102 protein-coding genes, 1 tRNA gene, 1 pseudogene and 1 riboswitch (2 of these 105 cut by a window edge) are annotated in these 111634 nt (G+C 71.0%); of the genes and pseudogenes, 52 read left to right on the top strand and 52 right to left on the bottom strand.

The features are described 5' to 3' along the window. The 4 genes from ABEA43_RS18110 to ABEA43_RS18095 form a co-directional block, all read right to left on the bottom strand. A protein-coding gene (locus ABEA43_RS18110; RefSeq protein WP_345563165.1) for a catalase crosses the window boundary here: on the bottom strand, window positions 1-279 show its 5' end (the start). It extends 1383 nt beyond the left edge of the window; 279 of the gene's 1662 nt are visible here — the first part of the coding sequence; it begins with the start codon at window positions 277-279; its stop codon lies beyond the left edge, outside the window. Window positions 280-353: 74 nt separating this feature from the next. After that, on the bottom strand, window positions 354-728 hold the full coding sequence (locus ABEA43_RS18105; protein WP_345563164.1) for a BlaI/MecI/CopY family transcriptional regulator: 375 nt from the start codon (window positions 726-728) through the stop codon (window positions 354-356). Between the two features lie 45 nt (window positions 729-773). Continuing rightward, a complete protein-coding gene (locus tag ABEA43_RS18100) occupies window positions 774-1718 on the bottom strand; it encodes a sugar kinase (RefSeq protein WP_345563163.1) in 945 nt (314 codons plus the stop codon). Further along, a complete protein-coding gene (locus ABEA43_RS18095; RefSeq protein ID WP_345563162.1) occupies window positions 1715-2470 on the bottom strand; it encodes an IclR family transcriptional regulator in 756 nt (251 codons plus the stop codon). The genes ABEA43_RS18100 and ABEA43_RS18095 overlap by 4 nt, the downstream gene beginning before the upstream one ends. 124 nt (window positions 2471-2594) lie before the next feature. On the opposite strand from ABEA43_RS18095, the gene ABEA43_RS18090 reads away from it, so the two are divergent. The 3 genes from ABEA43_RS18090 to ABEA43_RS18080 are packed head-to-tail and all read left to right on the top strand — an operon-like array spanning window position 2595 to window position 5568. Next, window positions 2595-3845, top strand: coding sequence for an extracellular solute-binding protein (locus ABEA43_RS18090; protein WP_345563160.1), 1251 nt, complete (start codon window positions 2595-2597; stop codon window positions 3843-3845). 5 nt (window positions 3846-3850) lie between these two features. Further along, window positions 3851-4753 (top strand): carbohydrate ABC transporter permease, encoded by a 903-nt coding sequence (locus ABEA43_RS18085; RefSeq protein WP_345563158.1) that lies wholly within the window; start codon window positions 3851-3853, stop codon window positions 4751-4753. Continuing rightward, window positions 4750-5568, top strand: a complete 819-nt coding sequence (locus tag ABEA43_RS18080; protein WP_345563157.1) for a carbohydrate ABC transporter permease — start codon at window positions 4750-4752, stop codon at window positions 5566-5568. The genes ABEA43_RS18085 and ABEA43_RS18080 overlap by 4 nt, the downstream gene beginning before the upstream one ends. On the opposite strand, the gene ABEA43_RS18075 is transcribed toward ABEA43_RS18080, so the two are convergent. The 3 genes from ABEA43_RS18075 to ABEA43_RS18065 all read right to left on the bottom strand — a co-directional run bounded on the left by ABEA43_RS18075 (window position 5539) and on the right by ABEA43_RS18065 (window position 9271). Then, window positions 5539-6639, bottom strand: a complete 1101-nt coding sequence (locus ABEA43_RS18075) for a winged helix DNA-binding domain-containing protein (protein WP_345563155.1) — start codon at window positions 6637-6639, stop codon at window positions 5539-5541. The genes ABEA43_RS18080 and ABEA43_RS18075 overlap by 30 nt on opposite strands. Window positions 6640-6722: 83 nt before the next feature. After that, complete coding sequence (locus ABEA43_RS18070; RefSeq protein WP_345563154.1) at window positions 6723-8306, bottom strand: clostripain-related cysteine peptidase; 1584 nt, start codon at window positions 8304-8306, stop codon at window positions 6723-6725. After that, window positions 8276-9271: a hypothetical protein gene (locus ABEA43_RS18065; RefSeq protein ID WP_345563152.1), complete on the bottom strand. Its 996-nt coding sequence runs from the start codon at window positions 9269-9271 to the stop codon at window positions 8276-8278. The genes ABEA43_RS18070 and ABEA43_RS18065 overlap by 31 nt, the downstream gene beginning before the upstream one ends. A gap of 197 nt (window positions 9272-9468) precedes the next feature. Here ABEA43_RS18065 and ABEA43_RS18060 point away from each other — a divergent pair, with 197 nt between their 5' ends. The 4 genes from ABEA43_RS18060 to ABEA43_RS18045 all read left to right on the top strand — a co-directional run bounded on the left by ABEA43_RS18060 (window position 9469) and on the right by ABEA43_RS18045 (window position 18706). Further along, a complete protein-coding gene (locus tag ABEA43_RS18060; protein WP_345563151.1) occupies window positions 9469-12321 on the top strand; it encodes a helix-turn-helix transcriptional regulator in 2853 nt (950 codons plus the stop codon). Between the two features lie 82 nt (window positions 12322-12403). After that, a complete protein-coding gene (locus ABEA43_RS18055; RefSeq protein WP_345563150.1) occupies window positions 12404-15661 on the top strand; it encodes an ATP-binding protein in 3258 nt (1085 codons plus the stop codon). 129 nt (window positions 15662-15790) lie between these two features. Next, the gene (locus ABEA43_RS18050; protein WP_345563149.1) at window positions 15791-16792 is read left to right on the top strand and encodes a hydroxyacid dehydrogenase; all 1002 of its coding nucleotides are present in this window, start codon (window positions 15791-15793) and stop codon (window positions 16790-16792) included. 36 nt (window positions 16793-16828) lie between these two features. Then, complete coding sequence (locus ABEA43_RS18045; RefSeq protein ID WP_345563148.1) at window positions 16829-18706, top strand: serine/threonine-protein kinase; 1878 nt, start codon at window positions 16829-16831, stop codon at window positions 18704-18706. 32 nt (window positions 18707-18738) lie between these two features. On the opposite strand, the gene ABEA43_RS18040 is transcribed toward ABEA43_RS18045, so the two are convergent. From ABEA43_RS18040 to ABEA43_RS18020, 5 genes are all read right to left on the bottom strand, one after another. After that, window positions 18739-19398, bottom strand: a complete 660-nt coding sequence (locus ABEA43_RS18040; protein ID WP_345563146.1) for a hemerythrin domain-containing protein — start codon at window positions 19396-19398, stop codon at window positions 18739-18741. A gap of 133 nt (window positions 19399-19531) precedes the next feature. Then, window positions 19532-20047 (bottom strand): sensor histidine kinase, encoded by a 516-nt coding sequence (locus ABEA43_RS18035; protein ID WP_345563144.1) that lies wholly within the window; start codon window positions 20045-20047, stop codon window positions 19532-19534. 55 nt (window positions 20048-20102) lie between these two features. Next, a complete protein-coding gene (locus ABEA43_RS18030) occupies window positions 20103-23657 on the bottom strand; it encodes a protein kinase family protein (protein ID WP_345563143.1) in 3555 nt (1184 codons plus the stop codon). Window positions 23658-23763: 106 nt separating this feature from the next. Further along, on the bottom strand, window positions 23764-24318 hold the full coding sequence (locus ABEA43_RS18025) for a GNAT family N-acetyltransferase (RefSeq protein WP_345563142.1): 555 nt from the start codon (window positions 24316-24318) through the stop codon (window positions 23764-23766). 24 nt (window positions 24319-24342) lie between these two features. Beyond that, window positions 24343-24852: a shikimate kinase gene (locus ABEA43_RS18020; RefSeq protein WP_345563141.1), complete on the bottom strand. Its 510-nt coding sequence runs from the start codon at window positions 24850-24852 to the stop codon at window positions 24343-24345. 38 nt (window positions 24853-24890) lie between these two features. On the opposite strand from ABEA43_RS18020, the gene ABEA43_RS18015 reads away from it, so the two are divergent. Then, window positions 24891-25172 carry a hypothetical protein gene (locus tag ABEA43_RS18015; RefSeq protein ID WP_345563140.1) on the top strand — a complete coding sequence of 94 codons (282 nt, stop codon included), beginning with the start codon at window positions 24891-24893 and terminating at the stop codon, window positions 25170-25172. A gap of 13 nt (window positions 25173-25185) precedes the next feature. Beyond that, a pseudogene (locus tag ABEA43_RS18010) lies at window positions 25186-25563 on the top strand (ChaB family protein); the annotation flags it as partial. A gap of 632 nt (window positions 25564-26195) precedes the next feature. On the opposite strand, the gene ABEA43_RS18005 reads toward ABEA43_RS18010, so the two are convergent. The 3 genes from ABEA43_RS18005 to ABEA43_RS17995 form a co-directional block, all read right to left on the bottom strand. Continuing rightward, the gene (locus ABEA43_RS18005; protein WP_345563139.1) at window positions 26196-28025 is read right to left on the bottom strand and encodes a transketolase; all 1830 of its coding nucleotides are present in this window, start codon (window positions 28023-28025) and stop codon (window positions 26196-26198) included. Window positions 28026-28189: 164 nt separating this feature from the next. Next, the gene (locus tag ABEA43_RS18000; protein WP_345563137.1) at window positions 28190-29200 is read right to left on the bottom strand and encodes an SDR family oxidoreductase; all 1011 of its coding nucleotides are present in this window, start codon (window positions 29198-29200) and stop codon (window positions 28190-28192) included. A gap of 7 nt (window positions 29201-29207) precedes the next feature. Next, the gene (locus ABEA43_RS17995; protein WP_345563136.1) at window positions 29208-29465 is read right to left on the bottom strand and encodes a hypothetical protein; all 258 of its coding nucleotides are present in this window, start codon (window positions 29463-29465) and stop codon (window positions 29208-29210) included. A gap of 55 nt (window positions 29466-29520) precedes the next feature. On the opposite strand from ABEA43_RS17995, the gene ABEA43_RS17990 reads away from it, so the two are divergent. From ABEA43_RS17990 to ABEA43_RS17980, 3 genes are read left to right on the top strand one after another with little or no spacing between them, the layout of a single operon-like run. After that, window positions 29521-30534 carry a DNA topoisomerase IB gene (locus ABEA43_RS17990; RefSeq protein WP_345563135.1) on the top strand — a complete coding sequence of 338 codons (1014 nt, stop codon included), beginning with the start codon at window positions 29521-29523 and terminating at the stop codon, window positions 30532-30534. A gap of 48 nt (window positions 30535-30582) precedes the next feature. Next, complete coding sequence (locus ABEA43_RS17985) at window positions 30583-30831, top strand: BON domain-containing protein (RefSeq protein ID WP_345563134.1); 249 nt, start codon at window positions 30583-30585, stop codon at window positions 30829-30831. Beyond that, entirely contained in the window at window positions 30824-31570 is a 747-nt protein-coding gene (locus ABEA43_RS17980) for a metallophosphoesterase family protein (protein ID WP_345563133.1), read from the top strand. The genes ABEA43_RS17985 and ABEA43_RS17980 overlap by 8 nt, the downstream gene beginning before the upstream one ends. 24 nt (window positions 31571-31594) lie before the next feature. Here the strand turns inward: ABEA43_RS17980 and ABEA43_RS17975 are convergent, their stop codons facing one another. The 3 genes from ABEA43_RS17975 to ABEA43_RS17965 form a co-directional block, all read right to left on the bottom strand. Beyond that, window positions 31595-33376, bottom strand: coding sequence for a PP2C family protein-serine/threonine phosphatase (locus ABEA43_RS17975; RefSeq protein WP_345563132.1), 1782 nt, complete (start codon window positions 33374-33376; stop codon window positions 31595-31597). Window positions 33377-33509: 133 nt separating this feature from the next. After that, complete coding sequence (locus ABEA43_RS17970; protein WP_165959640.1) at window positions 33510-33659, bottom strand: GPGG-motif small membrane protein; 150 nt, start codon at window positions 33657-33659, stop codon at window positions 33510-33512. A gap of 84 nt (window positions 33660-33743) precedes the next feature. Beyond that, a complete protein-coding gene (locus ABEA43_RS17965; protein WP_345563131.1) occupies window positions 33744-34238 on the bottom strand; it encodes a DUF1360 domain-containing protein in 495 nt (164 codons plus the stop codon). Window positions 34239-34339: 101 nt separating this feature from the next. Between ABEA43_RS17965 and ABEA43_RS17960 the strand changes: the two genes are divergently transcribed. Next, complete coding sequence (locus tag ABEA43_RS17960; RefSeq protein WP_345563130.1) at window positions 34340-34936, top strand: nucleotidyltransferase; 597 nt, start codon at window positions 34340-34342, stop codon at window positions 34934-34936. Window positions 34937-35003: 67 nt separating this feature from the next. Here the strand turns inward: ABEA43_RS17960 and ABEA43_RS17955 are convergent, their stop codons facing one another. Beyond that, on the bottom strand, window positions 35004-35348 hold the full coding sequence (locus tag ABEA43_RS17955) for a PRC-barrel domain containing protein (RefSeq protein ID WP_345563129.1): 345 nt from the start codon (window positions 35346-35348) through the stop codon (window positions 35004-35006). Between the two features lie 160 nt (window positions 35349-35508). Between ABEA43_RS17955 and ABEA43_RS17950 the strand changes: the two genes are divergently transcribed. The 7 genes from ABEA43_RS17950 to ABEA43_RS17920 all read left to right on the top strand — a co-directional run bounded on the left by ABEA43_RS17950 (window position 35509) and on the right by ABEA43_RS17920 (window position 45360). Beyond that, window positions 35509-36594: an acyltransferase family protein gene (locus tag ABEA43_RS17950; protein WP_345563128.1), complete on the top strand. Its 1086-nt coding sequence runs from the start codon at window positions 35509-35511 to the stop codon at window positions 36592-36594. Between the two features lie 88 nt (window positions 36595-36682). After that, window positions 36683-37498 carry an SAM-dependent methyltransferase gene (locus tag ABEA43_RS17945; protein ID WP_345563126.1) on the top strand — a complete coding sequence of 272 codons (816 nt, stop codon included), beginning with the start codon at window positions 36683-36685 and terminating at the stop codon, window positions 37496-37498. A 271-nt stretch (window positions 37499-37769) separates the two neighbouring features. Further along, entirely contained in the window at window positions 37770-38636 is an 867-nt protein-coding gene (locus tag ABEA43_RS17940) for a DMT family transporter (RefSeq protein ID WP_345563124.1), read from the top strand. 142 nt (window positions 38637-38778) lie between these two features. After that, the gene (secA2, locus tag ABEA43_RS17935; RefSeq protein WP_345563230.1) at window positions 38779-40962 is read left to right on the top strand and encodes an accessory Sec system translocase SecA2; all 2184 of its coding nucleotides are present in this window, start codon (window positions 38779-38781) and stop codon (window positions 40960-40962) included. 222 nt (window positions 40963-41184) lie between these two features. Beyond that, entirely contained in the window at window positions 41185-42798 is a 1614-nt protein-coding gene (locus ABEA43_RS17930; protein WP_345563123.1) for a hypothetical protein, read from the top strand. 52 nt (window positions 42799-42850) lie between these two features. Next, on the top strand, window positions 42851-43225 hold the full coding sequence (locus ABEA43_RS17925) for a VOC family protein (protein WP_345563121.1): 375 nt from the start codon (window positions 42851-42853) through the stop codon (window positions 43223-43225). Between the two features lie 746 nt (window positions 43226-43971). Then, entirely contained in the window at window positions 43972-45360 is a 1389-nt protein-coding gene (locus ABEA43_RS17920) for a DMT family protein (protein ID WP_345563119.1), read from the top strand. Window positions 45361-45812: 452 nt separating this feature from the next. Here the strand turns inward: ABEA43_RS17920 and ABEA43_RS17915 are convergent, their stop codons facing one another. Further along, complete coding sequence (locus ABEA43_RS17915; protein WP_345563118.1) at window positions 45813-46994, bottom strand: FAD-dependent monooxygenase; 1182 nt, start codon at window positions 46992-46994, stop codon at window positions 45813-45815. 89 nt (window positions 46995-47083) lie between these two features. On the opposite strand from ABEA43_RS17915, the gene ABEA43_RS17910 reads away from it, so the two are divergent. Then, window positions 47084-47638: a TetR/AcrR family transcriptional regulator gene (locus tag ABEA43_RS17910; protein WP_345563116.1), complete on the top strand. Its 555-nt coding sequence runs from the start codon at window positions 47084-47086 to the stop codon at window positions 47636-47638. A 309-nt stretch (window positions 47639-47947) separates the two neighbouring features. Here ABEA43_RS17910 and ABEA43_RS17900 read toward each other — a convergent pair whose 3' ends face one another. Together ABEA43_RS17900 and ABEA43_RS17895 are read right to left on the bottom strand one after the other, a co-directional pair. Beyond that, complete coding sequence (locus ABEA43_RS17900) at window positions 47948-50359, bottom strand: nSTAND1 domain-containing NTPase (RefSeq protein ID WP_345563114.1); 2412 nt, start codon at window positions 50357-50359, stop codon at window positions 47948-47950. A gap of 21 nt (window positions 50360-50380) precedes the next feature. Then, window positions 50381-50956, bottom strand: coding sequence for a GNAT family N-acetyltransferase (locus ABEA43_RS17895; RefSeq protein WP_345563113.1), 576 nt, complete (start codon window positions 50954-50956; stop codon window positions 50381-50383). A 107-nt stretch (window positions 50957-51063) separates the two neighbouring features. Here ABEA43_RS17895 and ABEA43_RS17890 point away from each other — a divergent pair, with 107 nt between their 5' ends. Next, window positions 51064-52281 (top strand): acyl-CoA dehydrogenase family protein, encoded by a 1218-nt coding sequence (locus ABEA43_RS17890; protein ID WP_345563112.1) that lies wholly within the window; start codon window positions 51064-51066, stop codon window positions 52279-52281. Between the two features lie 43 nt (window positions 52282-52324). Here the strand turns inward: ABEA43_RS17890 and ABEA43_RS17885 are convergent, their stop codons facing one another. Further along, window positions 52325-53257, bottom strand: a complete 933-nt coding sequence (locus ABEA43_RS17885; RefSeq protein ID WP_345563111.1) for an RNA-guided endonuclease InsQ/TnpB family protein — start codon at window positions 53255-53257, stop codon at window positions 52325-52327. 98 nt (window positions 53258-53355) lie between these two features. On the opposite strand from ABEA43_RS17885, the gene ABEA43_RS17880 reads away from it, so the two are divergent. Beyond that, entirely contained in the window at window positions 53356-54519 is a 1164-nt protein-coding gene (locus ABEA43_RS17880) for an acyl-CoA dehydrogenase family protein (RefSeq protein WP_345563110.1), read from the top strand. A 20-nt stretch (window positions 54520-54539) separates the two neighbouring features. Continuing rightward, complete coding sequence (locus tag ABEA43_RS17875) at window positions 54540-55583, top strand: acyl-CoA dehydrogenase family protein (protein WP_345563108.1); 1044 nt, start codon at window positions 54540-54542, stop codon at window positions 55581-55583. On the opposite strand, the gene ABEA43_RS17870 is transcribed toward ABEA43_RS17875, so the two are convergent. Next, window positions 55554-56168: a TetR/AcrR family transcriptional regulator gene (locus ABEA43_RS17870; protein ID WP_425570285.1), complete on the bottom strand. Its 615-nt coding sequence runs from the start codon at window positions 56166-56168 to the stop codon at window positions 55554-55556. The two genes, ABEA43_RS17875 and ABEA43_RS17870, sit on opposite strands and share 30 nt — an antisense overlap. A 158-nt stretch (window positions 56169-56326) precedes the next feature. On the opposite strand from ABEA43_RS17870, the gene ABEA43_RS17865 reads away from it, so the two are divergent. Beyond that, entirely contained in the window at window positions 56327-57094 is a 768-nt protein-coding gene (locus tag ABEA43_RS17865) for a nuclease-related domain-containing protein (RefSeq protein WP_345563105.1), read from the top strand. A gap of 20 nt (window positions 57095-57114) precedes the next feature. Here the strand turns inward: ABEA43_RS17865 and ABEA43_RS17860 are convergent, their stop codons facing one another. Both ABEA43_RS17860 and ABEA43_RS17855 read right to left on the bottom strand, forming a co-directional pair. Then, the gene (locus ABEA43_RS17860) at window positions 57115-58491 is read right to left on the bottom strand and encodes a vWA domain-containing protein (protein WP_345563103.1); all 1377 of its coding nucleotides are present in this window, start codon (window positions 58489-58491) and stop codon (window positions 57115-57117) included. Next, window positions 58484-59323, bottom strand: a complete 840-nt coding sequence (locus ABEA43_RS17855; RefSeq protein WP_345563102.1) for an AAA family ATPase — start codon at window positions 59321-59323, stop codon at window positions 58484-58486. Before ABEA43_RS17855 ends, ABEA43_RS17860 begins: the two co-directional genes overlap by 8 nt. Before the next feature lie 110 nt (window positions 59324-59433). Between ABEA43_RS17855 and ABEA43_RS17850 the strand changes: the two genes are divergently transcribed. Both ABEA43_RS17850 and ABEA43_RS17845 read left to right on the top strand, forming a co-directional pair. Further along, window positions 59434-59507: transfer RNA gene (locus ABEA43_RS17850), tRNA-Lys, on the top strand. 127 nt (window positions 59508-59634) lie between these two features. Next, window positions 59635-60414, top strand: coding sequence for a neutral zinc metallopeptidase (locus ABEA43_RS17845; RefSeq protein ID WP_345563101.1), 780 nt, complete (start codon window positions 59635-59637; stop codon window positions 60412-60414). 124 nt (window positions 60415-60538) lie between these two features. Here the strand turns inward: ABEA43_RS17845 and ABEA43_RS17840 are convergent, their stop codons facing one another. Continuing rightward, complete coding sequence (locus ABEA43_RS17840) at window positions 60539-60934, bottom strand: DUF6351 family protein (RefSeq protein ID WP_345563100.1); 396 nt, start codon at window positions 60932-60934, stop codon at window positions 60539-60541. On the opposite strand from ABEA43_RS17840, the gene ABEA43_RS17835 reads away from it, so the two are divergent. Next, complete coding sequence (locus tag ABEA43_RS17835) at window positions 60918-62606, top strand: DUF4132 domain-containing protein (RefSeq protein ID WP_345563228.1); 1689 nt, start codon at window positions 60918-60920, stop codon at window positions 62604-62606. The two genes, ABEA43_RS17840 and ABEA43_RS17835, sit on opposite strands and share 17 nt — an antisense overlap. On the opposite strand, the gene ABEA43_RS17830 is transcribed toward ABEA43_RS17835, so the two are convergent. The 3 genes from ABEA43_RS17830 to ABEA43_RS17820 all read right to left on the bottom strand — a co-directional run bounded on the left by ABEA43_RS17830 (window position 62599) and on the right by ABEA43_RS17820 (window position 66689). Next, window positions 62599-64953: a right-handed parallel beta-helix repeat-containing protein gene (locus ABEA43_RS17830; RefSeq protein ID WP_345563099.1), complete on the bottom strand. Its 2355-nt coding sequence runs from the start codon at window positions 64951-64953 to the stop codon at window positions 62599-62601. The two genes, ABEA43_RS17835 and ABEA43_RS17830, sit on opposite strands and share 8 nt — an antisense overlap. Window positions 64954-65102: 149 nt before the next feature. Next, window positions 65103-65882: a hypothetical protein gene (locus ABEA43_RS17825; RefSeq protein ID WP_345563098.1), complete on the bottom strand. Its 780-nt coding sequence runs from the start codon at window positions 65880-65882 to the stop codon at window positions 65103-65105. Window positions 65883-65972: 90 nt separating this feature from the next. Then, the gene (locus tag ABEA43_RS17820) at window positions 65973-66689 is read right to left on the bottom strand and encodes a ferritin-like domain-containing protein (RefSeq protein WP_345563097.1); all 717 of its coding nucleotides are present in this window, start codon (window positions 66687-66689) and stop codon (window positions 65973-65975) included. A 187-nt stretch (window positions 66690-66876) separates the two neighbouring features. On the opposite strand from ABEA43_RS17820, the gene ABEA43_RS17815 reads away from it, so the two are divergent. Further along, the gene (locus ABEA43_RS17815) at window positions 66877-68133 is read left to right on the top strand and encodes an outer membrane protein assembly factor BamB family protein (RefSeq protein WP_345563096.1); all 1257 of its coding nucleotides are present in this window, start codon (window positions 66877-66879) and stop codon (window positions 68131-68133) included. A gap of 9 nt (window positions 68134-68142) precedes the next feature. Further along, complete coding sequence (locus tag ABEA43_RS17810) at window positions 68143-68979, top strand: hypothetical protein (protein ID WP_345563095.1); 837 nt, start codon at window positions 68143-68145, stop codon at window positions 68977-68979. On the opposite strand, the gene ABEA43_RS17805 is transcribed toward ABEA43_RS17810, so the two are convergent. The 5 genes from ABEA43_RS17805 to ABEA43_RS17785 form a co-directional block, all read right to left on the bottom strand. Then, on the bottom strand, window positions 68973-69683 hold the full coding sequence (locus ABEA43_RS17805) for an ABC transporter ATP-binding protein (protein WP_345563093.1): 711 nt from the start codon (window positions 69681-69683) through the stop codon (window positions 68973-68975). The genes ABEA43_RS17810 and ABEA43_RS17805 overlap by 7 nt on opposite strands. Window positions 69684-69717: 34 nt before the next feature. After that, complete coding sequence (locus ABEA43_RS17800) at window positions 69718-70437, bottom strand: ABC transporter ATP-binding protein (protein ID WP_345563091.1); 720 nt, start codon at window positions 70435-70437, stop codon at window positions 69718-69720. Next, entirely contained in the window at window positions 70430-71329 is a 900-nt protein-coding gene (locus ABEA43_RS17795; protein WP_345563089.1) for a branched-chain amino acid ABC transporter permease, read from the bottom strand. The genes ABEA43_RS17800 and ABEA43_RS17795 overlap by 8 nt, the downstream gene beginning before the upstream one ends. Before the next feature lie 80 nt (window positions 71330-71409). Beyond that, window positions 71410-72240: a branched-chain amino acid ABC transporter permease gene (locus tag ABEA43_RS17790; protein ID WP_345563088.1), complete on the bottom strand. Its 831-nt coding sequence runs from the start codon at window positions 72238-72240 to the stop codon at window positions 71410-71412. Next, window positions 72237-73520: an ABC transporter substrate-binding protein gene (locus ABEA43_RS17785; RefSeq protein WP_345563086.1), complete on the bottom strand. Its 1284-nt coding sequence runs from the start codon at window positions 73518-73520 to the stop codon at window positions 72237-72239. The genes ABEA43_RS17790 and ABEA43_RS17785 overlap by 4 nt, the downstream gene beginning before the upstream one ends. A gap of 81 nt (window positions 73521-73601) precedes the next feature. Between ABEA43_RS17785 and ABEA43_RS17780 the strand changes: the two genes are divergently transcribed. After that, on the top strand, window positions 73602-74588 hold the full coding sequence (locus ABEA43_RS17780; RefSeq protein ID WP_345563085.1) for an AraC-like ligand-binding domain-containing protein: 987 nt from the start codon (window positions 73602-73604) through the stop codon (window positions 74586-74588). An 11-nt stretch (window positions 74589-74599) separates the two neighbouring features. Further along, window positions 74600-75364 (top strand): SDR family NAD(P)-dependent oxidoreductase, encoded by a 765-nt coding sequence (locus ABEA43_RS17775; protein WP_345563083.1) that lies wholly within the window; start codon window positions 74600-74602, stop codon window positions 75362-75364. Window positions 75365-75575: 211 nt separating this feature from the next. On the opposite strand, the gene ABEA43_RS17770 is transcribed toward ABEA43_RS17775, so the two are convergent. Further along, on the bottom strand, window positions 75576-76349 hold the full coding sequence (locus tag ABEA43_RS17770; protein WP_345563081.1) for an SEL1-like repeat protein: 774 nt from the start codon (window positions 76347-76349) through the stop codon (window positions 75576-75578). A 576-nt stretch (window positions 76350-76925) separates the two neighbouring features. Between ABEA43_RS17770 and ABEA43_RS17765 the strand changes: the two genes are divergently transcribed. Beyond that, window positions 76926-77102 carry a hypothetical protein gene (locus ABEA43_RS17765; protein ID WP_345563080.1) on the top strand — a complete coding sequence of 59 codons (177 nt, stop codon included), beginning with the start codon at window positions 76926-76928 and terminating at the stop codon, window positions 77100-77102. A gap of 26 nt (window positions 77103-77128) precedes the next feature. Here ABEA43_RS17765 and ABEA43_RS17760 read toward each other — a convergent pair whose 3' ends face one another. Continuing rightward, complete coding sequence (locus ABEA43_RS17760; protein ID WP_345563078.1) at window positions 77129-78283, bottom strand: ERCC4 domain-containing protein; 1155 nt, start codon at window positions 78281-78283, stop codon at window positions 77129-77131. 55 nt (window positions 78284-78338) lie between these two features. On the opposite strand from ABEA43_RS17760, the gene ABEA43_RS17755 reads away from it, so the two are divergent. The 5 genes from ABEA43_RS17755 (at window position 78339) to ABEA43_RS17735 (ending at window position 85522) form a co-directional block, all read left to right on the top strand. Continuing rightward, on the top strand, window positions 78339-79178 hold the full coding sequence (locus tag ABEA43_RS17755) for an SDR family oxidoreductase (RefSeq protein ID WP_345563077.1): 840 nt from the start codon (window positions 78339-78341) through the stop codon (window positions 79176-79178). A 66-nt stretch (window positions 79179-79244) separates the two neighbouring features. After that, window positions 79245-81002: an ATP-binding protein gene (locus ABEA43_RS17750; RefSeq protein ID WP_345563075.1), complete on the top strand. Its 1758-nt coding sequence runs from the start codon at window positions 79245-79247 to the stop codon at window positions 81000-81002. A gap of 13 nt (window positions 81003-81015) precedes the next feature. Then, window positions 81016-82155: an exonuclease SbcCD subunit D gene (locus ABEA43_RS17745; RefSeq protein ID WP_345563074.1), complete on the top strand. Its 1140-nt coding sequence runs from the start codon at window positions 81016-81018 to the stop codon at window positions 82153-82155. Continuing rightward, window positions 82155-84581: an AAA family ATPase gene (locus tag ABEA43_RS17740; protein WP_345563073.1), complete on the top strand. Its 2427-nt coding sequence runs from the start codon at window positions 82155-82157 to the stop codon at window positions 84579-84581. The genes ABEA43_RS17745 and ABEA43_RS17740 overlap by 1 nt, the downstream gene beginning before the upstream one ends. Further along, the gene (locus ABEA43_RS17735) at window positions 84578-85522 is read left to right on the top strand and encodes a hypothetical protein (protein WP_345563071.1); all 945 of its coding nucleotides are present in this window, start codon (window positions 84578-84580) and stop codon (window positions 85520-85522) included. Before ABEA43_RS17740 ends, ABEA43_RS17735 begins: the two co-directional genes overlap by 4 nt. A 10-nt stretch (window positions 85523-85532) precedes the next feature. Here the strand turns inward: ABEA43_RS17735 and ABEA43_RS17730 are convergent, their stop codons facing one another. From ABEA43_RS17730 to ABEA43_RS17720, 3 genes are read right to left on the bottom strand one after another with little or no spacing between them, the layout of a single operon-like run. After that, window positions 85533-85949, bottom strand: a complete 417-nt coding sequence (locus tag ABEA43_RS17730; RefSeq protein ID WP_345563069.1) for a VOC family protein — start codon at window positions 85947-85949, stop codon at window positions 85533-85535. A gap of 23 nt (window positions 85950-85972) precedes the next feature. Further along, window positions 85973-87547: a serine/threonine protein kinase gene (locus ABEA43_RS17725; protein WP_345563067.1), complete on the bottom strand. Its 1575-nt coding sequence runs from the start codon at window positions 87545-87547 to the stop codon at window positions 85973-85975. Next, window positions 87544-89385: a serine/threonine protein kinase gene (locus tag ABEA43_RS17720; RefSeq protein ID WP_345563066.1), complete on the bottom strand. Its 1842-nt coding sequence runs from the start codon at window positions 89383-89385 to the stop codon at window positions 87544-87546. Before ABEA43_RS17720 ends, ABEA43_RS17725 begins: the two co-directional genes overlap by 4 nt. Before the next feature lie 134 nt (window positions 89386-89519). Here ABEA43_RS17720 and ABEA43_RS17715 point away from each other — a divergent pair, with 134 nt between their 5' ends. Both ABEA43_RS17715 and ABEA43_RS68195 read left to right on the top strand, forming a co-directional pair. Further along, the gene (locus ABEA43_RS17715; RefSeq protein WP_345563065.1) at window positions 89520-90221 is read left to right on the top strand and encodes a class I SAM-dependent methyltransferase; all 702 of its coding nucleotides are present in this window, start codon (window positions 89520-89522) and stop codon (window positions 90219-90221) included. Window positions 90222-90365: 144 nt separating this feature from the next. Continuing rightward, window positions 90366-90635 carry an SEC-C metal-binding domain-containing protein gene (locus ABEA43_RS68195; protein WP_425570292.1) on the top strand — a complete coding sequence of 90 codons (270 nt, stop codon included), beginning with the start codon at window positions 90366-90368 and terminating at the stop codon, window positions 90633-90635. Here the strand turns inward: ABEA43_RS68195 and ABEA43_RS17710 are convergent. Together ABEA43_RS17710 and ABEA43_RS17705 are read right to left on the bottom strand one after the other, a co-directional pair. Then, window positions 90580-90951, bottom strand: coding sequence for a hypothetical protein (locus tag ABEA43_RS17710; RefSeq protein WP_345563064.1), 372 nt, complete (start codon window positions 90949-90951; stop codon window positions 90580-90582). The genes ABEA43_RS68195 and ABEA43_RS17710 overlap by 56 nt on opposite strands. A 21-nt stretch (window positions 90952-90972) precedes the next feature. Next, window positions 90973-91884, bottom strand: coding sequence for a hypothetical protein (locus ABEA43_RS17705; protein WP_345563062.1), 912 nt, complete (start codon window positions 91882-91884; stop codon window positions 90973-90975). 358 nt (window positions 91885-92242) lie between these two features. Here ABEA43_RS17705 and ABEA43_RS17700 point away from each other — a divergent pair, with 358 nt between their 5' ends. Then, window positions 92243-93502: an MFS transporter gene (locus ABEA43_RS17700; protein ID WP_345563226.1), complete on the top strand. Its 1260-nt coding sequence runs from the start codon at window positions 92243-92245 to the stop codon at window positions 93500-93502. Window positions 93503-93822: 320 nt separating this feature from the next. Further along, window positions 93823-94230 carry a DUF7144 family membrane protein gene (locus tag ABEA43_RS17695; RefSeq protein ID WP_345563060.1) on the top strand — a complete coding sequence of 136 codons (408 nt, stop codon included), beginning with the start codon at window positions 93823-93825 and terminating at the stop codon, window positions 94228-94230. A 384-nt stretch (window positions 94231-94614) separates the two neighbouring features. Here the strand turns inward: ABEA43_RS17695 and ABEA43_RS17690 are convergent, their stop codons facing one another. Both ABEA43_RS17690 and ABEA43_RS17685 read right to left on the bottom strand, forming a co-directional pair. Continuing rightward, window positions 94615-95289 (bottom strand): Pr6Pr family membrane protein, encoded by a 675-nt coding sequence (locus ABEA43_RS17690; protein ID WP_345563058.1) that lies wholly within the window; start codon window positions 95287-95289, stop codon window positions 94615-94617. Window positions 95290-95474: 185 nt separating this feature from the next. After that, a complete protein-coding gene (locus ABEA43_RS17685; protein ID WP_345563056.1) occupies window positions 95475-96389 on the bottom strand; it encodes a LysR family transcriptional regulator in 915 nt (304 codons plus the stop codon). Window positions 96390-96490: 101 nt separating this feature from the next. Between ABEA43_RS17685 and ABEA43_RS17680 the strand changes: the two genes are divergently transcribed. Continuing rightward, a complete protein-coding gene (locus ABEA43_RS17680) occupies window positions 96491-97327 on the top strand; it encodes an isocitrate lyase/PEP mutase family protein (protein ID WP_345563054.1) in 837 nt (278 codons plus the stop codon). A gap of 77 nt (window positions 97328-97404) precedes the next feature. Here the strand turns inward: ABEA43_RS17680 and ABEA43_RS17675 are convergent, their stop codons facing one another. The 4 genes from ABEA43_RS17675 to ABEA43_RS17660 all read right to left on the bottom strand — a co-directional run bounded on the left by ABEA43_RS17675 (window position 97405) and on the right by ABEA43_RS17660 (window position 100899). Next, the gene (locus ABEA43_RS17675; RefSeq protein WP_345563052.1) at window positions 97405-97896 is read right to left on the bottom strand and encodes a hypothetical protein; all 492 of its coding nucleotides are present in this window, start codon (window positions 97894-97896) and stop codon (window positions 97405-97407) included. Between the two features lie 188 nt (window positions 97897-98084). Continuing rightward, window positions 98085-98861: a DUF899 domain-containing protein gene (locus ABEA43_RS17670; protein WP_345563050.1), complete on the bottom strand. Its 777-nt coding sequence runs from the start codon at window positions 98859-98861 to the stop codon at window positions 98085-98087. A 149-nt stretch (window positions 98862-99010) separates the two neighbouring features. Beyond that, on the bottom strand, window positions 99011-100246 hold the full coding sequence (locus tag ABEA43_RS17665; protein ID WP_345563049.1) for a sensor histidine kinase: 1236 nt from the start codon (window positions 100244-100246) through the stop codon (window positions 99011-99013). Next, the gene (locus ABEA43_RS17660) at window positions 100243-100899 is read right to left on the bottom strand and encodes a response regulator transcription factor (protein ID WP_345563048.1); all 657 of its coding nucleotides are present in this window, start codon (window positions 100897-100899) and stop codon (window positions 100243-100245) included. The genes ABEA43_RS17665 and ABEA43_RS17660 overlap by 4 nt, the downstream gene beginning before the upstream one ends. 151 nt (window positions 100900-101050) lie before the next feature. Here ABEA43_RS17660 and ABEA43_RS17655 point away from each other — a divergent pair, with 151 nt between their 5' ends. Genes ABEA43_RS17655 through ABEA43_RS17640 form a run of 4 tightly spaced genes read left to right on the top strand, consistent with a single transcriptional unit; the run spans window position 101051 to window position 104641 of the window. Beyond that, window positions 101051-101575: a hypothetical protein gene (locus tag ABEA43_RS17655; RefSeq protein WP_345563046.1), complete on the top strand. Its 525-nt coding sequence runs from the start codon at window positions 101051-101053 to the stop codon at window positions 101573-101575. Continuing rightward, entirely contained in the window at window positions 101575-102702 is a 1128-nt protein-coding gene (locus tag ABEA43_RS17650) for a peptidoglycan-binding protein (RefSeq protein ID WP_345563044.1), read from the top strand. Before ABEA43_RS17655 ends, ABEA43_RS17650 begins: the two co-directional genes overlap by 1 nt. Continuing rightward, window positions 102699-103421 carry an ABC transporter ATP-binding protein gene (locus tag ABEA43_RS17645; protein ID WP_345563042.1) on the top strand — a complete coding sequence of 241 codons (723 nt, stop codon included), beginning with the start codon at window positions 102699-102701 and terminating at the stop codon, window positions 103419-103421. Before ABEA43_RS17650 ends, ABEA43_RS17645 begins: the two co-directional genes overlap by 4 nt. Continuing rightward, window positions 103418-104641, top strand: a complete 1224-nt coding sequence (locus ABEA43_RS17640) for an ABC transporter permease (RefSeq protein WP_345563040.1) — start codon at window positions 103418-103420, stop codon at window positions 104639-104641. Before ABEA43_RS17645 ends, ABEA43_RS17640 begins: the two co-directional genes overlap by 4 nt. A 102-nt stretch (window positions 104642-104743) precedes the next feature. Here ABEA43_RS17640 and ABEA43_RS17635 read toward each other — a convergent pair whose 3' ends face one another. The 3 genes from ABEA43_RS17635 to ABEA43_RS17625 form a co-directional block, all read right to left on the bottom strand. Next, on the bottom strand, window positions 104744-105172 hold the full coding sequence (locus tag ABEA43_RS17635) for a hypothetical protein (RefSeq protein WP_345563037.1): 429 nt from the start codon (window positions 105170-105172) through the stop codon (window positions 104744-104746). 122 nt (window positions 105173-105294) lie between these two features. Beyond that, window positions 105295-106053 (bottom strand): DUF421 domain-containing protein, encoded by a 759-nt coding sequence (locus ABEA43_RS17630; protein ID WP_345563035.1) that lies wholly within the window; start codon window positions 106051-106053, stop codon window positions 105295-105297. Between the two features lie 7 nt (window positions 106054-106060). After that, entirely contained in the window at window positions 106061-107047 is a 987-nt protein-coding gene (locus ABEA43_RS17625) for a rod shape-determining protein (RefSeq protein WP_345563033.1), read from the bottom strand. Between the two features lie 160 nt (window positions 107048-107207). Here ABEA43_RS17625 and ABEA43_RS17620 point away from each other — a divergent pair, with 160 nt between their 5' ends. Then, window positions 107208-107774, top strand: coding sequence for a class I SAM-dependent methyltransferase (locus ABEA43_RS17620; RefSeq protein WP_345563032.1), 567 nt, complete (start codon window positions 107208-107210; stop codon window positions 107772-107774). A 142-nt stretch (window positions 107775-107916) separates the two neighbouring features. Here the strand turns inward: ABEA43_RS17620 and ABEA43_RS17615 are convergent, their stop codons facing one another. Further along, a complete protein-coding gene (locus ABEA43_RS17615; protein ID WP_345563030.1) occupies window positions 107917-108417 on the bottom strand; it encodes a PadR family transcriptional regulator in 501 nt (166 codons plus the stop codon). 56 nt (window positions 108418-108473) lie between these two features. On the opposite strand from ABEA43_RS17615, the gene ABEA43_RS17610 reads away from it, so the two are divergent. The 4 genes from ABEA43_RS17610 to ABEA43_RS17595 form a co-directional block, all read left to right on the top strand. After that, on the top strand, window positions 108474-109925 hold the full coding sequence (locus ABEA43_RS17610; RefSeq protein WP_345563028.1) for an MDR family MFS transporter: 1452 nt from the start codon (window positions 108474-108476) through the stop codon (window positions 109923-109925). Between the two features lie 48 nt (window positions 109926-109973). Further along, window positions 109974-110174, top strand: a complete 201-nt coding sequence (locus ABEA43_RS17605) for a DUF5302 domain-containing protein (RefSeq protein WP_345563026.1) — start codon at window positions 109974-109976, stop codon at window positions 110172-110174. A 167-nt stretch (window positions 110175-110341) separates the two neighbouring features. Then, window positions 110342-110477, top strand: a riboswitch (cyclic di-AMP (ydaO/yuaA leader). Window positions 110478-110665: 188 nt separating this feature from the next. Beyond that, window positions 110666-111424, top strand: a complete 759-nt coding sequence (locus ABEA43_RS17600; protein ID WP_345563025.1) for a hypothetical protein — start codon at window positions 110666-110668, stop codon at window positions 111422-111424. A gap of 43 nt (window positions 111425-111467) precedes the next feature. After that, window positions 111468-111634, top strand: the 5' portion of a protein-coding gene (locus tag ABEA43_RS17595; RefSeq protein WP_345563023.1) for an alpha/beta fold hydrolase. Its footprint extends 679 nt past the window's final position; only the first 167 of its 846 coding nucleotides appear in the window; it begins with the start codon at window positions 111468-111470; its stop codon lies beyond the right edge, outside the window.

The raw sequence follows: 111634 nt of genomic DNA, 5'->3' as shown, positions 1-111634 counted from the left end.
GGCCCTGGTGAACTGGCTGATCGGCTCGTCGCCGAGCTTGCCGTACGCCTCGAAGAAGCCGTAGCTGGTCGTGCCTCGTGCGTGCACGACGCGCTCGGGTATGCGCTCCCGGTCGAAGTGACTGATCTTCTCCAGGAACTGGTAGTTCTCCAGCGTCGCGGGGCCGCGCGGGCCGACCGTGCGCTGGTTCTGGTTGTCGTGAACCGGGTGTCCCTGCCGATTGGTCAGCACCTCGCGCTGGTCGTTCGGCTCAGCACCCATGCCGGAAACGTCTGTCATCACACCGCTCCTTCCCCCGGACGAGTTTTCCCCGCCTGCCCTCAAGTCCTGAGCGGAAACGGGCAAAGATCCGTCTACGCGCCGCGGCCCTTCGGGGGGAAGACCTGAAGGGCCGCCTCCAGGGCGGTGGCCTCCTCGGGAGTCAGGCGCTCCAGGAAATGGACCAGGGTGGCGGCCTGGTTGCCGCTGGCGGCCAGCGCGTGCCGCATCAGCTCGGCGGTGTAGGCCTCCTTGGAGGAGATCGGCTCGTAGACGTAGGCGCGGCCGACCGGCTCCCGCTTGAGCAGGCCCTTCGTGTGGAGCTTGTCCATCACGGTCATGACGGTGGTGTAGGCGATCTCGCGTTCCTTGCGGAGGTCTTCGAGCACGTCACGGACGGAGGCGGGCCGGCGGTAGGACCACATCCTGTCCATGATCGTGGACTCGAGCTCTCCCAGGGCGCGCTTCATGAGCACATGCTACGGGTTGCAGTGAGACACAACCGGTCCGCGTGATCAGCGGCTCACGCCGTCGGCGGGCTGCCGCAGCAGGCTCAGGTCGGCCCGCCGCGGCAGGCTCTCCCAGTCGCCCTGGGAGGTCACCGCGAACGCGCCCGCCGCGCACGCCGTGCTGAGCCGCTGCTCCGGCTCCGCGCCGGCCAGCCAGTCCGCCAGCCAGCCGGCCGCGAACGCGTCACCGGCGCCGACGGAGTCCACCTCGGTCACGTCGTACGGCTCCGCCCGCCGTACGACGCCGTCGGTCAGCTCCATGGCCCCCTTGGCGCCGAACTTGACCAGCACGTGCCGCGGGCCCAGCGCCGCCAGGGCCTTGGCCAGCTCGACGGCGTCGTCCGCGCCGGCGATCAGCCGTCCCTCAGCCTCGGTCGCGAACAGCACGTCCACGTCGCCGACCGTCTCCCGCAGCCACGCTCCCGCCGCGGCGGGCGTCCAGAGCGCCTTGCGGTAGTTGACGTCCAGCGAGACCAGCACCCCGGCGGCCCGCGCCGCGGCGATCGCGTGCCGTACGGCGTCGCGCGCCGAGGCGGACAGCGCGGGGGTGATCGCGGAGACGTGCAGCACGCGCGCGGACCTGATGAGCGCCGGATCGAGGTCGGCCGCGCAGAGCCGCGAGCCGGCGCTGTCCTTGCGGTAGTAGCGCACGTCGATGAGGTCCGCCGTGCGCCTGCCCTTGATCATCAAGCCGGTGGGCGCCTCGGGGTCCTGGACGGCCCGCACGTCCACGCCCTCGCCCGCGAGGGTCGAGCGGATCAGGTCGCCGAACTCGTCGGCCCCGACCCGGCCGGCCCACGTCGCGCCGTGCCCCAGGCGGGTCACGCCGATCGCGACGTTGGACTCGGCGCCGCCCAGGCCCAGGTCGAAGTCGCGGGCGAAACGCAGCGGCCCCGTGCGTCGGGCGCCGAACAGCGCCATGGTCTCACCAAAGGTCACCAGATCGGTCATCGGCTCGGGCTACCCATCTTTCTCGAGATCCGCGCCGCCGCCCCCGCCACCAGCGGCCCCAGCTCGCGCACGCGTGCGGCGGTGATCCGCGAGGTGAGCCCGGAGACGGAGATGGCGGCGGTGACGGCGTCGTTGTGGTTGAAGATCGGCGCGGCCACGCAGCGCACCTCGGGCTCGTTCTCCCGGTCGTCCACCGCGTAGCCGCGGCGCCTGATGTTCCGCAGCTCGGCGCGCAGCCGTTCGTGGTCGATGATCGTGTGCTTGGTCCTGGGCTCCAGCGTCAGCTCGGCCACGCTCTGCTCGGGCTGCCAGGCCAGGATGGCCTTGCCGACGGCGGTGGAGTGGACGGGGCCGCGGCTGCCGATGCGGGAGGCCATGCGGACGTTCGCCTCGTTCTCCACCTTGTCGATGTAGACGACGTGCGGCGGGTCGTACACGACCAGGTGGACGGTCTCGCGGACCTCGCTCATCAGCCGGTGCGACTCCTCGGCCGCCACCGCGCGCAGGTCCAGCGTGGCCAGGTACGCCTGCCCGAGCTGCACCGTCCCGTGGCCGAGCCGGTAGGCGCCGCTCTTCCTGTCGCGTTCGAGCAGCCGGGACTCGATGAGCGGCGCGGTCAGCCGCAGCACGGTGCTCTTGGACAGGCCCACGGCGTCGGCGAGCTGGGTGAGCGACAGGCCGGAGTGCTCGCGAACGTGGTCCAGCACGGTCAGGGCACGCCTGAGCGAGGCGGACTGGTTGCGTTCGGACACGATGCCCAAAATATGCCATTCGCGGATGTTCTCTGCAACACCGCGTTGTGCACTGCACAACAACTCCTGACAGCCCTTCCCGACTCCTGGACGGATTCCTAGTGTCTGCGCTCAGGAGGTAATAGTGAAGTTTCTTTACTTAGCCGCCGGGACGGCGGCCCTGCTCGCGCTGGCCGCCTGCGCCCCGTCGACCGCCCCCGCCTCGGGCGGCGGCGACGAGAAGACGGGAACGCTGCGCGTCTGGCTCTACGACGAGCCGAACCGCGCCCCCAAGGAGAAGGTCGTCAACGAGGCGATCAAGCAGTTCACCGCCGCCCACGCCGGCGTCCAGGTCGAGGTCATCTACATCCCGACCACGCCGGCCAGGCACGAGAAGTTCAAGGGCGCCTTCAACGACCCGGCCAGCTCGCCGGACGTCGCCGAGTACGGCAACACCGACCTCGCCGAGTACGCCGCCGCCGGCGGGTTCGCCGACCTCACGGCCGAGCTCCAGGGCCAGGACATGACGCCCGACCTGCTCAAGTCGGCCGCCGTGGACGGCAAGCAGTACGGCCTGCCGTGGTTCGTCGGCATCCGCGCCCTGTACTACCGCACCGACGTCTTCGGCGAGCTCGGCCTCAAGCCGCCGGCGTCGATCGCCGAGCTGACGGAGACCGCCCGCGCCATCCGGGCGAAGAAGCCCGATCTGTACGGCATCGCCGTCGGCGGCGAGTACACCTTCGGCGCCCTCCCCTTCGTCTGGGACGCCGGCGGCGACATCACCACGCTGGACTCGGCCGCGTCGCGCAAGGGCGTCAAGGCGTACACGGACCTGCTGTCGGACGACATCTGCCCGCCGCAGGCGTGCGTGTCGCTCACCGGCGGCAAGACGGTCGAGCTGTTCGCCGGGGGCAAGGCCGCGATGGGCATCCTCGGCAACTTCAGCCGCTCGGCCGTGGACGCGGGCGCGGCGGCCGGCAAGTACGCCGTGGTGCCGCTGCCCGGCTCGGCCAAGGGCTCGATCGCGCCGGCCTTCGCCGGGGGCAACAACCTGGGCGTGCTCAAGAACGCCCGGCGTCGGACGCTGGCCGTGGACTTCGTCAAGCTGCTGGGCGGCAAGGCGTACCAGGGCAAGATGTACGAGGCCATGGGCAACCTGCCGACGCTGACCGCGGCGCGCGACGAGCTGGCGGCCAAGGACCCGTTCCTGAAGCCGTTCCTCGACACGGTGGCCAAGGGGACGAGGTTCGTGCCGATCGACCCCGCCTGGGTGAAGATCGACAACGGCAAGGTCATCCCCACGATGCTGCAGAAGGTCGCCACGAAGCAGGCCACCGTGGACGCCGCCACCACGGAGGCCGCGGCGGCCGTGAAGACGGCCTTCGGGCGCTCGTGACGGCGGTGGCGCTTGCCAGGTCCCCATCCAGGTGCGGGTTCCGGGCCCGGCCGTGGCTGTACCTGCTCCCCGCCGCGGCCGTGCTCGTGCCCATGTTCGGCTACCCGCTCTACACGCTGGGCCTGCTGTCGGTCTTCGACTACCGGCAGGCCCAGGTCAGCGGCGGCCGGCCGAGCACGTTCGTGGGGTTCGCGAACTACGCGACGCTGTTCGGCGACGCCCGGTTCTGGGAGGTGCTGCTCCAGACGGTCGGATTCGCCGCGGCGCTCGTGGTCGCGACCCTGGCCGTGGGCGCGGCGCTGGCCGTGCTGCTGACCAGGACCGGCCCCGTGCCCAGGACGGCGCTGTCGCTGGCGGCGCTGGGCGCGTGGGCGGCCCCCGCGATGACCGGATCGACCGTGTGGATGTTCCTGTTCGACGCCGAGCTCGGGCTGGTCAACCAGGTGCTCGGGCTCGACGGGTTCAACTGGTTCTACGACCGGTGGGTGAGCTTCGGGGTGGTCGGCGCGACCATCGTGTGGCACTCGTTCCCGCTGGTCATGCTCACGCTCTACGCGGGCATCCAGGCGATCCCGGCCTCGGTGCTGGAGGCGGCGGCGCTCGACGGGGCCTCGGCCTGGCAGTCGTTCTGGAAGGTGATGACGCCGATGCTGCGGCCGCTGGTCGCCATCGTCGTCATCCAGTCGGTGATCTGGGACTTCAAGGTGTTCACGCAGATCTACGTGATGACCAACGGCGGCGGCGTCGCCGGGCAGAACACCGTGCTCAACGTCTACGCCTACCAGACGGCCTTCGGCTCCTCCGAGTACGGGCTCGGCTCGGCCATCGCCGTCGTCATGACGCTCATCCTGCTCGCGGTCACACTGCTCTACATCCGCGCGCTGCATCGCGGGGGTGAGCGGTTGTGAGGAGACGGCTCCTGCCCAACGTCGTGGCGCTGGTCGTCGCGTTCCTCACGGCGTTCCCGCTCTACTGGATGGTGCTGTCGGCGCTCAAGCCGGACGGCGAGATCCAGTCGCTCGACGTCCGGCCGTGGACCGCGCACCCGACCCTGGACAACTTCGTCAGGGTGCTGACCGGGGAGGGCTTCGCCCGTTACCTGCTCAACAGCGCGGGCGTGGCGCTGGCCGTGGTGGTGCTGTCGGCCGCGATCGCCTTCCTGGCCGCGGTGGCGGTGACACGGCTCAGGTTCAGGTTCCGGACGACCGTGCTGATCATGTTCCTGATCGCGCAGATGGTGCCCGTGGAGGCGCTGACCATCCCGTTGTTCTTCGTGGTCCGTGACCTGGGGCTGCTCAACACGCTGGCCTCGCTGGTGGTGGTGCAGCTCGCGTTCACGCTGCCGTTCGCGATCTGGATGATGCGCGGGTTCGTCGCGGCCGTCCCCGAGGCGCTGGAGGAGGCGGCGATGATCGACGGGGCCGGGCGGGCGACCGTGCTGTGGCGGATCCTGTTCCCGCTGGTCGCCCCCGGACTCGTGGCGACCAGCGTGTTCTCCTTCATCACGACCTGGAACGACTTCGTCTTCGCCAGGACCTTCATCATCTCCGCCAAGGACAATCAGACCCTGCCCGCGGCGCTGCTCGTCTTCTTCAAGCCGGACGAGAACGACTGGGGCGGGATCATGGCGGCCTCGACGTTGATGACGATCCCGGTGCTGATCTTCTTCGTGGCGGTGCAGCGGCGGCTGGTGTCAGGACTGGGAGGGGCGATCAAAGACTGAAATTTCGTGCTTGTCGCCTGGGGCCAGGAACTCCAGCAGCAGCCGCCCCTCCGCCTCGACCTCCTCCAGCACGGGGATCGGCGCCCACTGGTGGATGTTCAGGGTCGAGGTGCCCTTGGCCCGGGTGACCGTCCAGTCGCCGGAGGTGAAGCCGTCCACGAGGATGGCGCGCGGCATCACGTTCGTGCCCATGAAGCCCTGCATCGCGGCCGCGCCCGCGTCGCTGATGACCCTGGACCGGTCGGCGTGCGACAGGAACAGGTTGTCGAAGTCGTACATCAGCCGCACCGGCGCCGGGGCGTCCTCGGGCGGGCGTACGGCGTCCGGCAGGTCGTACAGCGTCCGGCCCGACTCGTCCCTGAAGCGTACGAGGTCCATGGGCTCCACCACCTCGCCCAGCCGCGTCAGCCCCGACCACGTCTGCACGTCCATCACCGACGCGGGCCCGAACGCCGCGAGGTAGCGGCGTACCAGCTCGGCGGCCGTCATCGGCGGCGTGTCGAAGCCCAGCCAGGACTCCGCGCTCGTGTGCGCGACCGGCCCGCTCCTGCCCCACACCCCGCGCGGCGGCACCTGCACCAGGGTGACGAGCCAGCGCACCCCCTGGCCCAGCGCGTGCGGGTCGTGCTGCGGCCACCGCTCGGCCAGCGCCCGCCCCAGGTCGGCGAACGTCATCGGCCGCTCCTTCAGCAGCTCCCGCCCGGCCGCCGCCAGCTCGTCCAGGTCCACGCCCGCCAGCCGCTTGCCGAAGGCGCTCTTGGTGCCGCGCTCGGCGACGATCTGCAGCAGCGGCCGCATGGCCAGGCAGTCGCGGGCGGTGACGAGGTGGATGGTGGAGCGCTGGAGCGCGACGCGTACGAGGTCGCGGGAGAGCAGCAGGTCGGCGGCGTCGGCCGGCTTGAAGCCCTCGATGCGGGTCCACAGGCCGGTGTACCAGGTGTGCGGGGTCTGCGCCTGCAGCCCGCCGAGATGCTCCACGACGTCGATCACGGACCGGCCGGCGCGGCGCAGCAGGAGCTGCCTGTCCAGCGTGGCCCGGTTGAGCGCCCTGCGGCTGATGAGGGGATCCATGCGTCCAAAGGTAGGGGCTATTGCGGCCGGTCCCGGGCCGCAATAGCCCCAGCGGCGCCGGCGGATCGCCGGCGTGTGGCCTCCTAACGCCTGATGGTACGCGCGTTTCCGTACTCTCTGAGGAACTCATCCCACGCCGTGTGCGCGGCGAGCTGGAGGTCGCCGTAGTAGCGCGAGATGGTGCGCTCCATCGGGAAGTACGCGCTGAGCCCGCCGCACCCCTCGACCTTGTCGCCCTGGTGTCCCTCCTGGATCACGAAGCCGCCCGGCGCCTGGATGGCCAGCAGCTTGTCGGCCACCGAGGCCAGCGTCGGATCGGTCCGCGAGTCGGCGACCAGCGCCAGGCAGAGCGTGCGCAGGTCCACCAGCGACCGGTCGAAGTGGAAGCGGGTGGCGACCGACTGGATGCTGTCCACGACGGACCTGTTGACCTCCACCTGCCGGCGCAGGCCGTCGGCGAGCGTCTCGAACTCGCGCATGAACTCCTCGATCCGCGTCGCGTCGACCGCGCACTGCGTGACGGTCTGGTTCGTGCCGCGGTAGGACCTGAGGTACTCCTCCACGATGATCCGCCCGAGCTCCCGGGCGTCCATGCGGGGGTTGGCGGCCATGGCGGAAAGGATCTCGGTGTACGGCCAGCCCTCGTTGGGTTCGAGCTCCTCCGAGCCCACCACGGTGCCGACGTGCTCGCGCAGCTCGTAGCAGACCTCGAGGTTGCTCATGAGACAGGCGTCCATGCCCAGCAGGTCGATCGGCCTGCCGAGCTCCTCGTGCACGCGCCGCATGACGTTGCACAGCTCGATGGTGTCCAGCGAGTGCAGCGTGCCGTCGTCGCCGGCGATCGCCCGCTCGTGGCCGGTGGGCAGCTTGAGCACCTCGGCCAGCGACGTGCTGAACACGGCCTTGGTGACCTCCGGGGTCTCCGTCAGCCTGGCCAGCTCGGAGTAGACGGGCTCTCCGTCGGCCGCCATGCGCGGTGAGCGCCGTACGTATCCCGACTCGATGTCACGCCTGGCCGCGCGGCCGCGGACCTGCGTGTAGAGCTGGTCGAGGTCGTCGGGGGTCCAGCCGCCGCCGTGGTTCCAGATCACCAGCGCGTACCGCCTGGCGGGGGCACGCCTGGTGGCCCAGCGGACGAAGTCCAGGACCGTCTGAGGACTGCCGGAGTCGATCGGCGCCCGCAGCTCCTCGATCATGTCGGGGGCGCCACCGGGGCTGATCTCCATGTGCTGGGCGCGGCCGGCGGTGTTCTGCCGCTTGACGAAGGCGGTGACCCGCACCCCGTTGTACGACTGGACGGCGCGCAGCTCCTCCAGGTCGCGCCCGGCGGCGTCGGACAGGTTGTTGTTGCCCGCCATGTAGACCATGACGTTCCACTCGGCCGGCTCGCCCGGCGTCGTTGCCGGCGGCCGTGCGGTCATGGCCTCCTGAGCCTGGCCGAGTGCCTGCCACGTGCTGGGGCCGGCCACGCCGTCGGCCGGGATCCCCTCGCGTTGCTGCAGGTTGAGGACGGCTCCGTAGGTGGCGCCGCCGAAGTACCCGTCGTTCTGCACGCGGTAGCCGCGGGCGCGCAGCAGCTCCTGGAGCCGCCTGACCTCTTGACCTCTGCTGCCGAGTCGCAGCGTGGGCCCGGCCATCAGTCCGCGGCCCAGTGGAAGTTGAAGCACTTGGCGTCCGGCGACAGGTCGCCGGTCGGGATGACGTACATCGGGGTGTGGACGCCGAACATCTTGGCCTTCCACAGCACGATGGTGCCGCCGGTCTGCACGGACCTGGAGTCGAAGCTGGCGTACATCTCGCTCTCGGTCTCGACGAAGCAGATCTGCCGGTCGCTGTCGTCGGTGACCTGGATGCCCTTCCACCACAGGCCGTGCGGGGCCATGCTGATCCGGATCTCGGTGGTGCCCGGAGGGGCGGGGGTCTCGGTCAGGTAGACCACGTCTCCGTCGCGCAGCCGGTGGGCGTTGACGAGGTCGTTCCTGCTGATCCTCATGAGCTGGATGAGGCCGCGTCCCGGCATCCGCTCGAAGCGGACGGGCGCGCGCTGGTCGCCGTGCACGATGGCGAGCAGCTCGGGCAGCTGCGCGACGATCGCGGGCAGCGCCGCCTGCAGGATCGGGCCGAAGTAGCGCTGGTTGAGCTCCCGGTCGGTGATCCGTACGGGGTGCTGGGCGCGGGCGCCGTGCATGGTCTGCAGCAGACCCGGTAGCACCTGCATGATGATCGGCGTGACGGTGCCGATGAGCTGCGGCACGAACTGCAGGAAGCGGTCCTCCTCGTTCTGGTCGGTGTCCGACTTGGGCGGGCCGAACGAGAGGAGCTGTTCCACCAGGGGCGGGATGATGGCCTGCACGACCGGCATGAGGACGGCCGCGACGTCCATGAAGGACCGGTCGGCGGTGAGCTGACTGTAGGCCTCAGGCATGGAGTGACGCTGCTGCTGCGGCTGGTACTCCATGGGCCGGTGCTCCATCCGCGGGCCCATCGGCAGCTGTTGCGCTTGTTGCGGGCGTGCGCCGAACTGCTCGGCTGCCTGGTGGGTCAGCTGGAGGCCCTGAAGGATCGTGGGGAAGAGCACGTTGAGAATCCGTGCTTCCGTGCCCCGCTGCTCCTCTGCGATGTAGGACGGCATGATGTTCTCCCGGCGTTTGGGGGCATTCGTCCACGCTGGACGCTATGAAGGGGCTTTGCCGGGAGCATCAGGGAACGCCCTGGGGATTACCCCGGGGTGATGCCCTAATGACGGGATGAGCTGACTCGGGTCAATCGGACACTGGACGGTCGCCGGACCAAGGCACAGGATGAACGTTGGCCAGGGGGGTGAGTCCGATGGCAGACCGCGCCTTCCGTAACGGACCCGAGCGCTCCCGCGACGAACAGTTCGTCGGTCGAAGCCGTGAACTGGCGGTGCTCCACGCCCAGCTGGGCCGCGTCTGCGAGGGCCGGTCCAGCCTGGTGGTGCTGGAGGGCCCCGCCGGGATCGGCAAGACCGCGCTGACGGGTGAGTTCCTGTCCGCCATCGAGAACGCGATCGTGCTCGACGTGAGCGGGGAGGAGGGCGAGGCGGAGCTGCCCTACGGCGTACTGGGGCAGCTCGGGTCGCAGGCGCAACCCGTACCCGAGGCTTTGGCGTGCCTGCCCGCGCCCGGCGCGCCCGCCAGGCGCGACCCCCTGGTGGTCGGCGCGGCCGTGCTCGAACTGCTCGCTCAGCTGCAGCAGGCCGCGCCGGTCGTGATCGCGATCGACGGGGCGGGCTGGGCGGACCTGCCGTCGCTGCACGCGCTGACGTTCGCGCTGCGCAGGCTGCGCGCGGACCGGGTGCTCGCCATCGTGATCGTCAGGGAGAGCGACCACCCCAGGCTGCCCGACGGCCTGCGCCGGCTGCTGCGCAGCAGCGCGGCGCTCCGGCTGCCGCTGAGCGGGCTCAGCGCGCGCGACCTCCAGGCCCTGAGCGCCCGGCTCGGTCCCGTACGGCTGACGCCCCAGGCGGCGGACCGCCTGCACCGGCACACCAAGGGCGTGCCCCTGCACGCCCGCGCCCTGCTCCAGCAGGTACGCGCCGAGACCCTGGCCGACGTGGACGCCCCGCTGCCCGCGCCGCGCGCCTACACCACCCAGGTGCTCGACCGGCTCGGCCGGTGCGAGCCGCCGGCGCAGCGGCTGGTGACGGCCGCCGCCGTGCTCGGCACGTCCGCGCCCCTGCACCTGGTGGCGCGGATGGCGGAGCTGACCGAGCCGCTGCCCGCGCTGGAGCAGGCCACGGGCGAGCAGCTGCTGGTGGAGTGGCGCACGGGCGCCGGTGTGTCGCTCGGCTTCCCGAACCCGCTGGTCAGGGCCGCCATCTACCACGATCTCGGCCCGGCCACGCGGCGCGGGCTGCACCTCGTCGCGGCGGATCTGGTGGACGACGCGGCGCACCGGCTGCACCACCGGCTGGCCGCCGCCGACCAGGTGGACGCGGACCTGGTGCGCGAGGTGGCCAGGGTGGGGCGGCGCCAGACCGCCGCCGGCCGCTGGTCGAGCGCGTGCGGCTGCCTGACGCGGGCCGTACAGCTCACCGAGGAGGGCCCTGAGCGGGACCGGCTCGTCGCGGAGGCCGTGGAGGCCCTGCTGGAGGCGGGCCGGCCGGACGACGCCGGCACGCTGGCCGCCCAGGTGGCCCCGGCGGCCGACCCGGCGGTGCGCGACTACGCGCTGGGCTCGGTGGCGCTGGTGGCGGGGCGGCTGGACGAGGCGGTCAGGCAGCTCGACAGCGCGTGGTCGCACGCGGGGGGCCACCCGCTGCTCGCCGCCGGGATCGCCGCGCGCCAGGCCATGGCGGCCCTGCTGCGGGGCCATGGGGCCAACGCCGCGGGCTGGGCGGAACGCGCGCTGAACGGTGAGCTCCCCGCCCCGGGGAAGCTCGCCGCGCCTGGCCGACGCGCTGCGGCGGTCAAGGCCGTCCCTGGTGGCGGGCTGGCGCCTGGCGGTGGGACCGTCTCCGGTGGCGGGCTCGCGCGGTCGGCGCAGCTGATGGGGCTGGGGCTGGCCGGGCAGATCGAAGCGGGGCTGGCGCTGAGCGGTGAGCTGCCGGTGCCCGCGCAGGCGACGGCGGGCGAGCTGGACGCGCTGCTGGGCCGGGGCCTGCTGCGCCTGTGGGCGGACGACCTGGGCGGCGCGCACGACGACCTGCTCGGGCTGCTCACCGTGAGCGCCGGCGGCTCGGCCCCGTTCCAGCTCCTGGTGGCGACCGCGCTGGCCCAGACCGAGTACCGGCTCGGCCGCTGGGACGAGGCGGCCGCGCACGCCGAGCTCGGGGCCTCGACCGCCGACGACCTCGGCCAGGTCTGGCTGGCGAGCTACGCCCACGCCGTGGCCGCCCTGGTGCCCGCCGCCCGCGGCGAGTGGGAGCGGGCCGGCACCCACGTGCGCGCCGCCCGCGCCGCGTGCGGTCAGGACAACACCTCAGCCCACCTCAGTACGGCCGGCGCCGAGGCCCTGCTGGCCACCGCCAAAGGCGACCATGAGGCGGCCATCACCGCGCTCATGCCGCTGACCAGGACGAACCTCCCCGACGAGCCGGCCGTCGTGCTCTGGCGCACGATCCTGGCCGACGCCCTGGTCAACGCGGGCCTGCTGGAGGAGGCCGAGGCGGTCCTGGTGCCGTGCGAGCTGCTGGCGCTGGACAGGGAGCGCCGCGGGGTCCTGGCCGCCGCCGCCAGTGCCCGGGCGGGGCTGCACGCGGCCAGGCACGAGCCGGTCGAGGCGGAGTCCGCGTACCGGGTCGCGCTGGAGCATTCGGCCAAGATCGACACGCCGTTCGAGGAGGCGCGGATCCGGCTCGCGCTCGGAACGTTCCTGCGCCGCAGGGGCCGCAGGTCCGCCGCCGCCGAGCAGCTCGAAGCCGCCCAGCTCACGTTGTCCAGGTTGGGGGCGCTGCCGTACCTGGAGAAGTGCGACCTGGAGCTGGCCGCGAGCGGGCGGGCGGTGCTGCGCCCGCAGGACACCGCCAGGCTGGGGCTGACGCCGCAGGAGCACACGGTGGCGGTGCTGATCAGCCGGGGGCTGACCAACCGGCAGGCGGCGCGCAAGCTGGTGCTGAGCGTCAAGACGGTCGAATACCACCTGAGCCACATCTACACCAAGCTCGGCATCACCTCACGAACGGCGCTCATCGGCCGGCTGAGCGACCTGGGGGAGTGACCCGCCAGGGCCGCCGCTCGGCGTCGTCAGGGCCTGGGGAGTGACGCCGGCGGGGGGTGTGCTGCCGTACCGTGGCAGCATCGTGCTGACCTTTCGCGTGCTCGGGCCGCTCGCCGCGCATCTCGACGGCGAGCCGGTCGCGCTGGGCCGGCCGCGTCAGCGCTCGGTGCTCGCCCGGCTGCTGGCCGCCGGGGGACAGGCCGTTCCGGTGGACCGGCTCATCGACGACCTGTACGCGGGTGAGGCGCCGCCCAAGGCGCTCGCGGCCGTCCAGTCCTACGTCTCCAACCTGCGCCGCGCCCTGGAGCCCGGCAGGTCGCCGCGCGCCCCGGCCGGCGTGCTCGTCACCCAGGCTCCCGGCTACGCGCTGCGGCTGGAGGCGGGAGCGGTGGACGCGTGGCGGTTCGAGAGCCTGGTGAGCGATCCGGCGGCCGGGCACGAGCGGCTGGCCGAGGCGCTGAGGCTCTGGCGCGGACCGGCCTACCAGGAGTTCGCCGGGGCCCACTGGGCCGATGCGGAGGTGGCGCGGCTGGAGGAGCTGCGGCTGTCCGCGATCGAGCGCCATGCCGACGCGGTCATCAGGCTGGGCGGGGCGGCGGGGGCCGTACCGGAGCTGGAGCGGCTGGTGGGCGAGCATCCGCTGCGCGAGGGGGCGTGGGCGCTGCTGGCCAGGGCGCTCTACCGGGGCGGCAGGCAGGGCGAGGCGCTCGGCGCGCTGCGCAGGGCCCGCACCCACCTGGCCGAAGAACTGGGCGTCGATCCGGGGCCCGAGCTGCGGCGGCTGGAGGCGGACATCCTCGCCCAGGCCACCCACCTGAGCGCCTCCGCCCCTACGCCCGCCCCCGCCACCCACCTCACGCGCACCCCGGCCGACGAGTCCGGGGCGGGCCGGCAGCCGTACGTCGGCAGGCGGGCCGAGCTGGCCGGTGTGGCCGCGCTGGACGGCGGCGCCGTGCTGGTCAGCGGCGAGCCGGGCGCGGGCAAGACGGCCTTCATCGAGCAGGTACGCGGCACGTTCGAGGACCGAGGCTGGGCCACCGGATGGGGCCGCTGCCCCGAGCACGAGGGCGCGCCGGCCGGCTGGGCCTGGGCCGAGCTGCTCAGGGAGCTGGCCGCCCGCTTCCCGCCCGGCGACGCCCGCCAGGAAGCGCTCGCGCCGCTGCTGTCCGACGCCCCCGTGCGCGGCGACGTGCCCGGAGCCAGGTTCCGGCTGCACCGGGCGGTCAGCGCGTTCGTGACGTCGATCGGGCGGCCCCTGCTCCTGGTGCTCGACGACCTGCACCGCGCCGACGCCGAGACCCTGGCCATCCTCACGCACGTCATCGGCGAGTGCGCCGGCCTGCCGGTCCTGGTCGTGGGCAGCTACCGGCACACCGAGCCGAACGACCACCTCGCCGACGCCCTGGCCGCGATAGCCGCCCGCGAGCCGTCGCGGGTGGAGCTCGGCGGGCTGCCCGCGCCCGAGGTGGCCGAGCTGATCAGCGTCACCTGCGGCCGGCCCGCCGCGCCTGAGACGGTCGCCGCGATCGCCGAGCGGACCGGCGGCAACCCGTTCTTCGTCAGGGAGACCGCGCGGCTGCTCGACTCGGAGGGCGCGACCAGAGACGGTCCGGCCGTTCCCGCGGGCGTGCGCGACGTGCTGCGCCGCCGCGTGGCCAGGCTGCCCGCGCAGGCGCAGACGATCCTGCGGCACGGCGCGGTCATCGGCCGCGAGAGCGACGTGGACGTGCTGACCGCCGTGAGCGGCGCCGACGAGGAGACCGTGCTGGCCGCCATCGAGTCCGGCCTGGTCACCGGGCTGCTCACGGAGCCGGAGGCGGGGCGGCTGAGGTTCGCGCACGTACTGATCCGGGACACTCTTTACGATGATCTGTCCCGGATCCGCCGGGCCCGCCTGCACCTGCGCGTGGCCAGGGCCATCGAGGAGCACGACCCGGGCGACGTCGCCGCGCTGGCCCACCACTACTCCGCCGCGGGCGCCGAACCGGGCAAGGCGGTGCGTTACGCCAGGCTCGCCGCCGAGCAGGCCGAGCGCCGTTTCGCCCACCACGAGGCGGCGGCGCTCTGGCAGCAGGCGCTCGACTCCTTCGCCGGCGACCCGCGCGAGCGCCTGGAGCTGACGCTGTCGCTGGTGTCCGCCCTGGCCAACACCGGACAGCTCGTCAAGGCCCGCACCCACAGGGAACGCGCCGTCCGCGACGCGCTCCCCCTCGGCGATCCCGACCTGCTCGCCCGGGTGAGCGTGTCGTTCGAGGTGCCGACGTTCTGGAGCAGCAGGGAGTACGGCACGCTCGACGCCGGCCTGATCGAGGCCGTCGAGGAGACGCTGACCCGCCTCCCGCCGGGCGACGGGACGACCCGCTGCCGGCTGCTGACGACGCTCGCGTTCGAGCTGGAGGGCGAGCCGACCGAACGCGGCTACCTCGCCTCCCAGGAGGCCGTCGCCATGGCCCGCCGGCTGGGCGACCGCCACCTGCTCGTGCTCGCGCTCAACGGCCGCTTCCACCAGAGCTTCCGGTACGGCGGCCAGGCCGAACGCGTCTCCCTGGGCCACGAGCTGCTGAGCCTGTCCGGCTCCGACGTGACGGTCGAGGTGCTCGGCCACCTCATGCTCATGCAGGCCGCCATCAACGCCGCGGACCTGGCCGCCGCCGACCGGCACGCCGACCGGGCCAGGCACCTGGCCGACCTGTACGACCTGCCGCTCACCCTGGCCGTGACCGGCTTCTACGACGGCCTGCGCGCCGTGCTCGCGGGCGACCACGAGGCGGCCGAGCTCCGCTACCGCGCGGGCGCGGAGCTGGCGGGCCGGCTCGGCATGTGGCAGCACGAGGTGGGCCTGCTCCTCCTCGCCCGGTACGGCATGCACCTCATGCGCGGCGACACCGCCCCGCTCCTGCCCGACCTGGCGCCGTTCGCCGCCGAGGGGCCGTGGCGCGAGCAGACCCTTGAGCTGTACGCGCTGGCGCTCTGCCACGCGGGCCGCCCGGCGGAGGCGCACGCCCTGGTGGCCGCCGGGACGCCGCCGATCAGGCGCGACTACTTCTGGCACATCCTGACGGCGGTTCGCGGCCTGCTCGGCATCGCGCTCGACGACGCCGGGCGGGCGGAGGCCGCGTACGAGGCGCTGCTGCCGTTGTCGGCCGAGCCCGTGGGGAGCACCGGGTACCTGGCGGTGTGGCCGACGGCGCAGGTGCTGGGGGAGCTGGCGGCGTACCTGGGGCGGCCCGCGGAGGGACACTTCCGGGACGCGCTGGCGGTCGCCGAGCGCGCGGGGGTCCGGCCGTGGATCGACGCGGCCATGGAGCGAATTGATCGAATGGCTGAAGAGCGCTCATAGCGAATGGCTAGGATCGAGGCCCCTTTTCCCTGAGGAGCCGCTGGCCGGCCCCCCGTCATACGCGGCCCCACGTTGATCGGTCCTTCATTTACGATCACATTGACCGTATTGGGGTTCGGGGGGAACGAAATGATCGCAGCGCGGCCGAAGACCTTGCTGGCCATGGGACACCAGGTGGCCGATCGGCTCATCACGAGCCGGGTGCGCGACCGCCTGGCCGCGATCGCCGACGTGAATCCGGACCTGGTGGCCGCCGACTTCGCCGACCCGGCCGTGGCGGGGGAGCTGGCGTCGGCGGAGGTGCTCTACACGAGCTGGTGGTGCCCGCCCATCACCGAGGACGTGCTGGCCAGGGCCCCCAGGCTGCGGGCGATCGTGCACGCGGCCGGCACCGTCAAGCACCACGTCACCGAGGCGTGCTGGCAGCGCGGCATCCTCGTCTCGTCCGCTGCGGCGGCCAATGCCGAGCCCGTCGCCGAGTACACGCTGGCCTCGATCCTGTTCGCCAACAAGCGCGTGCTGGACCTCGCCAGGCTCTACCGCGAGCGGCGTGCGGGGATCGACCTGGAGGGCAGCTTCCCCGGGATCGGCAACTACCGGCGTACGGTCGGCATCGTGGGCGCCTCCAGAATCGGCCGGCGGGTGATCGAGCTGCTTAGGCCGTTCGAGCTCGACGTGCTGGTGGCGGACCCGTACCTGCGTGAAGACCTCGGCGTGCCGCACGTCGAGCTGGACGAGCTGTTCGAGCGGTGCGACGTGATCAGCGTGCACGCGCCCGCGCTGCCGGAGACCAGGCACCTCATCGACGCCGCCCGCCTCGCGCGCATGCGCGACGGCGCGACGCTGATCAACACGGCCCGCGGCGCGCTCGTCGATCAGGACGCGCTCATCGCCGAGCTGGCCGCCGGCCGCCTGTACGCGGTGATCGACGTGACCGAGCCCGACGTGCTGCCCGCCGACTCGCCCCTGTACGACCTGCCGAACGTGCTGCTCACCCCGCACATCGCGGGATCGCTCGGCGGCGAGCTGGCGCGGCTGACCGAGCTGGCGCTGGACGAGCTCGAAAGGTACGCCCATGGGCAGCCCTTCGCGTACGGGATAGAAGCGGAGGCACTGGCCACGAGTGCGTGATGACGGGAGGATCGGGTCGGCCCTACGCTGCTCTGCATGCACAAACGGGTGATCGACGACCGCTTCGAACTGGTGGAGCGGCTCGGCGGCGGCGGCATGGGCCTGGTGTGGCGGGCCTGGGACGTGGCGCTGCACCGCGAGGTCGCGCTCAAGGAAGTGCGGCCTCCTGACCCGTCGATGGACGAGCAGGACCCCGCGGGCGCTCGCGAGCTGCGGGCCAGGGTGCTGCGCGAGGCGCGGGCGCTGGCCCGGCTGAACCATCCGAACGTGGCCACCATCCACCACATCGTCGATCCCGGCGAGCAGGGCTATCCCTGGATCGTCATGGAGCTGGTCCCCGGAGGCTCGTTACAGGACCGCATCCAGCGCGGTCCCATGCCGCCGCTGGACGTGGCGCGGCTCGGCCGCGAGGTCCTGTCCGCGCTGCGGGCGGCACACTCCGTCGGCATCCAGCACCGTGACGTCAAGCCCGCCAACGTGCTGCTGCGCGAGGACGGCCGGTCGGTGCTGACCGATTTCGGCATCGCGGCGGTGCGGGAGTCCACGAGCCTGACGGCCACGGGGTCGTTCATCGGCTCGCCCGAGTACATGGCGCCCGAGCGCATCAACGGGGTCGAGGGCGATCCGGCCTCGGATCTGTGGTCGCTGGGCATGCTGCTGTACGTGGCGGTGGAGGGGCGGCATCCGCTGCGCAGGAGCACCACGCTCGCGACGCTGGCCGCCGTGCTCAACCAGGAAGTGCCGCCGGCCGAGCGCGCCGGGCCGCTCGGTCCCGTACTGAACGCCCTGCTCAACCGTGATCCGGCGGCCAGGCCCGACGCCGGCACCCTGGACCGCATGCTGGCCGCGGCGGCCGACCCCGCCGCCGCCCCCTTCCCGTGGGCACCGCCCGCGCCCTGGCACACGACGCCCGGCCACGGCCAGGCGGGGCCGCCCCCGCCCCAGCACACCGTGCCTCCCGGCTACGGCCAGGGAGGCCCGGTCGGCTCCCAGCACACCGTGCCCCCGGGCCATGGTCAGGGAGGGCCGGTCGGCTCCCAGCACACGGTGCCCCCGGGCCTCGGTCAGGGGGCGCCGCCCGCGTCCCAGCACACGGTGCCGCCTGGTTACGGCCAGGGGGTTCCGCCCGGTTACGGCCAGGGGATGCCGCCCGCGTCTCAGCACCCGCTCCCCCCTGGTTACGACCAAGGGGGAGCGGCCCCATGGGGTTCGGCGCCGATCCGGCGGGCGGGCACCGCGCACTCGCGCCGCGCCCGTCGCGGCCCTCGCAACGCGGCGATCGCGGCGTCCGCCGCGGCCGTCGTGATCGCCGGAGTGGTGGTGTGGCGGGTGCTCCCGCCCCCTGCCACCGGGCTCCCCGAGCGGACGGCCCAGGAGATGACGGAGGAGCCGACGCCGGCCACCGTCACCCCGGCGGCGAGCCGCTCACCCGAGGAGACCGAGGAGACCGAGGAGACCGAGGAGAGCGCCCCCGCCAACCTGCACACGCCCGCCGGCATGCGGGCCATGATCGCCAAGGTCAAGGCGGCCGTCGGCGGTTCGAAGGTCGTCAGGATGACGGTGTACCCGACCTACGCCTCCGTCGAAGCACCGATCAAGGGCGACCCGGAGCTCTACGACAGGTACGACTACCGCGACGGCGAGGTCACCCGCTCCGGCATCGGCGGCAAGGTGGACAAGCCCACGGTGGACCTGGACAGGTACAACTGGAACGCCCTGCCCGCCCTGCTCAAGACGGCGACCAAGGAGCTGGGCGTCCCCAAGCCCACCTCGCGCTACGTGATCGTGGACCCCGACTACTCCTTCGCCAGCCCTCGCCAGGTGCTGCTGGTGCACGTGTCGGACGGCTACCGCTCCGGCTACCTGGTCGCCAATCTCGCGGGCAAGGTTGTCCGGAAATATCCGGACGACTAGCCGCATCGCGGAGGCCGCCCGCGACCGTGCGCTCAGCGGCCGAAGATCGCGCGCTCGCGACGGGCGTACCACGGGCTGGTGAGGGCGACGAGGATGCGCAACGGCCGGCCGGCCCCCGCGAGCAGCCGGTCCGCCTCGTCCTCGGTCGCGTACCGGATCAGCCACGGCGCGGTGAACGTGAGCTGCGCGATCCCCGCCCGCTTGGCCACCTGCTTCTCCACCCACGCATAGGCGTCGTAGGGGACGAACCTGGAAATGATCGGAAACAGGTGGGACTCCTCCTCGGCGATGTGCTCGTCGAGGAAGGCGAGCAGCTCGGCCAGCGCCCGGCCGAGCTCGCGCCGGCCGCCGTCCAGCGCGGCCCGGCACCGGTCCATCACGGGGCCGAGCGCCTGGTGGTCGTCGGTGTACGGGCCGAGGTCCACGGCCTGCCCGGCCGTCTGCGCGATCACCGGCCACAACAGGTCGTCCTCGTTGGCGTGGTGATGGTGCACCTCGGTCAGGATCGAGGCCGAGTACGCCCGCGCCGCCGCCAGCCGGCCGCCGCTCATCGGGGTGGCCGCGTCGAGCAGCCCGCTGAGCCTGCGCAGGTCGGCGAGCATGGCGCGGTGGATGACGTACATGGAGGTGAGGTCCGGCTCAGGCTCCCCGCCCTTACGGGCGACGACGGCCGGGATCTGTACGGTGCTCATGGACCCAGCATGAGCACGGCCTCTTTTCGTCCTCTGGTCGCCGACTTGCCGCCTACCGGCCGAGCCGTTCAGAAGCTGTTACCGCGCCCTCACTGCGCCCTCACTGCAGCCTCACTGCGCCCTCGCTGCGGCCTCACCGCGGCCACGGCAGCCGGGCCGCCAGCTTGAACCCGCCGTCCGCCGTCTCCCCGCACTCCACCCGGCCACCGGCCAGCGCCGCCCGCTCCGCCAGCCCGGCCAGCCCCGCCCCCGCCCCGGTGGCCGCGAGGGCGGCCGGGCCGCCGTGCGGCGGGTTGCGCACCTCGACCACCAGCTCGGCCCCTTTCGTGCCCGACACGAGCACGGTGACGGGCTGACCGGGCGCGTGCTTGCGCGCGTTCGTGAGCCCCTCCTGGACGATCCGGTACGCGGCGCGGCCGACCGCATCCGGCACCTCGGACAGGCACACCTCCTGATCGCGCAGCTCGACCCGCATCCCGGCCCGCCGCGACTCCTCCACCAGCGCCCCGAGATCCGACGGTGATCCGGCCGGTGGCGGCGTGGGATCACGAAGGACCGAGATGACGGTCCGCAGCTCCTCCAGCGCCAGCCGGGCGCTCGACCGGATCACCCCGGCCGTCTGCGCGACCTCGCCCGCCGTCGCGTCCACGAGTTTCGCGTGACTCCAGCTGGGATCACCACAGTGCGGAGGACGGAGCGCAAGCTCAGCAGACGTCCTGGTAGCCGCTCTCCGGGATCAGGCGCGTCCACTCGGCCTGGCTCAGCGCCCCGCCCGCCTTGACGCACACCTCCTGCGCCGTCAGGGCCGGATCGACCGGGCTCTCGCGTACGCTGCCGTCCAGCGCCACCCCGCGCAGCCGCTTGCCGTCCTGGCTGAAGGCGGGACCCGCCGCCCATGAGCCGAGCTGGCCCACCTCGCGCAGCGCCTTCGTGTCCCAGAGCGAGGTGCGGGCGGCGTCGATCGTCAGCAGGTCACCGTCCGGGGAGAAGCGCAGCTCGTCCACCGGGGCCGTGCCCGTCGTGATCGCGCCGAGCCGCCGCCCCTTGCGCACGTCCCACAGCAGCACCTGTCCGCCCTCCAGGCCGAACGCCAGCGTGCGCCCGTCGGGGGAGAAGGCCAGCGCGGTCGGTGCGGGCGTCTCCCCACCGGTGAGTCCGCTCGTGGCGGCTGCGAGGGAGAGAGGGCTCACCTTGCCGGTGGCGAGATTGAGCAGGTTGGGGCCGGCGGCCAGCGTCGAGCCGTCCGGGCTGAAGGCCAGGGCCAGGTCGCCCGCGCCCTCGTACACCTTCATGCGCCGCCCCTGGCGCACGTCCCACGTCTCCAGGGTCCGCCCGCGCGCGGTGGCCAGTACGTCGCCCTTGGGGGAGAGCGCCACGGCGGGCACGTCGCCGCCCGCGTCGATGCCGGCCACCTGCCTGCCGCTCGCCACCTGCCACACGGTCACCGGGTCGCCGGCGACGGCGAGCAGCTCGCCGCCCGCGTCGAAGGCCAGGTCTCCGGCGGCGGCGATGCGGCCGAGCTTCTTGTGCTCGACGGTGTCGGTGAGCTCGATCGTGTTGCCGACCTCCTTGGCCGCCACCCGCCCGTCGCCGGAGAAGGCGGCGACCCGGCCGTCGCCGGTCGGGATGGGCAGGCCCGAGACGTCGAGCGAGACGACCGAGCCGGTGCCGCCCAGGTAGCGCAGCGAACGCCCGTCGGCGGAGAACGCCAGGCCGTGCACCGGCTCCTTGAGCGGGTAGACGCCCGCGAGGCGGCGCTCGGCCACGTTCCAGACCCGGACCTCGGCGGTGCCGGGGAGGGCGAGCAGGAGGCCGTCGGGGCTGAAGACGGGTGGCCCGGCGAAGGCGTCATGGCCCGCCGCCAGGCCCTCCCCGGAGTCCGCGCCGCGCGCGCCCGCCGTCTCCAGATCGTCGCGCACACTCAGCCGCTCGGTGACCGCGGGCGCGTCGGTCGCCTCGGTCGCGGGCGCCTCAGCGTGAGCGGGCGTCTTGCCGGCGGTGGGCGAAGTGGCGGTGGGCGACGTGGTGGCGGGCGCAGCGGTAGCGGAGGCAGCGGCGGCGGGGGCTTCGGCGGCGGTGCGCGTGTCGGCGGTGGACGGTGGCTCGGTCGCGGTGGGCGTGTCACCGGTGGGCGCGCCGGTGGTGGGCGTGTCGGTGGTGGACAGTGCGGGGGCGTCCGCCGCCAGCGTCTCCGCACGGTCCGTACGGGCGGCCCGCTCCTGCGCCCCCACGAGCGTGATCCCATCGCGTCCGGTCACCGCCAGCATGGCTCCGTCGGGGCTGAAGGCCAGATCCGGAGCCGCCGCGTCCGCCCCGGTGAGCGGCTGCACCTCGACGATCCGCGTCCTGGCCCGCCCGGCCGCCACGTCCCACAGCTCGACCCGCCCGCCCAGGCTGGAGAAGGCCGCCCGCGCGCCGTCAGGGGAGATCGCCACCTTGCGGTCGGCGACGTCGAACAGGACCTCACCGCCCCGGTACACCTTGGTCCTGTTGCCGCTGCTGATCGCGTACGTGCCCCCGATCGGCGCCCGCCCGGTGGCCACGTCGAACGGCCTGCCGTCGGAGCCCTCCGCGTACCGGCCGTCGTCGCTCAACGCGGTGCTCCCCATGGGCAGCGTGTACGAGGCCACCCGCCGCCCCGCGCGCACGTCCCAGACGGTGATGCCACCGGTGCCCCATCTGACCAGCTCGTCCCCGCGCAGCACGTAGCGGGCCAGCTGGTCGGGAGCCGGATCGGTGAACACCCCCAGCTCCGGCTGCACGAGCGAGGCCTGGAGCGCCGCCCGCGCCTCGAAGACCGGCGACAGCCGCCAGGCGGCCACGCTCAGCCGCATCGCCGTACGCGGATCGGAGGCCCGCAGCGCCTCCGCCCTGGCGGCCACGGCCCGCGCGTCGGCCTCGATGAGCCGGCCGCGCAGGTCGTTCTGGCCGTGCACGGAGACGACGGACATCGTCACCGCGACGGCCAGCACCGCGGTCACCCCGGCCAGAGCGGGGGCGAGCAGCTTCCTGCGCTGCTTGGACAGGGTCACGCTGTCGTTGATGAAGTCGCGTTCGAGCTGGTTGAGCCGCAGGTGCCGGCGCTTGGTCGCGGCCCAGCCGAGCGCCGTGTCGAGCGCCTGGCCGCGGAAGAGGTGGCTCCTGCCGCGCCGGTGCTCGGACCAGCGCCTGGCCGCCTCGCGGATCTCCCGGTGCGCCTCCAGGCCGTCGCGCTCGTCGGCGACCCAGCCGCGCAGCCGGGGCCAGGCGCGGTAGAGCGCGGCGCTGGCCGGGGCCACCCGGTTGTCGCTGATCGCGACGAGCTTGCCGATGGAGGTCTCGGCCGGCGGCACGCGGACGCTGCGGCGTACGAGGAGACCGGCGTCCATGAGCGGGCCGAGCACGTCGCCCTCGTCGTGCGGGCTGTCGCCGTCGAGCAGGCGCAGCAGCAGCCCCGGCACCTCTTCCTGCTGGCGGGGCGTGAGCGACTGGTAGACCTCCTCGGCCACCTCGCCCAGCGGCCGCGGCCCGGCGTACCCGTCCGGGGGACGTACTCCGACGGCCCCGGACAAATCCGTGCGCAGGTCGTCGGCCGCGGGACGACCGGCGGGGTCCTTGGCCAGCGCCTGCCCGACCGGCCCGCGCAGGGCGTCCGGCAGCACGCTCAGATCAGGGTCGACGGTCAGCAGCCGGTGCATGACCCCGCCCAGGCTCTCCCCGCAGAACGGATCGGCGCCCGTCGCCGCGAACAGCACCACCGCGCCCCAGGCGAACACGTCCGCCGCCGCCCCCGGCTCCTGCCCGGTGACCACTTCGGGAGCGAGATAGGTGTACGTCCCGCTCATCGCCGCGCCGGACGGCAGCCCCAGCTCGATCACCTTGGGCCCGTCGGCGGACAGCAGCACGCTCTCGGGGTTGAGCCCGCGATGGGTCAGCCCGGCCTCGTGCAACGCGGCCAGCGCGCCGGCCAGGGCGTCCGCCAGCGCGACCAGCTCGCCGTCCGCGTAGGCGCCATGCAGCTCGACCGCGCGGCGCAGGTCGGGCCCGGCCACGTATTCGCTCACGACGTACGGGATGCCCTTGTCGGAGCCGACGGCGACCACCTCGGCCAGATGGCGGCAGGACACCCGCTCGAACCGCCGCCCGACCTCGCCCCGCGGCACCGTGACCGCGAACCGGCGGCCGTCGTCGTCGTAGGCGTCGTAGACCACGCCGCGCCCGCCCGCGCCGAGCCGGGCCGACAGCCAGCAGCTGCCGAGCCTCTCGGGATCACCGGGCACCAAGCGCATCGTCACTGATGCTTAGATGCACGGCACCGCCCATTGGTTGTCGGAAACGACGCCACAGGTCCCCCGCGCGCCTCGGGGGACCCATGCGTCATGATCATTATGCCAGGCTTCCAGATCTTGCCGGCCATTCCGTGCGCAACACCGACATGAGCACGGAGTCGTGCCACTCGCCGTCCCACAGGAGGGCGTCGCGTTCCACGCCCTCCTCGACGAAGCCGATCTTCTTGTAGACGTGCCGCGCCCGCTCGTTGAAGGTGTAGACGCCGAGCCTGATCCGGTGCAGCGGCGTCGTGGCGAAGGCGTGGTCGAGGACCAGCTCGATCGCCTCGCTGCCGTACCCCTTCCCGAAGGCCCGCGGCCCGATGAGGGCGATGCGCAGATTGCAGGCGAGGTTGTGCTTGTCGAGCTCGTTGAGCACGACCTCGCCCACGTATTCGCCGTCCGCCATGATCGCCAGATCGAGCCGGTCGCCCTGCTCGGCCCTCGTGGCGTACCACTGGCGGGCGGCCTCCCGGTCGATCTCGCCGTGGGAGCCGGTCAGCCGGGTCACCTCCGGGTCGGAGATCAACTCGAAGAGGCCCTCGGTGTGCTCGGGACCGGCCGGGCGCAGCGTCACGCGCTCACCCGTCAGCGTGGGCTTCTCAGCGAACATCCCCTTAGGCATCCTCACTGGCTATCAGGCTTGATCGGGGACGGGCAAACCCATTTTCCGCAGTACGGCGTCCCGCACCTGATCGGGCCGCAACTCGCCGACGTCGGCGATCAGGTCCGCCACCTCACGGAAGTACGGCTCGCGGCGGGCCCGCATCTCGGCCGGACCGAAGTCGGGACGGTGGTCGCTCGACTTCATCCGCTCGGCCAGCACCGCGTCGGGGGCGTCCACCCAGACCACGAACGCGCCACGCAGCGCCTCGCGCACCCGGGGATCCTCAACGGTGCTGGCCGCCGCCGCGATCACCTTGGGCGTCCCGGCCAATTCCTGCAGCACATGCTCGGCCTCGTACCGGTGCAACGCGTCCGCTCCTTCGCGGGCCGCGAGCTGCGCGGCGGTGCCGCCGTACTTCGCTTGGAGGAACGGATCGCTGTCGCTGAACGGCAATTCGAGCGCCGTTCCGATCAACCGTCCGGCCGTCGTCTTGCCCGAGCCCATCAGCCCGATCACCACGACTGGTTTGTTTTTCGACATGTGGATAGAAGTTCCTTCGTGTCAAGGAGGTAAATCTGATGACCATCGCCGGAAGCATCATCCTCATCATGCTCGGTGCGATCCTCACCTGGGCCGTCGAGTTCGACCTCGCCGGCCTCGACATCAACGTAGTCGGTGTCATCCTCATGCTCGGTGGCCTGGCCGGGCTCCTGTTCGGCATCTACCGGATCGCCGTCACACGCAGGGCAGTCGGCCCCATCGACGAACCGGTGCATCGCCACGAGATCTACGAGGAGCCCGAGGCTCGCAGGACCACGGTGTACGAGGAGCGACGCCATTACGACGAACCACCGCTGTAGGAGGTGAATCGACATGCCAGCCGTTAAAGAGCTGCCGTCGACCATCATGCGTTCGCCGAAGAAGGCACAGAACACGTGGATCAAGGCGCACGACTCCGCCGTCAAGGAGTACGGCGAGGGACGGCGCGCGCACATGACCGCGTTCGCCGCGCTCAAGCATTCGTTCGAGAAGATCGGCGACCACTGGGAGTCGAAGCAGGCGAAGGGCCCGTCGGACAAGGGCGCCATGGACCGCTCCGGCAGGACGGCCCAAGGCGTGGACGCCAACGCCAGCAAGGAACACCTGCAGAAGGTCGCCAAGGAGCTCGGCGTGACCGGCCGGTCGAGTATGACCAAGCAGGAGCTGGTGGGCGCCATCAAGAAGGCGAACAAGAAGGCGACGTCGAAGTCCGCGCCGAAGGCCATGGCGAAGTCCTCGTCGAGGCCGTCGACCAAGGCTGCGGCGAAGTCCTCGTCGAGGCCGACGACGAAGTCCACCGTGAAGTCCGCGCCGAAGGCCATGGCGAAGTCCTCGTCCAAGCCGTCGACGAAGGCTGCGGCGAAGACCACGTCCAGGCCCACGACGAAGGCCGCTGCGAAGTCCTCGTCCAGGCCCACGGCGAAGTCCACCGTGAAGTCCGCGCCGAAGGCCATGGCGAAGTCCTCGTCCAAGCCGACGACGAAGGCCGCGGCGAAGACCACGTCCAGGCCCACGACGAAGGCCGCGGCGAAGTCCTCGTCGAGGCCGACGACGAAGGCTGCGGTGAAGTCCTCGTCCAGGCCCACGACCAAGGCCGCGGTGAAGTCCTCGTCCAGGCCCACGCCGAAGGCGATGCCGAAAACCAAGACGAGGGCCACGACGAAGTCACGTTGACGGCTGTGCCGATGGCCGGGCTGACAGCAGGGCCGACGGTAGAACGGCTGACCAGAGGGCCGGCAGGTTCCGGCGGGTGAACTCCCGCCGGAACACGCCGGCCCTCCTCGTACGCCAGGCCCCGTTAGTCAGCGCCGTTCATGAGGGCGCCGTTCATCAGGGCAGCCAGCTCACAACAGCCGCTTGACCGCGTCCGCGATGGCGTGACGGTCGATGCCCGCGTCGGCGAGCTGCTCCTCCGGCGTCGCCGAGCCGGGCAGCCCGGTCACCGCCAGCTTCACCAGCCTGGGCCCGAGCTCGCTGACGGCGTCCGCCACCGCGTCCCCGAGCCCGCCTTCGAGCCGGTGGTCCTCGACCGTGATCAGGTTCCCGGTCGTGGTGGCCGCCTCGGTCAGCACCGCCGTATCGACGGGCTTGACCGAGTACAGGTCGATCACCCCCACCGGGATCCCCGCCGCCGCCAGGTCGTCCGCCGCCGACAGCGCCTCGTGCACGGTCACGCCGGCCGCCACGATCGTGGCCCGGTCGCCGGGCGAGCGCCGTAGCACCCGAGAGCCGCCCACGGGGAAGCGCTCGCCCGGCGGGTAGATCACCGGCGTGTCACCCCGCGTGGTCCGCAGGTAGGACACGCCTTCGAGGTCGGCCATCGCCGCGGTCAGCGCCACCGCCTGGTTCGCGTCGCACGGGTAGAGCACGGTGCTGCCGTACACGGGCCGCAGCATGGCCAGGTCCTCCAGCCCCATCTGGGACGGTCCGTCCTCGCCGATCGCCACTCCCGCGTGCGACCCGACGAGCCGGATGGCGGCCCGGCTCACGCCGGCCATCCTGATGAAGTCGTGCGCCCTGGTCAGGAACGCCGCGAACGTGGCCGCGTACGGCCGCCACCCGCGCACCTGAAGCCCGACGGCGGCGGCCACGAGCTGCTGCTCGGCGATGTACATCTCGAAGAACCGCTCGGGGAACTCCTTCTCGAACGCCGCCGCCTTGGTGGAGTCGGCCACCTCGCCGTCCAGCACCACGATGTCGCCGCGGGCCCCGCCGAGCGCCGCCAGCGTGTCCCCGAACGCCGTCCGCGTCGCGACCTGCTCGCCCACCTCGTACGAGGGCAGGTTCACCGGCTTCTCGGAGAACCGGAACGGCTGAGCCGTCTCCTCGGGCTTGTGCACCTCGACGTGTACGTTCCGCCGCCCGCCCAGCTCCTCGATCGCCTTGTCCGGATCCTTGAGCGCCTTGCCGTGGGCCCCCTCGCGGTTCTCGACCTCAAGGACCCCTTCGCCCTTACGCGTCTTGGCCAGGATCACGGTCGGCCGCCTGCGCGTGTTGCACGCGTCCTGCAAGGCGTAGTCGATCTGCCCGGGATCGTGCCCGTCGATCTCGATCGTGTGCCAGCCGAACGCCCCGAACCTGCGCGCGTAGGCGCCGGTGTCCCATCCGTGCCGGGTCGGCCCGCGCTGCCCGAGCCTGTTCACGTCCACGATGGCGATCAGATTGGCCAGCCCTTCGGACCCCGCGTGCTCGGCCGCCTCCCAGATGGACCCCTCGGCCAGCTCGCTGTCCCCGCACAACACCCACACCCGGTACGGCAGCCGGTCCAGCCGCCCGGCCATGGCCACCCCGACCCCGACCGGCAGTCCCTGTCCCAGCGAGCCGGTGGCCACGTCCACCCACGGCAGCCGGGGCGTCGGATGCCCTTCGAGCCGGCTCCCGCGCCGGCGGAACGACAGCAGCTCCTCGTCATCGACCGCCCCTGCCGCCTTGTAGAGCGCGTAGAGCAGCGGTGAGGCGTGGCCCTTGGAGAAGATCAGCTGGTCGTTGCCTGGATTGTCCGGATGATCGAAGTCGTAGCGCAGATGACAGGCGAACAGCACGGCCATCAGATCCGCGGCGGACATGGACGAGGTCGGATGGCCGGAGCCGGCTTCCGCGGCGGCCCGCACGGAGTCGACACGTAGCTGGGCAGCCAGTTCGGCCAGGTATTGAAGATCGCGCTCGGGCATCATGACCTCCTGGAAGACGTGTTATGCCGCCTACCCCGCCTGGCCCGCTTGACGCCGCCGTCCCGCGACGCGGGGCGGCGGCGGCGCGCAAACCGGCGGGCCGGCGCTAAGGGCGCTAAAGCGCTGAAGGCGCTGAAGGCGCTGACGGCCGCGGGGGAGCGCGGCGGTCAGCGCTTGCGGCGGCGCAGGGCGGCGACGGCGGCCGCGGCCACGCCTCCCGCCAGCGTGAGGAACGCCGGGACGCGGTGCTGCGACAGCCAGACCTGGGGGCTGCGAGCATGGGAACGGCTGTCGAACGAGCCATGCGCGCCGTAGTCCGTGGACTCGTCGGCCGGCTTCCACAGGTTCGCCACGCCGCTCGGCGGCTTCTCGTCGGTGAGCTGGGACGACGTGCCCGTCCTGGCCAGGTAGCGGTCCACCAGAGCGGGGGCGACGCGCTGCGCGAGGAGGGTGGCCACCGTGCTGGTCCCCACCCAGTACTCCTTGCGTTCCGGGTGCTCGGCCGCGTACACGATCGCCCTGGCCGCGACCTCCGGCTGGTAGATCGGCGGGACCGGCTGCGGGTGGCGGCGGAGCTTGGACAGGACCCAGTCGAACTGAGGAGTGTTGACGGCGGGGAGCTGGACGAGCGTGACGTGGATGCCGCTGTGGTCGGCCAGCAGCTCGGTCCGCAGCGACTCCGTGAAGCCCTTGATCGCGTGCTTGGCGCCGCAGTACGCCGACTGCAGCGGGATGCCCCGCTGTGACAGGGCCGAGCCCGTCTGGACGATCGCGCCGGCGTTCCGCGGCCCCATGAGGTCCAGCGCCACCTTGGTGCCCCAGACATATCCCAGGTAAGTCACCTCAGTGGTGCGTTGATATTCATCTACTGAAATGTCGGCAAATTTTGCGAACACGGAGGAAAAGGCAGTGTTAATCCATACCGCGATCGGCCCCATTTCCGCCTCTATGCGCTCCGCGGCCTGCCGCAGCTGGTCGTAGTCGGCGACGTCGGCCTCGTAGACCTGCCCGCTGCCGCCCTCCACCCCCACGTCCACGGCCGCCGCCCCGAGCCCGGCCGTCCCGCGCGCTATCAGGGCCACCTTGGCCCCACGGGCTCCGAGCTCGCGGACGACCGCTCGCCCGACGCCGCCGCTCGCGCCCGTCACCACCACTACTCGCCCTCGAAGTGGTGCCATGTCGAAATCAGCCCGCCTCTCCGTCTCGCCGGCTCTTCTGCCGCCGTACCGCCAGGACGATGTCGACCACCGCGACGATCGCCAGGACGACGGCGATGCCCGTCATCACCGGGGCGTGCGCGATGATGCCCAGCACCGCGAACGCGAACAGGAATATCAGCATGAACGACCCCACCCTGATGTGCACCACGTCGCGCGGGGTGGCGGGCACCATGGGGTGGCCCCTGCTGGACCTTTCCTCATGCCACTTTCCGTTATCAGCCATGCCGCTCACCTGCCCGTCCCGTTTGCCGCCTAACGCTCCGGGTAGCGCGGGCCTCGTGCCTGAGGCGAAGCTGCATACCAGTGACCAGAGAGAGCCGGGGATCGTCCGGCGACGGCACGGGCGCGGCTTCAGCTACCAGGGGCCGGACGGCGCACCCGTGCGCGACCGCGCCCTGCTGGACCGGATCAAGGCCCTGGCCATCCCACCGGCCTGGAACGACGTGTGGATCTGCCCGTCACCGCGGGGCCATCTGCAGGCCGTGGGCACGGACGCGGCCGGGCGCAGGCAGTACCGCTACCACGACGTGTGGCGCGAACAGCAGGACCGTGCGAAGTTCGACCGGGTGCTGGAGGTGGCCGAGCGGCTGCCGGCGTTCAGGAAGACCGTGGACGACCAGCTCGGCGGACGCGGCCTGACCAGGCAGCGGGTGCTGGCCGCTGCCGCCCGCCTGCTCGACATCGGCTTCTTCCGCATCGGCGGAGAGAGCTACGACTCCTACGGGCTGGCCACGCTCAGGATGGAGCACGTCACTTGCTCGAACGGGACCATCACCTGCTCCTACCCGGCCAAGGGCGACATCGCGCGGGAGGTCGAGGTGGCCGATCCCGGGGCGTGCAAGGTGCTCAGGTCGCTCAAGGCCCTCGGTGAGGAGGGCGAGCTGCTGCGCTACCGGCGAAAAGGCGGCTGGAGCGACATCAGGAGCGAGGACATCAACGACTACCTCCGGGAGATCATCGGGTACGAGGTGACGGCCAAGGACTTCCGCACCTGGCACGCCACCGTGCTCGCCGCCGTGGGCCTGGCGGTGTCCAAGCCCGCGGGCGCCGGCGGTCAGGCGAAGAGACAGCGCGCGGTCACCCGCGTGATGCGCGAGGTCGCCGAGTATCTGGGCAACACCCCGACCGTGGCCAGGGCGTCGTACGTGGACCCGCGCGTCGTCGAGGCGTACGACCAGGAGAAGACCATCGCGGCCGCCCTGACCGAGCTCGGAGCGGACGCCGATTTCGGGCAGCTTGCGACAGCCGGAACGGTAGAGCGGGCGGTTATCAGGCTGATTCGTGCTGTTTGAGCTGTTCATCCCTGGGCATGCGCCGACAGGAGAAGAAAGGAGGAAACAATGGAAGCTCCGCAGTACATCGCGGCCCGTGTCCAGCAGGCCATGGCCGAAGACATACGCACGCACGAGCTGGGGATCCGCGTCGACATCCGCGGCGACCAGCTCTTTCTGCGTGGTCAGGTGAGCGGGGCCGAGCAGCGCGAAAGACTCGGCCAAGTGGCGCACGAAGCCGCGCCCGAGCTTCACCTGCACAACGAGATCAACGTCGTGGAGGTCACCGAGCCGGGAGAGGACGAGCATCTTGACTGACCTGCGCATCGCGGCCGTAGGCGACATCCATCTGGGCGAGGACGTCCGAGGCCAATACCGGCGAAGACTAGAGGGCATCGAGGACCGCGCGGACGTGTTCATGCTGGCGGGCGATCTGACCAGGCATGGCACGCTGGAGGAGGGACGGCTGGTGGCCGACGAGCTGCGCGGCCTGCCCATCCCGGTCGTCGCGGTGCTCGGCAACCACGACTATCACTCCGACCTGCAGTACGAGATCGCCGGCGAGCTCCGTGACGCCGGCGTCGTCGTGCTGGACGACGACGGGGTCGTCATCGAGTGCGGCGACATGAAACTCGGCGTGGTCGGCGGCAAGGGATTCGGCGGCGGTTTCGCCGGCAAGTGCGCGAGCGAGTTCGGCGAGCGCGAGATCAAGAACTTCGTCTCCCACACCCGCACCATCGCCGAGGCGTGGAAGGTCGCGCTGAAGGAGATCGTGGCGGACGAGCGCGTGGTGCTGTCGCACTACTCGCCGATCAAGGAGACGCTGGAGGGGGAGCCGCACGAGATCTACCCCTTCCTGGGCAGCTACCTGCTGGCCGAGGCCGTCGACACGGCCGGCGCCGACCTGATCCTGCACGGGCACGCCCACAAGGGCAGCGAGAAGGGCATGACGCCGGGCGGCATCAGGGTGCGTAACGTGGCGCTGCCGGTGCTGGGCAAGGCGTACGGCGTCTACTGCATGAACGGCCGCGAGCACGCACTTGACGGGCAGCTCTAGAGCACCCTGTCTAGAGCACCCCGTCTAGAGCACTCTGGCGGCTATGACGCAGACGTCGTCCTCGGACTGGTCGCCCCCCATCCGCTGGAGCAGGCAGTCGATCGTGACCTCCGGGTCGTCGGTGACGCAGTTGCGCGCCGATCGGACCAGGGCGTTCAGCCCGGCGTCGAGGTCGCGCCCGCGCCGCTCGACGACCCCGTCGGTGTAGAGCACGAGGGTGTCGCCGGCCTGGAGCTGCGTGGTGTTCATGCCGTACTCGGTCGCGTCGAACGCCCCCAGCATCATGCCCGGCACCGTGTTCACCAGCTCGGCGTGCCCGTCCCTGATCAGCACGGGGGCGGGGTGGCCGGCGTTGGTCCAGGCGAACGTGCGCGTCTCCGGGTCGAAATGGCCGATGACGGCGGTCCCCGTCACCGTGACGCCCTCGTTGGAGTGCACGATGAGGTCGTTCAGCCAGGTGGTGAGCTGGTCGGCGGACGCTCCTGTGTAGGCCAGCCCGGCCAGCCCTGAGCGCATCTGGAGCATGATGCCCGCCGCGGTCAGCCCGTGGCCCATCGCGTCGCCGATCGCGAGCAGCACCCGGCCGTCAGGGATGTGGCGGGCCTTCCACCAGTCGCCGCCGAGACGGGCCAGCTCCTCACCGGGCAGGTAGCGGACTCCGACGCTCAGCCCGGGGAGCTGCATGAGGCCGCGGCGCATCGGCAGGATCGAGTCCTGGAGCTGGACGGTGATCCGGTGCTCCTCCTCGGCCCGCTCCCGCTGCCTGCTGGCCTGCTCGTGCGCCACGGCCAGGGCCCGCTCCCTGCGCCGGTTCCGCGTCACGTCCTGGACGAGGCAGCGCACCTTGACCGGCACGCCGTCCCGGTCGAGTATCGGCTCGCTGAACATGCTGAGATGCCGCACCCCGTGCCGGTGCTGGATCCTGAACTCGCTCTCGACCGCCTCCCTGAACTCCAGCAGCGAGCGCATCTGGTCCTCGACGATCGGCAGGTCGTCCGGCACCACCACGCCGGGCAGGTCCTCCAGGCTCATCGGGCTGTCGTCACGGCCGCGGCCGAACATCTCATACATCTGCGGCGTCCACAGGATGCGCTCGGTGGCCAGGTTCCACTCGCCCCAGCCCAGCTCGGCCAGGCGCTGGGCGCGTTCCCAGCCGGAGACGAGCAGCTCCTCGTCGTCGAGCGTCCGCCAGCTCACCAGCAGCCCGTCGTCCACCCGCGCCGCGCGCACGCTCAGCGTGGCCGGCCACATCAGGTAGTCCATGACCTCCACGAACTCCAGCGGCTCCCGATGCACGGGCTCGCCGGTCTCGTAGACGGTGATGTAGTCGTCGAGCAGGCCGGAGCTCGCCACGCCTGGGCTGGCCGCCATCAGGCGGCGCCCGGCCAGCTCGGCCGCCGTGCGGCCGGCGACGGTCCTGGCATGCCGGTTGGCGGCCAGGATCAGGAAGTCCACGACGCGGCCGCCGGTGTCCTTGACGGGGCTCAGGTAGAGGGCCGAAGCGTGTACGGCCTCCAGCATGCCCCGCACCCAGACGGGCACGTCGAGCGGCCCGGCATCCTCATCGGCCGGGCGTTCGACGCCTCTGGCCACCTCGACCAGGTCGAGCCCGCTGTGCTGGGCCATCCGGGCGAGCTGCTCGGCCGCCTCGCCCGGTCTGATGCCGAGCTTGGTCGCGAGCCGGGCGGTGGCCTCGTCGAGGATGGCCTCGCCACGCATGTGGTGCCGCAGCCGAACGAGCTGTTCCCGCACCCGTGCCGAGGCCGCCCCGGTCTCGTAGCGACTGAATGGCGGATATTTGCTCACACGCTCCTCATGCCCGAAGAGTTGGTCATGAGAGCGGAGCTACCGATATTTCGGCAAAACTAGAGGACCGCTGGACCGTTCTCGGGGATCGGCCCAGCGGTGATATGGACGGGGACGTGGGCGACATGCGCCCCTAGACATTGAAGATGCTGACCCCACCCGGCCCGACGAGGAAACCGAGGACGATCAGCACGATCCCCCAAAGAAGGTCGCGCCTGGCCAGAATCACGTAGATCCCGGAGATGACGAGAATAACGGCGATGATCCAGAGCAAAGTAGCCATGGGACTGCAACTGCCCTCACTCGTCCCTGCATAACATCTTTTTCCCCGCAATAACGTCGAGGGAAAGAACTATGCAGGCCCCCGCTATTTCGCCTCGTCGGCCGACTTCATCAGCTTCGCGTAGCCGAGCTGCAGCCAATCGGAGATCGCGACCGCGGTCATCGTCGCCCCCGCGAGCCTGGTGAACCGGGGTGCGAGCACCAGCCCGGCGGCGTACCCGGTCGCGATCCACTGCGCCAGGCAGAACGGGCAGGCGAGCAGCTCGCCCACCGGGCCGCGCGGCTTCTCCTGCAGCTCCGACGGCCCGCTCTGGCCCTCGTACTCGGTGAAGGGGGCGCGGATCGGGCTGGTCACGGGGTCCTTGGCCAGCAGCCGGGACGCCTTGTGCGTGCACGCCGCCATGAGCAGCAGGTCCAGCACGCCGACGTGGTCGGGAACTCGGCGGCCGGCCAGTGCCGCCGTGGCGGCCGCCACGGCCACCGTCCCGCCGTACACGCCGAGGATCCGGAGGTAGCCGCCGAGCGGCCGGTTGTGCTCGCCTTGGTAAGCCTGTTCCGTCTTCTCGAGGATTTCCGTCATAAGGGCTGGCGCTACCCGCCCGCCCGGCCCGTAGTCGCCGTCCCGCGCGCGCGTGAGCGCGTCCAACGTCTAGTTGACGATCGTTTGGGTAGCCCGATCACATGAGCAGCCACGGGCACGCGGTCACCGACGCCATCCTCGACACGCTCAAGCGCGCCAGCTCCGGGCTGAAGGACGCCGGGGTGAAGTTCGCGCTGGCCGGAGGGTGTGCGGCGTACGCGAGAGGCGCCGCGCCCTCGCTGCACGACGTGGACTTCGTGCTCACGGAGCACGACGTGCCCGCCGCGCTGGAGGCGCTGCGCGGCCTGGGCTTCCAGACGGCCAAGCCGCCGGAGGACTGGCTGGTCAAGGCGTACGACGAGGGCCGGCTGGTGGACCTGATCTTCCGGGTGTCCGACCTGGCGATCACCGACGAGCTGCTCGACCGGGCAGAGCCGCTGAAGGCGTCCGCGGTGATCGTGCCCGTGCTGGAGGCCACCGACCTGGTCATCTCGTGGCTGCTGCCGCTGTCGGAGCACGCCTGCGACTACGGTGCGCTGCTGGCGCAGGTACGCGCGCTGCGCGAGCAGGTGGACTGGCCCCGGGTGGCCGCCGTGGTCGCGGATTCGCCCTACGCGTCCACGTTCATCACCCTGCTTGAACGGCTGGGCGTGCTCAGCGGCCCGGTCGAGCCGTCCGGCGACGCCAAGTGGCCCTGATCGTTCCTCTTCCTGAACAAGGCGAAGGGCCGCGCCCTGAGGCGCGGCCCTTCTTCATGGCACGGAGTTACCCGGGGAACCGGCCGTAGTAATCGCCGATTCTCGATCGGTACTCGGGTTCCTTGAACGTGCCCGCATCGAACTCAGGCGCGTCCTTGATCTCGGCCTTGGTGCGCGAAACGAAAACGTTCCGCTCCTGAGGGTCGATGCTCGTGATGACCTGTGCCGGGAGCAAGACCTTTTTGCCGAAGATCCAAGGACCGGTGTCGACGATCACGTAGCTCTCGCCGACCTGATACGTCGCCTCGTCGATGGACCCGATCTTCCCGTCGGTGGCCTGTACGTGGTATCCCACGAGGTCCAGGCTCTTGCCGCGGTCATAGACGTCAGGCCGATAGTCCCAGAGCTCCATAGGGCTCTCTTCCTCTCTTCTTCCGTCTTTTCTCGGGCAAAGCCTTCGCTACCCGGATAAATCCCGTTAAACGCCTTGCAAAGCGCTTGCAGGCAGGTGGCCTTCAATTCTCCAGCAAGCGGGCGGAGCGACCCTCACCACAACAGGAGAGGGCGCAACCATGAGAACCAGCTCAGATCGGCTCTACGACATCGACGGGCTCCGGCTGCTGGCGGCCCTGTGCGTCGTCCTCTTCCACTACACCTTCTCCGGCCCAGCCGGCGGCCACAGCCCGGTCGTCTTCGCCGAGGAGAGCGCCTGGTCCAAATACGGCTACCTGGGTGTGGACCTGTTCTTCCTGATCAGCGGATTCGTGGTGCTGATGAGCGCGTGGGGCAGGAGCTCGCGCTCGTTCCTGGTCTCGCGGGTCGTGCGGCTCTACCCCGCGTACTGGGTGGGCATCGCCGTCACCACCGTGGTCACCCTGACGCTGGGGCAGAGCCTGTTCCAGGTGTCGCTGCCGCAGGTGCTGGCCAACCTGACGATGTTCCAGTCGGTGCCCGACATCGCGAACGTGGACGTCGTCTACTGGACGCTCTGGGTCGAGATGCGCTTCTACTTCGTCATCCTGCTGTTCACCTGGATCGGGATGACGCAGGGCCGGCTCATGGCGGGGATGTGGGGCTGGCTGGGGCTGACGTTCGCGGTCGAGGCGGGGGTGCTGCCGGGGTTCGCCGACCTCATCGTGCAGTCGGAGTTCTCGCACTACTTCATCGCCGGGATGGCCCTGTTCATGGTCTACAGGTTCGGGCTGACCACGCAGCTCGCGGTCCTGGTGCCGGTCTGCCTGGGCAACGCGGTCTTCCGCGCCATCGGGTACGCCGACGCGGTCGGCGAACGGTACGGCGTGTCGTACTCACCCGCCGTCATCACCGCCGTGGTCGCAGGCATTTTCCTGATCATGACGCTCGTGGCCCTGCGCGCCACCCGGCGGCTGGCCAGGCCGTGGCTGGTGACGGCCGGCGCGCTCACGTACCCGCTCTACCTGCTGCACGCGCACATCGGGTTCGTGGTGTTCGACCGGCTGGGCGTGGCGGTGAACAAGTACGTGCTCCTGGTCGCTCTGATCCTGGTCATGCTGGGGGCGGCGTACCTGGTGCACCGGTTCGTGGAGCGGCCGCTCGCACCCAGGATCAAGCGTCTGCTGTCCGCCCGCCCGGCCGTTCCCGCGCCGGTCGTGCTCGTCGCGGCACGTCCGACTGTCTGATCTGACTCTTCTGACAAACGACGGCCAGTTGGGTGTCAGGGCTCCAGGTGCGGATACGATCCCCGTCACGGAGTGTGGGAGGGGGCCGATGAGTCTCAGCGGAGAGCCCGAATGGGCTCCGCCCGGAGTCGATCCGGAACAGCCCAGCGTGGCCCGCGTACACGACGCCCTGCTCGGCGGTGTGGAGAACTTCGCCGCCGACCGCTCGGTGGCCCGCAAGCTGAGGGACGCGGTGCCCGAGGTGGTGGACCTCGTCTGGTGCAACCGCGCCTTCATCGGCCGGGTCGTCGACTTCCTGGTCCGCGAGGCCGGCATCAGGCAGATCATCGACCTCGGCTCCGGCCTGCCCACCGTCGAGAACACCCATGAGGTCGCCCAGTTCGCCGACCCCAGGTCCAGGGTCGTCTACGTCGACCTCGATCCCATGGTGGAGCCGCACGCCCGGGCCATACTCAGCGGCAACCCCAACGTCGACGCCATCACCGCCGACGCGCGCGACGTGGCCGCCGTGCTCGGCCACCCGTCCCTGACCCGCCTGATCGACCCCGGCCAGCCGACGGCGTTGCTGGTCGTCGGGCTGCTGCACCTGTTCCCCGACCGCGAGGACCCGCACGGGCTGGTCCGCCGGTACATGTCCGCGCTGCCGCAGGGCAGCTACCTCGCCGCCTCCAACATGCTGGCCTCGCCCAGCCCCAAGGCGCAGGCGCTGGAGACGATGCTGCAGGCCACCATGGGCACCGGCTACTTCCGCGACCGGCCCTCGATCGTGGCGTACTTCGACGGCCTGGCGCTGGTGCCGCCCGGCGTCGTGCACTTTCCCGAATGGCATCCCGACGAGCGGCTCCCCGGCCCTCTCGCGCCCTGTGAGGAGCTCCTGCTGGGCGGCGTCGCCCGCAAACCGTGAGCCGCGCCCGCAAGCCGTGCGCCCCCCGCGCCCGCAAGCCGTGCGCCCCCCGCGCCGGCAAGCCGTGCGCCCCCCGCCGGCGCAAATCGGGATGAGCCTCATGGTGACGTGGCGCTAGGGTGGGGGACATGCCGCGTCGCTTGATCTGCTCCCCGCCCCCCGCCCGCTAGCGGGCGGCTCTTTCGTGACTTTCCGGGTCTGACCGATCCGGGGGTGGTCGCTGCCCGCACACCGGGCCCATTCCGACCACTCCTTCCGGAGAACTCCTGTCATGACCCATGTCTCCGCCCGGCGGGGCGCTGTTTACGTGTCCGTGGCCGCGACCGCCTGGGGCACCGGCGGCGCCGCCGGCTCCCTGCTCATCGAGTCCGGCGGCCTCGGCCCGGCCGGCGTCTCACTCTGGCGCTACCTCCTCGGCGCCGTCTTCCTCCTCGCCCTCGCCCGGCGTCCGCTCCGCTTCGAGCTCAACGGCCGAGTCCTGCTCGCCGGGGCCGGCATGGCGCTGTACCAGGCCGCGTACTTCGCCGCCATCGCCCGATCAGGGGTGGCCGTCGCGACGGTGGTGACGATGGGGGCCACTCCCGTGTTCACCGCCCTGGGCAGCCGCTTCCTCCTGCGCGAGCGGCTCGGCCGGGTCGCGCTCACCGCCCTCGCCGCCTCTCTGGCCGGGCTCGTCCTGCTCACGGGGGAGACCGCGCTCCAAGCCCGTACGTCCTCCATGGCCGGCATCGGCTTCGCCCTGGTCTCGGCCGCCGGGTACGCCGGGGTCACGCTGTTCTCCCGGCATCACCGGGACGACCCGCAGGGCATGGCGCTCGGCGGGTTCGTCGTCGGGGCGGTGTGCCTGGCGCCGTTCGCGCTCGCCGACGGGGTGGTGCCCACGCTGGACCTGACCTCGGCCGGCCTGCTGCTCTACCTGGGCGCGGTGCCGACCGCGCTCGCCTACGGCCTGTTCTTCCGCGCGCTGACGGTGCTCCGGGCCACCACGGTCTCGATCATCTCCCTCGGGGAGGCCGTCGGCGCGGCTCTGCTCGGCGTGGCGTTCTTCGGCGAACGGCTGACGCCTCTCGCCTGGTCCGGGTGCGCTCTTTTGCTCGCCGCCGTCGCGGTACTCGCCGCACGGACGGGAGAATCGTGATGTGACGGTGCGGCGCGCCGGATGAGTTAAGGTCCGGTACGGCGACGCTTGCCGTATCGTCGCTCCGCTCCCTCATTACGCTCTTGGAGGGAACGGCGCCGGCGAAGCGTGCGTTGGAGGAACTGTGGCGTCAATCAAGGGAATGTTCAGGAACCTCCTGGATCGGCCAGGAGGCGTGCCCCTGACCCCCTACCAGAAGATCGTCAAGACGGCCGGCGGCCGGGCCGACCGGATCGGCGGGCTCGACGAGCTGCCGGTGCCGAAGATGGACGATCTCGCCGAGTTCTGCGCCGTCGCACGCGAGGCCGCCGACAGGACCCTGGGGCTGCGCCCGTACGACGTGCAGCTCCTGGGCACCCTGGCGCTCCTCGACGGGAAGGTCGCGGAGATGGCGACCGGCGAGGGCAAGACGCTGTCCGGCGCCATGGCCGCGGCCGGCTATGCGCTGCAGGGCAAACGCGTCCACGTCATCTCCGTCAACGACTATCTGGCCAGGCGCGACGCCGAGTGGATGGAGCCGTTCTACGCGGCGCTCGGCGTCAGCGTGGGCTGGATCGGCCAGAACTCCACGCCCGAGGAGCGGCGGGCGGCGTACGAGAAGAACGTCACCTACGGTCCCGTCAGCGAGATCGGGTTCGACGTGCTGCGCGACCGGCTGCGCACCGACGCGAGCGAGATCATCGTGCCCGCGCCCGAGGTCGCCCTGATCGACGAGGCCGACTCCGTGCTCGTGGACGAGGCCCGCGTGCCGCTGGTCATGGCCGGGGCCGCCGACCCCGGCAGCGCGGTCCCGGAGATGGCGGCGCTGGTCAGGCAGCTCGTACGCGGCTACCACTACGAGATCGACGAGCAGGCCCGCAACGTCTACCTCACCCCGAAGGGCGCCGACAGCGTCGAGAACCTGCTCGGCGTCGAGCTCTACGACGAGCACGAGCCGGGCACGCTCATCGAGCTCAACCTGGCCCTGCACGCCCACGCGCTGCTGGCCCGCGACGTCGACTACATCGTGCGCGACGGCCAGGTCCAGCTCATCAACCCCTCGCGCGGCCGGGTGGCGCTGCTCCAGCGCTGGCCCAACGGCCTCCAGGCGGCCGTGGAGGCCAAGGAGGCGCTGCCGCCCAGCGAGAAGGGCGAGATCCTCGACTCGATCACCGTCCAGGGCCTGATCCGCCGCTATCCGCGCATCTCCGGCATGACCGGCACCGCCGTGGCGGTCAGCGAGCAGCTCGGCGAGTTCTACGGGCTCAAGGTCGCCGTGATCCCGCCCAACCGGCCCTGCGTCAGGGAGGACGAGCAGGACCGCATCTACCCGACGGGCCCCGACAAGGACGCCGCCCTGGTCGAGGAGATCCAGGACGCCCACGCGAGCGGCCGGCCGATCCTCATCGGCACCCTCGACGTCGCCGAGTCGGAAAACCTCGCCAAGCTCCTCCAGCGCCGCGGCCTGGAGCCGGTCGTGCTCAACGCCAAGAACGACGCGGAAGAGGCCGCCATCATCGCCAAGGCGGGCGAGCGCGACGCCATCACGGTCTCCACCCAGATGGCCGGGCGCGGCACCGACATCCGCCTCGGAGAGGGCGTCGCCGAGCTCGGCGGCCTCTACGTGATCGGCTCCGGCCGCCACGCCAGCAGTCGGCTCGACGACCAGCTCCGCGGTCGCGCCGGCCGCCAGGGCGACCCGGGCGCCTCCGTCTTCTTCGTCAGCATGCAGGACGACCTGATCACCCAGTTCGTCCCCGACGAGCGCCCGCCCGCCGCCGACGCGGACGGGCTCGTCCGCCACCGGCGCGGCGCGTACCTCGTCGGCCACGCCCAGCGCGTCGCCGAGGGCGTCAACCTGGAGATCCACCGCAACACGTGGCGTTACACCCGCCTCCTGGAGCACCAGCGCGAGCTCATCCTGGAGTGGCGCGACAAGGTCCTGCACGGGGACGCCGCTGCCAACGCCCTGTCGTCGGCCGACGCCGACCGCTGGGCGGCCATGCCGGAGGACACCAGGGACGAGACCGCCCGCCAGATCGTCCTGCACGCCATCGATCGCTGCTGGACCGAGCACCTGGCGTTCCTGACGGACCTGCGCGAGGGCATCCACCTGCGCGCGCTGGGGCGGATGAGCCCGATCGACGAGTTCCACCGTGAGGCGGTGGCCGAGTACAAGTCGCTGCTGGCGGAGGTGGAGCGGCGGTCGCTGGAGTCGTTCGAGGCGCCGGAGCCCGATCTGCAGCGGCCGGCGGCGACGTGGACCTATTTGGTGCAGGACAACCCGTTCGGGACGGAGTGGGACCGCATCCTCAAGCGCGTCACGGCGGCTACGCGGAGGGGCTGAGCGGCGTCCGGGCTGTGGTTTCGGTGATTCTGGAGACCGGCGAGGCTGGTGTGCGCAAAGCTTTGACCATCAGCGCTTGACCCCAGAAAAGGCGATGGGGAGCGGCCCTCACGGGCGGCTCCCCTGCCTAAGTAATACCGAGAGTAGTTCCCCGAACCGTCTGTGCGCAATCTCTTTCGGCAAACAGCGCGTCCCCGGGAGCTCGACCACACCGGAGGGAAGATGGCTGTCTCAGGTTTGCCAGGCACGGACGTCCTGATCAAAGCCCGGGTATGCGAGCTGCTCGAATCCTGGAGACCCTGGAACCGGCGTCTCTGGGATGCTGGAACGGTCCTGGCGATCCGCGAAGCCGTCGAGGCGGCGGACTGGGTGGGGCGCCACGTCCTGTCCTCGACCGCCATGTCCTGGTGCGTGCGCGAATCACTCTTGCCCCGGCTGGCCACGGACGCCGCCATCGGCAACGGAGAGATCCGCAGGCAGATCCACCTGACCTGCAACGCGCCCATCAAGGCCGCCGCCCGTGGCCAGCGCACACTGGGCCTGCTCGCCGAACTGGTCGCGGACGGTTACCTCCGCCGCTGGCGTGACCTCATCGCCGAAGGCGGCGGGCATTTGGAACGTTCCGCTCGATGCATCGCCTCGCACATGCTCGACGGCGGCTTCCACCAGGACTTCCTCCGTCACCAGATTCGGACCCGTCTCGACCCGTCCGCCACCACGATCGACCTGGTCGAACTCTTCGTGAGCCTCGAAGCCGAAGGCGAGCGTGACTACGAGGGTCTGGTCGTCATCCAGGACAAGATCCCGGCACCCCAGTCGGCCGTCAAATCGCCCCTCTGGCTCCCCAAGGAAGAGGTCAAGGCGCGGCTGGAGCGCGCGTTCCCCGACATCACAGCGGTGCGGGCCAGCGGGGGCCTGCTGTTCCGCGTACGGGCCAGAGACCACATCTCGGCCGTGCACGAGATCACCGAACGGCTCGACCGCATCCGCAACCGCGTCCGCTACCGCCGCGACCACAGCGCGCTCGACGTCTACCCCAAGGTGTTCATGACCGGCTTCCCCGATCCGCAGGACCTGCGCAGGGGAGACCCCGCGGTCACCGTGCTCTCCCTGGAGCGGGTCGGCGCCCTGTACGAGCTCCCCGAGATCGGCACCCCCGGGTCGCGGATCGACGACGCGCTGGAGCTCGCCTCCGCCCTCACCGAGAGCTCCCCGAGCAAGGCGGTGGCCGGAGCGTGGGCGGCGCTCGAAGCGCTGCTGTTCTGCGACACCGACGAGGCCGATCGCGACCAGGGCCGTGCGGTCGCGGCCGACCGCGCCGCGTCGCTGGTGACCGCGGGCTGGCCGCGCGCCGAGCTGACCTCGCTCAGCTACGACCGGGAGATTCTGGCCGCCGACGCCCGGCTGGCACGCGACCTCGCCGTCATCGGCGGCAACAACAGGGAGCGCACGAAGCAGATGGTCGACTGGCTGCGGGGTCAGCCGCCGCGGCCGGTGGCGGGCCCTTCGGTGGTCGCCGCGTTCGAACGCGCCCACCAGCTCGTGGCCAACCCGACGGCGCCGCTCGGCCGGATCAACCGGTATCTCCGTGCGAGCTTCCGCCGCCTCTACCGCCAGCGGAACATCGTGCTCCACGGCGGGTCGATGCGGTCGATCGCGCTGGCGGCGACCGTACGCACTGCCGGGCCGCTCGTCGGGGCGGCGCTCGACCGGCTCGCTCACGGTCACGCCACGGTGAGCTTCCTCCCGCTGAACCTGGCCGGCCGCGCGGACCTCGCCCTGCGCACGGTCGGGGACGAGGACGGCTGGCACCTCCACGACCTCTTGGGCGCCTGATCGTCTTACGTACCTGACAAAGGGTGACAGGTATGCCTGCCACGCTGGATGCATGACAACGAAAGCAAGGCTCCTGGCCGTGACCCTCGACTGCGCCGAGCCCAAGAAGCTGGCCGCGTTCTACCACGAGATCACCGGCTGGGAGATCCAGTACGCGGAGGACGAGTACGCCGCCGTGGGCAACGGGGACACGAGCATCTACTTCGGCCGCGTGCCCGAACGCAAGCCGGTCGAGTGGCCGAGCCCGGACAAGCAGTTCCACTTCGACTTCAGGGTGCCGGACGTGGCGAAGGCGGCCGAGGAGTACGTGGCGCTGGGGGCCACCAGGCCCGAGTTCCAGCCGGGGATCACGGAGGAGGGGACGCGCTGGATCGTCCTCCAGGACCCGGAGGGCCACCTGCTCTGCCTCTGCCCCGAAACCACCTGACCCACGACCCTGACCCAGCCTGGCGGCCCGGGGCGGTGGCACCGGGAGCCTTGCGACACCGGGACCGGCGGCGCGACGGCCTCGTGGCACCGGCCTCTGTGGCACCGGCCTCTGTGGCACCGGCCTCTGTGGCACCGGCTTCGTGGCACCAGACCGGGTGGCACCAGGCCGGATGGCACCGGATCGGGTGGCACCGGATCGGGTGACACCGGACCGGGTGGCCGGCCGCCACGGTGGCCGGTGACACCCTGGGCCGGATGGCACGGTGGCATCGGGAGCCTTGCGGCCCGAGGGAGCTCTGTCGCCCGGGCACCGGGAACCGGGCGGCCCGAGGGGGCCACTGCGGCCTGGGCAGCGGGACCCGGGCGGCGCGAGGGGACACTGGGCCCGGCGGCCTGGGTGCCGGGAGCCTGGCGGCCCAAGGGGGCCCTGTGGCCCGGCGGCCCGGCGGCCCGGGCGCCGGGAGCCTGACGGCGCGAGGGCCAGATGACGCGTCCGCCGGGGGGCCGCCGCCTCCTGCCGCGACCCGCCGCCTCCTGCCGCCGCGACCCGCCTATTCCCCCCGCCGGACTCCCTCCCTCGACGCCCGATCACATCCAATCCGGCTCAAGTATGAGCCACATGTCCGTGCTGGTCGGAAGCGTTTCTTTGGCAATCATCGGCCTAAAGTATGATTCGAGCGCTTCGCTTCCCTCATAAGCTGGAGCAATGCTCTTGGAAGGATCCATGCCCCTGCGTGGGCGACCATGACCTGGGTCGGCCTGATCATCGCCCTGGCAGGAGCGCTTGGATACGCGTTCGGCGCAGCCCTGCAGCAGTACGAGGCTGTAGCCGAGGGTGCCTCGCTCAGGCTGGTGAGACGCCCTCGCTGGTGGATCGGCGGCATCATCGGGTTCACCGGTGCCTGCCTCCATGCCGTCGCGCTGAGCTTCGCCCCGCTGGTCGCCGTTCAGCCGATCAGCGTCGCCACGCTGGTGTTCGCCGTGCCGCTGGCCGCGTTCATGTACGGGCGCAAGCCGTACAAGGCGGAGATCCTCGGCTCGGTCGCGGTCGCCGTGGGCCTGCTCTGGCTCATGCTGCTGGTGCCGCAGCACAACGTGGTGCCCAGACTGAGCAGCGGCGCGGCGCTCGGGTTCATCGCGGTGATCGGCGTGCTCGTGCTGATCACCCAGCTGTTCGCGCGCAGGACCCACGGTCCCAGCCAGGCTCTGCTGCTGTCTGTGGGCGCGGGCGTGGTCACGGCCAGCGTGTCCACGTTCGTTCGCGTGGTGGGCGGTGGCATGCAGGGGGACTGGGGCCGCTTGGTGCACTGGTTCACGCTCGCCGTGCCCGTGCTGCTGATCTGCGCCGTGGTGCTGCTGCAGCGCTCGTACGCGGTGGGTTACTTCGGCATCGCGTACGCCGGCGTACAGGTCATCGACCCCATCACCTCGGTGCTCGCCGGCTCGATCCTGCTCGGCGAGCCTCTGCCGACCAGCCCGTCCACCGCGATCCCCGCCCTGCTCGCCAGCGCCCTGACCATCGGCGGCACCATCACACTAGGCCGCCTGGCCCCAGACCACTCCCACCCGGCCACACCGGGCACCACCACTCCTGCCGACAGCACCACCCCACTCACGAACGGCCCCGCACCAGCGAACGGCCCCGCACCAGCGAACGGCCCCGCACCAGCGAACGGCCCCGCACCAGCGAACGGCCCCGCACCAGCGAACGGCGCCACGCTCGCAAACGGCACAGGCCAGGCGAGCGGCACCGCGTCAGCGAACGGCACCACACCAGCTAACGGCGCTGCGTCGGCGAAGGGCGCCACCCACGCGAATGGTGCGGCACCGGCGAACGGCCCCGCACCAGCGGCGAAGGGCATCGCGCTCGAGAACGGCACGGAGTCGGCGAACAGCGCAATGCTCGCGAACGGCACCACCCATGTGAGCGCCGCAGTCCTGACGAACGACAACGCCTCGGCACATGGTGCCGGTCCAGCAACCGGCGCGGCACCCAGCAACACCGTCGCGGGCAAGGCTCCGGGCACCCCGGCCGATACCGCCGCCATCCAGACCGACGCCGTCAGCACCTCGGCGGACACCACCGCCATCCCCGTAACCCGCGCGGTGACGGCGACCTTCGAGGCTGGCTGAGCCTGACGAGATGGGTGGCTGACTCAGATAGGCGATCGGCTCGCCGATCAGCATGGCCCTACTCCCCGCCCTCGCCGCCACCCAGGACACGGAGCGGTGCGCGAAACCCACCGACGCCTTCAACCAGGAAGTCCGGATAGGAACGCGGGCATTCGACTCCGGCCGCACGGGGATCGCTGACAGCGTCACGGCCCGAGCCAGAACGTGCGGATGAGACGAAGCGTCCCGGACCGGAGCGCAGGCGTTCGGAGGCGAAGGGGCTGGCGTCTGGGGCGAAGCGTAAGCGTCCCGGACCGAAGGGCTGGCGTCTGCGACGAAGTGTGGGTGTCCCGGACCGGAGCGCAGGCGTTCGGAGGCGAAGGGCTGGCGTCTGGGGCGAAGCGTAAGCGTCCCGGACCGAAGGACGGGCGTCCGAGACGAAGTGCGGGCGTCTCGGACGTAGGGCAGGCTGGTCAGGTGTGGGCGGTCGTGGGGCCATGGCCTTCGCCGCTACCCCTGCCGTTCCCGATGTCCGCCGGTGGGTGCCAGCGCAACAGCTCGTCCATCGACCGCAACATCACATCCGGGCTGAACCTGGCGGCCGCCGACATCCCGAGGTCGCGCAGCCAGACCGCGGCCGGATTGCGGAGTTTGGTCATCCGGCAGATGGACATCGACCGCTGCACGATCTTCGACGTTCGCTTCAGGCGGGCCGCGGTGTAGGCGGCGAGGTCACCGTCGGCGAAATGCGCGAGCACGACCGCGTCCTCGATCGCCTGGCAGGCACCCTGGCCGAGGTTCGGCGTCATCGCGTGCGCCGCGTCACCGACGAGGGCCACCTTCCCCCCGTGGTAGGCAGGCAGGGGAGTGCGGAGGTAGTGGACGTCGTTACGGATGATCTTGGCGGGATCGGCCGTGCGCAGCAGCGTGGGAATGGGCTCGTGCCAGCCACCGAACCTCCTGGCCAGTTCCTCCCGCTCGTCCCCGTGTACGGCGCCGGCCGGTGACACGTCGGTGGCGTACACGTACACGATGTCCCCCGCCAGCAGATGGACCCCGAACACCAGGCCCCGCCCCCAGCTCTCCGTGCTCTGGATGGTCAGGTCGCCCCTGGGGACGAGCGCGCGCCAAGCCGTGACCCCCGCGTACACCGGACCCGGGTGCTCGGGGAAGATCGTTCGCCGGGTCGCCGAATGGATGCCGTCGGCGGCCACGATCAGGTCGGCCTCCAGGTCGCCGTCGGCGGTGTGCACGACGCCGCGCCCGGCGTCCACCCCCGACACGGTGGTGCTCAACCGCAACTGGTCGCGGCCCAGCGCGTCCACGAGCACGTCCATCACCGTCGCCCGGAGCGTGACGACCATCGAATCCCCGTAGCGCGCCTCCGCGTCGCCCCCGGTGGTCCGTACGAGCCAGCGCCCGTCGTCCCTGCGGATGCCCACCTGGCCCTGGAGTCTCGCGAGCCGGCGGATCGGGTCGCCGAGGTCGAGCGTGTCGAGTGCCTTCAGCGCGTTGGAGGCGATCGCCAGGCCCGAACCGACGGGGTCGATCTTGGGTGCCCGCTCCAGCACGGCCACGTCCCAGCCCTTGCGGCGAAGCGCCACTCCGGCGGTGAGCCCGCCGATACCCCCGCCGATCACTACAGCTTTGGACATATCCGGCTCCTTCCGCCGCCAACTACGTCTGTAGTGTCAGCATACTACGCCTGTAGTGGGGCATCACTACCGCTGTAGTATCTGTGTCCGTGAAGCGCTCAGAGACCGTTGCGGACACGGCCATCACCCTGCTGGCCGAGCGAGGCATGCGCGGCCTCACCCACCGGGCCGTCGACGAAGCGGCCGGCCTGCCGTCCGGGTCCACGTCCAACCTGGCCCGTACGCGCGCCGCTCTGCTGGAGCTGACCCTGTCGCGGCTCACGGAGCTGGAGCTGCAGGCGCTGGCCCCGGCCTATCAGGGTGATTCGCTCGATCTGACCGACCTGCCCGCGCTGATGGCCGAGGCGGTGTACGTCCAGCTCACGGATCGCAGGCGGACGCTGGCCCGCTACGAGCTGGCCCTGGAGGCGACGCGGCGACCCGAGCTCCGCAAGATCTACGACGAGGCGGGCCGCCGCTTCCGCGATCCGGCCGTCACGCTGCTGGCGGCGCTGGGTTCCCGAGATCCGGTACGGCATGCGCGCCAGCTGGTGGCGTTCGGGGAAGGGCTCATGTTCGACGCCATCGTGGGAGCGGGCGCCACGCCGACGCTGGACGAGCTCAACGACGCGATGCGCGATCTGCTGGCAGGCATGCTCCGCTGACCCAAGCGGCCGATCGGCGGCGCTTTGAGCCGGCACGATCCCCCCGGTCTCCATCACGTACCCCCGGTCCGCCAGCGACAGCGCCGCCTGCGCGTTCTGCTCCACCAGCAGGATCGTCGTCCCCTCGGCCTTCAGCTCGGCCACCGTGTCCAAGATCTTCCGCATCTTGATCGGCGACAGCCACATCGACGGCTCGTCCAGCATGAGCTAGGGACGGCCGCGACTTCGCCTACTGTCCGGCACACGAAATCAGGCCAAGGTCACGGGACCGTGTCGTCCACCGTCATGCGGGCATCGTGCCGCGCCGCCTCAGCAGACCTCGCGGTAGGGCAGCTCCGGCAGGTGCCTGGCCCACTCCTGCTCGCCCAGGCCGCCGTACCGGGCGCAGATGTGCCCGGCGGGGTCCGCGGGCGCCGGCTCGCCCAGGAGATCGACGGTCAGCACGGTGCCCCGGCCGGTCAGCACCCGCAGCCATCGCCCGTCCGCGGTGAAGGCGGCTCTGGCGGGCCGGTCCACGCCGGTCGCGGCCACCCGGCGCTCGACCAGCGGCGTGCCGTCGTCGAGCCGCCACACCCGTACCCGATCGCTGTCCGTGCTGGCCAGCAGCCGCCCGCCCGCGTCGAAGCGCAGGCTGCCGGGTGAGGGCCGCAGCCGGGTGTACCGCGTCGGCACCCCGTCGAGGCCGTAGATCTGAATGCCGGTCTCCTCAGCGATCGCCACCCGCTCCCCGTCCGGCGCGAACGTCGTGTACTCCCACGGCATCCTGTCCAGCCACGGCGCGGGCGTGACCCGTCCGCCGCGCCTGATCTGGGACTGCTCGCCCGCGAACACCAGCGCCACCCGGTCACCGGGCCCCGCCACCGCGTACTCGCCCACGTACGCCGCCCGCCGCGCCCGTAGGTCCCACGCCCACCGCTCGCCCGACTGGCTGGCCGCCGCGAACAGCAGCCCGCCGCCCGGGCTGAACCACGCCGCCTGCTCCCCGGCCGCGCCCAGCCCCCTGCCGAAGGGCGGACCCACGGCGGGGGAGCGGACGTCCCACAGGTACGACCGGTCGACCCCGACGAGCGCCAGCGTCCGGCCGTCCGGCGCCCAGGCGATCGCCCGCACGCTCTGGGCCGGCCCCTTCGTCCAGGCGATCTCGCGGCCGGACCCGAGGTCGTACACCCGCAGCGTCCCCTCGTCCAGCGCCGCAAGCCGGGCGCCGTCGTCGCTGATGGCGTGCATCGAGCGCGGCCCCGCCCACGGGTCGGTGAACACCGCCACCGCCGGGTCCGCCGCCGTCAGCGCCCGGCGCGCCTCCGGGACGGGGGCCAGCCGCCAGGCGGTGAGGCTCAGCTTGCGGGCCGTCACCGGATCGGTCACCCGCAGCGCCTCGGCCCGCGACACCGCCACCCTGGCCATCGCCTGTTCGAGCCGCCCGTCGGCGTCACCCCGCTGCCGGACCGTCTGCCAGAACGCGAGCAGCAGCACCACCGCCAGCACCCCCGCCATGACCGCCCACCGGCGCCGCGCCCGTTCGCGGACCCGCGCGATCCCCGCGTCGAGGAAGGTCTGCTCTCCCGCGCTCAGCGTCACCCGCCGCCGTCCGCCCGCCGCCCACGCCAGCGCCCGGTCCAGCGGCTCGCCCCGGAACAGCGCCGCCTCCCGCCGCCCGCCCGCCTCCCACCGCCGCGCCGCCCGCGCCAGGTCCCTGTGCACCGGCAGCCCGCCCCGCTCGCCGTCCAGCCACTCGCGCAGCCGCGGCCAGGCCCGTAAGAGCGCGGCGTGGGTGATCGTCAGCGTCTCGCCGCCCGCGTCGGGTCGCTCCGTGATCAACCCCGCTTTCCCGTACGCCTTCAGCACCCCGTCGATCGAGGCGACCTCCTCGGCGCTGCGCCCGGCGACCAGCTCGTCCCTCGGGGCGGGCGTGACGGTGTCCGCGCCGTCGGAGTCCGGCCCGGCCAGCCGCAGGAAGACGTCGGGCACCAGCTCGTGCTCCGAGGGGCTGAGCCCCAGATAGACGGCCTCGGCGCGGTCGCCGAGCGGCGGGTCGTCGATGGGCCCAGGAGGGAGCAGGCGGCCCTGCTGGGATTGGGGGGCGTCGAGGAGGGACATCAGGAGCTGGCGGGCGTTCGGGCGGGCGTCGGGGTCACGGTGCAGCGCGGCGGCCACCAGCCCGCGTAAGGGGCGGTCCAGCCGTTCGCCGTGGCCTAATCGGTCGTCGGAGCCGTACGCGGCGAAGACCAGCAGCCGCCCCCAGGCGTGCACGTCTCCTGGCCGTCCCTCGCCGTCGCCACCCAGCCCCAGACCGACCAGCCTGGGTCCGTCGGCGCCCAGGACGACCTTGCCCGGGGTCAGCGCCCCGTGCACCGCGCCCGCCTCGTGCACGGCCGCCAGCGCCGTGGCCGTGGCGGCGGCCAGCCGGTAGAGGTCGTCCCCCGCGTACGGCCCGTGCCCCTCGACGACCTGCCGCAGCGTCGGCCCCTCGATGTACTCGCTGACCAGGTAGGGAGGATCGCCGTCCAGCCGCGCCTCGGTCAGCTTGGCGACCGACAGCGAACGGACCTGACCGGCGGCCGCGGCCGACGCGGCGAGCCTGGCGCGGGCCGCGGCGTCGGGCACGAAGGGCACGCCGAGGGCATGCCGGGCGCCCGACTCGTCATAGGCCTCGCGGACGATGACCTGCCCGCCGCCGTCGAGCCGGGCTCCGAGCCAGTAGCCTCCCAGCCGATCAGTCATGCGGGATGAGACGCCGCCTTTCTACCGATTGTTCAGGCGTGCCCGGTGCTGTGGCCATTCCTCTCTGAGGATGCCGAAATACACGGTGTCGCGCCAGGTGCCGTCGGGCCTCTTGCGGTGCCGCCGCAGGGTGCCCTCGTGCACGCCGCCGATCCGCTGGATGGCGTTCTGGGAGCGGAGGTTGAGCACGTCGGTCTTGAGCAGGACGCGGTTGTAGCCGAGCTCGAAGGCGTGGTCGACGAGGAGCAGCTTGCAGCTCGTGTTCACCGCCGTGCGCCAGACGGCACGGCCGTACCAGGTCCAGCCGATCTCGACGCTCTCGGCGAAGCCGGGCACGTCGCCGTACGTCGTCCAGCCGACGGCCCGCCCGCTCGCCTTGAGCACCACGGCCAAGGGGACGTGCTGGTGGTCGTCGATCAGCCCTCTGGCGACCTTCCCCAGCTCCTCCTCCGACTCCGGGGCGGCGGGCAGCCAGCGCCAGACGTCCGGATCCCCGCCTCCGGCGGCGAACAGATCAGGAACATGGTCCATGGAGAGCGGCTCAAGCCGGACGACGTCGTTCTCGAGCACCACAGGCGGGGGCAACTTCGCGGTCATGCCGGCAACCTTAGGCGGCGCGCCGAATCACGTTGATAACCACCTGTCCCTTTTTGCGGGGAACCACCTGTCGACACTCATACCGGCCGGTCGGTAGGCTCACGGTCATGGACTTCGCCTTCGACACCGTCACCGAGGACCTGCGCGAACGACTCCTGCGTTTCATGGACGAATGCGTCTATCCCGCCGAGTCCGCCTTCGAGGAACAGGCGGCGGCCAGCGGCTGGGGCCCGCCGCCGCTGATGGCCGACCTCAAGGACGAGGCCAGGAAACGCGGCCTGTGGAACCTGTTCCTCCCGGGAGACCACGGCGCCGGGCTCACGAACCTCCAGTACGCGCCCCTGGCGGAGATCATGGGCCGGAGTCCCATGCTCGCCCCGACCGCCACCAACTGCGCCGCCCCCGACACCGGCAACATGGAAGTGCTGTCCATGTTCGGCAACGAGTGGCAGCGCAAGGAGTGGCTGCGACCACTGCTCGACGGCGAGATCCGCTCCGCGTTCGCGATGACCGAGCCCGACGTGGCCTCCTCCGACGCCACCAACATCGCCACCTCGATCGTGCGCGACGGCTCCGAATACGTCATCAACGGCCGCAAGTGGTTCATCTCCGGCGCCATGAACCCCGAATGCAAGATCTTCATCGTCATGGGCAAGACGAACCCCGACGCGCCCAAACACCGCCAGCAGAGCATGATCCTGGTGCCCCGCGACACACCCGGCCTGCACATCAAGCGCGGCATGCACGTCTTCGGCTACACCGACGCCGACCACGGGGGCCATGCCGAGATCGTGTTCGAGGACGTACGCGTGCCCGCCGACAACCTGATCGGCGAGGAGGGCGGCGGCTTCGCCATCGCCCAGGCCCGGCTCGGCCCCGGCCGCATCCACCACTGCATGCGCCTGATCGGCATGGCCGAGCGCGCCGTCGAGCTCATGTGCAAGCGGGCACTGGAGCGCACCACGTTCGGCAAGCCCATCGCCCAGCAGGGCGTGGTGCAGGACTGGATCGCCGAGTCCCGCATCAAGATCGAGCAGCTGCGCCTGCTCGTGCTCAAGACGGCCTGGCTCATGGACACGGCGGGCAACCAGGGCGCCCACACCGAGATCCAGGCCATCAAGATCTCCACGCCGATCACCGTCGAATGGATCCTGGACAAGGCCATCCAGGTGCACGGCGCGGGCGGCGTCTCCCAGGACTTCCCGCTGGCCGGGCTGTGGGCGGGAGCCCGCTCGCTGCGCCTGGCCGACGGTCCGGACGAGGTGCACAAGCGGTCGCTGGCCTATCGCGAGATCAAGAGGTGGATGTCAGCTTCCCAGCCCTGACGGACTGAGCTGCAGCTCCTCGCCAGTCGATGGGTTCGACGGTTCAGGCCGCGTCGTCGGCAGCGTGACTCACTGCCCGGCGACCGATGTTGATCGCCGCGATGTGGTCGGCAGGCCCAGCGAAGCCGCACGCCACACAGAGAAAGGAGTCCCGGTGGGGACGGTTGCGTTTCGCGCAGTGCCCGCAGGACGGGCAGGTGCGGGAGGTGTTGCGCGGGTCCACCAGCCGTACGTGCACCCCGGCCAGGGCGGCCTTGTAGGTGACGAACGTTCGCAGCTGGCGAAACGACCACGCATGCAGGTCGGCACGCTGGGCCTTGGTAACCGTGACCCGCTCACGGATGCCGCCGAGGTCCTCCAGGGCGATACCCGTCCGGGTGTCTTTGGCCTTGCCGACCAGCCGTTTGCTGATCACATGGTTGGTGTTTCGGGCGAAGCGAGCCTCCGCTCGGCGACGCTTCTTCAGGAGCCGTTTGGCGGACTTGGTTCCTTTTCGCTGAAGCCGGGCGCGCAGCGTCCGGTTGCGGAAGCGCACTGCGCGTACGGCTCTCCCCGAATAGGCAGTGCCGTGGGAGTCGGTGGCCAGGTTGACGATGCCCAGGTCCACGCCGAGCCAGTCTCGAGGGGGAGCGCCGGCCGGCGGTTCGGGCACCTCTATGACGCTCGCCAGGTAGAACTGCCCGTCCCGGTAGATCAGGTCCGTCTGGCCTCGCCTGGTAGTGCCGTCGAGCGCCGACCAGCGGCCCTGGTTGAGCACGGGTACGAGGATCCTGCCGCCCAGGGTGGCGATGGAGACCTGGTCGTGCCCCTTGAAGGTGAGGATGCGGGGGTCATAGGGGACCGCGCCCAGGGCGCGATGTGCGAACGCGACCTCTGCGGCGCGATCGGCGGCGGCGTTGCATGCCCGCATGGTCTCGAGCAGCGCTTCACGCTGGCCGGCGTCCGGGGAGAGCTTCAACAGCTCGGTCACCAACACGTGGTGATCATATTACTCAGTGTTACGGAAAGGGATGGAAACGTGCAACATCGTGCTTCTGGCTCTGAGGGGCTGGACCTCCACGGGGCAGGCGACTGGTGAACGAAGCGGAGATCAAGGAGCGGGTGGTCGCGTTCCTCGGGGAGCACGACCCGAGCGGGGACCGGCTGGAGTTCCTGCGGGCGCGGTTCGACGCCGGGCTGGCCTGGGTGTGGTTCCCCGAAGGGCTCGGCGGGCTGGGGGCGTCGCGGGAGCTGCAGCAGGTCGTGGAGCGGGAGCTGGCCGGCACGCCGCAGATCAACGGCGGCGTCCAGGGCATCGGCCTGGGGATGGCGGCGCCGACGATCCTGGCGTTCGGGACGGAGGAGCAGAAGCGGCGGTTCCTGCGCCCGTTGTGGACGGGGGAGGAGATCTGGTGCCAGCTCTTCAGCGAGCCCGGCGCCGGGTCGGACCTGGCCACGCTCGGGACGCGTGCGGTCAGGGACGGGGATGAATGGGTGGTCGACGGCCAGAAGGTGTGGACGTCGGGCGCGCATCATTCGCGCTGGGCGATCCTCGTCACGCGTACGGACCCGGAGGTGCCGAAGCACCGCGGCATGACGTACTTCGTCTGTGACATGCAGGCGCCCGGCGTCGAGGTGCGGCCGCTGCGGCAGATCACCGGCGAGGCCGAGTTCAACGAGGTGTTCCTGACCGGCGTGCGGCTGCCGGACGACCTGCGGCTCGGCGAGGTCGGCGACGGCTGGCGGGTCGCCCAGACCACGCTGATGAACGAGCGGGTCGCCATCGGCGGCGCGCCCGTGCGGCGCGGCGGCGGCATGGTGGGCGCCGTGCTGGAGGCCTGGCGTGAGCACCCCGAGCTGCGCAGTCACGAGCAGCATCAGCGGCTGCTGTCGCTGTGGGTGGAGGCCGAGGTCACCCGTCTGTCGGGGGCGCGGCTGCGCGAGCAGCTCGTCGCGGGCCAGCCCGGACCGGAGGGCTCCGGCATGAAGCTGTCGTTCGCCAAGCTGAACCAGGCGCTGTCCGGGTTCGACGTGGAGTTCAGGCGCGAGCTCGGCTACGACGACTGGACCTTCCGCCGCTCCGAGAACGTCGACTTCTACGGCCGCGGCCCCGGCTACCGCTACCTGCGTGCCAAGGGGAACTCGATCGAGGGCGGCACCTCGGAGATCCTGCGCAACATCATCTCCGAGCGGGTGCTCGGCCTGCCCTCAGAACCACGCGTCGACAAGGACGTGCCCTGGAAGGACCTGCCGCGATGACGGGGATCGGTGAGCGACCCATGACGCTGTTGTACTCGGAGGTCGAGGAGGAGCTGAGGGCGGCGGTGCGCGGGTTGCTGGCCGACCGCTGCCCGCCCGCCGCGGTGCTGAAGCGGATCGAGTCCGAGCCGTACGACCTGGACCTGTGGAAGACGCTGGCGGGCGAGATCGGGGTGGCCGGGCTGCTGATCCCCGAGGAGCACGGCGGCGCGGGAGCGTCGGCCAGCGAGGCGGCCGTGGTGCTGGAGGAGCTGGGCCGGGCGGTGACGCCGGTGCCGTTCTTCACCAGCGCGGTGATGGCGACGTACGCGCTGCTGCCCTCGGGTGACGCCCTGCTTGGGGAGCTGGCCGAGGGGCGGAGGACGGCGGCGCTGGCCGTGTCGTTCTCGGCGTCCCCGTACCGTCCCGAGCACGGCTCTTCTGTGCGGCTGGAGGGCGGGCGGCTGACGGGGTCGGTCGCCGGCGTGGCCGGGGCGGAGGTGGCCGACGTGCTGCTGGTGCCGGTCGGCGGCGAGCTGTACGCGGTGGAGGGGGTTCAGGCGGAGGTCGTGTCGTCGCTGGACCTGACCAGGCCGGTCGCGACCGTCAGGTTCGACGGCGTGGAGGCGCGGCCGCTGGGGGCGTGCGACGTGGCGGAGGTGCTGCGGTTCTCGGCGGGGCTGCTGGCCTCCGAGCAGCTCGGCGTGGCCGAGTGGTGCCTGGACACGACGCTGGCCTACGTCAAGGAGCGTCATCAGTTCGCCCGGCCGGTCGGCTCGTTCCAGGCGATCAAGCATCGGCTGGCCGACCTGTGGCTGGACGTCGTACGGGCCAGGGCAGCGGCCAGGGGCGCCGCCGCGGACGGCTCGGCGATCTCGGTGGCCGTGGCTCAGTCGTGGAACGCCTCGGTGGCCGTGCACGCCGCCGAGGAGGCCCTGCAGTTGCACGGCGGGATCGGGATGACGTGGGAGCATCCCGTACATCTCTATCTCAAGCGCGCGAAGGCCACCGAGATCGCGCTGGGCACCCCGGGGGACCACCGTGCGGCGCTGGCCTCACTCGTCGACGTCCCCGGCCCCGAGTGAGGTGAGCAGCAGGTCGGCGAAGTGTTTGCCCACCTGGGCGCCGGTCAGCGGCCCCGCCGCGTGGAACCATGTGCCCAGGTGGTGCACCGAGCCGAAGAAGTAGTCGACCACCAGCTCGGCGGGGACCCGGTCGCTGAAGATGCCCTCGCGCTGTCCCTCGGCCACGAGCGCGCGGAAGCGTTCGTGGTAGCGGCGGCGCTCGGCGCGCACGTTCTTCTGCTTCTCCGGGGCGAGCAGGTGGTTCGACCTGAAGAAGATCTTGGAGTCGTCGAGGTTCGCGGTCGTGGTCTCCACGACGTCGGCCGCGGCCCTGTGCAGGCGCTGCTTGAGCGTGCCCGGCCCGTCGGCGATCTGCGCCAGCCGGTCCATCTGCATGCGCAGCACCCGGGCGTAGATCTCGTGCAGCAGATCGTCTTTGGAGTCGAAATAGTGGTACATGGCGCCCTTGGTGACGCCGGCCGACACCACGATCTCCTGCACCGAGGTGCCCTCGAAGCCGCGCTCGGCGAACAGCCTGGTGGCCTCGGCGAGCAGCCGCTGCCTGACCGGTTCTTCCTTCACATGTCCCCCTTGGTCACCTGGCATAGCATACCGACTGGTCGGTCGAGCTCATTTGCTGGTCTTGCGGGTACTAATTCCGTCACCTTAGGCTCGCCTTGGTTGGGAGGCGGGTATCTCTTGACTGGCGAGGGATCTTCGGCGTGGCAGATCCTGCAAACATCTACTCTTTCGGGGAGTTTGCCGTGCCCGGTGGCTCTATCTACGTGCAGCCCAACGAGAAGTACACAGGGTCGTCCCCGCAGTGGTGGTACGAGAAGTTCTGGCGGGAGGACGCCCAGAACCGGCGAAGGACTCGATACGTCAAGGCCGGTGTGGCGTTCGTGATCGGGGTCGCGCTCGCGCTGAGGTTCGATCTCACGGGTGCCTCCCCGCTGGTCGGTCTCCTGCTGGGCGGCATCGTGGCCGCGGGCGACTGGTACCTCGACTGGCGTTCCTTCCATGCGACCGCGGTCTGGCGTGGGGCCCGCCGCGGCGAGGCGATCACCGGCAGGATGCTGCGCAGGTCGCTCAGCAGGCACGGCTACACCGTGCTCGACGGCCGGGCCATCCGCGGTCAGGCCTCCATCGACCACCTGGTGATCGGCCCCAGCGGGGTGTGGATCATCGACAACGAGTCGTGGAGCCCGGACACCGAGATCGCGTGCTACGCGGGGCGGCTGTTCTTCAGCGAGAAGTACGGCACCAAGACCGCCAAGCCGCTGGTCGAGACCGCCGAGGCGTTCGCCGAGCTGCTGACCCGCGAGACCCGCGTACCGGTCACCATCTCACCGGTGCTCGCCGTCCACTGCGGGCTGCTGCCCAGAGGCGGGATCGTGATGGCCGAAGGGCTCATCCTGCTCAAGCCGCGGCTGGCGGCCAAGGTCATCAAGTCGGCTGAGGGCAACGTGCTCAACGACGAGCAGATCGAGCTGCTGGCCCGCACCGCGGCGAGGGAACTGCAGAAGGTCTGACCCCGGTCGGCCCGGCGGCCTCAGGCCAGGGTCTCGATGAACGCGGTGAGCTGCGCGACGTTGCGGCACTCCGACATCGGGACCACGGCTCCGTAGTCGCTCGCGACCGAGTCGCCCGTGTCCCACTGCTGCCTCGGCTCGGGGTTGAGCCAGTAGGCGTGGCGGGCCCGGCTCGCGAGCGACTTGAGCACGTCCAGCGCGGGCGGCTGGTAGTTGGAGCGGGCGTCGCCCAGGATCAGCAGCGAGGTCTTGGATCCGATGGCGTCGCCGTAGCGCTCGGCGAAGCCCTCCAGCGAGTGCCCGTAGTTGGTACGCCCGAAGCGCACCATGTCGGCCTCGTTCGCCAGCTTGGTCATCGCCTCGACCACGTCGGCCCCGGGGACGAAGAACCTGGTGATCTCGTCCACCGTGTCCACGAACCCGAACGCCCGCACCTTCGTGAACTGCTCCCTCAGCGCGTACGTGAGCAGCAGCGTGAAGTGGGCGAACGACGAGACCGAGTCGCTGGTGTCGCAGAGGATGACCAGCTCGGGCTTGTGCGGCCGGGGCGGCTTGAAGTGGGTGGTCAGCGGCACGCCGCCGCTCTGCAGCGAGGCCCGCATCGTCCTGCGGAAGTCGAGCCGCCCCCGCCGGCCCTTCCTGTGCTTGATCGTCAGGCGCGTGGCCAGGCGTCTGGCCAGCGGGTAGACCTCCCTGCGGAGCCTGGCCAGATCGGCCTTCGTGATGCGCAGGAAGTCGATCTGGTCGAGCGGTGGACGTACGGCCGAGCGGGCGATGCGCTCGATGCCCGAGTCCTCGGCGATGCGGCGGCGCACGTCGGTGGCCACGGCGTCCTCGAAGCGCTTGATGCCGGAGTTGACCCGCTGGCGGACGGTCTTCTCGGCCAGGCCGCCGCGTTCGCGGCCCTGGAGGACCTCGCGCAGGATCCCGGCCATCAGCGTCTCGGGGGACAGGGCGCGCATGACGCTGTAGGAGAACCAGTTCTGGCGGCCGGGCCCGGCCTGCTGGCGGCCGTACCGCTCGACCATGGCCTGGGCGAACTCGCGCAGCTCCTGCTCGGTGCCGCCGCCGGACAAGAGCATGGCCAGGTGGGCGCGCAGCTCCCTGATCTCGGCCGTTTCCAGATTTATCGCGTTGTCAGGGCGTACGGCGGACATGCCGCTCGTGGACGCCGGGAACCACAGGTCGAACAGCACGTCGAATCCCGGCCGGTACGCGGGCTTCTTCACCAGCGTCGCCGCGTAGGCGGCGCGCAGCGACTCGCGGTCGGCCAGCTCGATCACGCGCAGCGCCCGCGCGGCGTCCAGCCCTTCGGCGAGCGAGACGGGCACGCCCGCGCCGCGCAGCGCGTGCACGAAGCCGACGTGCCTGTCGACCAGCGACCTGCTCTCAGGCATCCGGCAGCCCCAGCTCCTTGATCGCCCGCGTCTGGTCGGAGACGTGCTTGAGCACCACGCCCAGCGTGCCCGCCATGGTCGCCTCGTCCAGCTCGTCGCGGCCGAGCGCGAGCAGCGTGTTGGCCCAGTCCACGGTCTCGGCCACGGACGGGGCCTTCTTCAGCTCCAGGGAGCGCAGGGTCGCCACCGTCCTGGCGAGCTGCTCGGCCAGGTCGGCCCGGATGCTCGGCACCTGGGCCAGCACGATGTCCCGCTCCCGCTCGGGGGTCGGGTATTCGATGTGCAGGTAGAGGCAGCGCCGCTTGAGCGCCTCCGACAGCTCGCGGGTGGCGTTGGAGGTCAGCACCACGTACGGCTTGCGCGTCGCGACGATGGTGCCCAGCTCGGGGATCGTCACCTGGAAGTCGGACAGCAGCTCCAGCAGCAAGCCCTCGACCTCGACGTCGGCCTTGTCGGTCTCGTCGATGAGCAGCACGGTCGGGGTGGCGGACCTGATCGCCTTGAGCAGCGGCCGCTCCAGCAGGAACTCCTCGCTGAAGATGTCGTCGTCGGCGCTGGTGGCCTGGATCCGCAGGAGCTGCTTCTTGTAGTTCCACTCGTACAGGGCCCTGGCCTCGTCGAGCCCTTCGTAGCACTGCAACCTGATCAGCTCGGCGTCCGTGGCCATGGCCACCGCCTTGGCGAGCTGGGTCTTGCCGACCCCCGCCGGGCCTTCCACCAGCAAGGGCTTGCCCAGCGCCGCGGCCAGGAACACCGAGGTGGAGATGGCGTCGTCGGAGAGATAGTCCACGGCGGCGAGCCGCTCCGTAACGTCGGTGGGCGAGTCGAACATCGATGATCCTGTCTGCCGGAGCCTCTGAGCCGAACTTTATTCTAGCCCGTCGGGTCCGCCTGATACCGATTCGACCAGGATGCGGATCACCGGTATATTCCTCTCTGCCAGCGCCGCTAGCTCAGTTGGTTAGAGCAGCTGACTCTTAATCAGCGGGTCCGGGGTTCGAGTCCCTGGCGGCGCACCGCAAAGAAACCCCAGCTCAGGAAACCGAGCTGGGGTTTCTTGGGTTTCGAGTGGCTTCGGCGGCGATCGGATGCTCTTCCGGCCCGTGGCCGGGCGTTCCGGAGCCCGGCTCTAGGATGCCGATCATGCGTCTTCCCGCCGTCCTCGCAGCCGTTCTGGTCACCCTGCTCTTAGCGGGCAACACCGCCGCCGCCCACGCCTCCGCCTACCCCATACGCGATCGCGTCCTGACCGTGAACAAGCTGTACCGCAGTGGCAAGCTCCAGCCCACCCAGTGCCCGGAGCGCGCCATCGAACCTCATGACGTCGCCCTGGCCAAGCGGTACCTGACGGCCGTACTGAACTGCCTCAACGCCTCCTGGGGCGCCCACTTCAAACGCGCCGGCCTGCCGTTCGCCAAAGCCAGGATCGGCTTCATCACCAAGCCGCGGCGCTACTGCAAAGCCGCCTGGGACGACGCCGCCGCACGATATTGCGCATCGGAGAAGCGTTTCCTCGTCCTGCTGGACGACGACCTGCTCGAGGACACCGCCGACCTGTTCCTTTTCAGGCTGGCCGCCCACGAGTACGGGCACCATCTGCAGAACATCACCGGCATGTACCGGGCCTTCGCCTGGCATCCCTACAAGGGCAAGAGCGAGATGAACGAGCAGCTCCGCCGTAACGAGTTGCAGGCCGAATGCCTCGGCGGCGTCTTCATCGGCAGTGTCTGGGACTCCATCGACCGCATAACGGACGACTGGCGCGAGCTGCTCGACATCAACCGGCGCAGCGGCGACGAGTACCACAAGGCCCACGACCACGGTAAGGGCCGCAACATCGCCGCCTGGCTCGACAAGGGCTTTCGCGCCTCATCGCCGGCGGCGTGCAACACCTGGGTCTCGCCGTCGTCGAAGGTTTCCTGACGCCTCGCGTCCGGACCTCGTCCAACCGCGCCGGGCCGCCCCGTTACGGGTTCTCGGAGGGCAGGGCCGAGACGCGCCGCTGGTTGCTCCTCAGTACGGTCCCGGCGCATGGCCCGCCGGATGGTCAGTCGAACGCGAGCCAGGCCCCTCTGAGAGGCCGCTGTTCCACGCCGGTCGCTGACCAGTCACACACCCCGTCCGGGAAAACGTTCCGCAACCGGGTGAGTTCGGCCGGCGTGAACTCGACGTCATAGTCCTTACTGTCGGGGTGCTTGAGCCGGCACTTCACCACATTGTCGGCCAGCGGGGCACCGGCAACGAGTCGCGGCGTGGCGAAGGCCGGGAACAGTGCGCCGCACTCACCCGGGTTGTCCGCCGACAGTGCTTGGCTGATCTTGCGCTGCGGCGTTTCCGGTGTCCAGCAGGCGTCGGTCAAGTCAGCGGGTTTGTGCCGGAGCACCTTGTTCCGAAGGCTCCGGCCAGATGTGTCGGCGTTGACCCCGGTGATCCAGGCGTCCATGCTCGTCGAGTGGACCGTCACGGTCTTCCTGGACGAGCGCACCGTCCTGCCGGTGCGCGGCATGGTGTGGGCCTGCGAGCTGATCGACCGGCCGTGGGTGCCGGGGCTGCTCGCCGACGTCGCGGTGACCTGCGGCGTCGGACTCGGCGGCACGGGCGCGAACTGCCGCAGCGAAAAGCTGGCCACCGCCGCCGTCAACGCCCTGGCCCGCCGCGGCGGGCTCGACACCGTGGGCCCGCTGGCCAGGATCCCGGTCAAGGTCCGCAGGAGGTCCGTCGTGGACGGCGTGGCCGAGGCCCTGGACGCGGTGGCCGCCGCCGCCGGGCTGAGCCGCGAGCAGTTGCTCGACCGTACGGTCCCCTCGTTCGGGCTGGACGCCGGCGGGGTGCGCGAGGAGAAGATCGGCGGCCACCTCGTCCGCCTGCACGCCGACGGCCCCGCGCTGAGCTTCGTCAACCCGGCCGGCCGGGCCGTGAAGTCGGCGCCCCAGGCCATCCGCAAGGATCCGGCGCTGGCCGAGCTGAAGGCCACGCTCAAGGAGCTGAAGCAGATGCTGCCGGCCGAGCGGTTCCGGCTGGAGCGGGCGCTGATCGAGGAGCGGCGGTGGGACTGGGCGCAGGTCACCGAGCTCTTCCTCGACCATCCGGTGACCGGCCGCTACGCCCGCAGCCTGATCTGGCAGATGGGGCAGGGCTTCGCCGGGCTGCCGGTCAGAACGGAGGCCGGCTGGGAGCTCGCGGGCCCGCAAGGCGTCCGCGCCCGGCCGGGCCCGAGCTCGCCCATCCGGCTCTGGCACCCGATCCGCGAGCCGGTCGAGGACGTGCGGGCCTGGCGCGACCACCTGCTGGAGCTGGGCGTGCGCCAGCCGTACAAGCAGGCCTTCCGCGAGATCTACCTGCTCACCCCGGCCGAGGAGCACACGCGCACGCTGTCCAACCGCTTCGCCGGCCACGTGCTGCGTTACGGGCAGGCCAAGGCATTGCTCAACCAGCGCGGCTGGCGTGACCTGTCGATCGGCCACTGGGACTACGAATGCGGCGGCGACCAGGGGGAGGCCGTCAAGGAGCTGTCCGGGTGGGAGGTCCGCTGGGGGATGCACGTCGTGGGCGAACCGGGGGACGACGGCTGGGGGACCGCCTCCTACTGCGGGAGCGAGGCGGTCCGCTTCCGTCGCGCCGGCTCCCGCGAGGACGCGCCGCTGACCGAGGTGCCGCCGCTGGTGCTGTCGGAGGTGCTGCGCGACGCCGACCTGGCCGTCGGGGTCGCCTCGATGGGGCTCGACCAGCAGGCGGCCGGCGGGCACGAGGACTACTGGCAGTCCTACGGGTTCGGGGAGCTCCACGAGAGCGCTCAGATGCGGCGGGAGGCGCTGGCCAGGCTCCTGCCCCGGCTGAGGATCGCCGGCCGGGCGGAGCTGACGGACCGGTTCCTGCGCGTACGCGGGGACCTGCGCACGTACAAGATCCATCTCGGCTCCGGGAACATCCTGATGGAGCCGAACGACGCCTACCTGTGCATCGTCCCCGGCCCGAACCGTTCGGCGCAGGCGGTCTTCCTGCCGTTCGAGGAGGACGGCGGGATGCTGTCGGTGATCCTGTCCAAGGCGTTCCTGCTGGCGGGCGACACCGCGATCACCGATCCCAGCATCACCCGCCAGCTCCAGCTCACTTAGGCCCGATCCCCTCCAGGGTGAACGTCCTGTTCCACTCCCGCACCCACTGCGGGCCGAAGCCCTCGGCGGAGTTCAGCGGCGTGGTCCGCGCGTCGAACTTGCCCGTGGCGGGGTCGAAGCCGGCCGCCGCGACGCTGTCCGCCTTGACGTTGCGGGAGTCGAAGTCCGGGCTGAACGTCTTGACGCTCAGCCCGCCGGCGTCGTCGGTGTAGGCGAAGCCTCCCGTGGCGATGCTCACCGAGCGGGTCAGCACGTTGTGGGACGGCACGTACACCGAGTCGGGGTCGCTCCACACGTGCTCGTCCGTGCACTCCGTGGCGCCGACCGCCGTGCAGACCTGGCCCTTGGAGTCGGCGGGCACGTACCAGTCGCGGATGTTCGGGTACTGCCTGCCGTAATGGCGGTACCACGTGCCGATGTTCGCGGGGGTGTTGGTGAAGCCGGTGCCGTCGCCGGGCTTGAGCATGTCGTTGAAGCGCTCGACGACGACCTTGGAGTTGGCCACCGGCAGCCGCTTGCCGCCCTCGTGGTAGAGCTTGTCGTGCCCGATGTAGGTGACGTCCTTGAACACGTTGTCCGAGGCGACGTTGCTGTGGCCCGACTGGTAGAACAGGCCGTGCTGGGCGGTGTCGAAGACGTTGTGGTGCACGACCATGCCCGACATGCCGTCGTCCATGTAGATCGCCTGGTTGCCGTCCGGGCCGACGTCCTTGAACAGGTTGTACGCGATCACGTTGTTCAGGTACGTGTAGTCGCGTCCCGCGTAGATCACGCCCTGGTCGGAGGCGTGCGTCACCAGGTTCTCGAACCTGTTGTGGCTGATCTCCATGTCGTTGCCCATGATCTGGCTGGCCATGTGGGGCGCGTCATGGACGTGGTTGTAGCGGAAGGTGTTGCCGACCCCGTACATGTAGCCCGCCGGGGTGTAGGTGGCCAGCTTCGAGAAGTCGTAGATCTCGTTGTGCTCCACGACGTGGTCGCCGCGCTCCAGCGAGTCGCGGTCGCCGCCGGCCGTGAACACCCCGCCGCCGCCCAGGTCGTGCAGCCTGCTGTTGATCACCTTGTTACGGTGCCCGCCCCTGCTGGTGCGGTATTCGGCGACCGCCGTGATCGCGTCGGCGGCCTCGCCGATCGCGATGGCGTCCATGCTGACGTTGAGGATCTCCAGGCCGTCCATGGTGCACGACTCGGCGTCGAGCAGGCGTACGCCGGTGCCCGTGGTGCCGTTCAGCCGCAGGCCCTTGAGCGTCACCTCGTGCACGTTCTCCAGCTCGAAGAACGGCGCGTCGAACGAGGTCAGGCTGATCTCCTTGCCCTCGACCGTCCCGCCGGGCGGGTAGTAGTAGAGGGTGCCGGCGCCCTCCCGGCGGTCGATGTAGTACTCGCCCTCGGTGTCCAGCTCGCTCAGCATGTTCTGGGCGACGAACGAGGTCCACTTGTCGGTGGCGGCGTACATCGTGGGGTATTGGGTGCGCAGCTCGCTGCCGCTGACGGACGCGACGCGGACGCGGTCGTTGGCGTAGTTGTTGCCGAAATAGCCGGCGAGCCAGCCGTCGGTCTCGTACGCCGTGTCGTCCGGCGCGCCGCCGGGCGGTGGCGCCCACGTGGCGGCGCGGCTCACGACGGCCGGGTCCACGGCGGTGTAGACCGGGCCGGGCAGCTTCAGCATGTCCTCGTACGGCATGGTGGTGCCGTCGGCGGTCTTGTCCGAGAAGTAGTCGCGTGCGCCCTTGGGGGCCTCCTTGACGCCGAGGCCGGTCTTGTCCATCTTGGCGGCGCCGTTCGGGTACTGCGCGAGCGTCTGGGCCGTGTCATCGGTGATCAGCTCGGGGGCGAACGGGCGTGGCTGCCAGTTGAACCCGTTCTTGTTGATCTCGCCGGTGGGGATGCCCTCGGCGGCCAGGTCGTAGACGTAGACGTGCGCGGCGGCCGCGCCGGGGACGCGCGCCCGCGCCGACCACTTGGCCTCGCCCTCGGGCACGTCGCTCAGCTTGCGGAACTTGTCCGGCGCGAGCGTGGTCACGCCCGCGAGCTCGGCCTGCTCGCCCGGGTAGGCGGCGTAGGTGACGTAGGAGTTCGACGGGCCGCTGAGCTCGATGGTCCTGGCGGTCTGGTAGACGCCTTCCCTGAGGTAGACGAGGCCGGGGCGGCGGGCGCTCGTCCGGCCCGCCAGCGCGTCGCGGGCCTGCTCGACCGTGGCGAACGGGTCCGTACGCGTGCCGGTCGCCCCGGCCTTGCCGTCCGGCGCCACGTACACGACGGTCTGCTTGGCCGCCGCGGCGGCCGGGGGCGTCACCGCGGCTAACAGGCCTGCCGCCAGCAGGACGCTCAACACTGTTCTCGGCATGCTCGCGCGAACCTCCAAATGGGTCGCAATCGATGAAATATGACAGATTACGACAGCGTTTCGTGGTGAACCGTAACGCTGCCGTCGTCAGAATTCAACCGTTTGACCAAGAGGTCCGGCGTGCGGCGGGGCTTCGGCCCCGGGGTGTGTCAGAGCGGTCTTACGCGCTTGCGGCGGCGGAGGAAGAGGCCGGTGAGAGAGGCGAGGAAGAGCACGGATCCGGCCCCCACCAGCAGCCGGCCGTCGGGACCTGCCTCGCCGCCGCCCCCGGTCTGCACCCCGCCCGACGGGGTCCGGGTCGTGGTCGCGCTCGGCGCCGGGGTGCTTTCGGGGTCTTCTGTCTCGGTGTCGTCGGTCTCGCTGGTGTCGGGGGTGGGGCTGGCCGACTGGCCGGTGCCGGGAACTTTGAGGGGGTACTCCATCAAAGAAGTCTTGTCGGGAACTTCGCACTCGATCAGGCGGTTCTGCGGAGTGGTCCCGATGTTGAAGGAGGCCGCGTGCACCGTCCCCGAGCCCGCGTCTTTCGCCGTCGTCTTGAGCTCGACGATCGTCTGGGGTAACTCGATCGGCTCGCCCGCGGTGATCTCGGTCAGCGGGGCGACTCCGGTGGCCGAGGTCAGCTTGGGATAGCTACTGATGCCCGCATATGCGTACAGCTTGATTTCGCCTGCCAGCCCCGTGTCGGGGGCCCGTAACTCGGAGCCCGGCACGTAGGTTCCGCGCCAGCCGATGCTCATCTCCACGCCCACCTCGGCATCCGTGGGCACCGTCAACTCGACGTTCACCTTCACGTCCTGCGTCTCGCCCGTGGCTTTCGTGGTGCAGACGTACTCCACCAGGTCGGCGGCGGCTCCGTGGGCCGCGGGCGCGTACGAGAGGATCAGGACGGCGGCTGAGACGGCCAGTTCGACGCGCACGGCAGCTCCCATTGCGGCGGATGGTACACAAGAGGAGACGCAGCGTGAGGGTGGTGGGTTGACACGATCGTCCACATTTGGCGTCCGCATTTGGACGACGAATCACGGCATGGACGCCGACACCGCCGCCCCGAACAGGCCGCACACCTCGTACACGAAGGCGAGCCGGGACACGCCGAGGCAGCGCAGGGCGAGGCCGTGGTCCAGGGCCACGACGATCACGGTGCCGAGCATGAGACACCACCAGCCGGTCGCCACCACGGCCCGGGTGGCGGCCGGCAGCGACTGGAACGACTGGCGCAGCCGCCGGCAGTGGAAGGGCACATGGCGTTCCTCGTCGGCCAGGATGCGGGCCGCGACGTCGGCGGTCAGCCGGTCGGCCGCGCCGTCCCGCAGCGCGCGGTAGTAGCGCAGGGCCGTCACCTCGGCGATCATCAGCACCATCAGCTCCATGCGCAGCCCGAGCAGGCGGCGCAGGCGGACGAAGACGGCGTCGCTCCAGTGGCCGTTCAGGGCCGGGGCACCGGCGGCGGCGAGGAGCCGGGCGAGCAGGCGGGCGTGGTTCTGCTCCTCGATGACGAACAGGCGGATCGCGGCCGCGTAGGCGGCGTCTCCCGCCTGGTCGGCCTTGCCGATCAGGGCGGCTCCGTCGCCGTTCTCGCCGACCTGGAAGCGCTGGACGCTCGCGAGCACCGCCCGGCCCAGGTCCGCGCCACACGCCCAGTCGGGATCGCCGCCGGCGTGCCGCCGTAACGCCTCCGTCTCGAACTCCGCCACCCAGGAGGCGAACCCGGCTCGGTCCTCCGAGACTTTTTTCATGGCCCCCACCGTAAACAGAAAATGTGCATAAAAGGGGGATCGGTGGTTGAGGTTTCGTGCACGTTCAATGGCATAAATGGAGATTTGTAAATCGCTTTCCGGCGGAGTTTATTGGTTTGACGTGCTGGGATTCGCGCGGGATAACGGCTGGATGAGCGATTCACCGGCGTTTCACCATGGCGCGGCGATGACACGGCGTACGGCGCTCATGGGCTGCGCGGCACTCCTGGCGGCCGGCTGCCGCGCGGAGGCAAGAGAGGCACCGCCCAAAAGGGCGGTGTCCGCGTGGCCGGTCGGCATCGCGGGCCTGGACCAACTGCCCGCCGTGACCCCCGCCGCCGTCTACGTGGCCACCTCGTCAGGCGAGGTGTACGCCCTGCACCCCCGCACGGGCGCCGCCCGCTGGCGGACCCGCGTCCCCGACGAGCCGGGCGCGGCGGCGATCGCCTGGCAGAGCACGCCGTTGCCGGTCGGCGATCTGCTCGTCGTGGGCAACGGCAGGGGCCGGCCCGCATTCGACAGTGACAATCCGAGCCAGGTGGTCGCGCTGCGCGCCTCGGACGGCCGGGTGGCGTGGACCGCGGACGTCGACGACTACGCGCACGAGTTGCTCGCGGCGGACGGGCTGATTCTGTGCCGCACCAATTCCACGCTTTATGCCGTCGATCCCGCCTCCGGACGTCAGCGGTGGCGCTGGCCTTCCGGCGACCTGAGAGCCATGAGCCTGGCCGGCCGGACCGTGCTCGTGACCGAACGGCTGCCGCAGGGCGAGCAGGTGGTCGCGGTCGAGGCCCGGACCGGTCGCCGCAGCTGGACGGCCAGGTTCCCGACGGTGTTCGTCGACTGGGTGTACGCATCGGGCGACCTGCTCGTGCTGGCCGGTTACCCGGTTCCGGGCGAGCGGGCGTACGCGCTGGCGGTGCTCGCGGCGGGCACCGGGAAGAAGGTCTGGTCCAGGGCGCCGGATCAGGTGTCCGGGTTCGCCGCGGTGTCCGGCGGCGTCCTCTACACGGCGGATCGCACGAGGCTGCGCGCCCTGAGCGTGGCCGGCGGGTCCGAGGCGTGGTCCCTGCCGCTGCCCGAGCCGGCCGTCAACCCGATGATCGCCGTCGACGACGACACGGTCTTCTGCGCGATGCCGGTGCGGCGGGCGAACGGCCTCTATCCCCTTCGCGCCCTGCGCAAGGGCGACGGCCGCATCCGGTGGACCTGCGATCTGCGGGGCGCCGCCACGGTGCTGACCCGCGTCGTGCCGGGCATCGTGCACGTCCAGATGAGCGAGGGCGGCAGAGACTCCGTCGTCGCGCTGGACGCCCGTGGCGGCGAGGAGCTGTGGTCGGCCCGGATCGACGACGCCGGGCAGCTGATCTTCGGCAACGGGCTGCTCTACGTCTTCGGGCAGCACCTCATCGCACTCGATCCCGCCACGGGCACACGACTCTAAGGACTCCCGGTGACTCGGACGAAGACCTGGATCCGGCGTGAGGGCCCCCGGCCTCCCGCCGACCCCGGCTCATGGCGCTCTCCCGCCACGATCATCGCCGTCGCGGCGCTGGCCGTCGGCCTGCTGAGCGCGTACCTGGCCTGGGACTCCGCGCGTAGCTCGCGGCTCGCGGCCGAGGCCGGCCAGCGGGAGTCGGGGCGGCGCAGCCTGCTGGAGGTGTCGGCGGTGTCGGCCTACCTCACCGACGGCCTGGCGGGCGAGCGCATCCCGCTCGGGGAGCCGGGCGCGGCCCCCAGGAAGGAGTCGGGGCTGCGCGGCCCGCTCATCGACCTCACGCTGCGCAACCGGGGGAGCGGCGAAGGGCTGATCGACTCCGTCACGGTGCGGGTACGGCGCTCGGAGCTGCTCACCGGGTGCTATGCGGCGGGCGGAATCGAGCGCGTCTCCGCCTACTACGACGTGCCCATCGACACGCGGGCCCGCACGCCCTTCACCGCGTCGAAGGAGGTTCGCTTCAGCGTTCCGGCCGGGGAGCACGATCGGTTCACCCTCACGCTGGGGCCGGCGAAAGACCTCGACGCGGCCGGCACCTGGTACGGCGTGGTCGACGTGATCCTGCACCACGAGGACGGCCAGGACATCGAGGTGGGGCCGATCGCGGTCGTCGACGCCGGCAGCGACCCCTACTTCTACCCGAAGGGATCGACCTGGAGCTACGAGCGGTCGGCCGATCCCGCCTGCATGCGCCTGAACGCGCGGGCGATCGCGGAGGTCGCCGCCCTGGACGGCGTGGTCATGTCGAAGGAGTTCGCGACGCTGCACAGCGTTCTGCGGCACTTTCACTGATCGTCGTGGGTCAGGCCGAAATAGGCTGACTCGATCTGCTCCTGGGTGAAGTCCGCGGGGCGTCCCTCCAGCGTCGTACGCCCCTCCAGCAGGCACTGCAGCCTGGTCGCCACCCGCAGCGCCTGGCTCACGTCCTGCTCGACGAGGAGGATCGCGACCCCGGTGTCCAGCACCGCGGGCAGGAGGGCGTAGATCGTGGTGACGACGGCCGGGGCCAGGCCCAGCGACAGCTCGTCCAGGAGCAGCACCCGGGGGTTGGCCATGAGGGCGCGGCCGATGGCGACGGCCTGCTGCTCGCCGCCGGACAGTTGCGCGGCCCGCTGGTTCGCGCGCTCCCGCATCCAGCCGAACAGGTCGTAGACGCGCTCGATCGTCCACCGGTCAGGGGCGGTTCCGTACGCGCCGACCAGCAGGTTCTCGCGTACGGTCAGCGACGGGAACAGGCGGCGGCCCTCGGGGACCATGGCCAGGCCGCGCGGCACCCGGCGCTCCGGCGGCTCGTGGGTGATGTCGATCCCGTCGAGCAGGACCGTGCCCGACGCCGGCGGGTGGAGCCCGGCGATGGCGCGGAGCAGGGTGGACTTGCCCGCGCCGTTGGCGCCGATGATCGCGTGCACCTCGCCGGGCGCGACGGTCAGGCTCACCTCGTGCAACGCCCGCAGCTGGCCGTGGTCGGCGCTGAGCCCGCGCACGTCGAGCGCCATCACGCGCCTCGCGGGGGTCTGGCCGGAGAGGACATCACGCGCCTCCCGGCGTTCCGAGGAAGACTTCGCGTACGGCGCGGCTCGCCAGCACGTCCTCCGGGCGGCCGTCGCCCACCAGACGGCCGCCCGCCAGGCAGATGAGGCGTTCGACGGTCGAGGTCAGGGCGCGGACCACGTGCTCGATCCAGAGCACGGCCAGGCCGTCGGCGCGCGCCGTCCGTACGATCTCCACCAGCTCGGCCACCTCCGGGTCGGTCAGCCCGCCGGCCACCTCGTCCAGCAGCAACAGCGTGGGACGGGTGGCCAGCGCGCGGGCCAGCTCCAGCCGCTTGCGCTGCAGCAGCCCGAGCTGCCCCGCCCGGCGCGCGGCCAGCGGGGCGAGGCCCGCGAGGTCGAGCACGGCGCGCGCGGTGGCGACGGCGGCCCGCCCGCGCTCGCCGGCGCCCTGCTGGGCCGCCACGAGCACGTTCTCGAGCACGGTCAGCTCGGGGAACGGCCGCGGCACCTGGTACGTCCGCCCGATGCCGAGCCGGCACCGGCCCGCCGTGTCCAGCCGGGTCACCGACCGCCCCAGGAACCGGACCTCACCGGAGTCAGGGGACAGATCACCCGAAACCAGGCCGAACAGGCTCGTCTTGCCCGCGCCGTTCGGCCCCACCACGCCCACCGCATCGCCCGGCCCCACCTGGAGCGACAGGTCGTCGGCCACCACGACCCGGCCGAAGCGCTTGGTGATCCGCTCCAGCTCAAGCATCGCGCAACCCCCAGATCCCGCGCGGCGCGAACATCGTCATGACCACGGCCAGGACGCCCAGCAGGACCAGGTACCAGGGCCCGTACCCGGACAGGGTCTGCTGGAGCGCGAAGAAGACCAGCGCGCCGATCAGCGGCCCCGTCACGGTGCCGATGCCGCCGATCAGGACCATGAACATCATGGAGACGCTGTACTGCACGTTGAAGATCGACCCGGGCTGGACGTAGAGCACGTCGGCGAACAGCACGGCCCCGACCGCGCCCGTGCCCACGGCCGCCGCGCAGTACGCGATCCGCCGGGTCCTGGCCACCCGTACCCCGCAGGCCGCCGCGGCCACCGGGTCGCCCGCGACGGCGCGTACGGACAGGCCGTAGCGGCCGCGTACGAGCAGCAGGACCCCGCCGACGGCGCAGACCGCCACCGCCAGCGCCCACCAGTACGTCATGGCCTGCCGCAGCAGCGGCTCGTGCCGCCCGGCCCCGGGCAGCGAGACGCCCGTGTTGCCGCCCTGCAGCGTAGCGGCCAGCCGGAAGATCTCGGCCAGCACCCACGACCCGATCGCGAAGTGGCCGCCGGACAGGCGCAGCAGCGGGAACGACACGGGCAGCGCCACCAGCCCGGCCGCCAGCGCCGCCAGCGGGATGGCGAGCTGCGGGTCGAGGCCCTGGGCGGCGGCCAGGTAGAGCGTGTACGCCCCGATGCCGAGGAACGCCTGCTGGCCGAAGGACGCCAGCCCGGCGTATCCGGCCAGCAGGTTCCAGAGCGAGGCCAGGGCGGCCAGGGTGAGCAGGTCGGTGAGCGGCCGCTCCCAGCCAGGGCCGCCGTAGAACGGCACGCCGGCCAGGACCGCGACGACGAGCACGCCGCCCAGCGCCGACGCGGCCCTCAGCACGGCACCGGCCCTCATCCCGGCGACAGCCCTCGTCCAGGCACCGGCCCTCCGCGCACCGGCCCGCTTCCGGGGACCGGGCCTCATGTCAGCAGCCCTCGCGGTCGTAGCGTCAGGACCGCGAAGAACAGCAGGTGCACGGCCAGCACCGAGAACCCGGCGCTCCACAGCGCGGCGAGCTGCTGCGTCAGCCCGATCGCGATCCCGCCCACGAGCGTCCCCCACAGCGACCCGACCCCGCCGATCACCACGGCCTCGAAGGCGAAGATCAGGGTCAGCCCGCCCGCATAGGGATCGACGGTCCCCATCAGCCCCAGGAACACCCCCGCCAGCGCCGCCGTGGCCACCGCGAGGCCCGCGACCGCCGCGAACAGCGGCCGTACCCGGATCCCCACCAGCCGCGCCGTCTCCACGTCGTCGGCGGTGGCCCGGACCCGGCGCCCGAACGCGGTGCGCGACAGCACGAGCTGCAGCCCGCCGAGCACGCCCACCGCCACCACGAACGCGGTGATCCGCAGCAGCGACACCCCGTCCACGCCGGCCAGGCTCAGCGCGCCCCCGTCCAGGGTGCGCGGGTTGGCCGTGACGCCCGCCGTCAGCAGGTTCTGGATCACGACGGACAGCCCGAACGTCACCAGCACCGGCGCCAGCGGCCCCGTCCGCAGCGCCCGCTCGAACAACGTCACGTGCAGCGCCCACCCCAGCAGGAACGCCACCGGCAGCACCAGCGGCAGCAGGTACGTGGCCGGGACGCCCAGCGCGACCGAGCCGAACAGCGCCAGGTACGCCCCGCACACGGCCAGGTCGCCGTGGGCGATGTTCACCAGCCGCATCACGCCGAACGTGAGCGAGAGGCCGCACGCGATCAGCGCGTACTCCCCGCCGAGCAGGATGCCGTGGATCAGCGCGTTCACAGCAGCTCTAGCTCTCCCTGCAGCGGGATGGCGGGGTCGAGCGAGTTGTCGACGATGGTCAGGTCGTACTTGCCGTCCTTGTCCTTGCGCCACTGGCCCGCCAGGTCGGGGGCGAGGGAGACGTTCTTCGACGGGCCCTGGGTGAAGTCGTACTTGCCGCTGATGGCCTCGCCCTTGAGCGCGGTGAGGGAGGCGCGGACGGCGGCGCGGTCCTTCGGGTCGGCGGCGCTCTTGAGCGCGGCCACCGCGATCTCGAACAGCGCGTGGTTGAAGCCCATCGGCGGCGTCCACTGCCGCCCGGTGCCGGCCCGGTAGCCGTCGGCGAAGGCCTTGGCCGTCGTGCCGTCCAGCGAGCTGCGGTACGGGAAGCCGGGCGCCCACCACACGCCCGCGACGAGGTTCTGGGCCAGGTCGCCCAGGCCGTCGGCGACGCTGGAGAACAGCATGGCCTTGGCCACGCAGGCCAGCTTCGGCGTGTACTTGCTCTGCTTGGCCTGCCGCCAGAACGTCACCCAGTCGGGCGGGATCGGCGTGGCCTGGAGGATGTCGGTGCCCTCGAACTTGCTCAGGATCGCGCTGTAGTCCTGCGTCCCGTCCTCGTAAGGGCCCGAGTCGGCCAGCTTCCAGCCCAGCTCGCCGGTCTTTGCGGTGACGAACTTGCGGTAGAGGTCGCCGTCGGTGTCGTTCGGCCACAGGCCCGCCACGGCGTGCGCGCCGCCGGGCACCTGCTGCCACAGCTTGGCGAAGACGCCCACCTCCTGCTCGGTGCCGATGAAGTGGAGGAAGCTGTAGTTCTTCGTGGCGCCGGCGGCGGTCCAGATCTCCCAGGGGCAGATCGTCGCGACGCACGGCACCCCGGCCGCCTCGCACTGGTCGGAGACCGGGTTCGTGGTGTCGGGGGTGGAGGTGGCCAGGATGAGGTCCGCGTGGTCGTTCTGGATCAGCTCGGAGGCGACCTGGGCGGCGCGGGCGGCGTTCGACTGGGAGTCCTTGGTGACGATCTTCACCTCGTAGCCGGTGCCGCCGATCTTGAGGCCGCCGGCCAGGGCTTTGCGGACCGCGCCGAGTACGTACTCGTTGGACTCGCCGAACACGGCCAGGCCGCCCGTCTGCGGGCTGACGTACCCGATGGTGATCGTCTTGCCCGCGGTCGGGGCCGGGGTCTGCTCCTTCAGGGCGCACCCGGACAGCCCCGCCGCTCCGGCGACCCCCGTGAGGAACGTCCGTCGTGTCAGGTCCACGTCCGCCTCCACCTGGGAAAGCTGGATATCGGACGTCATTGTGGAATCTTGTGCGTCAGATGTATTGCATGTGCGGGCACACCGCTTGACTGCCAGCGCATGGGGTTCACAAGCTGAGACATGTCGTATCTTGCGCGCACCGACGACGTGCCGCGCGCCGAGCGACGCGAGTTCTGGCGCAGCGTCGTGTCGGACGCGTTCGTGCCGCTCGCGGCGTCCTTTCCGGCCGAGGCGAGCGGGGCCTTCAGCGGGCGGCTGCGCGGGGGGACGCTGGGGCCGCTCGGCATCTTCGACGTCGACACCGACGCGCACGCCGCGCACCGCACCAGGCGGCTGATCTCCGCCCACCCCGCCGACTACTACAAGCTGGGGCTGCTCGTCCGCGGCAGCGGCGTGCTGTCGCAGGACGGCCGGCAGGCCCTCCTCGGGCCGGGCGACTTCGCGGTGTACGACACCAGCAGGCCGTACACGCTGGCCTTCGACTCCCCGGCCCGCCTCCTCGTGCTCATCTTCCCGCGGCCGATGCTGGCGCTGCGCCCGCGCGCCATCGAGCGGATCACGGCGACCGCGATCTCCGGCACGAGCGGCCTGGGCGCGCTGATCAGCCCGTTCCTGCTGCGGATGGGGGACGACCTGGAAGAGCTGGAGGAGCGGGGCGGGGTGCGGCTGGCGGCCAACGTGCTCGACCTGCTGAGCACCGCGCTCGCCGACCGGCTCGACGTGCGCGCCCCCGATCCGTCGGGCGCGCTGTTCCTGCGGATCACCACGTTCATCGAGGCCAGGCTCGGCGACCCGCTGCTCGACCCGGCCGCGATCGCCGCCGCGCACCACATCTCGACGCGCTACCTGCACAAGCTGTTCCACAACGAGGGCACCAGCGTCTCGGTGTGGATCCGCGAGCGCCGGCTGAGCCGTTGCCGCCGCGACCTGCTCGACCCGCTCCTGCGCGACCGCTCGGTCAGCACGGTCGCGGCCCGCTGGGGCTTCGTGAACGCCGCCCACTTCAGCCGCCTGTTCAAGGCCGTGTACGGGCACTCGCCGCGGGAGTGCCGTACCGGGCAAACAGTGTGCGCTCCCGGGCAAGACGCGGCCGGGGCCGTCCCCTGATCATGCTGTGCATGGGACTGTCGGGCACGGGGCGTCTGGCGGGAAAGGTGGCGTTCGTCACCGGCGCGGACGGCAGCATCGGCCGGGCCACCGCGCGGCTGTTCGTCCGCGAAGGGGCCGCCGTCATGCTGAGCGGCCTGAAGGAGCCCGCGCTCGCCGAGGCGGCGGGGGAGCTCGGCGCGGAGTATGCCGTCGCCGACGTCACGGACGCCGGTCAGGTGGCGGCGGCCGTGGCGGCCACGATCGCCGCGTACGGGCGGCTCGACGTCGTCTTCAGCAACGCGGGCGTCTTCGGCGCCGTGGCCCCGGTGGTCTCCTATCCCGACGAGGTGTTCGACCGGGTGCTGGCCGTCCACGTGCGCGGGGCCTTCCTGGTGTGCAAGCACGCCATCCCGGTCATGTCGGACGGCGGCAGCGTGATCATCACCTCCAGCGTCGTCGGGCTGACCTCGGACGCGGGGATCACGGCGTACGCGACGGCCAAACACGCTCAGGTCGGGCTGATGCGGACGATCGCCAAAGAGGTGGCGCATCGGGGGATCAGGGTGAACACCATCCATCCAGGACCGGTGGACAACGACTTCCAGCGCGCGGTCGAGACCGCCGCCACAGGCGCCCCGCCGGAGGAGGCGGCGCGGCTCTTCGAGGCGCACATCCCGCTCGGACGGCACGCGTCACCGGCGGAGATCGCGCGGTCGGTGCTGTTCCTGGCGGCGGACGACAGCTCGTTCGTGACCGGGAGCACGGTGGCGGTGGACGGCGGGATGAGCATCTAGCGCGGCGGCTGGTCCGTGCGCGCGGTCGAGGAGACCATGGTCGGCGAGCTGCCGGAACAGCAGCGGCTCGAACTCGTCCGGCTGCTCAGGCAATGCACGGAGGCGCTGAACCAGCCCGGTTGAGGCGCCCGACCGCACCGGCCCCGTGGCCTGGGGCCCGACCGGCACCGGCCGGCGTGGCCCAGGCGTTCATTGGCGGTGTCGCCGGGGGTCAGCTCGCTCCGGGCCTGTGCTCGGTGGTGACGGGTGCGGGGAGCGGCTTGCTGAACGGGACGGCGCGCAGGATCCGGAGACGTTCGGCCGCGTGGGGATGGCCGCGGTCGGCGGCGAGCCGGTAGTAGAACCTGGCGATGTCGAGCTTGGCCGGCCCCTCCTGCTCGTACGCCTGGCCGTAGGCGAAGGACAGGTTCGCCGCGAACTCGATGGGGCTCGGGTCCCTGGAGAAGGCTTCGGCGTCCGGATGGCGTTGCTGGATCGCAGCGTGGACCCAGTAGCGGGCCTGAGCAGCGTCGTCCGTCAGCAGATGGATGATCGCCAGACGGTAGGCGGACTCGGCGTCGCCGTCGCCGGCCAGGCGGACCAGGCGCGCGACCGTCCTGGTGGTACGCCGCTCGGCCTCCTCGGCGGGCGTCTGGTAGAGATCGTACGAGCCGGTGGCGTGCGGCCGGGGCTGCTCGTTCCTGGCGGCGCGCCAGCGGGCCTGCCACTGCTCCACGGTGCCGAGGGCGTCCGTGGGCAGGCCGGTCAGCTCGGCGTATCGCCGGCAGACCATCACGAAGGAGACGACCAGTCCCCAGTCGGGCAGGCGTTCCCGCTTGCCGTTGAGTATGTCGCTGACCGTGCTCCCAGGCAGTTCCTTGGGGGTGCCCGGCACGCGGGACAACCGTTGCATCTGGGAATAGCTCGGCTGGCCGGCTGATACCCGCAGCTCTATGAGCGCAGCGATGAAGGCGGAATTGGCTCCGGCCCTGAGAGTGTCAGTCATCGTCCTTGGTGGCGTCGGAAGGTCAACTGTGTCGTGCCGCCATATTTCCAGAAGAAGACTCGCGATTCTTGACACTTCCGGGATTCCATCTCATCCGGTCACAGCGGCCACTCCAGCTGATCATCGGCTCATCCGCCACAGAATCGCGCTCGGTATCACTTCGGGCGGCTAGCTGGGTTTTCGTGCCTATTTGTCGGCCCATTGGCGGATAGATCCGGAAGAAGCCGGAAGATTCCGGAGGGCTTATGTTCCGGCAGTTCATTTCCGGACTTATACGGCTCTGTCCGAACACGTTTGGAGCGCTGGCCGGCCGCCATCCCGCAGCCACAGGGTTGGCCGCATTCACCACTGCGCTCCTGGAGGCCACCACCCCATGCCGTTACTCACGGCTCGCCCGTCAAGCATCGCGTACTGCGCCGACGCTCCCTGTCTGGCAGACGAGCAACTGCTGGTCACGCTCTTGACGACCTGGGTGCTCGCGACAGGACGCACGCCGCCCGCCGTACGCCCCGACGGCCTCACCCCCGAAGAGCTCATCGACTTCTGGGCCGACGACCACATGAAGAAAGAGGACCCATGTTCACCACCCGTCAGCTGCTCACCCTCACGATGACGATCATGATCGCCGCGATCACCTGCGCGCTCGTCCTGGCCGCCGGAGCGCAATGGCCGAGCGCCCTGCTCAGCGGCGGCGCCGCAGGCGGGGCGACTCTGGCGGCCCTGCCCAAGCTGCTCAGCAGACTCGACCCATAGCCACGTCACCACGCTGGCCGCCCCGCTCACACCGGGTCGGGATCCCCTTCATGGGCGTGGTGATAGGCCGTCAGGACGACGCGCCCCAGCCGCCCCCGGTCCGGCACCTCGAAGCCGTGCTCACGGGCCCACCTCCTGACCTCGGCGGTGGTCGGCTCGGCCGGCGGCCGCTCGGTGTGGTCCGCGACCGCGTAGGCGGCGGCGAGGAACCGGTAGGTCCACTCCTCGGCCAGCTGCCGGGTCTCGCAGAACACGATGGGCACCACGGGGAAGGCCACCTGGAGCTCGGCGATCCCGTCCGCCACCACGGCCGGGCGTACGTGGTCGAGCTTGAAGACCTGGGAGTAGCGATCCTCGACCACCACCGCGGCGTGCGGAAGCGCGGCCAGCTCGGCGAGCTGATCTCCCAGGCGGCTGTCGAGCAGGCTCGCGACCAGGTCGGGCAGGCTCTTGCGTTCGACGGCGGCCTGAACCCACCCGCCGGCCTCGATGGCGTAGTCGCCACAGGCCAGCCGCCGTCGGACGGTGTCGACCTGCTGCCGGGAGAAGCGGTAGGCGTACCGCTCGCCGCTGCTGACCAGGACGGACAGCTCGCTCACGACGCCGGCCGCCAGTCCCGGCCGGAGCCGCGCCGGCCTGCTCCCTTGATCATCCATCCAGTGTGACGACGGCCCGCGCCGCCCGGCGTGGAACCACGCCGGGCACGGCCGAACGAACCTATGAGCGCGCGTGGCTGCGGATCGTCGCCCAGACCCGATGGCCCACCTCGTCGTCGCCTTCGCAACCGACCTCATCGGCGACGGCGGCGACGACCGCCAGACCACGCCCGTGCTCGGAATCGGGGCGCCCAGCCGTCGTTCGATCCGCTCCCAGGCCCCGTTGACCCGGGCGGCCACGACCGGGTCGGGAGTGCGTACGGGAGAGGCGGGGGCGGACTCGGGCTCGGCCTGGGTGGAGTCCGGGCCGAGCGGCCGGCAACCGGCGGCCCGCGCCTCGGCGGCATCGAACGCCCGGGCCCTCAGCTGCGCTTCGAGCTCCGGGTCGCCGCAGGAGATCGAGTCACCGGCGAAAGCGCAGATCACGCCTTTGGGGACGATGGACACGCTGGCTCCCAGACCGCCCATCAGCAGCACGGCCACGAGCCCGATCCGCAGCGGACGAAGCCGGAGCGAGCCGAACATGCGCGGAACCCTACGGCACCGGGCCGACAGTTCACGATCGCAATAGGGTGGCTCCATGGCCTTCATCGTCACCACGGGCGCGAGCGGCCGGCTCGGTGGCCGGGTCGCCGCCCGGCTCGCGGACGCCGGTGTGGAGCAGCGGCTCGTCTCCCGGCAAGCCGCCCACCTCGCCCCACTGCCCGCCGGTGCGCATGTCGTCAGCGCCGACTACGGCGACTTCGAGTCGGTGCGGCGGGCGCTGGAGGGGGCCTCGACCGTGCTGTTCGTGTCCGCGTCCGAGAGCGCCGACCGCCTCGACCGGCACCGCACGTTCGTGGCCGCCGCCCGTGACGCCGGCGTCGCGCACCTGGTCTACATCTCCTTCTTCGGCGCCGCCCCGCAGGCCACGTTCACGCTGGCGCGCGACCACTGGGCCACCGAGCAGCACATCAGGGACAGCGGCCTGCCCTTCACCTTCCTGCGCGACAACCTGTACGCCGACTTCCTGCCCGGCATGGCCGGCGACGACGGCGTGATCAGGGGCCCGGCGGGCGACGGGCGGGTCGCGGCCGTGGCGCAGGACGACATCGCGGACGCGGCCGTCGCGGTGCTGCTCGACCCGGGCGCGCACGAAGGCGCCACCTACGACCTCACCGGCCCGCAGGCGCTGACGCTGCACGAGGTGGCCGCCACGTTGAGCGAGGTCACCGGGCGGGAGGTCACCTACCACGACGAGACCCTCGAAGAGGCGTACGAGTCGCGCCGCCGCTACGACGCCCCCGGCTGGCAGGTCGAGGCCTGGGTGTCCACGTATCTCGCGATGGCCGCCGGCGAGCTGGACGGCGTCAGCGACGCGATCGAGGCCCTCACCGGGCACCCCGCCACCACACTCGGAGAGCTGCTCTCACGCGAATGAGCCGGACGCACACCCCGACCGCCACTACGCTCCAATTGACGGGCATGCGTGGGGGCGGAGGGATTCGTGACGGTCAACGGGGCGGCGAGCCGGGAGGTCACTGCTCAGGCAGAAGTAACCGGTGAGGCGGTCGGCCGCGTACTCGGGACGCAGGCGGCCTCGCCGCTGTCGTTCTGGGTCGGGCTGGAGCCGGGCAAGGTCGTCCAGCTCGACGACGTGGTGGTGACCAGGCGCGACGTGCCGGGATACGGTCCCGTGCTGGTCGCGGGCGTGGTGACGACCGTGGAGGCCAGGCACGAGGGCGCCGCGTACGACTCCGACGTGTTCCTCATCGCCGAAGGCGCGCTGCCCGCGGCCGTGGTCGAGGTGGCCGAGGTGCGGGTGACCCGGGTGGAGCCCGAGGTGTTCGTGCCGCCGCTGCCGGGCTCGAAGGTGTTCCTGGCCACCGCGGGCGACCGCGACCAGGCGCTCTACTTCGACGTGATGGACCGGCGGATCCCGATCGGCATGGGACGCGACGGCCAGCCGCTGTACGCCAACTTCGACTTCCTCGATGGCACCCGCGGCGCGCATGTGTCGATCTCTGGCGTTTCGGGCGTGGCCACCAAGACGTCGTTCGCCACGTTCCTGCTGTACTCGATCTTCAACTCGGGCGTGCTGGAGGGCGAGGCGGCCAACACCAAGGCCCTGATCTTCTCCGTCAAGGGCGAGGACCTGCTCTTCCTCGACCACGACAACCTCCGGCTCGACGACAAGGCGCGGGACGCCTACGCCAGGCTGGGGCTGCCCGCGAAGCCGTTCGGCAGCGTCCATGTCTTCGCCCCGCCGCGGCCGGGCGACCCGAACGGGGTGCCGCACGTCTCCGCGCGTACTCAGGGGGTGAGCTCGTTCTTCTGGACGCTGACCGAGTTCTGCGAGGAGGAGCTGCTGCGGTTCGTCTTCGCCGACGCCGATGACGAGCGGGCCGGATACTCGCTGCTCGTGGGGCAGGTCGCGGCCCGGCTGAACGCGTGGGCGGAGCCCGTCGGCGACGGCGGCGCGGTCATGGTGCAGGGCACGGCCTGCCGTACCTTCTCCGACCTGGTCGAGTTGCTGTCCGACCAGCTGCAGGACGAGGCCACCCGCCAGCAGTGGACCGGCTCGCAGACCCCGCTGGGCACCGTCAACGCGTTCCTGCGCAGGCTGCGCAGCGCCGTGCGCGCGCTGTCGCCGATCGTCCGCGGCGACCTGCCGTTCTACCGCAACCACTCGGTCAAGACCTCCGACGCCCAGGTCACCATCGTCGACCTGCACAATCTGCCGGAGCGGGCGCAGCGGTTCGTGGTGGGCGTGGTGCTGCGCGGCGAGTTCCACCGCAAGGAGTCCTCGGGCACGGCCAGGCCGCTGCTCTTCGTGGTGCTCGACGAGCTGAACAAGTACGCGCCCCGCGAGGGCGACTCCCCGATCAAGGAGATCCTGCTGGACGTGGCCGAACGCGGCCGCTCCCTCGGCGTGATCCTCATCGGCGCCCAGCAGACCGCCTCCGAGGTGGAGCGCCGCATCGTCTCCAACAGCGCCGTACGCGTCGCGGGCCGCCTCGACCCGGCCGAGGCCGCCAGGTCCGAGTACGGCTGGCTGCCCCCGGCCGTCAGGGAACGCGCCACGATCGCCAAGCCGGGCACCATGTTCGTGGCCCAGCCGGAGATCCCGGTGCCGCTGGCCGTGGCGTTCCCGTTCCCCGCCTGGGCGACCCGGCCGTCGGAGGCGGCGGCCCAGCCGGTCAAGGCCGGGGCCGACCCGTTCCAGGGCCTGCCCGGCGTCGAAGAAGACATCCCGCCGTTCTGACCCAGGGGGTTCCGTGAAGATCCTGCACACCGCGGACTGGCACGTGGGCAAGGTGCTCAAGGGCCGCCCCCGCATCGAGGAGCACCGCGCCGTGCTGCGCGAGCTCTACACCGCCGCGCGCACGCACGACGTGGACGCGGTCATCGTGGCGGGCGACCTGTTCGACACCACCGCGCCCACGCCCGAGGCCCAGTCGCTGGTGCTCAACGCCCTCATGGCCCTGCGCGGCGACGGCCGCGACGTGGTGGTGCTGGCGGGCAACCACGACAACCCGCAGCTGCTGGAGGTCTACCGGCCGGTGCTCGGCAAGCTCGGCCTGCACGTCGTCGGCGCGTTCCGGCGTCCGGACGCGGGCGGCACGCTGGCGTTCACCGCGCGCTCGGGCGAGCCGGTGCGGCTGGCCGTGCTGCCGTTCCTCTCGCACAGGTACGTCGTACGCGCCGCGGAGGTGCTGACCGGCACCGCCGCCGAGCACAACCGCGACTACGCCGCCCGCATCTCCGAGCTGATGGGCGCGCTGACCGAAGGCTTCCAGAGCGACACCGTCAACCTGGTCACCACGCACGGGACCCTGCCGGGCGGCGCGTTCGGCGGCGGCGAGCGCGAGGCGCAGTCGATCTTCTCCTACTACTTCGAGCCGACCGCCTTCCCGCCCACCACCCAGTACGCCGCACTCGGCCACCTGCACCGCCGCCAGCAGATCCCGGGCCCCTGCCCGATCTGGTACAGCGGCTCGCCCATCGCCGTCGACTTCGGCGAGGAGGGCAACACCCCCGGCGCGCTGCTGATCGAGGTCACGCCGGGACGGCCGGCGGTGGTGGAGGAGCTGACGTTCGGCTCGGCGCGCAAGCTGCGCACGGTGCGCGGCACGCTGGAGGAGCTGCAGGCGCTGGAGCCGGGCGACGACTGGCTCAAGGTGATCGTGGAGGAGAAACCCCGGGTCGGGCTGGCCGACGACGTCCGGGACCTGCTGCCCGGGTCCGTGGACGTCATGCTGGACGAACGGTTCCGGCCGGTGCCCGCCACGCGGAAGGGCGGAACGGCCGGGCGCAGCCCGCGCGAGCTGTTCCGCGAATACCTCACCGCGACCGGACGCCACGACGATCAGGTGGCCGACCTGTTCGACCGGCTCTACGACGAGGTGACGAGCTGATGCGTCCCCTGCTGCTGCACCTCGACCACTTCGGGAGCTTCCGCGAGCCGGTGAGCGTGGACTTCTCCGACATCGAGTATTTCGCGCTCGTCGGCCCGACCGGCGCGGGCAAGAGCACGATCATCGACGCGATCTGCTTCGCCCTGTACGGCACCGTGCCCCGCTGGGGCAAGGAGAACGTCATCGCCCACGCCCTGGCGCCCTCGGCCAGCTCGGGCAAGGTGGCGCTGGTGTTCGAGAGCGATGGGCGGCGCTACGGCGTGGTGCGGTCCATGGTCCGCGACGCCAAGGGCTCGGTGCGTACCAAAGAGGCCAGGATCGACGAGCTCGACCCCGCGGCGCCGCTCGAAGAGGCGTACGAGGCGGTGGTCAAACCCCTCGCGGAGGGCGAGAACGTCACCCCCGAGGTGCAGCGGGTGACCGGCCTGGAGTACAAGTTCTTCACCCAATGCGTGGTGCTGCCGCAGGGGCGGTTCGCGGAGTTCCTGCACGCCGCGCCGCGCGAGCGGCAGGACCTGCTGGTGCAGCTCCTCGACGCCGACGTGTACGAGCTGATCAGGCAGCAGGCCGCCCGCGAGGAGGAGAGCGCCAAGCAGGCCGCCTCGTTCGCCCGCGACCAGCTCGCCCGGCTGTCGGGCGCGTCGGAGGAGGCCGAACGGGAGCTGTCCGAGCGGCTGGCGGCGCTGCGGCGGCTGGCGCAGGGCATCGACACCGACCTCGACCTGCTGCGGGCCCGCGAGGGCGACATCCGGCGGGCCGAGCAGGAGCGCGCGTCGGTGGCCGAGCGGCAGTCGGTGCTGTCGTCGCTGCGCATGCCGGCCGCGGTGCCGACGCTGGCCTCGGCCGGTCGGGCCGCCGCCGAGTCGCTCGACGGGCTGAGCGGCGAGGTGGCCTCGCTGGAGGCCGACGACCACGAGGCGTACGAGGCGCGGGCCGCGCTGGGCGACCGCGCGGAGCCGATGGCGGCGCTGGCCGCGCTGGACGCCCGCGAACGGCTGACGGGCGAGGCCGCCGCCGCCAGGACCGCCGCCACATCGGAGGCCGCGGCCCTGGAGGACCTCCTCTCCCGGGTCGCCGCCGCCGAGCAGGCGCTGGTCGCCGCCGAGAGCGAGCGCGAACGGCTGCGCGACGCCCACGCCGCCGCCGACCTCGCCCAGCGGCTGAGCGTGGGGGAGCCGTGCCCGGTCTGCCTGCGCGGCGTCTCGGAGCTGCCCGAGCATGGGGGCGCCGAGCCGGCCGATCTGGAAGCAGCCGATCGCGCCCTGGCCGGAGCCCGCGAACGGGCCGTGCGCGGCAGGTCCGCCCAGGCCAAGGCCGAGACGTCGGCGGCGATGCTGGCCGAGCGGGCCACCCGGCTGGAGGCCGAGCTGGCCGCGCTGCCCGCGCCCGGTGACCGGGCCGGGATCGAGGGCCGGCTGGCCGCCATCGCCAAGGCCGACGAGGTCGCCGCCCAGGCGCGGACCGCCGTACGCGCCGCCAGGGGCAGGCTGGAGCGGGCGCGTAACGACGTTCAGCAGATCGAACGGCAGGCCCAGACCGCCTGGCGCACCCTGGAGACCACCCGCGACCGGCTCCTCGTGTCCGGCGCCCACGAGGAGCCGCCGCCGCCCCTCACCAGGGAGGACCTGCACCGCGCCTGGACCGCGCTGCTCGGCTGGCGGGACCAGGCCGCGGAGGCCGGCCGCGCCGCGCTGGCCGCGCGTGAGGAGGAGCTCGCCCAGGCCGGCGCCAGGCTCGACGGCGAACGCCGCAAGCTCGGCGAACGCCTGGCCGAGCACGGCATCGTGCCCCCGCGCGGCGCGTCGCCCGACCAGCTCGGAGCCGCCGTCGCCGGGACGGCCGCCAAGGTGGAGGGCGCGCTGGAGCGCGTCAGGGAAGACCGCAAGCGCGCCGCCGAGCTGGCCGAGGTGGTGACCGAGAAGGAGCACGCGGCGAAGGTGGCCCACGAGCTGGCCCTGCGGCTGCGCGCCAACGCCTTCGAACGCTGGCTCTGCGCCGAGGCCCTGGCCATCCTGGTCGCCGGCGCATCGGAGACACTGCGCGAGCTGTCCGACGGCCAGTACGAGCTGGCGCTCAGCGACAGGACCGGCGACATCGAGGTCATCGACTTCGGCGAGGCGGGGATGCGGCGCAGCGCCCGTACGCTGTCCGGCGGCGAGACCTTCCAGGCCGCGCTCGCGCTGGCCCTGGCGCTGTCCGGGGCCGTCGCCAGGGGGCTCGACTCGATCTTCCTCGACGAGGGCTTCGGCACCCTCGACCCCGCCACGCTGGACACCGTCGCCACCACGCTCGAACGGCTCGCCGCCGGCCAGGAACGCATGATCGGCGTCGTCACCCACGTACCGGCGCTGGCGGACCGGGTGCCGGTACGCTTCGAGGTCAAGCGTGACGCCAAAGGCTCTCATGTTCGGAAGGCAGGCATTTGACAGGCTTCACCGTCGACCCGTGGGACCCGGGCTACGCCGCCGCCCTCGCCGTCGAGGCGATCTCCGAGCTGGGCACGACCAGCGCCGAGCTGGTGCTGGACATCGAGCGCCCGGCCGCCGACTGGAAGCCCGTCACGCCGGGGCCCGACGCCGAGGCGCCGCGTACGCTGCTGGTCATCGACGGGGTGCGCAGGATCGATGCCCGCGTGTGGGTGCACGACCCCGACGCGCCCATGCCGGTGCCGGGGATCGCGGCCTCGTACGCGGCCGGGATCGTGCGGTGCGGGGCGGATGGCGCCGATCTGGCGGCGATCGAGGTGAACCGGGCGATGATCTCGGCTTCGCCGTACACGCCTGAGGTGAAGACGGCGCATGCCACGTACCAGCCGAGCAAGGCCGCGGACGCCAGCTTCGAGGAGCTGTCCCTGGCGCTGCAGCGCCAGGTCACCCAGCTCGAAGTGGACCTCGCGGTCAAGCACCGGTCTGAGTCCGACGACCTGCTGCTGGTGGACGGGCCGTTGCGCGGGCGTTCGCACCTGCCGCGCACGGTCGGCTACATCAAGACCCACCACACGGCCTACCTGCCGGCGCCGCAGTCCGCGGTGGTGGGCGCGCTGACGCCCGGGCAGCGTACGCCGGTGTTCCTGATGGGCACGAGCTGGCGGCGGCACGCCTGGTATGTGCGGCTCCCGGTCCAGTCGTCCGCCCCGTGGGCGGGCGTCGCACGCTGCGAGGCCAGCGCGGAGCTGGACCCGGCGCAGGCGGTACGGCTGGCGGACGCGGTCACGCTCGCCCTGCCGCCGCTGGCCGGGGTGGACTACAAGGACCCGCGCGCGCCGCAGAACCTGGTCCCGATCGGCGGCCTGGAGAAGCTGCTGCGGCACCATCTGGGGGATTCGCGGCTGCTGTACCGCGCGTTGCGCACCGCCGCGCAGGGATGACCCCGGAGGGTCAGACCGCGAACACCTGTGCGTCGTCGGCGAACGCCTTGAACTCCAGGGCGTTGCCCGCCGGGTCGAGCAGGAACATCGTCCACTGCTCGCCGGGGAGCCCCTCGAAGCGCAGGTACGGCTCGATGACGAACGCGGTGCCCGCGTCGCGGAACCGGTCCGCCAGTTTATGAAATTCCGGAATTGTCAGGATAAGTCCGAAATGGGGGATCGGGACGTCGTGGCCGTCCACCGGGTTGTGCGCCTGCTGCGGGCGGGCGGGGGCCAGGTGGGTGACGAACTGGTGGCCGTGCAGGTTCCAGTCGATCCAGGTGTCGGAGCTGCGGCCCTGAGCGCAGCCGATGAGGTCGCCGTAGAAGTGACGAGCCGCGTCGAGGTCGTCCACGGGCATGGCCAGATGGAATCGGGGGATCGTCATAGGGTTTCCTCTCGTCAGGGCTTCTACCAGCCTTCGTCGAAGTCGCAGATCTTCACTGTGACGCTCTTCCGGCTGCTCGTCGGTGTGATCACCTCGAACACTACGCTGTAGGTCCCGGCCTTCTTCCAGACGATGGACGGGAGCAGGGGCTTGGAGGACGAGGTGCCCTGCTCCCTGCCCTGGTTCTGGCCGTTGAGGAGCCAGCGGTAGCTGTAGGTGCCGGTGGCCGAGACCTTGGCCCAGATGTTCATGTCGTAGCGCCAGCAGTCGCCGATCCTGATGCCCTCGTAGGTGAACGACACCGACTTCACGCCGCCTCCGCCCGAGGTCGCGCTCGGCTTGGCGGTGGTGGGCTTCTTCGTCGCGGTGGGTGCCGTGGTGGGGCGCGTGGTGGAAACGGTGGGGCTCGGGGTTCTGCCGGGCGTTTCGCTGCCTTGCGGGCGGGAGGTCGGTTGCAGGGCCCGCGCGGACTCCTTCGCGCCGGTCACCGGGGCGGAGGTCTCGGCCTTCGAGGTTGTGACGATGGCGGCGGTGTCGGGCTCGCCGGGGGGTATGGGCAGCAAGATCCAGGCGGTGACCAGGACGCCGGTCACGGCGACTGCGGCTCCGCCGGCCAGGAGGGCGGGGAGGTGGCGGTTGCGGGCGGACGCGTGGGTGGCGCCGGAGCGGACATCCGCCGCTCCAGCCCGCCGCCGCCCCCTCACCGGACCCGGACCCGGACCCGGGCCCGGACCGCTTGGACCACCTGGACCTGGGGTGCCTTGGTTTGCTGGGGGTGTTGGACCGGCCGGTGGGCCCGCATGCCGGGGAGCCGCCTGGGCGGGTTCGCCATGCGTCGCCGGGGCCGGGCCGCCGATGAGCCGGAAGAGCACGTCCTGCATGGCGGGGCGGGCCTGCGGGTCCTTGGCCAGGCAGGCGTACACGATCGAGCGCAGCGGCTCGGGCACCTCGCCGAGCCTGGGCTCGTCGTACTGGATCCTCCTCAGCACCGCCACCAGCGAGTCGTTCCCGAACGGCGGGGTGCCGGCAGCCGCGTACACCATGACGGACGCCCACGCGAAGACATCCGACGCGGGCCCGACGGGCGCGCCCGCGAACTGCTCGGGCGCCATGTACGCGGGCGTCCCCACAATGCTGCTGGTACGGGTGACCGCGTCGTCCATGGCGCGGGCGATGCCGAAGTCGATGACGCGCGGCCCGTCGCGTCCGAGCAGGACGTTCGCGGGCTTGAAGTCGCGATGGACGACGCCGGCCCGGTGGATGGCGACGAGCGCGGTGGCGGTGGCCACGGCCAGCCGCTGCAGATCAGCCCCCGCGTGGCGGCCGGCCTGCATGAGGGAGGGCCCTTCGACATACTCCGTCACGATGTACGGCCGCGCGCCCAGGGACGCGTCCAGCACCTGCGCGATGCAGAACGGCTCCACCCGCCGCGCGGCGGCGATCTCCTTGGCGAACCGGCCGTCACCGGTCACGCCGTCGCGCAGCACCTTGATGGCGACCGGCGTGCCGTCGGGAGCCTCGCCGAGGTACACGACCCCTTGGCCGCCCTCGCCGATCTGCCTGACGACCCGGTAGGGGCCGATCGCGTCCAGGGTCACCAGGTCTCCATGGCACAGATGTCGATCGAGACGCTCTTGCTCACCACGGCGGGCGAGGTGACGCGCAGGGTGACGGTGTGATGGCCGGTCTTGAGCATGTACTGCCCCGAGGTCGCGAACGCCGTGTAAGCGTCCTCCGGCACCCACGACCTGTTGCGGGCGACGGCCTTGCCGTCCACCTGCCACACGTAGGACACCCAAATGCCCTGCTTGGAGGACTCCACGGAGGTCTGGAAGTGCACGGGAGGCATGTAGCAGCTGCTTGAGTCGCTCTTGCCGGGACCGCCGGACAGGTCGATGGCGAGGATGCTGAGCCTGGCGCTGGTGACCGGCTTCTTGGTGGTGCGGGTGGGGGTGGGCGCCGCACTCGTGGTGGTACGGGTGGGCGTGGGCTGCGTCGTCGGGGACGTGGTCTTCCGCGTGGGCTTCGGGGTGACCTTCTTCGCAGGTTTCCTGGTGGGCTTTTGCTGGGTCGACGTCGTGGTGGGCCGCTGCGTGACCTGCGCGGACGGGCTCGGGGACGAGTCGGCCAGGGAGGCGGACGTCGGATCCTCCGACCAGGGGGCGAGCCAGACGACACCGCCTACGAGGGCCGTCACGACGACACCCGCCACACCGGCGGCCACGGGGATGCCGATCGACCTGGCCCCACTCGCCCTCGACCCCTGGCCAGGCCTCGGCCCTTGCCCGGGAAATGGCCCCTGCCCCGGAAACGGCCCACGAGGCGCCATCGGCCCGTGTGCCATCGGCCCCTGCTGCGACCCCGGCCCGAAATTCGGCACTGGCCCCTGCTGTGGCCCTGACCCATGATTCGGCACCGGCCCGTGGGACGGCATCGGCCCATGTGCTGGCAGCGGCCCTTGGCCCGGCATCCACCCGGCCCCGGACACCGGCACCGATCCTTGGCCTGGCATAGCCCCATGCCCTGAGCCGGGCCCCGAGCTGAGCCCCGACCCCTGCCCCGGTCCTTGGCCGGGCATAAACCGCTGCCCTGACCCCTGCCCCGACGCCGCCCCTTGGGCCGCCCGAGGTGCCGGATCAGTCCCACCGGCCCCACCAGTCCCGCCCAGCAACCGCAGAAGCACGTCCCGCATCGCCGGCCGCGCACGCGGATCCTTGGCCAGGCAGTCGTACACGATCGACCGCAACGGATGCGGCAGGTCGCCGAGCTGCGGCTCATTGTGCAGGATGCGGTTGATGATCGCCGGCAACGTGTCGTGCCCGAACGGCGGCGTCTCCGTACCAGCCCACACCATGACAGAAGCCCAGGCGAACACATCCGCCGCCGGCCCCACACCCTCCCCGGCGAGCTGCTCGGGAGCCATGTACGCGGGCGTACCGACGATGCTGCTCGTCACCGTGGCGACTGCGTCCGTAGCCTTGGCGATGCCGAAGTCGATCACGCGGGGCCCGCCGGGACCGAGCAGGACGTTCGCGGGCTTGAAGTCCCGGTGCACGACCCCCGCCTGATGGATGGCGGCCAGCGCGGTGGCGGTGGCGACGGCCAGTCGCTGCAGGTCAGCCCCCGTGTGGCGGCCCGCCTGTTGCAGCGAGGGCCCTTCCACGTACTCGGTCACGATGTACGACTGCCGCCCCAGCGACGCGTCCAGCACCTGCGCGATGCAGAACGGTTCCACCCGCCGAGCCGCCTCGATCTCCTTGGCGAACCGGTCGTCGAACCCCGCGCTGTCCCGCAGCACCTTGACCGCGACCGGCCGCCCCTCAGGCCCCTGCCCGAGATACACGACGCCCTGGCCGCCCGCGCCGAGGCGGCCGAGCAATCGGTATTTCCCTACCGCTGTCGGATCGTCCTCCCGCAGCGGTTCGACATGCGCCATGAGAGAGTGACTCCTGAGACGGGTGCGGTGGATCTTTACGTACGATAGCGACTCATTTCCGGATTTGTGGTGAAGTTACCCAGCCGTAGGAAACCTTCCGCCCATCGCCCCGGCAGGTCGGCAAGGAGGAAGCCGTGTCCCTGACCACGGATGACGAGCTGGAAGAGTCACCCATCGTGGCCAACAGCCTCATGAACCGCGAACGCCGCCTCCCCAGCTACGACCGCGAGCTCGGCATTGACATCATCGCCCTGCTCCGCGCCGCGCCGAACAGACCGGCGCGCTGGCTCGACCTGTGCTGCGGCACGGCGAACGCCCTCAACGAGGCCACCACCCTCCTGGGCGACGACGCCGAGATCATCGGCGTGGACCTGGTGGACTTCTTCGCCTGGCCGCCGAGGCCGCCGCAGCTGAGCCTGTTCACCGGCTCGATCACCACCTGGACGCCGGAGCAGGCGGGCTTCGACCTCATCACCTGCGTACACGGCCTGCACTACGTGGGCGACAAACTGGCCGCCCTGGCGAGGATCACCGGCTGGCTCTCTGCGGGCGGCCTCTTCGTCGCGAACTTCGACGCCCGCAGCATCCGCCTGGAGAACGGCACCCCGGCAGGCCGCCCCCTGACCGCCGCCCTGCGCGCGCAGGGTCTGGCGTACGACGGGCGTGCCCGCAGGATCAGCCGGCTCGGCAGCGGCACCGTCGATCTCCCGTACCGCTACCTGGGCGCGGACGACCAGGCCGGCCCCAACTACACCGGCCAGGCCGCAGTCGACTCCCACTACACGCGGACGGCGGGAAAAGCGATCGCGCCGCCGCGCGAACACGGTCTACCGTGAGCCCCGTTGACCACGGACCCGAGGAGGACCGCCATGGACCGCGACGAGATGTCCTTTTGAGCCGACCAGCAAACGCCGCCGGGGGTTCCCTCTAGCGAGACCCACGTCAAACGCGGCGACCGGCGCGTCGGCCACGACAAGGAGCTGATCGAGAAGCTCGGCGGCAACGACCCGTGCCCCTGCGGCTCAGGACGGCGCTTTCCGCCGCTGCTGCCGCACAACCGGCCGGTACGACGACACCCTCAGCCACTACTACGTCCGCGACCGCTGAGGCCGGTGTGTACTGGGAGGGCAGTGACCATCCGTTCGCGCAACGCGGACAGAGCAGCGGACCGATCGTCGGCTCTCGCGCTGAGCACTAGGGGTGCTGTTCGCCCGTTTCGTCGAACAGATCGTGGACACTCTGGGCGGTGACCGCACGGGTGGCCCAGGTTTCGAGCTGGGTGAGGTCGGTGCAGGAGCGTATGCGGTCGCGGATGTCGTCCGGGACGTGCAGATCGCGAACGGCCAGTATCAGCCGCAGCAGCACTCTGGCTGCCCCTCTGGCCTCGCCTTCCTTGAGTCCGCGGCCGTAGTGTTCGCGAGCCATGGGGCTGTAGACCGGCCACTGCGTAGACGTCATGATCTCCTCCAAGAGGCGCCGGATCTCAGGCGCGGCCATGCTGTATGGGAGGGCCGCGATCGTCCGTTCGCGCAATGTGGACAGAGCGGCGGACTGATCATCGGCCATCGCAGTGGGCGATCCTGGACGTTAAGGGTGCTGTTCGCCCGTTTCGTCGAACAGATCGTGGACACTCTGGGCGGTGGCCGCACGGGTGGCCCAGGTTTCGAGCTGGGTGAGGTCGGTGCAGGAGATTATGCGGTCGCGGATGTCGTCCGGGACGTGCAGATCGCGAGCGGCCAGCACCAGCAGTACCACCCTGGCCTCGCCCTTGGCCTCGCCCTTGGCTTCACCTCTGGCTTCGCCTTCCTTGAGTCCGCGGCCGAAGTGTTCGCGGGCGAAGGGGCTGTAGACCGGCCACTGCGTAGACGTCATGATCTCCTCCAAGAGGCGCCGGATCTCAGGCGCGGCCATGCTGTACGCGTATTCATAGTACTTCGTAGCGTGTTCAACAGGGACGCCCTTCAACGCCGTGGTGAACGCTTCGGACACTTTGCGGTCGCGGCCGTGGACCATGACGGACATGGCCGCAAGCCCCAGTGCGGCAGCGGCCTCCTGAGGGTCGGTAATGGCAGGGACACCGTGCGGCCCCAGCACATGGGCATGCAGGAGGTAGCCGGTAAGCCCGGACTGAATCGGCCGCGAGTAACGGGTGGCGGCCGCGGCATCAGGGCAGACGACCAGAACCGACACGTCGCAGCTCAACATCAGCCAGACCGCGGCGGCGTACCGGGCCAGTTGCTTGGGGTCCTTGGCCGTGCCTTGCTGGGCCTCCACGATGATGGCGTGGGCCGGATCCTGCTTCGGCCCCATGGTGAAAAGCAGGTCGACCTCAATGTCGTCCGAGTTGCGGGTGTTGAAGGTGCGTTCCTCCGCCTGGATCTGCGAGGTGACAGGAAGCTGGACGCCCAGCCGGTCGCGCAGGATGTCCACCGCGAGCTGGGGGCGGTCGGCGAACATCTGGACGAGGGCGTCATGGGGAGGGGACGGCATGGCACTCATTGTTACACAGTGAGTTCGAAGAGTGACTGTTTTTTCGTCGAACGATATCCAGATCGCCCAAGAGTTGCTCAGGGGGCGGGCACCTTCGGCGATCTCCCGCCCGGCACGGTCATGCCTCCGAGTCGAGGGGCTGGAACCCGCCCGGGGGGCAGCCCATCAACCAGGGCTGCTCGCACACCGCAAATTGTCGGTGGGCCCTGGCAAGGTGGCCACGGATCACCAGCCCACTCCACGAACCACCCGGCCACCACCCACCCCGCCACGACCCACCGGGCACAGAACCACCCACCCACCGAACCATTCGCCCACCCACCATCCCCCACTCAGTCGACGGAAGGCGGCCCAGCCTGTGAGCTCCATGGCGATGATGTTCTCGCCCTTGGCGGCCCGGGGCTTCCGTCGCTACTTCTGGGGCCAGACGGCATCCGCGTTCGGAGACTCCCTCACACCCCTCGCCATGGCCTTCGCCGTGCTGCACCTCACGGGATCCCCGATCGACCTCGGGATCGTGGTGCTGAGCACCCGCCTCCCCATCATCGCCCTGACCCTCCTCGGCGGCGCGATCGGCGACCGCTTCTCGCGCAGGACCGTCATGCTGCTCGCCGACACCGCCCGATTCGTGGCCCACGGCGTCACGGCGGCGCTGCTGCTCACGGGCACAGCGCAGGTCTGGATGCTGGTGCTCCTGCAACTCGCCGCAGGAGCGGGATCCGCCTTCTTCAACCCAGCCGCAGTGGGGCTGATCGCCTCGCTGGCCGGCCAGGAGCGGCTGCAAGCGGCCAATTCCCTCATCTCCATCTCCCGGAGCACCGCGTCGATGCTCGCACTGGGCGCGGCCGGGGCGCTGGTGGCTCTGGTCGGGCCGGGCTGGGCCGTACTGATCGACGCACTGACGTTCCTCGTGAGCGCGGCCTTCCTCTACCGGCTTCCCCGAGCCGTCGCGGAGGAGCGGCCCCAGTCGCACGGCGGGCTCCTGGCGAGCATCGGCGGCGGGCTCGCGGAGGTGCGGCGGCGGCCGTGGCTGTGGATCTGGATCAGCCACGTCGCACTCGTCAACCTGCTCGTGATCTCCCCGATGCTGATCCTCGGCCCCTACGTCGCGGACCAGCACCTCGGTGGAGCTCCGGCCTGGTCGGCGATCGGCATCTCGTACGCGGTCGGGGGTCTCGCCGGAGGTTTCGTCAGCGCCCGCTGGCGGCCCTCCCGTCCCATGGCCGCGGCAGTGGCGTTCGCGCTGCTGACGGTGCCGCTCCCCGCCCTGCTCGCGCTCCCCGCCGACGTCTGGCAGCTGATGCTGGCGGGCATCGGGGCCGGCCTGCAACTGGTCGTCTACAACGTGCTCCAGACCACCGCCATCCAGCGCAACGTCCCCGAGAGCTTCGTCGCCCGCGCGACCTCCGTGACCTCGCTCGGCGCGCTCGTGGCCGCACCGCTCGGCATGGGGCTGGCCGGTCCGGCGGCGACCGCGTTCGGCACCGGTTCCGTACTGGCCGCCACCGCAGTCGTGGCCGTCCTCGTCAGCGCCGTCACCCTCGCATTACCCCCGGTATGGCGCATCCGCGACGCTCGCCCCGCAGGCGGAACGGCAAAGCGAGACGTTGATTCAGCGAACGTCTGACAGCACGCCCGCCAAGGTCGAGTGAGACGTGATCAGTCGGGCTCCTGGCATCAGGCCCTCAGCGCGACCAGGTAGCCGGCCAACCTCATGCCCCAAAAGAGTGGTCGAGAAGGTTTGGAGCTTTTGAGGCATTGGCGTTGCCCAAGCCAGGGAAGTGCCGATTTATAGCTGATCGTTCCTTTCGGGATCGCAACGATCTTGAGGGTACGCCGACCGCGTCCCGTCTCGTCGCGTGGCTGGTGTCCAGCGCACGAGGGCGTTCCCGAGGAGAGATCGGCCCTTCGCGGGTCCGTCCGTGAAGTGAAGGAGGGGGTTCGACCATGGCTTATCAGACACGGCACGTGACGGGCTGGGTTGGCTGGGTGTGGTTCGCCGGCCTGCTCATGATCATGTCCGGCGTGTTCAACATCATCAGCGGCCTGTACGCAGTCCTCAACAGCGATGTATACGTCCGGATGCCGAACCGGCTGCTGTTCTTCGATGTGACGTCGTGGGGCTGGGCTCATCTGGTGTTCGGCATCGTGCTGTTCCTCGTCGGACTGGCGGTGAGCGTCGGCCAGACCTGGGCCAGGGTGGTGGCGGCCATCCTGGTGATGCTCAACGCGATGACGCAGCTCACCTGGATCGCGGTCAACCCGTGGTGGTCGCTGGCGGTCATCGCCCTGGACGTTCTCGTCCTGTACGCCCTGATTGTCCACGGACGGGAGGCCAAGGTCCTCGAAAGCTGATCACGACCGACCCCAGTCGCCAGCCAGCCGACAGTCGCCTCCGACCGGGGGCGTCCCACTCGATCCAGGACGCTTCACCCAGACCTGGAGCCTTGCCTTCAGCTGGGATGTTCCGCTCGATCGGGATGCTCTGTCCGTTTGGGATGCCCTGCTCGACGGGGCTGCCCGGCTCGGCTGGGGTGTTCTGCCCGATTGGGATGGTCCCCCGATAGGGGTGCGCTGCCCGACCCGGGACCAGTGCAGGCGCCCCCCGGGATGCTCGAGGTGCGTTCGTTCGCCCGGGCGGCGCGTTCGGGGGTAGCACGGTCGGGTACGGCGGCACGGTCGGGCGCGGTAACGCGGTCGAGTCGGCAACGCGGTGGACGACGGCGACGGGCGGCACGTTCAACCAGGCTGCGTGCCGGGGGAGACGGTGGCTGGGGCGGTGGCGCCGGGGCGCAGGGATGCCAGGCGATCCAGGCCGATGATCAAGGCGCCCAGCGCGGCGAAGCCGAGGCCGAGCAGGACGAGCCACAGTGCGACCCAGCCATAGCCGTGCTCGGTAGGGTTCAGGAAGAAGTACGGGTACCGGTTCGGGACCTCGGGGAACGCGACTGCCCGCGCCACGGACGACACCCCGTACCCCAAGGGAAAGCACAGCCACCACGGCAGGTCGCGCCACCTCACCACGCGGTGCGGTCCGAACGCGAGCCAGTCCGCCAGTGCCATCACCGGCACCACGTAGTGGAGCAGGAAGATCGACCGGTTGGCGAGCAGTGTTGCCGGATCGCCGTCCAGGAGGCCGGGCAGCGGGTTCTCGCCGTGGTTCGTCACGAAATGCGAGACCAGCCCCGTGATCAGGATCCACAGCGTGACCGCTCCGCGCAGACGCGGCGCCGCGGGGTCGGTCGTGCGGCGCTGGACCATCCAGTACAGGACGCCCACGTAGTAACCGAGCAGGATGATGTTGCTCTGGCTGGTGTAGAAGACGATGCGGTGGCTGCCGGTGAGCAGCCCCAGTACGCCGACGGCGACCATGGCGGCCCGCCACCAGAGCTGGGGCCGCGCGTAGACGTTCATCGCTCTCCACTCGCATCCGTAACAAAAGGTAAGAAGTGGACGCTACAGCACGGTGGGCCCTAGACCCCGCGGTCGTCGGATCAGTCAACGTGCCCGCTGCGGCAGCCAACGGGGCCTGCCGGGTCGGCCAGTGCGTCCGCCAGGCCGACCAAGGCGCCCGCCGGGGCAGCGCGTGCCCGCTCGGGTCAGCCCAGCAACCCTGGCGTGTGTTCTCTCAGCATCGTCAGGAAGGCCGTTGCCAGTCGGCTCTGGTAGCCGCGCACCCTCCGGACGGCGACCACGGGCAGGCTCGCGTCCAGGCTTTCGACCTCGATCCCCCGCAGGCTGCCGATGCGCAGCTCCTCGCGGACGCTGCTGATGGGCATGAGTGCGACGCCGAGGCCGGCCTCGACCAGGCGTTTCTGTGCGGTGAGGCTGTCGATCCGGGTGATCGAGGGCTGTGCGGGACCGGAGGCGGGCAGCTGGCGTTCGAGCAGGTGGCTGAGGGATGCGGCCTGGCCGCGTTCGGGCGGGAAGGCGAGCCATCGTTCGTTCTGCAGGGCTCGCAGGTCCGGCAGGCGGCCGGCGGTGACCGGGTGCGATGCGGGCACCACGACCAAAAGTTGTTCGGTGCCGAGCGGGATCGACTCCAGCTTGGGGTCGGCGTCGGGGAAGTAGCGCAGGCCCAGGGACGCCTCACCGCCCCGGACGAGCGCGCTCACCTCGCGGCTGGTGGCGGTGCGCAGCTTGACGGAGACGTCCTGGAACTCCGACTCGAACCTGCGCAGCGCATCGACGAGGTGGGAATCGGCCAGGGTGCCGACGATGGCGATGCTGAGCGTCTGCCCGCCGCCGGGCTCCTTCGCGAGGTCCTGTACGGCTCGTTCGCCGTCGCGGATCGTCGCGAGGACGGCTTCCGCGTACGGCAGGAGAGTCTTGCCCGCCTCGGTGAGCGTCACCCCGCGCCCGGCCCGCTCGAACAGCGGCGCGCCCAGCGACCGCTCCAGCTCCCGGATCCGGCGGCTGATCGCGGGCTGGGACCTGTTGAGCCTCCTGGACGCCTCCGTGAACCCGCCCAGCTGGGCGATGCAGACGAAAGCCTCGACCTCCTCGACCGTCATATCCATCAGTATTACTGATAACACGGATTTGATCTATGCATTTGACTGATTGCTCAAGCGGCAGCGAAGGTGGGTCCACGAGTAACGCGAGGGAGCGCATCATGAACGATCAGCTGGCGAAGGCGGCTCGATTCCGGGCTCTGCACGAGCGGCCGGAGCCGTTCCTGCTCCCGAACCCCTGGGACGCCGGGACGGCGCGGCTGCTGGCCGGCCTCGGCTTCGAGGCTCTGGCCACCACCAGCCTCGGCGTGGCGAACGTGCTCGGCCGCAAGAGAGCCGACCGGCAGGACATCCTCGACAACTGCCGCGTCATCAGCGAGGCGACCGACCTTCCGGTCAACGCCGACCTCGAGAACGGCTACGCCGACGAGCCCGCCGAAGCGGCCAAGATGATCGAGGCGGCGTGCGCGTGCGGCGCGGTCGGGGCGTCCATCGAGGACGCCTCCGGCGACCCCCGCGCGCCGATCTATGAGTTCGGGCTCGCTGTCGAGCGGGTGCAGGCGGCCGTCGAGGTCACGCGCGGGCTGCCCGTCCCGCTCGTCCTGACCGCCAGGGCCGAGAACCTCCTGTACGGCGTCGCCGACCTGGACGACACCATCAGGCGTCTCCAGGCGTTCGAGGCCGCCGGCGCGGACGTCCTGTACGCCCCGGGGCTGCGGACCCTCGACCAGATGCGCGCGGTCGTCTCCTCCGTCGGTAAGCCGGTCAACGTCGTCATGGGCTTCGCGGATCCGGCGATCACGCTGGAGCAGCTCGCCGAGATCGGCGTGCGCCGGGTGAGCATCGGCGGTGCGCTTTCCCGGCTCGCGCTGCGCTCGTTCCTGGACGGCGCCAGGCAGATGCGGGCGGGCCGGTTCGGGTTCGTCACCGAGATGGCCTCGCTCCCCGAGCTCCACCAGGCGTTCGAACCGGGTGGCCGGTACGAGCCGCGCCAGTGAGCGGGGCCGCCGCATCCAGGCCGATGGTCGGCTCGTGCGGGACGTCTTGTCCAGCGGTTCCGTCGGCTCTGGTCCGATCAGAGGGACAATGCGGACATGAAGGCCATGCTGGCCGCCATTCCGGCTGAGCACAGGTTCTGGCCGATCATTTTTCGATTGCCGTCCCGCTCGGGCAGGGCGCGGATGAGCTGGGCGCAGGTCCAGGCCAGTCCGATGACCAGGGCCAGGGTGGCCGGCGGGCCGCCGCCTCCATGCTGATGTCCGGTCGGGGTGTCGGCGAGAGAGGGTTCGCTGAACGCCGTCAGCACCAAGAGGATGGACATGACCACGAAGTCCTGGATGTGGTGGCCGCTCTGCGCGCGGTGGGAGGGGGAGCCGCAGAGCCAGCCGGCGGTCAGCAGCGCGAGCACCGCGACGGAGAGGAACACGCCGCCCAGATGCCCGGCCGCCATGCCGAGCGCCATGACGACGTGCGGCCATCTGCCGGCGGGACGTGCGGAGGGCAGCAGGGCCGGTGCCAGGGCCAGGACGCAGCCGACCGATACCACCACCATGTGGAGGAGGGGCATGCTGCGCTCCTTGCCATTGTCGGTCGTTGCATCCCTGGAGTCCTTGCACCCTTAGACAGGACAGCTTGGCAAGCTGTGACGAAACGAAGGCGGTCGGGGGCGGAAAGTCCGGACAGGCCGACAGAAGTCATAAACCGGCCGAGCGCGCGGGCACACCCCCTCGGAGTTTCCGCTAAGGCACCAAGGCGTCAGTGGTGGTGGCCGTGCCGGCCGAGGGTTTCCACGGGGGTCGCGCCGGGGCGGGTCCACTGCGGCACGGGGCGGCTGGTCGGGCCCCAGTCGGCGGTCCCGTCCGCGTCCGAGCGCCAGCACGGGACCTGCCCCCCGGGCCAGCCCTCGGGCTTGTCCTCCCACGCCTCGCGGCGGCCGTAGGGCGTCATGTCGAGCAGGCCCAAGGACCCGTTGACCCGCTCGTTGCCCCGGCCCGTCGTGGAGTAGGTGAGGAACACGCGGTCGCCGTCGCGCAGGAAGCTGGTGAGATAACCCATCTGCCCGCCGACCGGCTCGTCCACGTCGCGCACCGAGTACCACGGCTGGGTGTAGCCCATGAACTCGACGAACGAGGCCACCTCGTCCCACCGGCCCGTGGTCACGATGGCGAACGAGACGTCGCGGGCATTGAGGTACACGGCGTCCTTCAGGTGCCAGGCCGTGGTGGTGCAGCCCTCGCACTGCCCCTGGTGCGGTGCGCCGTCGTACCACATGTGCTTGTAGACCACGAGCTCGTCGCGGCCCTGGAACAGCTCCAGGAACGGGACCGGGCCGCCGGGCCCGACGACCTCGGCCTTCCCGTCGAGCTCCACCATCGGCAGCCGGCGGCGGGCCGCCGCGATGGCGTCGCCCGCGCGGGTGTGGGCCTTCTCGCGGACCAGCAGCTCGTCACGGGCGGCCTGCCAGGTGGCCAGGTCGACGATGGGCGGGCGGCCGGGCAGCGCAGTGGTCGGGTCACTCGGCGTCGTCGTCATGGCGTCCTCCGTGGTGTCTCGGGCAGAGAGAGTGGCGGGGAGTGGTCTACGACCGTGCTGCGACGGTCATCAGTACAGACTCGCGACCCGGCCGAAACTCATCGCAAAACGGCGGAAACGACGAAATAGCCCGATGAGAGCGGGCTGTGTCAGAGGAAGCCGACCGCGTCGGTGAAGCGGTCTCTGTCGCGTGGCAGTGAGGCGGTCACGACCAGGCCGCCCCCCTCGCGCGGCCGCGCCCTGACGCTCCCCCCGTGCGCGATCGCCACCGACTGCACGATCGACAGGCCGAGCCCCGCGCTGTTGGCCGTGACCACGCGCTCGGCCGCGTGCCGGTGGAAGGGCTTGAAGAGCATCGGGACGTCGTACGGTGGCACGACCGGCCCGGTGTTGCTGACCTCCACCTCGACGTTCCCCTCCGACACGGTACGGCTGACGACCCGCACCCACCCGGTGCCGTCGTCGAGGTTGTAGCGGACGCCGTTCTCCACCAGGTTGTGCACCAGCCGTTCGAGCAGCAGCGCGTCCCCGGTGGTCGGCGCCGGCTCGGAGACCTCGTAGACGGTGGCCTTCCCGGGGTCCGCGTGCGCGACCACGTGGGTCACCACGTCCGCCAGGTCCACCGGCGACCGGTCCGCGATCTCCTGCTCGGACCTGGCCAGCAGCAGCAGGCCGGAGATGAGGCGTTCGTGACGGGCGTTGATGTCCAGGAGGCTCTCGCCCAGCTCCTTGACGTCGGGGGAGGCGGAGCGGCGGTGCATGGCCAGCTCGACCAGCGCCCGGTTCAGGGTCAGCGGCGTGCGCAGCTCGTGCGAGGCGTTCGCGACGAACCTGCGCTGCCCGTCGAAGGAGTGGTCGAGCCGCTCGACCATGGTGTCGAAGGTGTCGGCCAGCTCCTTGACCTCGTCACGGGGGCCGATCAGCGAGATCCGCTCGTGCAGCCCGCGCTCGGCCATGGGAGCGGCGGCGATCTTCCGGGCCGTGGCGGTCACCAGGCGCAGGGGAGCGAGCACCCGGCCCGCGACGAGCCAGCCGAGCCCGGCCGCCCCGGTGCCGACCACGACGAGCGCGATCATGCCCTGCGTGATCAGCGAGGTGCGGGCGCCGCTGCGCAGCGTCTCCTCCTGCTGGCGCATCCACTCCACGGCGGCGTCGCCCGTCAGCATCTCGCCGCCGAGGTTGAAGATCAGCTGCTTGACCCTGCCGGGCTCCCCGACGTACCGGCTCTCGAACGTATCCGTCAACTGCTGGTTGAACAGGACATAGGTGACGCCGAGCAACGTCAGCCCCGCCAGGAAGAAGACGGCCCCGTACACGATCGTGAGCCGCAGCCGCAGCGTGGGCTGCGGGCGGACGGCCGCGAGCCGGCTCTTCAGCGTGCTCATGGGATCCGGTACCCCACTCCCGGCACGGTCTCCACGATCGGCGGGTCGGCGAGCTTGCGGCGCAGCTTGAGAATGGTGAGGCGGACCGCGCCCGTGAACGGGTCCGCGTGCTCGTCCCACGCCTTCTCCAGGAGCTGTTCGGCCGAGACGACGCTGCCGGCAGCCCGCAGCAGCTCGGCCAGCACCGCGAACTCCTTTTTCGACAGCGGGACGAACCGCCCGTTCCTGAACACCTCTCTGCGCGCGGGATCGAGCGTGATCCCGGACCTGCGCAGTACGGGCGGCACGGCAGGCCGCGAGCGCCGTCCCAGCGCCAGAACGCGGGCGGCCAGCTCGGGAAACGCGAACGGCTTCGGCAGGTAGTCGTCGGCCCCCAGGGACAGGCCGGTCACCCGGTCGTCGAGCTGGGCGGCGGCCGTGAGCATCAGCACCCGCGCGTCGCGCTCCGAGGCGACCAGCTCCTTGCACACCTCGTCGCCGTGCACGCGCGGCAGGTCGCGATCCAGCACGACCACGTCATAGTCGTTCACCGCGATCCGCTCCAGCGCGGCCTCGCCGTCGTGTGCCAGATCGACCGCGTGGGTCTCCTCGCGCAGCCACTCGGCAATCGCGTCGGCGAGCATCCGCTCGTCTTCAACCACCAGCACCCGCATGGCATACCTCAGGTCTTTCGTCCGACTACAGGACCGAGTGTCGCGCAGGAGGCATTTGGTGAAAATAAGCCGCGGATGGAAACGCTGAAGAAACAGCGGTCCCTATTGCATCTCCTCTCGAACGACGTTTATTCGACGGAGGAGATGTTTCATGCGAGGACGAGTCCTCAGTGCGCTCATCGCGGCGCCGATCGCGGCCACCCTGCTCCTGACGGGCTGTGGCTCCAGCGAGGCAGGCTCAGACGTGGTGTCGGTGGACAGCACCGGCAAGCAGGCCGCGGCCAGCCCCACCGCGAGCGAAGACCCGCAGGCGAAGGGCCTGAAGTTCGCCCAGTGCATGCGGGAGAACGGGATCGACATGGCCGACCCCGAGCCCGGCAAGGGCGTGCTGATGAAGCTGGACAAGAACACCCCCAAGGAGACGATGGACAAGGCCCAGGAGGCCTGCAAGCAGTACGCCCCGAGCGGGCAGCGTCAGGGCGGCGGCGACCCCAAGATGGCCGAGAACCTGCGCAAGGTCGCCCAGTGCATGCGGGACAACGGCGTCGAGAAGTACCCGGACCCCGAGGGCGGCTCCATGCGCATCACCGGTGACGTCGGCGAGGACCCCGACTTCAAGTCCGCCCAGGAGAAGTGCCAGAAGGAGCTCTCTGAGGCCGGTATGGGAGGTTTTTGATGGGCGTAAGCACCATCGATGGCAAGGCGGAACCGGACGCGACGCCCTCCAGGCGCCGGCGTCGCGGGCGGGGCAAGCTGGTCGCCGGGCTGTTGTTCGTGGTGGCCGTCGCGGGCGGCGGCTTCGTCGCCGTGAACAGCACGGGCCTGCTGGAAGGCGGCTCCGGCCCCACCCGGTCGGCCAGCGCGCTGCCGCCGGCCACCGCCCCGGTGACCAAGCAGACCTTGAACGACACCAGGGACGCCGACGGCGAGCTCGGTTACGGCCCGGTGAGCACGGCCATGAACAGGAAGCCCGGCACGGTCACCTGGCTGCCCGACAGCGGCGCGACGATCACCCGCGGCAGGTCGCTGTACCGGGTGGACAACGAGCCGGTCATGCTCATGTACGGCTCGACGCCCGCCTACCGCGACCTCAAGAACGGCGTGGAGGGCAAGGACGTCGAGAGCCTGGAACGCAACCTGCGCAAGCTCGGCTACGACGGCTTCACCGTCGACGACGAGTACACCTGGGACACGGCCGAGGCCGTCAAGGAATGGCAGGATGATCGCGGTCTGGACGAGACCGGCGTGGTCGAGCTGGGCCGCGTCGTCTTCGCCCCGGGCAAGGTGCGGGTGGAGAGCCTGGAGGCGGAGAAGGGCCAGCCGGCCAGTCCCGGCCAGAAGATCCTCACCTACACCGGCACGTCCAAGGTCATCACGGTCCCGCTTGAGGCCGAGGATCAGCGGATGGCCAAGAAGGGCGCCAAGGTCGAGGTCACGCTGCCGGACGGCAAGAGCGTGAAGGGCAAGATCACCGAGGCGGCCACGGTCATCGTGCCGGGCGAGGGGCAGAGCGAGCCCGAGACGCGGGTGGAGGTGCTGGTCTCGATCGGCAACGCCAAGTCCGCCAAGGGGCTCGACAAGGCGTCGGTGGACGTGACGTTCACGGCCTCCCAGCGGAAGAACGTGCTGACCGTGCCGGTCGCGGCGCTCGTGGCGCTGAAGGAGGGCGGGTTCGGCCTGCAGATCATCGAAGGCGGCACCTCCCGGTACATCGGGATCGAGACCGGGCTGTTCTCCGGGGGCCGGGTCGAGGTCAGCGGGGACGGGCTCATCGAGGGCATGACCGTGGGGATGCCGAAATGACGCCGTACCCCATGATCGAGCTGTCTGACGTGTCCAGGACGTACCCGGGCGGGGTGGCGGCGCTGAAGTCGGTGTCGCTGCAGATCCGGCACGGCGAGCTGATCGCCATCGTCGGGCCGTCGGGTTCGGGCAAGTCGACGATGCTGAACGTCGTCGGCACCCTCGACCGGCCGACCACGGGGACGATCCACATCGACGGGTACGACGTGTCGAAGCTGTCCGACGGGCAGCTCTCGGCGCTGCGGGCCACCACGATCGGGTTCGTCTTCCAGTCCTTCCACCTCGCCGCGAAGGTCCCGGCGCTGGACAACGTGTCCGACGGCCTGATCTACACGGGCCTGAGCAGGCAGGAGCGCCGCCGTCGCGCGGCGGCGGCGCTCGAACGAGTGGGGCTCGGGCACCGGATGGACCACGAGCCGCACGAGCTGTCCGGCGGCGAACGGCAGCGCGTGGCCATCGCCAGGGCGGTGGCGGGCGACCCGCCGCTGCTCCTGGCCGACGAACCGACCGGCGCCCTGGACTCGGTCTCGGGGACCGGGGTGATGGAGCTGCTGCACGAGCTGAACGCCGGCGGCACCACCATCGTGATCATCACCCACGACCGGGAGATCGCCGCCAGCCTGCCCCGTCAGGTGAGCATGCGCGACGGCGAGATCATCTCGGACTCGCAGGCCCGGCGCGAGCCATGGCCCCAAACCCTGGAATCCGGAGTGTCATGATGGCCGTCATCGAGATGGAGCGGCCCAAGCTGGCCCCGGCCAGAATGCGGCCGCGGGACGTGATGCGGGTCGGCGCGGTCGGCCTGCGCACCCGGCCGCTGCGGGCGTTCCTGTCCGCGCTGGGCATCGCCATCGGCATAGCGGCGATGGTCGCCGTGGTCGGGCTCTCGTCCTCCTCGGGCGCCGAGCTCGACCGCCAGCTCTCCGCGCTGGGCACCAACCTGCTCACCATCTCGTCGGGCACCACGCTCCTGGGCGAGGCGGCCCAGATGCCGGTGGACGCGGAGGCGATGATCGAGCGCATCGGCCCGGTCGAGACCGTCTCGTCGATCGGCAAGGCGCCCGAGGCCAAGGTCTACCGCTCCGAGCAGATCCCCGAGGCCCAGACCAGCGGCATCAACACCTACGCCGCCCGTCTCGACCTGCCCGCCACGGTGGGCGCGACCCTGAGCAGCGGTACCTGGCTGAACGCGGCCACGGAGCGCTACCCGGCCGCCGTGATCGGCGCGTCGGCCGCCCAGCGACTGGGCATCGGCTCGGCGAGCCCGGACACGCAGGTGATCGTCGGCGGCGTCAGGTTCACCGTCGTCGGCGTGCTCAACCCGGTGGCGCTGGCCACTGAGCTGGACAGCGGGGTCATGGTCGGCTGGCCGGTGGCGGAGGAACGCCTCGGCTTCGACGGGCATCCGACCATTCTCTACACCCGCGCGGAGGAGGCCAGGCTGGAGTCCGTACGCGGGGTGCTGGCCGGCACGGCCAACCCGGAGGCGCCGAACGAGGTGGACGTCTCCCGGCCGTCCGACGCGCTGGCCGCCAAGCAGGCGACCAGCCAGGCCTTTGCGAGCCTCCTGCTGGGCGTGGGCGCGGTGGCCCTGCTCGTGGGCGGGGTCGGCGTGGCCAACACGATGGTCATCTCGGTGCTGGAACGCCGTGCGGAGATCGGCCTGCGCCGCTCGCTGGGCGCGACCAGGGGGCAGATCCGCACCCAGTTCCTGGCGGAGTCGCTGCTGCTGTCCGCGATGGGCGGGGCCGGCGGGATCCTCCTGGGGACCGGGGTCACGACGGGGTACGCGTACTACAGCGGCTGGCCGTCCGTGGTGCCACTCTGGGCCACCGGGGGCGGGCTCGCGGCGACCCTGATCATCGGCGCCGTGGCGGGGCTCTATCCGGCCATCCGCGCCTCACGCCTGTCCCCGACCGAGGCGCTCGCGACGCCGTAGAAGGCTTTTACCGGGACGCGCGCGCTCACACATGGGCGCGCGCTGTCACCGTTACTGCGCTGGCACTGTTATTGGGCCGGCACCGTTATTGGGCCGGCACCGTTATTGGGCGGCCGCCGTCTCCTGGACGGCGTAGCAGGTCGTCTTGCCGACGACGCGGACGCCGGGCTTCTCCCCGGCGAGCACGGTCAGCTCGAACGTCAGCCGCGTCTCCGGATTGCGCAGCACCGACACATCCGGCTCGTCGTCGCGCAGGTCAAGGTCGTCGACGACCTTGCTGTAGCCCATGGCCTGGAGCCGGTCCAGCAGCCCGGCGGAGGCGCCGGCCAGGTCGCTCTCGGCGCTGAAGAACCGGCGTACCTCGCCGTCCACGCAGGAGTCGTCGTCCAGCCGCTCGAACGCCGACAGGCCCAGCTCGGCCGCGCTGAGCAGGCTGCCCGCATCGGTGTCGAGCTGCCTGGTGGCCTCTTCGAGGGAAGGCAGCTCGGCCGCCGCCGAGCAGGCCGTCATCGCCGCGGCACAAAAGAGCACCGCGGAAACAATGTGACGGCGGGCGCGCACGTTTGGCACCTTATCCGAGATCATCAATAGCTTTCGGTCATATCACATAAAAAGCACAAATATGCGGTCACAGCGCCCCTTGGCCCGCATCGTCATCCCGGCCTCCCGCCCAGCTCGTCCAGCTTGCGTTCGATGCGGTCGAGCCTTGCGTACAGCTCCTCCACGTCGCCCCGCTCGGCGTTCTCCTCCTCGGGGCGCAGCCGCACGAGCACCGCGCCGCCCGGCTCCAGCCGTACGAGGGTGGTGTCGGCCACCGTCGAGCCGCCCCTGAGCTGGATCGTCACGTCCACATCGGCTCGCCGCAGGCCCAGCCGCCGCAGCGCGGACATGAGGTAGCGGCCGTCGCGGGCCAGCACGATCGGGCGGCCTTCGACGATCTTGGCGACCATCGGCACCGCCGCGGCCACCCGCACCACCACCGCGTTGAACGCCATCAGGATCACCAGGCCCGCGAGCCCGCCGACCAGCGAGTTGTCCGGGCCGATGATCGCGTTCTGCACGACGTTGCTCATCAGCAGCATGACGACCAGGTCGAAGTTGTTGAGCTGGGCGATGCCGCGCTTGCCGGCGATCCGCAGCAGGGCCGCCACGGTGAGATAGACGGCGACGGTCCTGACCGCCTTGTCGGCGAGCGACACCCCGGCGTCGAACAGGTCCCCATCGACGAACGGGAGACCGGCGAGCGGGAGGCCGGCGAGCGGGAGGCCGGCGAGCGGGAGGCCGGCGAACGGGAGACCGGCGAGCGGGAGGTCGCTCAGTGAGAGGTCGCTCAGTGAGAGGCCGCTCAGTGAGAGGCCGCTCAGTGAGAGGTCGCTCAGTGAGAGGCCCGCTGCGAACAGGCCGTCGCTCATCGGCGCCTCATCGCCGCCGGAGCTTCGCCGTCAGCCCGAGGTCCTCGACGCACCGCCCGAGCCCGAGCGCCAGGGACTCCAGCGGCCGCTCCGACCTGCGTACCGGCATGCACAGCGCGGCTCGCAGCCGCCGCCCGAGCCCCCGCAGCAACGCGCCGCCCCCCACCAGCACCGCGCCGCGCTCCCCGAGGTCGGCGGTCAGCTCGGCGGGGCAGCGCTCCACCGTCTCCACCGCCGCCCGCACGATGGCCTCGACCGGCTGCCGGGTCGCCTCGTAGATCCCCTGTACGGGCAGCGGCACCGATCGCTCCCGCCCGGTGTCGGGATCGCGGCCGCGCACCGTCACCTGGCGGTCCAGCGGCTTCCACTCAGTGCCCGCCGCCCGCTTGGCCGACTCGGCCTCGATCTCGTCGATCAGCAGCCCGTACTCGGACTCGACCAGGCGCACGATCGCCCGGTCCATGGCGTGGCCGCCGCCGGGCACCGTCGTGGCCGCCACCACGGCCTCGCCCGACAGCACCGCGATCCTGGTGGAGTCGCGGCCGATGTCGAGCACCATGTGCCCGGCGCACTCCTTGACCGCCAGGCCCGCCCCGAGCGCCGCCGCCAGCGCGTGCGGGATCATGATGATCCCCCTGGCCTCCGCCTCGTACGCCACGTCCCGCAGCACCTTGCGCTCGATCGGGGTGGAGTCGTCGGGCAGCGCCATGACCATGCGCGGCCGGGAGAACGGATGCCAGTGCACCTTGCGGATGAAATGCCGGATCATGCGCCTGGCCAGCTCACCGTCGACCGGCAGCCCGCCGCTGACCGGCCAGCACGTCTCGCCGCCGGTGCCGGCGGCCGCCTCGGCGCCGTACCCGATGACCTTGCCCGTACGGAGGTCGCGCATGATGACCGAGGGCTCGTCGAGCACGATGCCCTTGCCCCTGATGTAGATCCGCGTGCTCGCGCCGCCCAGGTCGAGCGCCAGATCGCGTCCCAGGAGGCTCATCGCGGGACCGGGGGTTTGACCGTCATGCCGGGTTTCATATCCGGGGCCGTTTCAACGCAACACCAGGAACGGAACGGTTCCCCTTTACCTCCGCGCACTCCTCCACCGGCGTCGGCGTAGGTTGGCTGCCGGCGGCGTCAGATCCCGGGAGGTTCAGCTCGTGCTCGACTACGACCTCGAGGCCGGCCGTTACGACGAGACCCGCGGCGGGCCCGCGCGCGCCAGGGCCGCCGCCGACGCCGTGCGCGGCCTGGTGCCCGGCGGCACGCTGCTCGACGTGGCCTGCGGCACCGGTCTGGTGACCAGGGAGCTGGCCAGGCGCGGGCTGCGGGTGCTCGGCGTGGACGCCGCCGCGGGGATGGCCCGGCTGGCCGCCGGGCGCGTCGACGTGGTGCGCGGGGACGGCCGGGCGCTGCCCGTACGCGACGGGTGCGTCGACGCGGTCACCACGATCTGGCTGCTGCACCTGCTCGACGACGCCCGCCTGGTGATCGCGGAGGCCGCTCGCGTGCTGCGGCCCGGCGGCGTGTTCGTGACGACCGTGGACAAGCGGGCCGCGCACGGGCCCGGTGGCCGCGCCGAGCCCGCCGACCGCTCGGCCCTGGTCGTCGAGGAGACGGCCAGGCACGGGCTGCGGCCATCCGGCGAGTCCGGTTTCGTGGGCCTTGGCCAGGGCGGCGCGGGCCCCGACCCGGTGTTCCGCCTCCTCGCCTTCAGGAGGGCATGAGAAGCGGCAGGGTCAGGCGCGCCTGAGGTCGGTCAGGGTCAGGCGCGTCTGAGGTCGGTCAGGGTCAGGCGCGCCTGAGGTCGGTCAGGGTCAGGCGCGTCTGAGGTCGGTCAGGGTCAGGCGCGTCTGAGGTCGGGAAGGGTCAGGCGCGTCTGAGGTCGGTCAGGGTCTCGTCGGCCCATTCGATGCTGGTGCGGGCCTGGCGCAGGCCCAGCTCCAGCGCGTATCTGCCGAGAGCCTGGCCGTGCCCGGGCTGGCACTCCAGCACCGCCAGCCGTGCCTCGAAGCCGGCCCTGATCCGCTCCATCACCGCGATGGCCTGCTTCCGGTCGAGCAGCGGGAGCAGGAACGCCTGGAGCGCCACCTCGCTGCGCACGGTCACCGAGGGCTGGTGCTCCGTCAGCCACGTGCGCAGCTCGTGCGTCCCCTCAGGGGTGATCGTGTAGATCTTGCGCCCTCTCGCGCCCTCCGACTCGACCGCGACCAGCCCGTCGGCGGCCATCTTCACCAGCTCCGGGTAGATCTGCGTGTGCCCGGCCTGCCAGACGTGGTTGAGCGAGTGCTCGAACTTCTTGGCCAGGTCATAGCCGCTGGCCGGGCCCGCACCTGACAGCAACCCGAGCAACGCGATCCGCAGGGACATGTCCGCCAGCATACCGAAGACTTGACATGTCAGAGCTTACAGGTGACTCTTCACAGGTGACTACTGACATGAAGCCGCGAGGCAACGGGCTTGTGCTCATGGCCGTGCTCGGCGGGATGTTCCTGGCGATGCTCGACCAGACGATCGTCGGCACGGCGCTGCCGCGCATCACGACCGAGCTGGGCGGCACCACCCTTTACACCTGGGTGGTGACGGCCTACCTGCTCACCTCCACGGTGACCGTGCCGCTCTACGGCAGGCTGTCCGACCAGCACGGCAGAAAGCCCCTGCTGCTCGTCGGGATGGTGGTGTTCGTGGCGGGCTCGGCGCTGTGCGGGGTGGCGCAGGACATGGTGCAGCTCATCGCGTTCCGCGCGATCCAGGGGCTCGGCGCGGGCGCCCTGCTGCCGCTGTCGATCGCGCTGGTGATGGAGATGTTCCCGGCCGGCTCGAACGGGGCCCGCGTCCAGGGCGCGCTCGGCGGCGTGATGGGGCTGACGTACCTGGCGGGGCCGTTCCTCGGCGGGTTGTTCACCGACCATGCGAGCTGGCGGTGGGCCTTCTACGTGAACGTGCCGCTCGGCGTGATCCTTATCGCGATCGTGGCGCTGCGACTGCCGCGGAGGCCGGGCGTGGGCGGCGGCCGGCCCGACTACGCGGGCATCGCGGTGTTCACCGTGGCCATCAGCGCGCTGCTGCTGGGGCTGACGGAGAAGGGGATCGACGGCCACACCTGGACCGACGCGGCCGTGGCTGGGCCGATCGTGCTCGCGCTGGCGCTGCTGGTGGTGTTCGTGCTGGTCGAGCGGCGGGCGGCCAGTCCGATCATGCCTTTGCACCTGTTCGGCAGCCGCACGTACACCCTGGTGAACCTGACCTCGTTCAGCACGGCCTTCTGCATGTACGCCGGAGTCGTCTTCCTGCCGCGCTACTTCCAGGAGGCCCTGGGGGTCAGCGCCACCGAGTCCGGGCTGCGGATCTACCCGATGATGCTGGCGATGGTGGCGGGCAGTGTCCTCATGGGCGCGCTCATGTCCAGGACCAAGGTCTACAAGCCGTGGCTGGTCGGCGCGCCGTTCCTGCTCGCCGCCGGAGCCCTGCTCTGCCTGAACCTGACCCTGGACACCGGCGGCGTGGCCCTGGCGGTCTGGATGTTCCTGCTGGGGCTCGGGATGGGCCCGATGCTGTCGGGGCTCACGGTGGCCGCCCAGCAGTCGGTCGAGCCGCAGTACATCGGCACCGCCTCGGCGAACCTCACCTTCTTCCGGCAGATCGGCGGCTCGGTCGCGCTGGCCGTGGGCGGCACCCTCTACACCTCGACCGTCACCGCGGAGGCCCCCGTGCACGGCCTGGCCGCCGCGCACGCCTCCGCGGCGGCCGCGGTCATCCCGTCGCTCGGGGTCGTGGGGGCCTTGATCGCGCTGTTGGCGCTGGTCGCGATGCCGGGCAGGCGGCTGGAGATCCCCGCCACGCCGCAGAGCAAGGTCGAGGCCGGTTTCGCGTCATAACCGGCGTCGTGCGAAGCTGTGATTGTCCCCAAGACCACGGAGGTCCTCATGGCTGAAACACCGGAGCCGGAAATCGACGAAACTCCCGAGGACGAGATGAAGCGCAAGTTCCGGGAGGCGCTGGATCGCAAGCGCAACCAGTCCGCCGGTGCGGACGCTGGTGGCAGGGGCGGCGACCCATCGAAGATCCACGGGGCGCACGGTCCAGCTGCGAGTAAAAGACCGTTCAGGCGCAAGAGCGGCGGCTGAGGCTGGAATCAGCAGGGGGTACGGCAACGCCGTGCCCCCTTTTCTCTTTACCTGGCTAGGTAGATCTTCGCCCGATTCATGACGATGTGTTTGCGTTTGTCCGGAATTCGTGGTTACAGTGTTGAACCGTTACCAGCCGGTGGCGTGGACCTTACCCAGGAGGGACCAGCCGGCTGGCGCCGAATCCCGATCCGTCGGGAACCGGGGACCCATTGCAATTGGGGTGAGTCCGACCTCGTGTCGGTAGGGCATCTCCACGCCCGAACCCGTCAGCTAACCCGGTAGGCGAGATGGAGAGGACACCTTTCACCGCCATGCAAGAACGCGTCATACCCCCAGACAGAGTAGTGCCGGCCGCCCGCTGAGCGACCGCATTCCCCCCGGCTCTTTCCGCGCTCTCGCGTAGCGATTTCGCCAGGCGTCCTGCTCTGCTGCGCCTTTTCCTAGCGAGCGCATTCCCCCTGTCCCCTCGCGAAGGACTTCAATTCTTCATGTCTCGATCTGGCCTGCGTGCCCTCGTCCTGCTCACTGCCTCCGCCGTCGGCGCGCTGACCATCGCCGGCACCGCGGCCCACGCCGACTCCGACACGGACCGCGTCATGCTCAAGGGCTCGACCACGGCGTCGTACTTCTGGGACGACTCCTCCGGCCGCGCCGGTGACACCGGGCTGCCCGCCAGCGGCAAGCCCATGCAGAAAGGTCTGGCCGCCAGCCCGAGCTGGCCGCTGCTGACCGAGGGTTACGTGGTCTACAAGGGCAAGAGAATGCCCTTCTTCGTCGGCGACCGCGGCCCGGGCGAGCCCTCCAACCGCGGCGTCATGCTGGACCTCGACGCCAAGACCTTCGCCGAGCTGACCGGCGGCCGGTTCAACTCCAGCACGCTCGGCGTGGACGGCGTCGGCGGCGAGGGCCACATCGAGGTCGACTACGTCATCACCAAGTGGGGCGAGGGCGTGGGCAAGAAGAACTACCCCGTCGCCTTCTCGACCGGCGCCTGGTCCGAGCGCGACAGCAGCCCGGCCACGCCCCCGAAGGCCGATGAGCCCGCCCAGGGCGGCAGGTCCGTCCCGGCCGACGAGAACGCGGACGGCTGGCTCACCAAGGGCGACTCCAAGGCCACGGAGTCCGGCGAGGAGTCGGACGACACCGTGGGCACCACCATCCTGGCCGGCGCCCTGGCGGCGGCGGGCGGCGGCGTGGTGCTCGGCGGCGAGCGCATCCGCACCCTCCTCAGGTCCCGGATGCACTGAGCGAAGCTTTACTGACCGGAACCAGAATGTCATTCTGGTTCTCGTGACCACCCGCGTAGCCGTAAACGGCATCGAAATCGCCTACGAGAGCTTCGGCTCACCGGCAGGGCGGCCCCTGCTGCTCATCATGGGCCTCGGAGCCCAGCTCATCCACTGGGACGAAGAGCTCTGCGAGCTCCTGGCCGAGCAGGGACACCACGTCGTACGGTT

It is taken from the genome of Nonomuraea rosea (assembly GCF_039539705.1).
Classification (GTDB): Bacteria; Actinomycetota; Actinomycetes; order Streptosporangiales; family Streptosporangiaceae; genus Nonomuraea; species Nonomuraea rosea.
The sequence above is the reverse complement of the archived record's forward strand: the minus strand, read 5'-3'. Positions and strand labels throughout refer to the sequence as shown.

Excerpts from the sequence above, each read along its gene's own strand:
- ABEA43_RS17820 (WP_345563097.1), bottom strand. The coding sequence starts at position 66,689 with ATGAAAAAAGTCTCGGAGGACCGAGCCGGGTTCGCCTCCTGGGTGGCG.
- ABEA43_RS17690 (WP_345563058.1), bottom strand. The coding sequence starts at position 95,289 with ATGAACGTCTACGCGCGGCCCCAGCTCTGGTGGCGGGCCGCCATGGTC.
- ABEA43_RS17895 (WP_345563113.1), bottom strand. The coding sequence starts at position 50,956 with ATGACCGCGAAGTTGCCCCCGCCTGTGGTGCTCGAGAACGACGTCGTC.
- ABEA43_RS17855 (WP_345563102.1), bottom strand. The coding sequence starts at position 59,323 with ATGTTCGACTCGCCCACCGACGTTACGGAGCGGCTCGCCGCCGTGGAC.
- ABEA43_RS17845 (WP_345563101.1), top strand. The coding sequence starts at position 59,635 with ATGCGTCTTCCCGCCGTCCTCGCAGCCGTTCTGGTCACCCTGCTCTTA.
- ABEA43_RS17780 (WP_345563085.1), top strand. The coding sequence starts at position 73,602 with ATGTCGTATCTTGCGCGCACCGACGACGTGCCGCGCGCCGAGCGACGC.
- ABEA43_RS17680 (WP_345563054.1), top strand. The coding sequence starts at position 96,491 with ATGAACGATCAGCTGGCGAAGGCGGCTCGATTCCGGGCTCTGCACGAG.
- ABEA43_RS17955 (WP_345563129.1), bottom strand. The coding sequence starts at position 35,348 with ATGGAGCTCTGGGACTATCGGCCTGACGTCTATGACCGCGGCAAGAGC.
- ABEA43_RS17875 (WP_345563108.1), top strand. The coding sequence starts at position 54,540 with ATGACGCTGTTGTACTCGGAGGTCGAGGAGGAGCTGAGGGCGGCGGTG.
- ABEA43_RS17765 (WP_345563080.1), top strand. The coding sequence starts at position 76,926 with ATGTTCACCACCCGTCAGCTGCTCACCCTCACGATGACGATCATGATC.
- ABEA43_RS18000 (WP_345563137.1), bottom strand. The coding sequence starts at position 29,200 with ATGGCACCACTTCGAGGGCGAGTAGTGGTGGTGACGGGCGCGAGCGGC.
- ABEA43_RS18020 (WP_345563141.1), bottom strand. The coding sequence starts at position 24,852 with ATGTCGAAAAACAAACCAGTCGTGGTGATCGGGCTGATGGGCTCGGGC.
- ABEA43_RS17815 (WP_345563096.1), top strand. The coding sequence starts at position 66,877 with ATGACACGGCGTACGGCGCTCATGGGCTGCGCGGCACTCCTGGCGGCC.
- ABEA43_RS17915 (WP_345563118.1), bottom strand. The coding sequence starts at position 46,994 with ATGTCCAAAGCTGTAGTGATCGGCGGGGGTATCGGCGGGCTCACCGCC.
- ABEA43_RS17800 (WP_345563091.1), bottom strand. The coding sequence starts at position 70,437 with ATGCTTGAGCTGGAGCGGATCACCAAGCGCTTCGGCCGGGTCGTGGTG.
- ABEA43_RS17625 (WP_345563033.1), bottom strand. The coding sequence starts at position 107,047 with ATGAGCCTCCTGGGACGCGATCTGGCGCTCGACCTGGGCGGCGCGAGC.
- ABEA43_RS17675 (WP_345563052.1), bottom strand. The coding sequence starts at position 97,896 with ATGCCCCTCCTCCACATGGTGGTGGTATCGGTCGGCTGCGTCCTGGCC.
- ABEA43_RS17785 (WP_345563086.1), bottom strand. The coding sequence starts at position 73,520 with ATGACGTCCGATATCCAGCTTTCCCAGGTGGAGGCGGACGTGGACCTG.
- ABEA43_RS17710 (WP_345563064.1), bottom strand. The coding sequence starts at position 90,951 with ATGGCCGATGATCAGTCCGCCGCTCTGTCCACATTGCGCGAACGGACG.
- ABEA43_RS17775 (WP_345563083.1), top strand. The coding sequence starts at position 74,600 with ATGGGACTGTCGGGCACGGGGCGTCTGGCGGGAAAGGTGGCGTTCGTC.
- ABEA43_RS17985 (WP_345563134.1), top strand. The coding sequence starts at position 30,583 with ATGGAAGCTCCGCAGTACATCGCGGCCCGTGTCCAGCAGGCCATGGCC.
- ABEA43_RS17860 (WP_345563103.1), bottom strand. The coding sequence starts at position 58,491 with ATGCCTGAGAGCAGGTCGCTGGTCGACAGGCACGTCGGCTTCGTGCAC.
- ABEA43_RS17640 (WP_345563040.1), top strand. The coding sequence starts at position 103,418 with ATGATGGCCGTCATCGAGATGGAGCGGCCCAAGCTGGCCCCGGCCAGA.
- ABEA43_RS18100 (WP_345563163.1), bottom strand. The coding sequence starts at position 1,718 with ATGACCGATCTGGTGACCTTTGGTGAGACCATGGCGCTGTTCGGCGCC.
- ABEA43_RS18045 (WP_345563148.1), top strand. The coding sequence starts at position 16,829 with ATGCACAAACGGGTGATCGACGACCGCTTCGAACTGGTGGAGCGGCTC.
- ABEA43_RS17965 (WP_345563131.1), bottom strand. The coding sequence starts at position 34,238 with ATGACGGAAATCCTCGAGAAGACGGAACAGGCTTACCAAGGCGAGCAC.
- ABEA43_RS17615 (WP_345563030.1), bottom strand. The coding sequence starts at position 108,417 with ATGTCCCTGCGGATCGCGTTGCTCGGGTTGCTGTCAGGTGCGGGCCCG.
- ABEA43_RS17970 (WP_165959640.1), bottom strand. The coding sequence starts at position 33,659 with ATGGCTACTTTGCTCTGGATCATCGCCGTTATTCTCGTCATCTCCGGG.
- ABEA43_RS17940 (WP_345563124.1), top strand. The coding sequence starts at position 37,770 with ATGACCCATGTCTCCGCCCGGCGGGGCGCTGTTTACGTGTCCGTGGCC.
- ABEA43_RS18040 (WP_345563146.1), bottom strand. The coding sequence starts at position 19,398 with ATGAGCACCGTACAGATCCCGGCCGTCGTCGCCCGTAAGGGCGGGGAG.
- ABEA43_RS17805 (WP_345563093.1), bottom strand. The coding sequence starts at position 69,683 with ATGGCGCTCGACGTGCGCGGGCTCAGCGCCGACCACGGCCAGCTGCGG.
- ABEA43_RS17840 (WP_345563100.1), bottom strand. The coding sequence starts at position 60,934 with ATGGACGCCTGGATCACCGGGGTCAACGCCGACACATCTGGCCGGAGC.
- ABEA43_RS17645 (WP_345563042.1), top strand. The coding sequence starts at position 102,699 with ATGACGCCGTACCCCATGATCGAGCTGTCTGACGTGTCCAGGACGTAC.
- ABEA43_RS17825 (WP_345563098.1), bottom strand. The coding sequence starts at position 65,882 with ATGGGAGCTGCCGTGCGCGTCGAACTGGCCGTCTCAGCCGCCGTCCTG.
- ABEA43_RS17950 (WP_345563128.1), top strand. The coding sequence starts at position 35,509 with ATGAGAACCAGCTCAGATCGGCTCTACGACATCGACGGGCTCCGGCTG.
- ABEA43_RS18005 (WP_345563139.1), bottom strand. The coding sequence starts at position 28,025 with ATGATGCCCGAGCGCGATCTTCAATACCTGGCCGAACTGGCTGCCCAG.
- secA2 (WP_345563230.1), top strand. The coding sequence starts at position 38,779 with ATGTTCAGGAACCTCCTGGATCGGCCAGGAGGCGTGCCCCTGACCCCC.
- ABEA43_RS17720 (WP_345563066.1), bottom strand. The coding sequence starts at position 89,385 with ATGGCGCATGTCGAACCGCTGCGGGAGGACGATCCGACAGCGGTAGGG.
- ABEA43_RS17630 (WP_345563035.1), bottom strand. The coding sequence starts at position 106,053 with ATGAGCGACGGCCTGTTCGCAGCGGGCCTCTCACTGAGCGACCTCTCA.
- ABEA43_RS18075 (WP_345563155.1), bottom strand. The coding sequence starts at position 6,639 with ATGGATCCCCTCATCAGCCGCAGGGCGCTCAACCGGGCCACGCTGGAC.
- ABEA43_RS17770 (WP_345563081.1), bottom strand. The coding sequence starts at position 76,349 with ATGACTGACACTCTCAGGGCCGGAGCCAATTCCGCCTTCATCGCTGCG.
- ABEA43_RS18065 (WP_345563152.1), bottom strand. The coding sequence starts at position 9,271 with ATGCCGTCCTACATCGCAGAGGAGCAGCGGGGCACGGAAGCACGGATT.
- ABEA43_RS18025 (WP_345563142.1), bottom strand. The coding sequence starts at position 24,318 with ATGTTCGCTGAGAAGCCCACGCTGACGGGTGAGCGCGTGACGCTGCGC.
- ABEA43_RS17665 (WP_345563049.1), bottom strand. The coding sequence starts at position 100,246 with ATGAGCACGCTGAAGAGCCGGCTCGCGGCCGTCCGCCCGCAGCCCACG.
- ABEA43_RS17655 (WP_345563046.1), top strand. The coding sequence starts at position 101,051 with ATGCGAGGACGAGTCCTCAGTGCGCTCATCGCGGCGCCGATCGCGGCC.
- ABEA43_RS17870 (WP_425570285.1), bottom strand. The coding sequence starts at position 56,168 with ATGCCAGGTGACCAAGGGGGACATGTGAAGGAAGAACCGGTCAGGCAG.
- ABEA43_RS17755 (WP_345563077.1), top strand. The coding sequence starts at position 78,339 with ATGGCCTTCATCGTCACCACGGGCGCGAGCGGCCGGCTCGGTGGCCGG.
- ABEA43_RS17900 (WP_345563114.1), bottom strand. The coding sequence starts at position 50,359 with ATGACTGATCGGCTGGGAGGCTACTGGCTCGGAGCCCGGCTCGACGGC.
- ABEA43_RS17730 (WP_345563069.1), bottom strand. The coding sequence starts at position 85,949 with ATGACGATCCCCCGATTCCATCTGGCCATGCCCGTGGACGACCTCGAC.
- ABEA43_RS17830 (WP_345563099.1), bottom strand. The coding sequence starts at position 64,953 with ATGCCGAGAACAGTGTTGAGCGTCCTGCTGGCGGCAGGCCTGTTAGCC.
- ABEA43_RS17740 (WP_345563073.1), top strand. The coding sequence starts at position 82,155 with ATGCGTCCCCTGCTGCTGCACCTCGACCACTTCGGGAGCTTCCGCGAG.
- ABEA43_RS17705 (WP_345563062.1), bottom strand. The coding sequence starts at position 91,884 with ATGAGTGCCATGCCGTCCCCTCCCCATGACGCCCTCGTCCAGATGTTC.
- ABEA43_RS17890 (WP_345563112.1), top strand. The coding sequence starts at position 51,064 with ATGGACTTCGCCTTCGACACCGTCACCGAGGACCTGCGCGAACGACTC.
- ABEA43_RS17670 (WP_345563050.1), bottom strand. The coding sequence starts at position 98,861 with ATGACGACGACGCCGAGTGACCCGACCACTGCGCTGCCCGGCCGCCCG.
- ABEA43_RS17600 (WP_345563025.1), top strand. The coding sequence starts at position 110,666 with ATGTCTCGATCTGGCCTGCGTGCCCTCGTCCTGCTCACTGCCTCCGCC.
- ABEA43_RS17685 (WP_345563056.1), bottom strand. The coding sequence starts at position 96,389 with ATGACGGTCGAGGAGGTCGAGGCTTTCGTCTGCATCGCCCAGCTGGGC.
- ABEA43_RS17605 (WP_345563026.1), top strand. The coding sequence starts at position 109,974 with ATGGCTGAAACACCGGAGCCGGAAATCGACGAAACTCCCGAGGACGAG.
- ABEA43_RS18050 (WP_345563149.1), top strand. The coding sequence starts at position 15,791 with ATGATCGCAGCGCGGCCGAAGACCTTGCTGGCCATGGGACACCAGGTG.
- ABEA43_RS17760 (WP_345563078.1), bottom strand. The coding sequence starts at position 78,283 with ATGTTCGGCTCGCTCCGGCTTCGTCCGCTGCGGATCGGGCTCGTGGCC.
- ABEA43_RS17945 (WP_345563126.1), top strand. The coding sequence starts at position 36,683 with ATGAGTCTCAGCGGAGAGCCCGAATGGGCTCCGCCCGGAGTCGATCCG.
- ABEA43_RS17660 (WP_345563048.1), bottom strand. The coding sequence starts at position 100,899 with ATGCGGGTGCTGGTGGTTGAAGACGAGCGGATGCTCGCCGACGCGATT.
- ABEA43_RS17960 (WP_345563130.1), top strand. The coding sequence starts at position 34,340 with ATGAGCAGCCACGGGCACGCGGTCACCGACGCCATCCTCGACACGCTC.
- ABEA43_RS18015 (WP_345563140.1), top strand. The coding sequence starts at position 24,891 with ATGACCATCGCCGGAAGCATCATCCTCATCATGCTCGGTGCGATCCTC.
- ABEA43_RS17650 (WP_345563044.1), top strand. The coding sequence starts at position 101,575 with ATGGGCGTAAGCACCATCGATGGCAAGGCGGAACCGGACGCGACGCCC.
- ABEA43_RS17995 (WP_345563136.1), bottom strand. The coding sequence starts at position 29,465 with ATGGCTGATAACGGAAAGTGGCATGAGGAAAGGTCCAGCAGGGGCCAC.
- ABEA43_RS17925 (WP_345563121.1), top strand. The coding sequence starts at position 42,851 with ATGACAACGAAAGCAAGGCTCCTGGCCGTGACCCTCGACTGCGCCGAG.
- ABEA43_RS17920 (WP_345563119.1), top strand. The coding sequence starts at position 43,972 with ATGACCTGGGTCGGCCTGATCATCGCCCTGGCAGGAGCGCTTGGATAC.
- ABEA43_RS17695 (WP_345563060.1), top strand. The coding sequence starts at position 93,823 with ATGGCTTATCAGACACGGCACGTGACGGGCTGGGTTGGCTGGGTGTGG.
- ABEA43_RS17930 (WP_345563123.1), top strand. The coding sequence starts at position 41,185 with ATGGCTGTCTCAGGTTTGCCAGGCACGGACGTCCTGATCAAAGCCCGG.
- ABEA43_RS18105 (WP_345563164.1), bottom strand. The coding sequence starts at position 728 with ATGAAGCGCGCCCTGGGAGAGCTCGAGTCCACGATCATGGACAGGATG.
- ABEA43_RS17700 (WP_345563226.1), top strand. The coding sequence starts at position 92,243 with ATGGCGATGATGTTCTCGCCCTTGGCGGCCCGGGGCTTCCGTCGCTAC.
- ABEA43_RS18060 (WP_345563151.1), top strand. The coding sequence starts at position 9,469 with ATGGCAGACCGCGCCTTCCGTAACGGACCCGAGCGCTCCCGCGACGAA.